Raw genomic sequence first — 115,343 nt, 5'->3', positions numbered from 1 at the left:
GAAGGTATTTCTGTAGCGGATTTAGTTGGACGAGGACGATTCCCACATCAATCCTTGCTTAGAGGATGGACACAAAAAGATTACGAAGCAGTTGCAGAAGCTATGGATCTTATGGATATAACAGCACTTGCAAATCAAAGTATTGACGAGCTTTCTGGTGGCCAAAGACAGCGTGTTTGGATCGCAATGGCTTTGGCTCAGCAAACAGACATTTTATTTCTTGATGAACCAACGACCTTTTTAGATATTACCTATCAGATAGAAATTCTTGATTTGCTTACAGATCTTAATCGGAAGCATGGAACGACGATTGTAATGGTTCTTCATGATATAAACTTATCAGCACGTTATGCAGATTATATTTTTGCGTTGCAAAAGGGAAGACTTTTAGCAGAGGGTGATCCGTCTAAAGTTATTACAAGCCCATTAGTTAAAGATATCTTTGGACTTGAATGTACCGTTATCAAGGATCCTGTTTCGGGCTCTCCATCTGTGGTGCCTATAGGACGTTACCATGTGAATCATGAAATAAGCCCTTAATTTTTGAAAATATAGAATAGCCAAGAGCGTTTTCGAACAAAGATTTTATTTTGTCGAAAGCGTTCTTTTCTTTCAGCCTGTTTAGTTAAGAGATGCTTGTTTAAAAGTTAATAATATATTTTTTAAGAAGTTCTATGTCTTTCTATAGAGTTGTTTTGAAAACATTACGCAATAAATCGTAATAATTCCTATTTACTTTTTAAAAAATAAAGGTTACAATATAAAAACGTAATCATTACGATTTGTGGTAACTGACTAACTCTTAATGAAGAAAGTACAGGTGCCTATGATGGTTCTTACCCCCAAACCGTTTTAGTTATATAAATTTGTGCGAACATTTCCTTTTTTCAAGAAATAAAGATAATTCTAAATTTGGATGACGTGTTTAACAAGAAAATCAAAATTCATCTATGTGTGAATAGAGATGAAAAAATTTTTTGCTTTAAATCGTAATGATTACGCTTTGATACAAGAATATAACATACATGCCTTTCAATGTATACATAATGTAAGCTCAATTATTAGGAGTTATGACAGGAGTATTGTTAAAACTGTTGAGTGTAAAAAATAACTTCATCATGGGGGGATAAGCATAAATTGGTGAATTATTATAACAGAAGGAAAGGTGAATAAAGTGGCAAAAAAATCAAAAATCGCTAAAGAAAAGAAAAGACAGGAATTAGTAGCAAAATACGCTGACCTACGAAGAGAGTTAAAGGAAAAAGGAGATTATCAAGCACTTAGAAAGCTTCCGCGAGATTCTTCTCCAACGCGTTTAACAGGGAGATGTGAAGTGACAGGGAGACCTCGTGGATATATGAGGAAGTTTAAAATGTCTCGAATAGCTTTTAGAGATTATGCACATAAAGGGCAAATTCCTGGTGTGAAAAAGTCAAGCTGGTAAGAGAAGGGGGCATGCTTCCATGTATAAATGGATCATTATAGGTGGAGGGATTCATGGATGCTGTATAGCAAATCGGCTTCTTAAAGAGAAAATTTGTAGAAAAGATCTTCTAATTATTGATGCTTACCCTGAACCAATGCACGTGTGGCGAAGTCTGACAGAAAAAATAGGTATGGATTACTTAAGATCTCCATCTGTACATCATATAGCTCAAGATCCGTTTAGTTTAAAAGAATATGCGCATAAATTTGACTATGCCCAACCGTTTAAAGGAAGGTATCGAAGACCGCGTTTGGATATGTTTAATCAGCATAGCATAGATGAAATGGATGAAGTAAACGTGCGGGAATGTTGGAAGCAAGGGATCGTAAACTGGTTAAAGAGATCAGATGGTGTTTGGGAAGTTTCTCTTTTTACAAATGAAGTCATTCAAGCTGAACACGTCGTCCTTGCTATGGGTGTGAATCGAAAACCCCAATATCCGCAGTGGTTTTCCGGTGCGGAGGATAAGAAGCATATCCGTCATATATTTGATCAAGAAACGGTTCTTCCTGAAAAAGGAGATGTTTTTGTTTTAGGGGGAGGCATGACTGCAGCCCATCTTGCTCATACATTAGCAAGAAAGAGTGCAATTAATTCAGTTACTATATTGAAAAGACATCCATTTAGAATAAATAACTTTGATAGTGATCCAGGCTGGCTAGGTCCAAAATATTTACGAAATTTCTATGAGGTAGATTGCTATGAAAAGAGACGAAAATTAATCCAAGAAGCAAGACACCGAGGTTCCATAACAAGTGAACTATATGTGAAGTTGAAAAAACAGGTGAAGGCTGGTAGGCTGCGCTTTTATACAGGAGAGCTTGAAAAGGTTAAATGCAAGGAGGATATCATTGAAATTCAGATGGATGATGGGGAGCGGTTGGTAGCCAATACGATGTTACTTGCAACTGGTGCTAAAGCGAGCATGCCAGGAGAAAAGTGGTTAACACCAGTTATTAAGAAGTTAAATCTCCCATGTGCTCCTTGTGGCTTCCCTGTTGTTGCGCCTTCCTTGGAGTGGAAACAAAAACTTTATGTGGCAGGAGCACTTGCTGAGTTAGAAATTGGGCCAACTTCAAGAAATATTGCGGGAGCAAGAAAAACAGCTGATCGCATAGCCCAAAACGCGTAGGGGGAAAAAAGTTGACAGAGAAAATACCAGTTACAGTATTAAGTGGTTATTTGGGTTCAGGGAAAACTACACTATTAAATCACTTGTTACATAATAAAGAAGATTTAAAATTAGCTGTTATCGTAAATGACATGAGTGAAGTTAATATTGATGCTTCTATGGTAAAGCGTGGTGGATTCAGCCGAACAGAGGAAAAATTAGTCGAGCTACAGAATGGATGTATTTGCTGTACCTTACGCGAAGATTTGATAAAAGAGGTAGAAAAACTTTCTAAGCTTGATATCGATTATATTGTGATTGAATCTACGGGAATATCCGAGCCAATTCCAGTTGCCCAAAGCTTCACTTATAAAGATGAAGAACTAGGCATTAACCTCGACGACCATTGTGAATTAGACTCCATGGTTACTGTCGTAGATGCTAACCGATTTTGGGATGATTATGGATCAGGAGATAATTTAGTCGATCGTAGTCAGGGTGCAGATGAGGAAGATGTAAGAGAAGTTATTGACTTAATTATAGATCAGATTGAATTTGCTAACATTATACTTTTAAATAAAGTGGATTTAATCAAGGAAGTCGATAAGGAAAAATTAAAAGCTGTTTTAAAACATTTGAATCCAGAAGCGAATATTATCGATACAACATATAGCCGGGTGCCACTTAAATCTGTGTTACATACGAATTTGTTTGATTTTGAAAAAGCCAGTCAGGGGGCAGGGTGGATCAAAGAGCTAAACGAGGAACATATGCCTGAAACACAGGAGTATGGTATTAACTCATTTTTGTATCAAAGTAAAAGGCCATTTCATCCTCAGCGTTGGATGAAGTGGTTGGAAAATTGGCCAGATGGTATTATTCGTTCGAAAGGTTTCTTTTGGTTAGCTTCTAGGAATGATAAATGTGGTTTACTTTCACAAGCTGGTTCTTCCCTTTCCATTCAGGGCGTTGGAGCTTGGATAGCCACTTACTCTAAACAAGAACAAATCGAAATGTTGAATGATGATAAAGAGTTAGCCGCTCGCTGGGATAAAGTATATGGTGATCGAATAACAGAGCTAGTATTCATTGGAATAGATATAAATAAAGAAGAGATTATCCATGGGTTAAATATGTGCTTGCTAACGGACGATGAGATGAAACAGGATTGGAATAACTTTCATGACCCTCTGCCAGTATTTTAACGATCTAAATGGGATGTTTCAGTAAAGCATGCTTTCTATTTACTAGCCAATACAGATCAGTGAAAAAGGGCGACAATCTTGAGAATTACTGTCGCAGGAGGGGTAGTATGAAGGATGACAAGATTATGAAATTGAAAAATGTCTCTTTTAGGCATGAAAAGGGTTGGGCGATAGAGCACGTAAATTCCCCTATAGGTAAGGGTCAATACTTGGGATTGGTAGTAACAAATGGTTCTAGGAAATGCACTTTGAGATTTGTAGAAATGGAAGATTTTACGTTGCGTTTTATGGACAGCCTGAAGAGAAAAGGCTTTATAACATTGTGGGGGTGCCTTACTAATGTTTGAAGCATTCTTCACCTATGAGTTTTTGCAAAACGCAGCAGTCACAGGATTACTTATTGGTTTAGTTGCCCCCTTACTAGGTGTCTTTATTGTTATACGCAGACTTTCGTTAATTGCTGATGCTCTTTCTCACATTACATTAACAGGTATTGCAGCAAGTCTATTAATTGAAAAAAAGGTGTCAGTAATAAATGATTGGAATCCTATCTATATGGGAATGGCATTTTCTGTAGTAGGGGCAGTACTGATTGAGCGGATTCGAAAAGCGTATAAAAATTTTGAAGAATTAGCTATTCCTATTATTCTTTCTGGAGGTATAGGGCTAGGTGTCCTTCTCATTTCTTTAGCAGATGGCTTCAACACAGACTTGTTTGGTTATTTATTTGGGAGCGTAGCTGCAGTGAGTCGTTCCAATATGTGGACAGTTTTATGGATAACAGTGTTTGTTATTCTACTAGTTTTCTTGTTTTATAAAGAATTATTTGCTTTGTCGTTTGATGAGGAACACGCTAGGGTCACAGGTGTGAAAGGAAAATGGATTAATCTACTATTTATTTTGTTGGTGGCGTTAGTCATAGCTTCATCTTTGCAGATAGTAGGAATTCTGCTCGTTTCAGCTTTAATGACATTACCAGTAGCCTCTGCTTTAAAATTGGTAAAAAGCTTTAAACAAGCTATCTTCTTATCTATTTTTTTAGGAGAGACTGCTGTAATCGTTGGTATATTATCAGCCTATCATTTAGGTGTACCTCCTGGTGGAAACATTGTTATGGTAGCAATTCTTATACTTATAGTGACACTAGCTTATAAAAAGGTGAATAAGAAAATTCGGATAAAGAAAAGTAATAAAAATATAGAACAATCAACGTAGCTATCTATTATATTATTCTCGAATGCTAGGCACTCTTAGTATTCTTGTTCATACATGGTTGAAAACAAAGGTTACGTTAGTCAGGTATAAATTGATTTCAGGTAGCTACGTCTCCTTTAAAGGAGAGTCTATCGAAAATTTAGTACTTTCGTTTTTCAAAAAGCAGCTAAAATTTTAACATTCAAATCGTAATGGTTTCGTTTTAAGTGAATTTATAATAGGAGTTACAAAAAAATTAATGAAGGAGATAATAATGTTGAAAAAACTAATAGGAGTTCTCGTTTTGTGTACACTAATTTTTATTATTACAGGTTGTGGGAGTGCAGGTTCAACTAACAGTCAAGGTGAGAAAGCACCAGATGAGGAGTTGACGATTTATACTACTGTTTATCCGCTTCAATATTTTGCTGAACAAATTGCAGGTGATGAAGCTTCGGTAGCATCCATTTTACCAGCTGGTTCAGACCCTCATAATTTTGAGCCTACCTCACAAGAGATAATACAAATAGCAGAAGCGGACGCTTTTATTTATAATGGAGCAGGTTTAGAACCATACGCCCAAAAAATTTCAGATGCTATTGAATCAGAAGATGTGAAAGCAGTAGAAGCTTCCGATGGAATTGATCTACTTGAGCACAGCGATAGTCATGATCAAGAAGAACATAAACATGAGGAAACAGAAGGTGAGCACGAAGAAGAGCATGAACACGAGGAAACGGAAGATGAACATGAAGGGCATGATCATGGAGATCAAGATCCACACGTTTGGTTGGATCCAATCCGTTCCATTGAGTTAGCTGAGACAATAAAGGATACGCTTGTAGAAATTAAACCTGATTCAGAAGAGGTATTTAATAAGAACTTTGAAACGTTGACAGGAGAACTTGAAAATCTAGATAAAGAATTCAAAGAGAAAATAGAGGGCTTACCTGGAAATGAGATTATTGTATCGCATGCAGCGTATGGTTATTGGGAACACTCCTATGGCATTGAGCAAATTCCTATTTCTGGTTTAAGTCCAACAAATGAACCGTCTCAAAAAGAACTGCAAGAAATTATAGAAATTGCTAAAAATCATGGGTTGAAATATGTATTTTTCGAACAAAATGTAACACCTAAAGTTGCCGATGTTGTAAGGAAAGAAATAAATGCGGAGACTTTACGGATACACAACTTATCTGTTTTGACAGAAGAAGATATAGAGAATAATGAGGATTACTTTACACTGATGCGTACTAATTTAGAAGCATTATCAGAAGCATTAATAGATGCCCCAGTACGCTCAGATGATTCTTCTGAAAATGATGACCATGATCATGCTCACAGTCACGCACATGATGAAGAATCAGAACAAATTTATGCTGGGTATTTTGAAGACGAACAAGTGGAAGATCGCCCCCTTTCTGATTGGGAAGGAGATTGGCAGTCTGTATACCCATATCTTCAAGATGGAACCCTTGATGACGTTTTTGCCCACAAAGCAGAAGAGAACGGTGACAAAACAGTTCAAGAATATAAGGAGTATTATGAGATCGGCTATAAAACAAAAGTGGAACGTATCTTAATTGAAGGAGATAGAGTAACATTTTTTGAAAACGGGGAAGAAAATACTGGTCAATACAGCTATGATGGTTATGAAATTTTAACATATGACGCAGGAAATAGAGGGGTAAGATATATATTTAAACTAACAGAAAAAGAAGAAGGACTTCCAAACTTTATTCAATTTAGTGATCATAGTATCTATCCCACTAAAGCTGACCATTATCACATCTATTTCGGAGATGATCGAGAGCGTTTATTAGAGGAAGTCACTAATTGGCCAACCTATTATCCATTAGATATGTCGGGTGAAAACATTGTTCATGAGATGTTGGCACATTAATTTAAAGACTTAATTGGGCAAATAATTTGAGTTGGTTAATCATTAACAAAAATAATTTTTATATTGGATAAAAGAGGCAGAGTCATAACTAAAGTGTCTAACTAAAAATCCGAACAAGTAATAATTTAGCCGATGAAATATATGTCGACTCCTGCAGGATGAAAAAGCCAATGCTGAGACCCCGCAGTGCGAAGCGCGAGGAGGCTCAGCGGCTTCTCGAGGAAAGCGAAGTATATTTCAGGAGCGGCGGCTACACACTACTGCCATTTGTTCGGTTTTTGAATTAGTTCAAATGCTTTTTTCTTAGTATGTTTTTAACACAATATAGTATCATTTTTAGTATAATTATGGTAAATAGTGAAAATTAATGGGATATGAGTGCAGAGGAGGAGAATGGTGAAAAGTGTATATATGAAAGAGCACTTTCAAAAAATGTATAAACAGAGAGAAGAAATAGCTGATGAATTGATTTATTATCAAAAAAATGAATGGTTCAGACCTTATGAAGAAAAGTGGTCATGGGGAGAAACGTATTATCATTTATACCTAATGCTCAAGTGGTTTCGAAGACTAAGTAAGGTGTATGTGCCCTTGGCAAGACCAGTTGGTACATTAAGAAAAGAAAAACCTTATGAAACATGTAGTTCAGATATATACGCTAGCTATAAAGAGAAAAATAAAAAACCAATGAAGGCTCCTTTTATATTAATTCCACCAGAATATGAAAAAATTAATGTTAGTTTTGAGTGGTTGTTAGTAGAAATAGATAAGGAAACCAAGCTATTGGAGTCCGTTGTGGCGAATATAAGTGATGATGAAGCTGGTCACATACGTTTCTTAGATCCACTCGCCAATAATCCTAATCTAATTCAGGGTATCGATCTGTTAGGAATACATGAAAGGCATCATTTTTTGTTGTGTAAAAAATATTATCACAAGGCAGGTAGGCTTTAAAAAATGAAAGCAGATGAGTTCGCTTATGCTTCCATCTACTTCAATCTTTTCTTATTTGGCAAATTATTTTTATTGAAATTCCACACTTTCTATCTTTCTTTATTGACATGACAATATCACCTGTATTTTCATGTATTGCAACATTAACCTTGCATGCCGTCCTTCTTGAGTTTGGAGTGTTTTCAGAGAGGATAGTCTTTTTATAAATACTTCGTCACAAGCGCAATAATTTCCCGTTTTTCTATAACATTCGTCATGGGCTTTGCACGCAGCATCTGTTTTGTTAATAGGCGCGCCTGGGCCCCTGCAACCGGGTCCACACCATCTGTAACCGGGAAAGACACAGAAGTTTGCCCTTCTATAAGATCTTCTTTGATGCATGATCATTCTTCTCCTTTATTAAATGAGGTAGAGAAAAGACCAGAGGGAATTAACCCCCTCTGGATTTTTTAACAGTCGTATCCTTGGTTATAACCACCGAATGATGCACCTACCACTATAAGAAGCACAAACAATACTACGATTAACGCGAAGCCTCCGCCATATCCTGCTGCTACACCTGACATTTAGTAATCACCTCTTTCAGTTATTCCCTAAAAGGAAATCATCCTTTCTTTATCAGCTTATGGAGCGATAGGTTTTATGTATAGTTCAGTAGCCTTTATATAATGAAAAAACGCCAAATTTAAATTTTCATCTATTCATAGTTGCGATACAAATGTTAGTAATGGAAGAACAAATTACCTAACATCCATTTTCCCTTTTTTTCTATGAAGAAATTCGATATTAAAGGTATTTGTGCACAGAAGTACAATAAAAATAATATTTTAGATTTAAACTTCACTTGTGCTATGGTATATAATAGAGATATTTCACAGAATTTTTAGTTAATTAAACATGTATTTGCTGATCGAAGGGGGACTGGGTGAACTTGAAAACAAAATTATTAGATTTACTAGCTCAAAGGTATGAAAGTGAGGAAAAAATAGTCACAGAAATCATCAACCTTGAGGCTATTCTAAATCTGCCAAAGGGGACCGAACATTTTGTAAGTGATCTACACGGAGAATACCATGCCTTTCAACACGTACTAAGAAATGGTGCGGGTAAAGTAAAAGAAAAAATTAGTGATATTTTTGAGGATGAACTAACGGAACAGCAGATTAATGAGTTCGCTACATTAGTTTATTATCCTGAAGAAAAATTAAAGCTAATAAAAAATAGCTTTAATCGTGACGAGGATTTAAATAAGTGGCGTCAAGAGATGATTCAGCAAATGATTAAGCTGATACCGTATGTATCTTCCAAGTACACGCGATCAAAATTAAGGAAAGCTCTACCAGAACAGTTTGTATATATTATCGAGGAGTTATTATATAAAACGGATGAATACTCCAATAAACAACAGTACTATACGAAGATCGTACAGCAAATTATTACTCTAGAACAGGCAGATAAATTGATTGTTGGTCTTGCTTACACGATTCAAAGGCTAGTGGTTGACCATCTGCATGTGGTGGGGGACATTTATGACCGAGGTCCTGAGCCAGATAAAATTATGGATACGTTGATCAATTATCATTCTGTCGACATTCAATGGGGAAATCATGATGTGTTATGGATTGGGGCATATGCTGGTTCGAAGGTTTGTCTTGCCAATATCATCCGGATTTGTGCTCGTTACGCTAATCTTGATATTATCGAGGATGTTTATGGGATCAATTTGAGACCGCTTCTTAATCTAGCAGAAAAATATTACGAGGATAATGAAGCATTCAGACCAAAATTGCAAAAGGGCGAGGAGTTATCTGAGTATGAACAGCTTCAGATTACTAAAATTCATCAGGCTATTGCTATCATTCAATTTAAACTAGAAAGTCCTATCATTAAGAGACGCACAAACTTTAATATGGAAAATAGACTTCTGCTTGAGAAGGTTGATTATAGTTCAAATGAAATAACGATACGCGGGAACACATATCCATTGGAAAATACGTGTTTTGAGACCGTAGATCCAAATGAGCCTGCTAAATTATTAGAAGAAGAGATTGAAGTAATAGATAAATTGTTGTTTTCCGTTCAACATTCGGAGAAATTAGCACGCCATATGAATTTTTTAATGAAAAAGGGCAGTCTTTATTTAAAGTATAATAATAATTTACTTATCCATGGCTGTGTTCCTTTAGATGAAGAAGGCAATATGGCTAAAATGGAAATCGACAATACGATGTTTTCCGGCCGCGAACTATTGGATATTTTTGAGGGTTATGTAAGACGAGCCTTCGCACGTCCTAAAGAAACCGATGATTTAGCAACAGATATGATCTGGTATCTCTGGACAGGAAAATATTCTTCTCTTTTTGGAAAAGGAGAAATGACGACCTTTGAGAGATACTTTATCAAGGATAAGAAAACGCATAAAGAAGTAAAAAATCCTTATTATGATTTGCGTGAAAAAGAAGAAATCTGCCGTAATATATTAGAGGATTTTGATTTAAATCCAGATTTAGGACACATCATTAATGGACATACCCCTGTTAAAGAAATTGAAGGAGAAAATCCTGTCAAAGCGAATGGGAAAATGGTGGTCATTGATGGAGGATTTTCTAAACCATATCAATCAACCACGGGTATATCCGGTTATACTTTACTATTTAATTCATTTGGTATGCAGCTTGTGGCACACAAAAAATTCACATCAAAAGAAGATGTTCTGGAAAATGGTACAGATGTCGTATCTGTTAGAAGATTAGTAGATGAAGAGCTAGAACGAAAGAAAGTATTGGAGACCAATGCTGGGGAAGAATTATTGCAAGAAATCAAGATATTAAAAAGCTTATTAGAACACCGTTATATGAATTAATACGAAGAAAAACTATCTAATGATTGTTATTAAGTGAAAAACAGAACTTCCAATTGGAGGTTCTGTTTTTTATTATTAGATTCTTTAGCTAAAGCTCAAGTTTTGGAATTTTTATTTATCTACTACAATCACTGTGCCGTGTTCACCCAGTAAAGGTGCGAATCAGATTTCTTTTAACGTCACTTGTTTTTTCACTTATACGATTCATGACATAAGTTTTAATCCAACCGCAGAGGCGAGTATCATAGAAATAAATAATAATCTTTTCCAGTCTCTAGGTTCGTTGTACAATATCATTCCCATTACCGTTGATCCCACTGTTCCAATACCTGTCCAAACACCGTAAACTGTAGCCATGGATAATGTTTGCATGGCATAGGATAAAAGGGAAAGACTTAAACCGAATGTAATAGGCATGATAATTAGCGCATCCCACTTCTTCATGGCTAATCGTTTTATATTCATTACTCCGATTACTTCTAGTACTCCCGCTATAAGAACTGCTGTCCATGCCATTATGCAACACCTTCACTTTCAACAGGCTCACTTGAGACTTTTTTCAACCCAATTACGCCAATTAAAAGTGTTCCGATCAACACTGCTTTTAGCGGAATAAAGGGTTCCCCATATACGATGACTTCCACTAAAACTGTTCCAACCGTTCCAAGTCCTGCAAAGACAGCGTAAACAGTTCCGATTGGGAGGTGTTTTGCAGTCTGTGGTAATAAAAAGAAGGTGATAACTATTGCTCCAATGGTCAAACTCCATTCAACAAAGCTTTCCGAGTGCTTTAAACCAGAGACCCAATAGACTTCAAAACTTGAGGCTAAAAGTACATAAAACCAGTATTTATTCATTGTTGTCCGTCCTTTCAAGCTGTGCGAGCTATACATAAAATATTATAAATTTATCCACATAATCACTAAAAGTGTTTCCTATCATAACAACTTTACCTTTAATGCAGAAAGGTTTAAAGGAAACAGCCTGCAAATAAGAATAAAGTCTTTTTTATTATTGAATGAAGAGGCTATCCTTTCTTTCTATTTCGATATTCTGTAGGAGAACTACCATTCACCTTTTTGAATAGTCTTGAAAAATAATAGGGATCATTTATCCCAAGTCCGTGGGATATTTCTTTTATTGTTTGGTCCGTTAGATCAAGTAATTGTCCAGCTCGCTGCATTTTTATACGTAAAAAATAATCAATGGGTGGATAGCCAATTTCTTGTTTAAATAAATAATTAAAATGTTGTACAGATAATCCAGCCACGTTAGCAAGTTCCAAAAGCGTGGGACTTTTCGATAAATTATGATGCATATAGTGGATCGTTTTTTCTAAATAAAGCTCTTTTCTTTCTTCTTCCTTTGTACGGATACTCGATAATCCAAGGGAACTAAGTAAATACCTCGTGGTTTGTGCCACCTTTATATGATAAAGGGTGGAGTACGTCTTATTCGACAGTAACACATAGCAATGTTCAAATAAGTCGGTAAATTCTAGAAAACTGTCTAACGGAATCTGTAAGGGTCCTTCGCTCAGATGAAAACTAGTAATAAAGGATAAAACCTCTTCCCCTTTTACATGAAACCAATAAATACTCCAGGGATTCACTTCATCTGCACCATAACGATGTGGTGTGCCGGGTGGAATAACAAAAAGTGTATGTTTGTTTAATAAAAATCTATCTTGATGATTTAGCTCCACCCAGCCCTCTCCATTTGCGCAATAGATAATGATAGCCGTATCACAACCTTCAGGACGTTCTCGGTAATGATATTTTGCTTCAGGAAAATAGCCAATATCGGTGACGAAAAAGTTGCTGATTAATGGGTGCTTAGAAATATCTTTTTCAATATAATCAGGCAGGACAAATAGTTTCTCCGATTTAAATCCATCCTCTTTTTTAACGATTGTACTCCATCCTTTCTAAGTTTCGACAATGTTTGTCTAGGCGTGTATTTGTGATATAGAAAATTGAGATAAGCAAGTATTTCTTACACTATAGATAATAATCCGAAAATAGTCCATCATAAACAGGATTTAATTTATTGTTTGAAAGCGTTTTAAAGATACAATTAGGAATATATCATAAATAAGCGCGAGGGGTGAAAGGATGGAGCATGCTGTAAAGGTGTGGGAAGAGAAACGGGATATAGAAACCTATGGTGTAGGAGAGCCAAATAAAAATCCGATGTTTCTTGAAAAAAGAGTCTATCAAGGTAGTTCAGGAAAGGTATATCCATATCCTGTCATTGATAAAATTTACGATAAGAAGTATCTAAAAACGTATCAGCTCGTCATTCTTGAAAATGAGTATATTCGTATTGAAGTATTACCGGAAATTGGTGGGAGAATTTATCGAGCATTAGATAAAACCAATGATTATGATTTTGTCTATTATAATCGGGTAATAAAGCCGGCACTTGTTGGACTTGCCGGCCCGTGGATCTCGGGCGGAATTGAATTTAACTGGCCACAGCATCATCGTCCAAATACCTTTGGACCTGTTGAATATAAAATTACTGAAAATGATGATAAAAGTGCGACAGTCTGGGTGAGCGAGATAGATCGAATGTACGGTACTAAGGTAACGACAGGATTTAGCTTATATCCAGGAAAAGCATATTTAGAGGTGTCAGCACAACTTTATAATCGAACCGCCCAAGCGCAAACCTTTCTTTGGTGGGCAAATCCGGCGGTAGCTGTAAATGATCATACTCAGTCTATTTTCCCACCAGACGTACATGCTGTTTTTGATCATGGAAAACGAGATGTATCAAGCTTTCCGGTAGCAACTGGCATCTATTATAAAATGGATTATTCGGCTGGCGTCGATATATCACGCTATAAAAACATTCCTGTTCCAACGTCTTATATGGCTGATACATCGAACTATAATTTTGTGGGGGCTTATGATCATAAGCAAAAAGCAGGATTATTACATGTTGCCAATCACCATATCTCACCAGGAAAGAAACAATGGACATGGGGGAACGGGGAATTTGGAGAAGCTTGGGACCGGAATTTAACAGATGAGGATGGGCCTTATGTTGAACTAATGACAGGGGTATACACGGATAATCAGCCCGATTTTTCTTGGTTACAACCCTATGAAGAAAAATCTTTTAAGCAATATTTTATGCCGTATAAGAATATTGGAGCTGTGAAAAATGCTTCCATTCATGCTGCTGTCAATTTAGAGGTGGATGAAGCACTAGAAAATGCAGATGTATTTGTTTATGCTACATCAGAAATAGATGAAGCAACAATCGAACTAAAGGGAAAAGATACATTATATCTTAGTGAAACGAGATCGCTATCTCCAACAGATACTTATCATATCAACTTAAAGCTGAATCCAGAAGAAAAAGCGGAGAACTTAAGGTTAGTTGTGAGGGATAAAGAAGGTACTATTTTAGTTGCTTATCAACCTGAGAGGATAGTGGAGGATAAACTTCCGGATCCTTTAGAACCAATGCCAGAGTCGGAGGAATTAACAACTACAGAGGAATTATATCTTGCTGGTATTCATTTAGAGCAATATCGACATGCGACCTTCGAAGCGGAAGGTTATTACAAGGAAGGGCTGCATCGTAACCCAAAGGATATCCGAATAAATGTTGCCTATGGTAGATTATTACTGCGAAGAGGACTATTCAAGGAAAGTGAAAAATATTTTAGGAAAGCGATCGATTCCTTAACATGGAGAAATCCAAATCCAGAAGATTCAGAAGCCTTTTATCAACTAGGATTAGCTTTAAAGCTTCAAGGGAAAAGTCAGGATGCTTTTGCTCACTTGTATAAATCAATTTGGTCTGCAAATTGTCAAGACAAAGGTTATTTCGCCCTTGCTCAAATTGCTTGTGAGGATAAAAAATATCAAGAAGCATTAGAGCTTATCGAAAAATCATTAAGTCGAAATACTAGAAATTATAACGCACGTAATCTTAAAACAGCACTATTACGAATAAACAACCATCTAAATAGCGCGGAAATCTATGCCCAAGAAAGCCTTCGCTTAGATATAGCTGATTTCGGTGCTTACAATGAGCTATACCTTGTTTATAAAGAAGAAGGTGAACTAGAAAAGGCGACTAAGGTATTAAAGGAATTAAAAAGGCTGATGCGGGATGATAGTCAAAATTACTTACATCTAGCAACGAGTTATGCAGAAAGTGGACTGATAGCCGAAGCAATTCATGTTTTAGAAAGGATTTTATCAGAAGACAAGGAAGAGACTTATCCTATGGTCCATTATATGCTGGCCTTCCTCTATAAAAATATAGGTGAATCTACTAAGGTAACGTTGCATCTAGAGAAGGCTAAAAATGCTTGTTCTGATTATTGTTTTCCAAATACATTATTTGAATTGGTCGTGTTAGAATTCGCTATACTTACAAATCCCCAAGACGATAAAGCACTTTATTATTTAGGGAATTTATTGTTCGATAAGAAAAGGTCGCACGATGCACTCATGTTTTGGGAAAGATCCAGAGAGATTAATCCGGACTTTGCAACCGTTCACCGAAACTTAGCACTTCTTTATTATAATGTTTTTCATGACGCGGGCAAAGCACTATACTCACTTGAAACTGCGTTCCGTTGTGACAAGCTGGATGCGCGTGTGTTGTTTGAATTAGATCAATTGTACAAAAAGCTAGGTTATTCCCCTAAAAAACGATTGAGTGTAATGGAATCCTATCTGAATTTAATCGAAGAAAGAGATGATTTATTTTTAGAGTATGTTTCTCTATTAAATACGACGGGGCATGTTCAAAAATCAATTGAACTATTAGATAACCATATCTTCCATCCATGGGAAGGCGGGGAAGGAAAGGTTACAGGGCAATATGTTTTTGCACACGTAGAATTAGGCAAGAAATATTTGCACGAAAAAAAATATGAAAAGGCAATCAAATCATTTAACAAGGCGAGAGTTTATCCACATAATTTGGGTGAAGGAAAGCTAGCGGGGGCGCAGGAGAACAATATATATTACTATCTCGGGTGTGCTTATGAAGGCTTGGGAAATGTCGAAAAGGCAATCGAATACTTTAGAGTAGCGTCCATTGGACTCGAGGAGCCTAATAGTGCGATGTACTATAATGATCAACCGCCAGATATGATTTTTTATCAAGGGCTAGCGTGCCTTAAGTTGAATAATGATATAGAAGCTAAACGAAGATTTCGTGTCTTAATTGATTATGCAGAAAAACACATAACAGATGAGGTGACGATTGATTATTTTGCCGTATCTTTACCAGACTTTTTAGTGTTTGAAGATGATCTTAACAAAAGAAATAAAATACATTGCTTATATATGAAAGCTCTTGGATTAATCGGTTTGAATCATTTGGAATCAGCATTACAGGAACTTTCCGAGGTTCTAGACCTTGATCCAAATCATCAGGGAGCAATGATGCATCAATCACTAGCACAGAAAGGATTGTCACATGGGGATATATAGTATCGATGTTAAACATCCGCTTAAAAACATTTATCCGTTAGAAACAAACTTCGGTGGTTCCAACACATCTGGAGAAAGTTATCGTTTTACAAATTATTATATCGAGAAGAATGGTCGCCCTTATTTTGGTATAAGCGGGGAGTTTCATTACAGTAGATATCATTGTGAAAAATGGGAAGATGAAATCATAAAGATGAAAATGGGTGGTATCGATATTATTCCTACTTATGTATTTTGGAACCATCATGAAGAGGAACAAGGAATTTTTGAGTGGGAAAAAAATAAGGATCTCCGCGCATTTTTAAAGCTTTGTAAAAAGCACGAGGTGCAAGTGATTTTGAGGATTGGACCTTTTGCTCACGGTGAGGCCAGAAATGGAGGGATGCCAGAATGGCTTTTTGGAAGGCCATTCGACATTCGTTCTAATGATGAAGCTTATTTAGTATATGTAAAACGATTTTTCGATGAAATTGGTAGACAGATATATGGATTGCGCTTTAAAGAAGGTGGTCCGATTATTGGCACACAAATTGAGAATGAGTATGAGCATGCTGGTGCGCCGTGGGAAATGACAACAGGAACATCGAATGAATGGCTACCTGCTGGTAGAGATGGAGACGCTCATATTAAGAAGCTAAAGGAACTCGTTATACAATCGGGAATAGAAACCCCGCTTTATACAAGTACGGGTTGGGGTGGTGCATCTGCTCCTGAAGAAGAGGTGCTCCCGTTATGGGGAGGCTACGCCTTTTGGCCATGGATTTTTTACGGAGATGTGAAGGAGCACCCTGCCACACCTGAATTTATTTTTAGAGATTACCATAATAACCATACTGAAAATGATGGATTTGATCCAGCTTATCCTCCTGAAAGTCTACCATACGCATGCTGCGAAATGGGAGGAGGGATGACTGTTTTCTATCAATACAGATTTAAGCTCCCTTATGAAAGTGTTGACGCAATGGCAGGAATAAAGGTGGCTGGAGGGTGTAATTTTATAGGCTACTACGTGTTTCATGGTGGGTCGAATCCAAAAGGAAAGAAGACTCCTTTTTTGAATGAAAATGCTACTCCCAAAATATCCTACGATTATCAGGCTCCAATTGGAGAATTTGGACAAATAAGAGAATCCTATAAAAGATTAAAACGGCAACATTATTTTTACAAAGAAATGGAAGAAATGCTATGTCAAACCAAAACAATCCTGCCAGAAGGTGCATCTGATATTGAGCCTAGTGATATTGATACATTAAGGTTTGCAGTACGTGCATATAAGGATTCTGGTTTTATTTTCATTAATAATTATCAAGATCACGTGAAAACCAGGGATCAGAAAGACTTTACTATAAGTGTAAATCTTAAATCAGAGACACTACAAATCCCAGGAGATAGTAAATTGACATTGGCTAAAGATGAGAACTGTATCCTGCCGTATAACTTAAACATGCGGGGATTAAAGCTTAAATATGCTACTACACAACTAATAACTAGTTTGGAATACGAAAACGAGCCGTACTATTTCTTTTTTACCCCCAAAGGGATGAAGGGGGAGTATTGTTTTGAAAATGAGGATATTCAAACGGTAACGATTGACAATGGACAGATGATAACAAAAGAAAATACATTTATTCAAGTCAGTGATCAAGCTAATAGTATAGCCACTATTTTACTGAAAACGGGTAAGAAACTACATGTTTGTACACTTACACATGAAGATAGCTTACATTTTTGGAAGTTTTCTTTTAAAGGTAGAGAACAGGTTATCCTTTCAAAGGATACGTTGCTCGTGGATGATGAAAAAATACGTGTAGAAGCAACAGGTAAAGAGAGACTCGAATTGAAGGCTTTCCCAGGCCTTGGTGACAGCATATTGATGGATGGTGAAGAAATTTTTTCAGAAAAGAATGGACTATTTAAAGAATATAAAAAAATAACCCAGTACAGTCATCCTAAAATAGAGGTGAAGAAAGTGAAGTCGAATAAAGCAGTGATTCACTTTTCACCCGAACATTTTGAAGGGATAAAAGAATTACTGCTTAACATTGACTATGTCGGTGATATTGGCTACGCCTTTATTGATGGAGAGCTTATTCATGATAACTTTTGTAATGGTAGACCGTGGGAAATTGGCCTTCAGCAGCATAAACAAGCGTTGCTGGAAAAAGGAATGTATCTCTATATTTCCCCAGTGAAGGAGAATAGCTTTGTTAAAAGTGATTCGCCAATGGCAGCAAGAACGGAAGTTGTAGGTAAAGAAATTGCAACAATAAAATCTATACAGGCAACAGCTATCTATGATGTGAAAATAAAAGTGGCTCATAATCCGAAGTAGGAGGAGATGTAAGCATGGTTAAATTAAAAAATGTTTCGAGGAAGAAATACTCTCTTAATGGAGAATGGAACTTTACGCTAGATCACGAGGGAGAATATGCTGCGAGGGACATTGGGAAATCTCAATCAACTACATTGATTCAGATACCTGGATCATGGGAGGAGCAGGGTTTTGGGGAGCCTTCCAAACACAATCCAATAGGTGCGTGGAAGAAATTAAAGGAATATGTAGGAACAGCGTGGTATCACAAGGATATTTTTATGACAGAAGAAATGGAAAATCAGGTAGTTAAAATGGTGATTTCTGGTGTTCGCTGGTCGACTGGAGTATGGGTGAATGATGAGTATGTAGGAGAAGGGGAGAGTCTAGTAAGTGATCATGTTTTCGATCTTACCGATTTTATTCAAATTGGTGTAAAGAATAAAATCGTTATCTGTGTGAATAATGAAATGAAATATTCACTTCTAGACAGTCATATTCATTCCTATCACACCGCTACAAATTGGGGTGGAATTACTGGTGGGCTCTATTTAGAAACACATCCGAAGACACATATTCAAGAATATAAGCTTTATCCTAAGCTTGAGCAGGAAAAGATAGATTTATCCATAAAAATAGCAGAGGTGGGTGAACTAGGCTCCAATAGTTCTTTGCTTTTTGAAGTGTTTTCAGAAGAGGACGAGCTTGTGCAAAAAATGGTAGTCCCAATCGAGGCAAAGGATGGTCGACTTGATACGAGGATTGATTTTTGGGATGGAGTTATTTATTGGGATGACCTTAATCCTTATCTCTATCACATACGAGTCTCTGTCATGGATGAACAAAATATAATTGATCAGCAAACAAAAACGTTAGGAATTAGATCGATTAAAGCGCATCAGAGACACATTTTGTTAAATGATGTGCCAAAATTTTTAAGAGGGTATGTGGATTGTTGTGTATTTCCGCAAACAGGTTATCCAAGCTGGGATAAGGAAGATTATCTGAAGCAGTTTAAAACAGTGAAGGAATATGGGTTTAATCATGTGAGATTACACGGTTGGACTCCACCTAAACCTTTCTGGGAAGCGGCTGATGAAGAAGGAATGTTGATCCAAACAGAGCTTCCTCATTGGTCTAGCCATTTTGTAAATAGACAGGTGGAGCCGGAGCAAAAGGCACATGCATTTCTTTTACGAGAATTATATCGTGTCATTGATACGCTTAATGAACATCCCTCATTTGTATTATTTTCACCGGGCAATGAACTAATTAGCCCCCAGGGTCATCCGGCTTTAAATGAAATGGTCAGAACCTTGAAAACACTGGATTCCACGAGATTATATACTGACAACACAGGGTTCGGTAATTTACCAGCACATGACCGGGAGGGTGACTTTTTTGTACCAACGTTGAATGCACATCATCCGATTACGCTTAATTATTCTGGTACACCGAATACGTATGAGGATTATAATATCGTTACAACCCAAGCAGACAAACCACTAATTGCGCATGAACATGGACAGTTCACCATGTACGTCAGGCCGCAGGAAGAAGAGAAGTATACCGGTGTTCTGCGTCCGCACTGGTTGGAAACAACGAAAGCAACGTTGAAGAAGAAAGGGCATATGGAAAGAGTGGATGAGTATATTGAAGCTTCTGGAACCCTTCAAAGAAGAGCTTATAAGGAGAATATGGAAAGGGCAAGGAGAACCTCAAACCTTTCAGGAGTTCAGCTATTAGATATCCGTGACTTTCCGGGCCAAGGTCATGCAACGACTGGCGTATTAGATGTTTTTTGGGATAGTAAAGGCACGATTACACCTGAAAAGTTTCGAGCGTTTAATGATGACGTTGTTTTGTTAATGCGATGCCAAGAGCGAACAATGTATGCAGGAGAAAAACTTCGCTGCCAGGTTGATCTATCGAATTATAGTAATCAAACCTTTCAAAATCATGAACTAACGTGGAATTTAAAAGCTGATGGCAAAATTATCGAGACTGGTACTATTCCTGTGCCAAAAGCAGAGCGAGGGGAAGTTACTGCTCTAGGGATAATAGAAGTGAAAACACCTTCAAATCAGAGCCAGTCACTTACACTATCTGTAAGCCTTGAAGCGGAGAATAAAAGCTATAAGAATGAATGGGAATTTTGGAGCTATCTAAGGCCTGTGCTTCATAAAGAGGCAAATAGAATTTGGACAGACATTAGTCAGTTAGACATCTCCCTTTACGGAGCGAAGTATACTGGGAAAATAGGGTTTGAAGGCTTTAGCTATAAAGAAGAAAAGGACATAGATCTAGCCATATCCGATCATTTATCAACCGAGCTTTTGCAATTTGTACTTGATGGTGGGAAGGGTTGGATCATTGCGGAAGAAGGAAATCAGTATGATGAAGTGAAAACGAGGTTTTTGCCGATTTTCTGGAATTATATTTGGTTTCCCACGCAGATTGGTACCACGATGGGGATGATCATACACGACCATCCATCGCTAAGTAATTTCTCGCATGACGGCAGGTCCAATTGGAATTGGTTCCATTTAGTAGATCAAGCAGTAGCCATCAATCTAGAAAATGTTCCACAGGTAAAACCCATTGTGGAAGTAGTCGATAACCATAATCGTGGAAAGCATTTAGCCTATTCATTTGAAATGAAAATTGGAGCAGGAAAGCTTTACATGACAAGCTTTCAGCTTCTAAATAGCTTGAAACGGCCAGAAGCAGAGGTCTTTTTGCATGAAAGCATTCATTATTTAATGTCTGATGACTTCAACCCAGAAGCTGATGTTACGGTTGGTGAACTTCTTGGGATATTTAAGCTACAAGGAAATTGAAGAAACGTGTGCTAAGCGGAAAAGCGTTTTTAATGGCAAATAGAAATTAAACATCATATTTTTCGAGTAAATGCTCAAAATAGAATGAAAAGGAGGAATGAAAAATGAATCATGATCAAAATTTAGGCCAAGTCATGTCTAGCGATGTAATTTCGGTTGCACCGAATCAATCGATTCAAGAAGCGGCTACTTTAATGGCAGAGCACAATTTAGGATCGCTACCTGTTGTGCAAAATGGTGAATTAGTCGGTATCATTACAGACCGAGATATCACACTTCGTTCGACTGCTCATGGCGGGGATACGCACACTTCTTGTTCAGAGTGTATGTCGTCTTCTATCGTTTCCTGTGAATCAACGATGGATGTGCATGAAGCGGCTACTATCATGGCGCAAAATCAGATTAGACGGTTGCCAGTTGTAGAAAATGGTAAGCTAGTTGGTATGGTTGCGCTCGGTGATATTGCAACAAATGAAGCGTATGCGGATGAAGCGGAAGAGGCGTTGTCCGATATTTCGTTAAAAGAAGGACAACAAACTTATGATGATCTGCAACCTTAAACATTAATAGTAAAGCTTTTCGACTGTACTTCTATTGGTAGAACCAATGGGAGTGCAGTTTTTATTATTTTATTTTAGGGATGGGAAAAGTTTTTCGAAATAAGGAATGGTGCTTTTCATACAATTAGAATAAACTATAATCAAGATGGAAAATAGTAGGAAGAAGGTGCTACTGCCTTGTATAACGCTTGGATGATTTCGTTTATTCGCATTCCTTTGTTGTTTATGATGTTGATGGTTCTTTTCTTACTGTTTCAAATAGGTGGATTGGATTTTAATTTTCCTTTTCTTCCCGAATTATCGACGATTTACTTTACTGTGGTTAATGTCATTTGTTTTTATCTATTATTTCATGTTTTAAAAAAAGAAGGGCGCTCCATCAAGGAGTTAGTTGGATTTCAGAAAGATCGCGTACTAAAAGATGTCATGTATGGATTCCTATGGTTATTTGTATTATATATTCCGTTTGTAAGCTTAGTTACGGGCACAATGTTTCTGTTATATGGCGCAGATTTTATTAATCATTTTGAAGCGGTATTTGCAGGGGATGCTGGGAGTTATTCGTTTGAAAGACCTATATGGTTGATGTGGATTGCGGCATTTATTTCGTTTATTTTTCCATTTTTAAATGCTCCGATTGAAGAGTTGATGTTTCGAGGATATGCGCAACCGAAATTTATCGAAAAATTTCAAAAAGTATGGCTAGCGATTCTTATACCATCAGTTGGTTTTGCGCTGCAGCATGTACTACTTGCAGCAAGTTTAGAAGGAGCCATTGTGTATGCAGTAGCATTTTTAGGCTGGGGGATTGGGAGTGGAATCATTTATCATAAACAACAGCGATTATTTCCTTTAATCATCTGCCATTTTATCGTGAATATTGCATTTAGTTCCTTGCCAATTGTTTTATTAATTTTGGATGTGTATTAACATTTTGTTTCCAGTTTTCTCTATGATTCAGCTACGATGCTACGAAGTATAAAACTTTGTGGCGTTTATTTTTCGTATAGCTGAGTCAAACTAAGAGACAGCTTTAAGAGAATAATTCTTTATTTCTCTAGGAAACTTAAGCATGGGTCTTGCTGATTTCTTTTTCCAATAAAAGGTTTTGGTTTTTCGTAATCGGGGAAAGATGAGGTTATTGGGAGGGACAACTCTTGCGAAGAAAAACAATATATTTCATCCTCTTCCTATCGGTTATTTTGATTGGATTTGGCATATTTAAATGGCAACAAACGAACTATGCGGTATTTTCTGATCATGAAAAAATGGTTGCTTTAGGGGATTCGCTCACGCATGGTGTTGGCGAGAAATTTGGTAATGGATATGTCGATGATTTAGAGCGATACTTAGAACAGAAAAAGAATGCTTTTGTGCAGGTTGATAATTATGGAATTCCAAATCAGCGGACGGATGGGTTATTAGATCAAATGAAGCAACCTGAATTGAAGCAGGATGTGGCGGATGCTGATTATATTTTACTATTTATCGGCACGAATGATTTGATTGATAGTAATGGTGGAGATTTGTATGAGATCAATGAAGATAAAATAGATCAGGGGCAAGAGAGCTACTCAGAAAATTTGGAAGCGATTTTAGAGAAGCTTAGAAACGCAAATTCTGAGGCGCCAATTTTGCTGTTGGGGCTATATAATCCGTATCCTGATTCCAAGAAAATTGATGAAATAATGGAGGATTGGAACGCGGAAAGTAAGAAAATAGTGGATGATTATGAGCGGACAAAGTTTATAGCAACGAATGATATTTTTAAAGAGAAGTCGACGGAATATTTTAGTGACGCTCTGCATCCAAACAAAAAAGGCTATCAATTAATCGCACGGAAAATTGTTAAGGAATATGATTTTTAAAAAAGTCAGGAAGTGATCCCTTTTGGTGGATTGCTCCTGACTTTTTTTGTGTGCTGTGTGATTAGTTGTTGTAGCTATTTACAATTAATCCGTTTGCCTCTGACCATTCGGCGTAATAGATGTTGGAAATATCCTCGTAACCCGCCTCTTTTAATTTTTCTTTCAGCCATGCTTCATCTTTATCTATTGATTTTAGTACGATATTCTCTACTTCACCTTCATCTACCACTAGGTGAGAGAGCGAGGTTTTCTTAGGCTCTATGCCCATCATGTTTGCAGTTACAGGTGATGCGGTTTCTTTTTCCATCACACTTAAATCCCCACTTGGCTCTAAAATCGCGTACTTTACTTCCTTGATCGAAAAAATTCCTTGTAGCCTTAGCATAGACCTGAGCTGTTCTGATTCTAATTTATTTTTCTTTAAATTTTTAACATTCAATACACCATCATTGATAATTATTTCAGGTTCTCCTTTTACAATCGGACGTAATCCTTCAAAATTACGGACAAGAATTTCTAAAGTGAAAATGAGTAACGACCATAAGGCTAGGGAATATAATACTTCAAAAACACTGATTGTCTTATCATAAACTGCATTTTCCATCAGTCCACCCAATACTAATAAATATACAAAATCAACTGGTGTGATTTGTGTTAATTCTTTCTTTCCCATAATTCGTAACACAATAATTAAAGCAATAAATCCTATAATAATTTTCATCGTTATTGTTGTATCCATTTTTAATTTCCCCTCAAAAATATTTATAAAATAAATTCCCTTGAATTTGGTATCCAAAACCTTGCTTCTGCATAGTATGAGAAAGAAGTAACGTCTTTAGGATTGGATGGCGGTTGACAAAATTCGACGGGTGACAGGCACCACCTTCCCAAAAAAAGTAAAAATTAAGATTGACAATAGCCATTTAATGGAATAGAATAGGAAAAAACAGCTTAGCTTATGTTAATTTATATGAAAATTTAATAGATTTCTTATCAAGAGAGACGGAGGGATTTGGCCCTGTGATGTCTCAGCAACCATCCTAATTAGAGGAACGGTGCTAATTCCAATAGGCAATTAATTTTGCTTAAGAGATAAGAAGATTGTTTTGAAATTTAGGGACCTTCTTCTTGTCGAAGAGGGTCCTTTTATTATGGCCAAAAATAAGAACAAAAAAAATGAATACAATGCAACAAGGAGGAAAGTAGCTTAGGCAGACCATAAGTTATTTGAAAAATCGGAAAAATCAGATAAGAAATACAATAAACCTAGGAGGTAGGAAAATGACAATTCAAGCACATGGTGGAGAACTTATAAACAGAGAACTAAAAGGAACAGAACGAGAGGAAGCCTTGCAAAAGGCGAAGTTACTTCCTACTTTAACCCTTTCAGATTGGGCGCTCTCAGATTTAGAGTTAATTGGAATTGGCGGTTTCAGTCCCTTAATTGGCTTTATTGGAAAAAAAGATTATGAGAGTGTACTGCACAATGCACGTTTAGAGGATGGCACGATTTGGAGTATTCCCATTACGTTATCTGCATCAGAACAGGAGACAGAAAAATTTGAAATAGGGGATGAAATTGCTCTAAAGGGTGAAGATGATGTCATTTATGGCACGCTCGAATTAGATGAAAAATATTCTTATGATAAACAGTTAGAAGCGGAAAAGATCTACGGAACAACGGATGAAAATCATGCGGGTGTAAAAAAATTATATGCCAGAGGCGATGTATATTTAGCTGGATCTATTACTCTATTAAATCGTCCAACACATCCAGGATTTGAGGCCTTTTATAAAGACCCAATTGAAACAAGACAGTTATTTAAAGAATTAGGATGGAAAACAATTGTTGGATTCCAAACAAGAAATCCTGTTCACAGAGCACATGAGTACATTCAAAAATCGGCATTAGAGGTTGTAGATGGGCTTTTGTTAAATCCATTAGTTGGTGAGACGAAATCGGATGATATATCCCCTGAGGTTCGAATGGAAAGCTATCAGGTGATTTTGAAGCACTATTATCCAAAGGAGAGAACGAGCTTAGTGATTTATCCTGCTGCGATGCGTTATGCAGGTCCAAAGGAAGCGGTACTGCACGCGATCGTTAGAAAAAATTACGGGTGTACCCATTTCATTGTCGGCCGCGATCATGCGGGTGTTGGTGATTATTACGGAACATATGAAGCACAGGACTTTATTTCACAATTTGAAGATGAGCTAGGCATACAGATATTTAAATTTGAGCATGCCTTCTATTGCACAAAGTGTGAGAATATGGGCACCGCTAAAACTTGCCCACATGAAAAGGAGAACCATGTTCACTTGAGTGGCACCAAAGTACGTGAATTACTGCGAAATGGAGAGAAGCCTCCAAAACAATTCTCTCGACCAGAAGTAGCAGAAGTTTTAATTAAAGGCTTGCAGGAGGCAGTGCCCGTAGAATAAATGAGGAATGTCCGAGATGTCCCTTGAAATGATATTTGTCTTAGCTGTGATACTACTAATGATTACAGGGTTACTTTTTGAATTAGCACGACCTGATTTGATTGTGTTTGCAACATTAGTCATTTTCTTATTATCAGGTATTTTAACGACCGAGGAAGCTCTGAGAGGGTTCTCTAACACTGGGATGCTGACGATTGCGCTATTATTTATCGTCGTTGGCCCAATTCAAAAGAGCGGTGTGATTGATCAATTAATGGTGAAATGGCTAGACAATGGAACAAGCTTGAAGGGTTCGATGATGCGAATCTTTTTACCATTACCAATCCTGTCAGGGTTTTTAAACAATACGCCAATTGTGGTCGCCTTTACGCCGCTTCTAAAAAAATGGTGTGAAAAGAGAAATATCGCTCCTTCGAAAGTGTTGATTCCATTATCGTATGTCACGATTTTAGGTGGAACGATTACCTTAATTGGAACATCTACTAATCTAGTGGTACATGGTATGCTGCTTGATTACGGGTTTGAAGGTTTTAATCTTTTTCAGCTAGCGATTGTTGGTATACCGATCACGATAGTTGGCTTGATCTATTTATTCACCATTGGTTTCTTACTGTTACCAAATCATAAGGGATTTAGCCAACAGATTAAGGAAGATTCGAGAAAGTATATTGCAGAAATGATGGTAGAAGATAGTTTCCCGTATGCGAATAAGACGATACAAGAAGCGGGTTTAAGGAACCTAAACAGCCTTTATTTAATAGAAATCATTCGAAAAAATGAGCGTATTTCTTCGGTAAGCTCATCGACTGTTATTAAAAAAGGGGATCGATTAATTTTTGCAGGGCTCATTTCTACCATGGCAGATTTGCAAAAAATGAAGGGTCTTTCATTAAGAACTGGAAGCCATTTAGAACTAAATGATTTAAAGAATGGAAACACGCAGCTTGTGGAGGCAGTTATTTCACATCAATCCTCCCTTTTATCCAAATCGATAAAGGAGGCAAAATTTCGCTCAAGATTTGATGCAGGTGTTATCGCTGTACATCGCAATAATGAGCGAATCAACAGTAAGGTTGGAGACATCATTTTGAGACCGGGAGATACGCTGCTGTTATTAGCAGGAGATGGTTTTGTAGAGAAATATCAACGATCAACGGACTTTTATGTTGTGTCTACATTAAAAACACCAAAAACGCTTCAGGAAAGCCCAGTTGTCGGATGGTTTTCTATCCTTGTATTAGTAGTTATGATTGCGACTGTAACATTGGGATGGCTTACGATGTTCAAAGCAATGACACTTGCCGTATTGATTTTACTCGTAACCAGGTCGATCTCAGCAGAAGAAGCAAAAAATTATGTGCAATTTCATGTGATTCTCTTAATTGCTAGCTCCTTTGGTGTCGGGGTTGCGATGACGAAGACGGGCCTCGCCCAGTGGGCAGCAAATGGATTACTATCAATTGGGCAACCATTAGGATTGATCGCGATTCTAGCATTAATTTACCTGTTGACGAATATCTTTACAGAACTAATTACAAATAGCGCAGCAGCAGTCTTGATGCTTCCGATAGGACTTGAGATTGCTGAAAATTTACAGCTTGATCCAATGGGATTTGCCGTGATTGTAGCGATAGCTGCATCGGCAAGCTTTATCACACCAATCGGCTACCAAACAAATTTAATTGTATATGGTCCAGGTGGTTATAAATTTAAAGATTACGTAAAAGTCGGAACGCCTCTCACGTTAATTGTGATGTGTGTAACGGTAGGAATTGTCTATTATCAATGGTTTTAGGAGGAGAAGAATGAGTAAATCAACAAATATTATATGGCATGAATCAAATATAACAAAGGCAGATAGATACAAACAAAACAACCATAAAAGCGCGGTGCTGTGGTTTACAGGATTGTCTGGATCAGGTAAATCAACGCTGTCTGTAGCGCTTGAAAATGAACTTTTTCAGTTAGGAATTCACACCTATCGTTTAGACGGGGATAACGTTCGCCACGGTTTAAATAAAAACTTAGGCTTTAGTCCAGAAGATCGTTCTGAGAATATCAGACGGATTGGTGAAGTTGGGAAATTGATGAGTGATGCTGGCCTACTAACCTTAACTGCCTTCATTTCCCCTTATCAAGAGGACAGGGATCAGGTTCGAAGTATTTTGGAAAAAGATGAGTTTATAGAGATTTACGTGAAATGTAATCTTGAAGCATGTGAGTCACGTGACCCAAAAGGATTGTATAAAAAAGCAAGAGCTGGAGAAATCAAAGGATTTACTGGAATAGATGCTCCATATGAAGAACCAACGAACCCTGAAATAATTGTTGAAACGGATAACCAGTCACTAGAAGAATCGGTGCAGGTGATTATCAATTATTTGAAGGAAAAGAACTACCTGGTGAATGATTGAAACCAACTTTAACCTTTCATCAATCGTATCAAAGTAAGCTAATCCATGCGCTTAAAGGAGGAAAGGACAATGAGTGAGGTCTTGACGTATGAGAATTTTACAGCAGATCCATTTTTAGACTGGCAGCCAACTGACGAAACAAAAGGCGCTAAAAAAGTATTGGAGTGGGCCTATGAAGCCTATGGAAATTCGATTGTTTATGCTTGTAGCTTTGGGGCAGAGGGAATGGTCCTCATTGACCTCATTGCGAAAGTGAACAAAACAGCAGAAATTGTATTTTTAGATACCGACGTTCATTTCACAGAAACCTATGCTTTAATCGAAAGGGTAAAAAAGCGTTATCCAAGTCTACAGATTCGCTTAAAAAAACCAGCAATAACAATTGAGGAACAAGCAAGTCAGTATGGACCGGAATTATGGAACCGTGAACCCGATAAATGCTGTGATATTAGGAAGGTGAAACCACTTGAGGAAACACTATTTGGAGTGGATGCTTGGATTTCTGGTTTAAGACGGGAGCAATCAGCTAGTCGTAGAAATACAAATTTTATTAACAAGGATGAAAGGTTTAAATCGATCAAAATATGCCCGTTGATCCATTGGACGTGGGACGATGTGTGGGAATATATCCGATTAAACCGCTTAGATTATAATGAATTGCACGATAAAGGCTTCCCGAGTATTGGCTGTAAGCATTGTTCTTTTGCAGTTACTTCAGATGAGGATAGCCGTGCAGGTAGATGGAGAGGCTTTGGCAAAACGGAGTGTGGGCTACATCGCTAGAAGTTATCGTCTTTTGGGGAATACTATACAGTTAAAAAAATAAAGGATAAGAAGCGGACAAATCGCTATCTTATTTACGAAAAGGAGTCTGAAAAGCAATGGGGAAAGTTTACTTAGTTGGCGCGGGGCCAGGAGATTATGACTTGATTACGTTAAAAGGGTTAAAAGCCATTCAGGAAGCGGATGTTATTTTATATGACCGCCTTATCAATCAACAGCTGCTAGAAGAAGCAAAGGAAAATGCCTCCTTGATTTTTTGTGGGAAGAGTCCAGATAATCATTCCCTGACTCAAGAAGCAATCAATGAACTTTTATGTAGATATGCTTTACAGGGCAAGGTAGTTACTCGTCTTAAAGGGGGAGACCCTTTCGTTTTTGGAAGAGGCGGGGAAGAAGCTGAAGTGTTAGCAAGCTATCAAATTCCGTTTGAAATTGTACCTGGCATAACCTCAGGTATCGCAGCCCCTGCGTATGCTGGCATACCTGTTACGCATCGTGACTTCAGTTCTTCTGTTGCCTTTATCTCTGGCGTTAGTAAAGTCGGGAAAGAGCAAGAAGATTATTGGAAGCATGTCGTAAAGAGTATGGATACACTGTGTATTTACATGGGTGTAAGTAAATTACCCGACATTTGTGATCAGCTTATAAAACATGGTTTACCTTCAACCACTCCGATTGCCCTGATTAGGTGGGGAACAACAACAGAGCAGGAGACGGTGACAGGCACCTTAGCTGACATTGTGATAAAAGCCCACGGCATTAAGAATCCGTCCATGATCGTTGTTGGGGAAGTGGTTAAATTGAGAGAAAAATTAAAGTGGTATGAAGAGATTAGGGATGAAAAGGAAGTACTTTTGACGTCGATCGTCGGTTAGAGAAAGGGAGGGACTTATGCAGGCAGTTTTATATATTAGTCATGGAAGTCGAGTGGAAAAAGCAAGGCAGGAAGCTACAACGTTTTTACAGACTGTCAGCGAAAGAGTCAAGGCTCCTCTTCAGGAAATCTGCTTTCTCGAATTGGCTGAGCCTGATATCGCAAAGGGTGTTTCTAATCTAGTAAATAAAGGTGCAACTAAAATTGCAATGATTCCTGTGCTTCTTCTATCAGCTGGTCATTATTATAAAGATATACCGAATGAAATAAAGAAAGCAAAACAACAGTATCCATCGGTCACTTTTACCTACGGGGAACCGATCGGTGTCCAAGATAAAGTGATTGATATACTCGTAGAACGAATTCTAGAAAAAAAGGTAGCACCTTTATCAAATGCCAGTATTTTACTTGTTGGCAGAGGCAGTTACATGCCTGAAAGTGCTAGAGCAATTGAGGAGATTGCCCGTCGATTAAAAAATAAAATAGAAGTTTGCGATGTTCGTGTCTGTTATTTAGCGGCATGTGAACCTTCCTTTCCAGATGCAATCGAAGCTTCTGTAAATGAGGATTGGTCGCAAATTTACGTTGTACCTTACTTGTGGTTTACTGGATTATTAATGCGTTCAGTTCAGGATAAAATTAATCAGCTAGAAAGAGCGGATCAAGAAATTATAATATGTGACTACCTAAATGATCATCCGTATATGATTGAGGCTTTAACTGATCGAGTACATGAGGCACTAGCTTTAAATAACGAGCATGTATTAATAAAGTAGTAAAGCAATATTGCAGCAAAACAATAGGGAGGGGCGTGTGGTTAAATGGATGGTTTACAGCAAAAGCAAATAGGGATTGCAGCTGATAGGCGTGCGAAGGAAATCAGTACATTGATCCAAAAGCAAAGCGGTATTCCAGTAGTGTATTCGATCCAAGGGAAGCAACAATTAAATGAAGAAATCAGTAGTCAAGACATTAAGCATCTTTTAGAGGAAGAATTTGATTGGGCAGTGTTAACGACTGGGATCGGCGCAAGAACATTAGAGAATACAGCAACTGCTATCGGGATAGATAAGCATTTTATCAAAAAGTTACGCCAGCTACATTTGGCAATAAGGGGAAGCAAGACATCAGCGTGGTTAAAAGAGCATAGCCTAGAACCAACAATTTTGTCAGAGGATGGAACGATGGATAGGTTATTGCAGGACTTACGAGATGAGTTTGATAAAAATGGACCAAAGCGCATCTTTTTGCAGGCGTATAATCAGGATGACGCGAAGCTTAAAAATGAGCTAGAAACAATAGGCTATTCTGTTTATCTATCTAAGCCATACTCCTTTGAGCCACCGACTCCTTCTATCGTTAATGGATTAAGAGAAGCAATTATAGAAAAATCATTGGACGCTGTAGTATTTACGAGTAAGACGCAAGTGATCAACCTGTTTGCAGATAACGATAGAAATTCCGAAATAACCGCAGCATGTAACGAAAAAGTATTAGCTGTTGCTGTTGGGAAGGTTACAGCACAGGAATTAAAAAATAATGGGATTAAAAGGGTCGTTGAACCGGATAATCAAAAAATGGGCGCAATGATCGTTGCGTTGAATAACTATTACAATACGGTTTCATGATCCTCCAATGAACTCACGCAGACGTGAAGCTTTTCAAAAGAATTGAGGCAAGAATTTTTAAAATATCTTTTTTGAGGTGGGAAAATTGCAATTACAAATAATGAACAGTCCTTTTGATCAGGAGCAAGTAGAACTGTTGAATCGGCTACTCGGTACGCTAACAGAAAAACAGAAGATATGGCTAAATGGATATTTATCTGCCGTAGAGTTAACCCAAGCACCGGCTGGCGCAGTAGATCAAGTGCAGGCTAGCCCAGTCACTGAGGCTCAACAGGTAACGCAGACAAGAGAAATCATGATTTTAGTCGGTTCTCATACAGGAAATTGTCAGGCTATTGCAGAAGATTTTTCGCAAAAGCTAGAGCAGGAAAAGTTTAATGTTTCACTAAAACCGTTAGATGAATTCAAGCCAAAGGATTTAAAGAAAGTGGAGGATTTACTAATTATAACGAGTACACATGGTGACGGGGATCCGCCCGATAATGCCATTGCTTTTTATGATTTCTTGTTTAGTAAACGAGCACCAAAGCTTGAAGATGTAAGATTCTCTGTGCTTTCGCTAGGCGATAGCTCCTATGAATTTTTCTGCCAGACAGGTAAAGATTTTGATAAACGAATAGAAGAGCTTGGTGCAAAAAGAATTCATCCTAGAGTGGATTGTGATTTGGATTTTGAAGAGCCAGCAGAGGAATGGACCTCAGGTGTGTTAAAGGCTTTAAATGAGGCTAAGCCTACGAATGAGGTAGTAACAAGTGTGGTAAGTGAGAGTGAAAGTAAGCAATTGGCTAGCCAGCCTGTGTATTCGAGAACAAATCCTTTCCGAGCGGAAATTTTAGAGAATTTAAATCTAAATGGTCGTGGATCAAACAAAGAAACACGCCATCTTGAGCTTGATTTAGAAGGGTCAAATTTAGAATATGCACCAGGGGATAGCTTAGGGATTTTCCCAGAAAATGATCCTACATTAGTAGATAAATTAATTGAGGTGACAGGCTGGAACCCTGAGCAATCTGTTTCTATTAATAATCAAGGTGAAATACGTTCACTCAGAGAAGCGCTAACTTCAACGTATGAAATAACTTGTTTATCTAAGCCGTTGCTACAAAAAGCAGCCGCCTTTTCAGGGAATAAAGAACTGGAAAAGCTACTCGATGCAGAAAACAAAGAAGAGCTTGATACGTATATGTATGGACGTGATTTAATAGATTTGATTCGTGACTTTGGACCGTGGCATGCTTCCGCTGAAGAATTTATTAAAATACTTCGAAAAATACCTGTGCGTCTTTACTCGATTTCAAGTAGCTTAAAGGCGAATCCGGATGAGGTTCATCTTACGATCGGCGCCCTAAGGTATCATGCGCATGAACGCGACCGTGGCGGTGTTTGCTCACTTCAATGTGCGGAAAGAGCAGAGCATGGGTCAAGACTACCTGTCTTTATTCAAAAAAATACAAATTTTAGACTTCCAGAAAATCCAGAGAAGCCGATTATTATGATTGGTGCAGGAACTGGAGTTGCTCCGTATCGTGCCTTTTTAGAGGAAAGAGAGGAAACAGAAGCAAGTGGCAAGTCATGGCTATTTTTTGGTGAACAGTATTTTGTTACAGATTTTCTTTATCAAACAGAATGGCAACGCTGGCTTAAGGACGGAATTCTAACGAAAATGGATGTTGCCTTTTCTAGAGATACGGCGGAAAAAGTGTATGTGCAGCACCGCATCCAGGAAAAAAGCAAGGAATTTTTTAACTGGTTAGAGGATGGAGCGTATATCTACGTATGTGGCGATGAAAAGTATATGGCAAAGGATGTTCATGCGACGATTTTGTCTGTTATTGAAACGGAAGGTAATTTGACAAAAGAGGAAGCGGAAGAGTATCTTGCTAATTTAAGAGGCGAGAAACGCTATTTGCGTGATGTATATTAAAGAGATATGCAATCGGAAAGGAGCATAATCATGAGCTTAAAAGGGCTAAAGCAGCAAGATGGACGTCCAAGTGAAATGGAAGATATTAAGGAAGAAAGTGATTATTTACGAGGGACGCTGGTGGAAAGCTTTGAGGACCGAATCACAGCAGCGATTCCAGATGCAGATACGAAGTTATTAAAATTTCATGGCAGTTATATGCAGGATGACCGTGATATTCGTAATGAACGTCAGCAACAAAAGCTAGAACCAGCTTATCAATTTATGATTCGTGTGCGCCTTCCTGGTGGAGTGGCGACCCCGAATCAATGGCTAACAATGGATGACTTAGCAACGAAATATGGAAACAATACGCTAAAATTAACAACAAGACAAACCTTTCAAATGCACGGGATTTTAAAATGGAATATGAAAAAAACGATGCAAGAGATTAATGAGGCATTAATGGATACGATCGCTGCTTGTGGGGACGTAAACCGGAATGTAATGTGTAATGCTAATCCTCATCAATCTAAAATTCATCAGGAAGTTTATGAGGCATCCATTGCTTTAAGTGAACACCTTTTACCAAAAACAAAGGCCTATCATGAAATCTGGCTCGATGAGGAAAAAGTAATCGATTCAAAGGAAGAGGTTGAACCAATGTATGGTGCCCTTTATTTACCGCGTAAGTTTAAAATTGGGGTAGCTGTTCCACCCTCTAATGATATTGATATTTTTTCACAGGACCTAGGCTTTATTGCTATATTAGAGGATGATAAATTAGTAGGATTCAACGTTGCTGTAGGTGGCGGAATGGGTATGACGCATGGTGATACAAATACGTATCCGCAGCTGTCCCGTGTAATTGGCTTTACACCAACGGAAAATATCAAGGAAGTAGCTGAGAAAATACTTACCATTCAGCGAGATTATGGTAATCGTTCAGAAAGAAAGAATGCCCGCTTTAAGTACACGATTGATAAGCGAGGAATCGAATGGCTAAAACAAGAATTGAATGAGAGATTAGGCTGGGAGCTAGAGGAAACAAGAGCCTATCATTTTGATCATAATGGTGACCGATATGGCTGGCTTCAAAATGATGGGAAATGGCATTTAACACTGTTTGTGGAGAATGGACGAATCCACGACGCACCGGATTATCCGTTAATGACAGGTCTAAGGGAGATCGCTAAGGTACATACCGGAGACTTTAGACTTACGCCGAATCAAAATATCATTATTAGTAATGTGACAGCTCGAAAAAAGAAAAAAATTAATGAATTAGTGAGTAAATACGGGCTTACAGATGGAAAGGAAAATTCTGCACTCAGAAGAAATTCAATGGCGTGTGTGGCACTTCCTACTTGTGGACTTGCTATGGCCGAAGCAGAACGCTACCTGCCATCCTTGGTTACTAAGGTAGAAGAAATTTTGGATGAAGCGGGATTACGAGAAGAAGAAATTACAATCCGTATGTCAGGCTGTCCAAATAGTTGCTCACGGCCAACATTAGGAGAAATTGCTTTTATCGGTAAAGCACCAGGTAAATACAACATGTATTTAGGTGCAGGCTTTGCTGGAGACAGATTGAGTAAATTATATCGTGAGAATATTGGAGAGAAAGAGATTCTAGACACGCTAAAACCGATGTTAAATCATTTTGCAAAAGATCGAAAAGAGAAAGAGCATTTTGGAGACTTCGTCATTCGAAAAGGATACGTAGAAGAAGTCATTTCCGGCCTTGACTTTCATCAATAGTACCACGTAAAAAAGCTTGGGAGCATATCCCAAGCTTTTTTGTGCTTTAACGGGTTATATAAAGAAAATTCGACGGGTGACAGGCACCATTTGCGCACCATTTGCCATTTTATGTTTAATTTCAAAAAAGCGTGGTATGTATCAAGTGTATCTAAAATATGCAAAAAGACCTCGGACTTTTTGGGGGGCTTATTATAATGAGGAGGAAGATGTGGATGAAGGTGAAGTCACTTTTGGAGAGTTGGAAGTTGATTGATTTTAAGATTTTTCTTCCATCTTTGCTTATAATCATTGCGATAAGTATACCTTTTTCTCTGTATGAATCAGAGTCTTTAACGCTATTAAATAATATTTTTGATAAGATTGTTGATGTTTTTAGCTGGGGATATATATGGTATGCGATTATTTTACTAGGAGCAGGCTTATACTTATCCTTTTCCAAATACGGGAAAGTTGTTTTAGGAGATCCAAACGAAAAACCACGCTTTTCGATGTTTGAATATGCTTCTATTTTAATTGCAATGGGAGTAGGTTCAACCATTATGCGAACTGGTATGGTGCAGTGGACACAGGTAGCGATTGATCCGCCGTTTGGCTTACAGCCTGAATCACAAGATGCATTATTATGGGGAAACGCCTATAGTATGTTCCTTTGGAGCTTTCAGGTTTTTGCGATTTTTGTCATGGCAGCCCCTGCGATGGCATATGTTATTCATGTGAAGAAAAGGCCACTAATGCGAATTTCTGAGGCTTGTCGGGTTATTTTTGGTGATAAATTTACAGATGGGCTCGGCGGCAAGGTTCTAGACACTATCTTCTTAGTGAGTATTTTATCTGGTGCCGCGGTTACATTAGGCCTTGGAACACCGATTATTACTTATAATTTATCTGCTTTATTAGATATTGAAGTCACCTTTGGCTTAACCTTGATCGTAACCATTATTTGGGTGTTCTTATTTTCCGTTAGTGCCTACTTAGGGATTGAAAAAGGGATTAAACGGTTAAGTACCTTTAATATGTATTTAGCAGGTGCACTTTCGCTATTTATTCTTGTGGCCGGACCTGGTATTTTCATTTTGGACTATTTTACCGATACAGTCGGTCACCTTTTAAACAATTATATAAATCTATCGCTTTATACAGATTCAGTCGCAATGGAAACTACGACACATATCCAAAGTCATATGGTGTTTTGGTTTGCCTATAGTGCTACCTGGGCGATGCTGCACAGTATCTTTGCAGCGAAAATTTCGAAGGGTCGTACCGTAAAAGAAATGATCTTAACCTATCTATTAGCACCAACCTTATTATCCTGGATAGCAACTGGTGTTTTGGGAGGCTTAGGTGTTCATCGTTATTTAACGGGTGAAGTAGCTGTACTCGATATTGTGCAAAATGAAGATCCAATGAACGCAATTCCGGAAATACTACTTACCTTACCATGGGCATGGGTTGCGTTAATAGCATTTGTTATTGTATCCATGATTTTTTTAACAACTACCTTAGATTCCACCACTTATACGATTGCTGCCTATTCAAGTAAGCGTGATATGAGTAAATTTGAACCTTCGAGGAATTTGAGAATTATTATAGCTGCAATTATTACGACACTAGCATTAATTTTAATGCAAATTGGTGGGCTCGCCCCGCTTGAGGTAATATCAGGTATGATGGGATTACCGATTATCCTCATTCAATTCTTAACAATTTTTGCAGCGAAGAAGATGATGGATGAAGATAGAGCATGGGCTCAAAATATTAGAAAATAAAATAGTTGACATTTTATCGTTTACCCCCTAAACTAGTTTTTATGCGATTTAGTTTAGGGGGTAAACCTTTGTGCAAAAACAAATAGGTGAAGCGGTAGAATTATTTGAAGAAGTAATGATATATGGGCAAGGAAAAGTTTTGAAATCAATCAATACAGAGCTATGGAAAAAGTTTTCTCCTGAACAGATTCAAATGTTAAAGCTGATTAAAAAGGAAGAGAAATTAACCTCGAATCAATTAGCAGAATTACAAGGTGTACATAAAAGCGCCATTTCCAATCGTTTAAAAAAGCTGGTGGAAAAAAATGTGGTGACAATGCTTGATTCTGAGGAAGATCAGCGTACAAAGTATATTGAATTAACAGAAGAAGGCGAGAAAGTTATTCAAAAATCTGATCAATTATTACATGATTATATCGAACACCTTTTTTCAGAGCATATTGAAGAAGCGGAATTAGCGCAATTCATTGAGATGTTTAAAAAAATAAAGAGTATATTACAACTGGGGGATGAAGATAAGTGAAACATGTTATTCGATTTAAATGGTGGATTGTAGCCTTTATTTTGCTTTTGACGATAGGATTATTTTTTGCTGCACCGAATTTAACGGAACAGGCAGAAGAAGCAGGAACTTTTCAATTAAAAGAGGGTGCAGATTCGCAACGTGCAGCGGAAATTTTAGAAGAAGCGGATGCTTCAGCTGATACAATTTCGATTGTTTTTGCATTGGATAGTGCGTTAGATGATGAGTCAGAAGCAACGATTGAAGATATCATCACAGAGCTTGAATCTTACGGGGATCCAGTGGTTGAGGTAATTAACCCTTTTGCTAATGATGAGCTTGCTGCACAATTTATTTCAGAGGATCAAGAAACGGTCTTACTGCCAATTACGGTTGAAGGTGAGCTAGAAGAGGTTAATGACTTCGCAGCGGAAATCACAGATTCCATTGTCCCGAGTGATTTAACTGCTTATGTGACAGGTGAAATGATTATTAACCATGAAGTGAATATGAGTGCGCAAGATGGCTTGAATCAGACAGAGGTTATCACAGTTATTCTCGTATTTGCGTTATTACTTGTGGTCTTCCGTTCGATCGTTACCCCGTTTGTTCCTTTGGTAGCAGTCGGTTTAACGTACTTATTAAGTCAATCGATCGTCGCCTTTTTGATCGAATGGGTAAACTTCCCAGTATCCAATTATACGCAAATATTTTTAGTTGCCGTGTTGTTTGGTATTGGAACGGACTATTGTATTTTACTCTTGAGCCGTTATAAAGAAGAACTAGCCGAGGGTGTAGATACGGAAAATGCAATTATCAATACCTACAAAACAGCAGGAAAAACATTAGTAGCAAGTGCGGTGTCTGGATTTCTTGCCTTTTTCGTAATTATCTTTGCAGATTTTCCAATCTATAAATCAGCAGCAGGAGTTGCGATTGGCGTAGCGGTACTCTTGGTTATGCTACTTACGATCATGCCGTTCTTTATGGCAGTGCTTAAGGATAAACTTTTCTGGCCATCGAAAAAAGTGGCGAATGATACAGATAGTAAGCTTTGGAAATGGATGTCGAAGCTTGCTGTCGGAAAACCAATTATGACGATTGTGATTGTATTGATCATTACGGTACCACTTTTATTTTCCTATAGTGAAGAAATTTCATTTGATATGACGGATGAAATAGGTTCTTCCTACGGATCGGTGAAAGGTCTAGATCGAATTGAAGAAGCATTTGGAAAAGGTGATGCCCTCCCTATCCAGATGATTTTGAAAAAAAATAGTGAAATGACGACGCAAGATGGTATCGCGTCATTAGAAGAAATCGTAACGGAATTAGAATCCATTGATGGCGTTAATTCCGTCCGAACAATTACAAGACCAGATGGCACGTTAATAGAAGATTTAAAAGTAGAGAATCAATATGAGCAAATAGAAGAAGGTTTCGCCGATATTAAGTCAGGGATGGAAGAAATAGAAAATGGGTTAAGGTCTATTAATGAAAATCTTACTGGCATCACCTCTCAACCTGTTCCGGGTATTGATGAGCAGACTGAGGACGCAAAGTCTAAGCTAGAAACGGCTATTAATATAATAGAAGAAAGTCGGTCAGAATTAGCTGAAGCGCAGGATGTTCCAGCTCTACTGGAAGACTTATCTGAGGTATCAAGCTTATTAACAGAAAGCTCTGATTCGTTAAATGAAGTAAGTGAAGGTTACGGAGCGCAAGGACCACAGCTTGCTGAAGTGGCAGGTGGACTTGAGCAGTTAGCGACCGGTGTGGCAGATACAAATGACGGAGTTGATGAACTTCATGCAGAGCTAGAGGAAGCTGGAGATTTAGTTTCTTCTATAGAAGAGAGCGATACTGCGAGTGAAACGGGGCTTTTTGTTCCAGAAGAGGTATTAAGTTCTGAAGATTTCGAAGGTGTACTAGATCAGTACAGTTTTGCAGATGGAGAAGGAATCTTTATCGAAGCAACACTTGTTGAGGACCCGTATTCTGTAGAAGCTATTGAGACATTGTCTGAGATAAAGGATGTAATGGCAGATACGGAATTAAGTGATGACTTGGCGGATGCAGAAATCGCCTATAGTGGCGTAACCAGCGTCAACTTTGATTTAAATGAAATCTCATCTGAAGATTATACAAGAACAATCATGATCATGCTCGGAAGTTTATTTGTCATCTTGCTAGTGTTGTTACGCTCTGTGATTATGCCGATTTACATGATCGGTTCCTTATTGATTACCTATTATGCGACGAGCGCAGTGGCAGAATTAATTTTTGTGAACGTACTCGGATATAACGGGATCACTTGGGCTGTGCCATTCTTTGGATTTGTAATGCTCGTGGCGCTCGGTGTCGACTATTCGATCTTCCTGTTGGAACGTTATAAGGAAGAAGTCGCAAAAGGAAAAGGAATAAAAGAAGCGATGCAAGTATCCATGGCTAAAATGGGTTCTGTTATTATCACGGCATCGATCATCTTAGCAGGTACCTTTGCTGCGATGATGCCATCGGGTGTGCTAAGTTTAATGCAGATTGCAACTATCGTAATCACAGGACTGCTGCTCTATGGCTTAATTATATTGCCACTCTTAATCCCAGCAGTCACCGTTCTACTAGGAAAAGCAGCATTCTTTCCGTGGAAAAGAAAATAATAATTGAAAAATCCTCCTGTCCGAGATTGGATAGGAGGATTTTTTTGGTGAGTTGGTGGGGGGATCTAGAAAGTTGCAAGCAAATCCGGAAAGTTGCAAGCAAATCCGGAAAGTTGCAAGCAAATCCGGAAAGTTGCAAGCAAATCCGGAAAGTTGCAAGCAAATCTGAAAAGTTGCAAGCAAATCTGAAAAGTTGCAAGCAAATCTGAAAAGTTGCAAGCAAATCTGAAAAGTTGCAAGCAAATCTGGAAAGTTGCAAGGAAATCTAGAAAGTTGCAAGGAAATCTAGAAAGTTGCAAGGAAATCTGGAAAGTTGCAAGCAAATCCACAAAGGCACAGGAAAACTAGTCAAAGGGTGAAAGCGCATATTCACTTAATTAGTGGAGTTAAATCATAGCTCCTATTCTTACAAGCATTTCTAGAGTTAAGATTCATCGCACTCAAAAGGCGTGATGTAGTGGAGGGAGATTCCAATCTAAAAAACCACCTGGCTTGTTTATTATTTATGGTTGGTCCGAAAAGGTGAGCGAATTCTCTTAGCGCTTCGTGATATGCTAACGGGTATTTTTGTTTGCATTTATCGCAGTACCAATTGCCATAGATTCGTTGAAGCACGTGGGGCTTGCATGTTGGGCAGAAAATTCCTTGCCTAATCTGACGGGGAGAGAGCTTGAATTCTTCTAATACATTTGCTGTGGCAGGACGATGTAGCTTTAATAATTTTTTTGTAGCAGCAGCTAATTGATTGCAATTCCACGCCTTTTTTGGATGCTTTGAAAAAAGTTGCTGAAGCTTAAAAGGAAGTTGTTGGACCGGCAGCATGTCTGGTTCTTCTTCAAGACTAAAGGATAGATTTACCTTTGGGTGCGTAAATATTACAAGGGTGTGAATTGGAATCTGTGGAAATTTGTGAAGATGGAGCAGGCTTCTAAGCTGTTCTTTCTGGAGATTTGCTTGGAGTAGGGGATGATCATAAACAATGGGTTCTTGATCAATATATTGAAGTAGCTGTCTTGCGTTGTTAATGGCTAGTGTGCCTTTGTAGTGCTTCACCTCAAGAATCACAATTAGATTTTCATGTAAGATCAACCCGTCAATTTGAAAAAATTGTTTCGCTAGCTCTAGTCTTAATCCATATAAATCATGATGGGTGCCTAATGAAAGTAGATTCACATAATAAGGAAGGCTGTTTTCTCCGAGATAACCGGCTAATTCACGTCCGTGGGCTTCCTCTAATTTGGGGTAAGTGTGCAGATCAAATCGATGTTGCAAAATATCTAGTTGATGCAGGCGCATCGTTTTTTGGGGGTATAAGTGGATCAATGTCTGGCTCCTTTCCTATTTGAATTAAAATAATTATAGCAAAATTGCTAGTTGCATGCTAGAAGCATGTCGGCTTAAGAAATGATAGAATAATAGGTAAATAAAAGAAGGAGGTACGACTACATGAATGTGATTTTAGATTGTGACCCGGGTCACGATGATGCGATTGCCATTATTTTAGCCGCGTCAAAAATTAGTCCTTTACATATAGAAGCGATCACAACGGTTGCTGGTAATGTTGGTGTGGAAAAAAATACGTTAAACACGCTGAAAATTTGTGATATTGTTGGATTAAAAGAGGTACCTGTTGCTCAAGGTTCCACTCGTCCGATGGTGAAAGAATCCGAGATAGCAGAAGAGATTCACGGTGAAAGTGGGCTAGATGGACCTAATCTTCCTGCTGTCCCACAAAAGGAAAAGATCGATCAACATGCGGTAGATTTAATCATTGAAAAGCTCATCGGTGCTAAAGAGCCTATCACGCTTGTACCAACTGGACCTTTAACCAATATTGCAATGGCTCTTGTGAAGGAGCCTAATATTAAAGCGAATATACAAGAGATAGTTTTAATGGGTGGAGGAACATTTGGTAATTGGACGCCAGCTGCTGAATTTAATATTTACGTTGATGCAGAAGCGGCTAAGGTGGTGTTTGAAAGTGGAGTGCCAATTCGTATGTTTGGATTAGATATAACCCACCAGGTGCTTGCTACTAATGAAACGATAACTGATTTGCAACAAATAAAAAATCCAGTGGCTGAATTTGTGGCTGAGCTCCTTGAATTTTTTATTCAGGCATACAAGGATCATTTCGATTTTGATGGTGGACCGATTCATGACGCGTGTACGGTAGCTCACTTGATGGATCCATCCATCTTTACCTTCGAACATGTTCATGTGGATATCGAAACAAAAGGGGAATTCACTTATGGAATGACTTCGGTAGACTTAGGCGGTGTAACAGGTAAGGCGCCGAATGTCTATGTTGCCACCGACTTAAACCAGGATAAATTTTGGTCACTATTTAAAGAAGCGATCTCTGCATATTAATGAAGGAAAGGGGGTAGCGTTATGCGGCCTAAAGTTACCATAGTCGGAAGTATCAATATGGATTTATTAACCTCGACAGATCAATTCCCTAGCCAGGGTGAAACGATTCGTGGAACGGATTTCCAGACGGCACCTGGTGGAAAAGGAGCGAATCAAGCAGTAGCTGCTGCAAGGTTAGGTGCAGATGTCCAGATGATTGGCTGCGTTGGCGCTGATAGTTTTGGTGAAGAGTTAAAGGGGCATTTAAAAAATGAATCTGTCGATACAACGCATATCCAAACAATTGAGCACGAGCCGTCGGGTTTAGCGAATATTATTTTATCTGAAAAAGACAACAGAATTATCATTATTCCCGGAGCGAATGGTCATGTAACACCGGAATATGTGGAAGCAAGAAAGGATGCTATTTTATCTAGCGATTATGTGGTGATTCAATTTGAAATTCCGAAACAGACCATTGAATATTGTATCGATCTTTGCCACCAACATGATATCCCGCTGATCATTAATCCGGCTCCAGCGATGGAATTAGATACTTCTTACTGGGAAAAAGCAACTTACATTACGCCAAACGATACAGAAGCATCCCAGCTTTTTTCAGATGAAATGCATCATTTGAATGAAAAATTAATTATTACAATGGGTGCGGAAGGTGTGCAATTTTCAGAAAATCTCGAAGAAAAAATGGTATCGTCGCATGAGGTGGAAGTTGTGGATACAACAGGTGCGGGGGATACGTTTAACGGAGCACTAGCAGTAGCGCTAGCAGAAAAACTTGACCTGAAAGAGGCGATAGCGTTTGCCAACGCAGCTGCTGCTCTTTCGATCACAAAGCTTGGCGCGCAACAGGGAATGCCGACAAAAAAAGAAGTATTCGAATTATTAACGAAAACGAAAGATAAAAAGGATTGATACGAAGTGACGAAACAAATATTTGATAACGACTGGCAGGAAGTATTAGAAGCAGAATTACAAAAGGATTATTATCTAGAGTTACGTGAGTTTTTAAAGCATGAGTATCAACTGGAAACCATCTATCCACCGATGAAAGATATTTTTAATGCCCTACACGATACGCCTTTTGAAAAAGTTAAAGTGGTTATTTTGGGACAGGACCCATATCATGGTCCTGATCAAGCCCATGGTCTTAGTTTTTCCGTGAATCCAGGGGTGAAAATTCCCCCTTCTCTAAGAAACATCTACAAGGAATTACAAGCTGATATTGGATGTGAAATACCGAAGCATGGTTATTTAGTAAAATGGGCGGAACAAGGAGTATTACTGCTTAATAATGTTTTGACAGTAAGAGCAGGACAAGCCCATTCCCATCAAGGAAAAGGCTGGGAAGTGTTTACCAATCAAGTAATTGAACAGCTCAATAAGAAACAAACCCCTGTCGTTTATATATTATGGGGAGCGGCTGCGCAGAAAAAAGAGGCTTTGATCGATACGAATAAACACTATATTATTCGTTCCGTGCATCCAAGTCCGCTGTCAGCACATCGTGGATTTTTTGGAAGTAAGCCATTTTCAAAAGCAAATCAGCTGTTAGAAGAAACAAATCAAACTCCAATCGATTGGGAATTACCAAAATTGGATACTTAAACAAAAAGACTCAAGCCAAATTGCTTGAGTCTTATTTCATATTCTGTGATTTAATCAACTCTTTAATTTCCGCTAATTCGCGCCTTATTTCTCTAATTTCACTAGTGTCCTCTTTAATTTCAGTTGTATCTTCCTTTATCTCATCTGTTTCTCCTTCAATACCCTCTGAAATTTTTTGTGCGTTATTTACGATTTCCCCGACAATTAAGTTAATCATAATAAAAGTTGCTACTACGATAAAGGAAATAAAATAAAGCCAAGACCACGGTGCTTCCGCAAATATAGGTCGGAAAATTCCGCTTGCCCATGATTCCAATGTGAAAATTTGAAAGAGAGTAATAAAGCTAAGATGAAGGTTCCCAAAAAATTCAGGCGATATGTCTCTATAAAAAGAGGTACCTAAAATAGCATACACATAGAAAATAATAGCCATAATTAACATAACACTGCTAATTGTTGGTATGGCCATAAATAGCGCTGTCACAATTCTCCTTAAAGATGGGACTGCTGTAATTGTCCGCATAATACGTAAGACACGTAAAATTCGTAATACACTCACAAATGGTGTGCTATATAAAATAATACTGCCTACGACAATAACAAAATCAAAAATATTCCAACCATTCATGAAATAACTCTTTTGATCTACAATAATTTTTAAAACCACTTCAATTAGGAATATTAGAAGGATGATAAAATCAATCCAAAAAAATAAACCTTTAAACGGTGTATAGACAGCATCGAAAGTTTCTAAGCCTATCAAGATAGCATTAAAAACAATTAATCCAGTAATAAAATGTGTAAATCCGTTACTTTTAACAAATGAAGCTAATGCATTCTGATTATCCCCAGTCATATATTTATTATTCCTTTCCTGATCAGATCTATCCCAAAGTTCATTATAACATTTTAAACATAAAAAGAAGAAATGTTTCCTTACGAAAATCATCTTGAATTTGAATGGTTTGATTTTGAGATAAAAACTAGATAATAAGAGAAAAACGAAGAAATTTGTCGATAACTACAAATTTATTAAAAAATGGCAAAAAAATTAAAAACAGTAGTTTAGTCATGGGAAAATGAAGAAAGTCCTAATGATAAAAAATTATAAAGAGTACAAAGAAAAAAATTTTGCTAATTGTGACTAAAGAGTGAATCTTTATACTTACTATAAATTACTTGAACATACACCCGACCGTATAAAAATTGAAAAATAAACATTGTATAGGCATTTGGTAATGCAATGGGTTATTTGACAATAAATAAGAATAGTTAGAAAATAATTCTATTCGTAGTAAGGGAAAATTTTAACAGTTTTATGAAGTGAAGTAGCACAATAAGGAGAAGGCAGATGATTGAATCAAAAAAACGGGCACTTATTTTTTTCTTGTTAGCATTTATTTTAGCGTTAGTAGTAGGGTTTTTAGTGTTTGAAAAGGTGAAAGAATTAAATGCAGAGCTGGGGGGTATGACAGAGGTTTATGTGGCAAGTGGAGAAATCCCATCTAGGGCCATTATCCAAGAGAATCAGTTAACGGTAATGGAACTGCCAAATAAGTTCGTAACGGCATCACATATTACGAACAAAAGTGATTTAGAAAATCGCGTTTCTGTTGTTCCTTTATCAAGTGGAGATATCATCACAAAAAATATGATTAAACCAGTATCCAATTTGCAAGATGTTAATAATCGACTTGTCTCGATATATCGCACAGAAACAATTCAGTTTGACCAAGTAGTAGAGGCTTTGGATCGGGTAGATATTATTGTTTCTAACGAGATAGATGGAGAAAAGGAAACAAAGTTATTTATGCAGGACGTGCCAGTCGTCTATGCCCAAGGAACTTCTGATAATTTTTCAGGTATAGCAGTAGAAGTATCTGTGGAGGAAGCAAAAAACTTAATACATGCTCAAAACTACTCCGAACACATCCGAATTTTGAAAGCAAATGTCGGTAAAGATGATGTGCTCACAGATATGCCTGAAAATAATACGGAAGAAGCTGAAGAAGTTGCAGAAGAAACTGAGCAAGTAACAGAAGAAGAAAAACCTCAGGAAGAACCAGCAGAAGAGCCTCAAGAAGAAGCAACAGAAGAACCTCAGAAAGAACAAGAAAAATCAGAAGAAAATACAGAGGATACGGAATAACATGGATAATAATTTGTCCTGTTAGAGACTCAAGGAGAATTATCAGATGGAAAAAAATCTAGATATTTTAATTGTTAGTGAAGAAGAAGCAATCACAAATCAATTGCTGAATGCTTTGGATCAGGAAGAAAATTTGATAACGGTTATTCAAAATGATGACGTATCACGAGAAGTTAATAGACAAACACGCGATATGGTAATTCTTATTCAATCGAATAAAGACTATATCGTTGATCAGGTGCAGTACATAAAATCTATTAACCCTAACACGTATGTCATTTTTCTAGCAACTGACTCAGATATTAACGTTTTACGCAGTGTGATGCGCGCAGGAGCAGAAGAATTTTTCATCCTTCCTGATGAGCTTTCTTTATTTATTAGCAGATTTCCAACGATTCAAAAAAACCATCAAATCAAGGTTCGTTCAGAAAAAGAGCAAACTGTAACGTTTGGAAAAGGAAGAGGCCATATATTCGGATTTTACAGTGGAAAAGGTGGAACAGGAAAATCGTTGATTGCCTCTACATTTGCCCAAACGATTAAATTAGAATCCGCAGCAGAGGTCATCCTAATCGACTTAGATATGCAATATGGTGGAATAGAGACAATTATGTCACTAGAAACAAATCGATCGATTGCTGATTTGAAGCCAGTCATACAAGAATTAAATGAAAATCACATCAGAAATGTATCGCAAACGGAGAAGCATTCCAAATTAGAGATTCTTATAAGTCCATGTGATGCAGAGGTTGGAGAAGTTTTAGATGAAGAATTTATTAGTAAGCTGCTTCGAACGTGCAGAAGGTCCTTCGATTATTGCATTCTAGATCTTCCGTCACATATAAATAGCGTTAGTGCAACTGCTTTAGAAGAAGCGGATAAGCTCTATTATGTATTATTACCAGAAACAACTTCTTTAAAGGTTTTAAAATACTATGAAGAATTATGTGAGCGATTGGGAATTAATCTGCAAGGCAATATGGAAGTAATTATCAATAATGTAGCAAAAGAAACGGAACTAAAGGAAAAGGATTTAAAGGAACTGATTCGTTTCCCTATTGCGACAACGATTAGAAAAGACTATAAAGGTCTTCAGTCTTTTGTGAATAAAGGAGAACCGATTAGAAAAGCACAAAAAGAAAAATTAATTCCTTTTGCAAAGGATATCAGGAAATTCACCAATGCAGTTTTAGGCTAGGAGGTGTGGATGATGGCATCATTATTTGATAAACGAAAAGAGAAGTTCACACAAACAAGAACTGTTCCAAATGAACAAAACTTATATATTGAAAGATTAGTAGAACATTATAAAGCAAGACTTTTACGCGATACGAACCTAGAAGCCTTAACGAGCTTAAGCCAAGGGGAAATGCGCTTAAAGATCGAGCAGCTGGTCTCTCAATTTATGTCAGAGGAAAAAGTAATTATTCCAAGACATGATAAAGAATTATTGATTAGTAGAATTCTAGATGAATCAGTTGGTTTCGGTCCATTAGAGCCTTTAATCGATGACGATACGATTACGGAAATATTAATCAATGGCCATGACGAGCTCTATATTGAGCGGTTTGGTAAATTGCAGAAAAGTAATATTACATTTAGAGATGACGAGCATGTCAGGCATGTAGTGGACCGGATTGTTGCCCCTATCGGAAGAAGAATCGATGAAAGTTCACCAATGGTTGATGCTAGGCTACCAGATGGAAGTCGTGTTAACGCGGTAATCCCACCGGTCAGTCTGCAAGGTACATTGGTTTCGATTAGAAAGTTCCGGAAAGAGCCGTTTAAAATGGAAGACATGCTCAGCTTTGAGACATTAAATGATAATATGGCGCTCTTTTTAGACGCTGTGATTAAATCAAAGCTAAATACACTTATTTCTGGCGGAACAGGCTCAGGTAAAACTACCTTACTTAACGTATTAGCTACAAGTATTCCACAGTTTGAACGGGTTATTACCATTGAAGACTCTGCAGAACTAAGGTTAGATCGTCCAAATGTGGTGGGAATGGAAGCTCGTTCAGCAAACGTAGAAGGAACGGGTGAAATTACAATAAGACAGCTTGTACGAAATGCCCTCCGGATGCGTCCTGATCGAATTATTGTCGGTGAGGTTCGAAGCGGCGAAGCGTTTGATATGCTACAAGCGATGAATACAGGGCATGAAGGTTCTGTAACAACAGTTCACGCAAATTCTCCTGACGATGCACTAAGGCGTGTGGAAGCGATGGTAGTTATGGCAGGTCTGGAATTACCATCCAAAATAATTCGTGAATATATCGTAGGAGCTTTAGATATTATTGTTCAAGTAAACCGTCTAACAGATGGAACAAGGAAAATAGTATCGATATCAGAGGTGAAGAAAAATGCAGGCGGTGAGCATGAAATCAGGGAAATATTCACTTTTAAGAGAACCAAGATGCAAAAGGGGGGCAAGGTAGAAGGCTATTATGCCCCCACAGGATATGTACCCCAATGCTTGGAGAGATTACACACCTTTGGCAACGAAATCTCTGAATCTATCTTTCATCAGGTTGATGAGGGGGTGAGGTTATGACAGCTGCCATTCTCGCCTGTGTTGCAACCTTATTATTTATCATTGGCATAACCTATCAATTAGACTTTCGAAAAGAAAAAAGAGAGTGGCGTAAAAAAGCAGAAGACTTTTATCATCCAGACGGGAAACGAAGAAGCTTTATTGTTGTTCTTGGAGATCGATATGATCAAACAGAAGCCGCAAAGCCAATGTTTGAGAAATTGAAAGCTTCGAATATTCCCTTAACCCCTTCTGAATTTATTGGTGCGCAAATCGTAGCTTTAATGGGTCTTATTTTAGTCCTCGCCAATATGTTTAAGTTACATCTTCTTCTAAGCTTGTTTGTATCTGTTGCCCTGTTAGAGGGTGGAAAAAGAGTTATTTTCATGGTTCGAAAAAATAAGATGAGAGAACGATTAGCAGATCAATTACCAGAGATTTGTCGCATCCTCGCAAACTCTACTCGATCCGGTATGACGCTTAACCAAGGAATTCAAATGGTAGCACAAGAAATCTCAGATCCTGCTAAGAGCGAATTTAAAAGGCTTGCACATGAATTATCCTTAGGTATTGATTTTAATTCTGCGATTAAATCAATGGAGAAAAGAGTCGATAACAGGGAGTTTAAATTATTCGTAGCCACTGTGATGATTCAGAAAAAAGCTGGAGGTAATTTATCAGCGATTCTTGAGGAAATGAGTCAAACCTTAGAGGATCGAAAAATATTAAAACAAGAAATAAAAACGATGACAGCTGAACAAAGGTATGTTGCTTATCTCGTACCAGTAATACCAATCTTTCTCGTGTTAATGATGAATAATATAATCGATGGATTTTTAGATCCCCTATTTAGCGGGATTGGAATACTATTGTTGCTTTTCTTTATGGGCGGAACGGTTTTAACCTTCTTCCTCGTTAGAAAAGTTACCAATATAAGGGTGTGACGACGTGGATGGATTAATTATTATCTTTTTATTATTAACACTCTTATTCATCGGTTTAAGCTTAAGGAGCTTTTATAGCTACACCGTCTATAAACAGGAGCTACGTAAAGAATTAAAAGAGCAGACTTACGTACAAAACATTTTTGAGAAGAAAGAAACACGCAAAGATAAAATGTTAGCAAAAGTTTTTCAGTATGCAGACGATTTTTCTCATATTGGTCAACGCATTAACTTTTACAGTGAAAATCATGATGTGAAGAAATGGTTGATGCAAGCAGGCTATCCATATCAGCTAACGGTAGATAGGTTTCAGGGTCTTAAAATATTTTTTATGATCATTGGTGTCATTATTGGTGGGATCGGGTTAATACTCCGTTTGCCATTTTCGGAATTAACAGTCATTATTTATCCGGTTGTAGGTTATGTCGGAGTTATTTTCTGGATGAAAGATAAAGCAAAAAAACGCCAAGAGGAGCTTGCTTATCAGCTGCCGGATTTTCTAGATACGATGAGCGTTACCTTAAAAGCAGGGTTAGGCCTAGATCAAGCTTTACGAGATATCGTTCCATATTTTGAAGGACCAGTACAAGAAGAATTTGGTCGTTTTATCCAGGAGATTAGCGTAGGGGTGCCACGTGGTGAAGCGTATCGTACCTTGCTCAATCGAAATGAAAGTAAAGAATTTCAACTATTAATCAAAGCATTGATTCAAGGGGAAAGGCTAGGAATACCAATTTCTAAGACCTTTGAGCAGCAAGCAGAAGAAATGCGGAAAATTAAAAAGGAATTAATCAAAGAGAAAGCTGCAAAGGCTTCTCCAAAAGTAACGCTTATCACTACTTTCGTCGTTTTACCAAGCTCGCTTGTTCTAATAGGTGGGTTGATGATCATTAATATGTTTAGTCAGAACAGTAACATTTTTCAGCTGCTTCAATAAAAATTAACATAAAATAAAAAATTTAAAGGAGATGTTTGGACATGAGTAAATTACTAGCTTTATATACAAAGGTGACAACCCCATTAAAAAATGAAAAGGGTGCACAATCACTGGAATGGTTAGGAATCGCAGCATTATTAATTTTAGTACTAGGGATTATTTCAACAGCTGTTAGTAATCAATCGGGAGGTATTGAACAGATCATATCGAAAATTATAACAAAGATAGGCAACATGGTAGGTTAATAATCTCATAATTAGTTGAATGTCAAATGAATAGGAGTGTTAGTTTCCTTGAAAAAATTAATTCCATACATTGCGTTTATTCTACTGCTATTAGTCGCATGTAACGAAGAAGTAAAAGAAGAATCAACAAACCTAGAAGAAGGTCAGGTAATAACCCCTGATGAGGAAAAAAAAGTTACTGAAGAAGATGAATTGAAGGAAGAAGAGGAGGAGAGTGAAGAAGCTTCGGTAACGATCGAAGCGGATCCTCTCCCTTCAAACTTTAAAGAATTAGAAGCACTTCCAGTAGGGAAGTATGCAGGGAAAGTATATTTATTTAGTGATGGCTTACTAATAGAAGAAGAAAAAATTTTAGAAGAAGTAGACGGTATTCCGGATATACCGGAAGAACCAACTTCAGCAGAATTAGACTATGTGTACAGGGAGTTATTGAAATTGGTTCAAGAAGACTTTAATGGACCTGATAAATTATTAAAGGAAATGAAATTTCAGTTTGCTGGCAATCCTGAGATCGAAGACACAAGATTTCAATTTAAAGATCAATTAAATATCTCTATCCTGTTAGATGCTTCTGGTAGTATGGCACAGGAAGTGAACGGAAAGACCAAAATGGCTGCTGCCAAAGATGCGATTGTTCAATTTTTAGAAGCCCTGCCTACAGAAGCGAATGTTGGATTACGTGTCTACGGGCATAAAGGAACAGGTGATGATAGTGATAAAGAATTATCCTGTAGTAGTTCTGAGATTATATACGATTACAAGTCATATGAAAGCGGAGCATTTAAGGAAGCATTAAATAAAGTGAATCCTGCAGGCTGGACGCCCAATGGGCTAGCATTAAAAGAAGCGCAGAATGACCTAGCAGATTTTGATGGCAAGCAAAATACCAATATTGTCTACCTCGTGAGTGATGGGATTGAAACCTGTGAAACGAATCCTGTCGAAGCAGCCAAAAATCTATATAACTCCAATATTACGCCGATTATTAATGTGCTTGGATTTGATGTTGATAATGAGGGACAGAATCATTTACAAGAAATCGCAGACTCGGTCGAGGGTATTTATCAAACGGTTAGAGATGAAAGTGAATTAACAAAAGAATTAGATAAAATCAATCAACTCGCCGAAGCGTGGAGTGATTGGAAAGAACAGAACCAAAAAGAGGCAGGCTATAAGGAAACACAAAATAGTTTGGCTATTTTTAGTTATATAGTAGATCAAGGACTCCTTGAGACACAGGAAAGAGAAGCGATTTATAATATTCTACATGCCCTTAAGGAGGCAGGGGAAATATCTTCAGAAACATTTCACAAGCTGGATAAGAAAAACTCTGCATATCATCGTTGGGTACGTGAAGAAATGGATAGCTTAGAACAAGAATTAGATGATTTAAATGAAGCAAGTTATCAAGAATCGATTGAAGCTATTGAAGAAAAATATCAAATGAATGCAGAATAGTGAGATCAGGTAAAAGAGAGTAATCAACTGTACGCAATTAATGCACCCTACCTTTCTCTTAATCTAGTTAAGATTTCTATGCTATGTGTCCTTTTGGGACACTGAACATGAAATTGTTATCTTTAACTAATGAAATTAGTAGGAAGAAGGTGAATTTATTGAAGAGGAACAAATTACAACGAATCATTTCGATAGTTTTAATCAGCACCATTCTGTTTTGGACTGCATTTCCAATTGTAAGCTATGCTAGTTTCATCACACCAGGTCAAGCCATTAATCCAGGTCAAGCAATCACTCCTGGAGATCCAATTTCAGGTGGTGAGTTTATTGCGCCTGGAGAGGTTTATGAGTATGGTATTGCGATTGAAGATGGACAAAAACTTGGTACAAGTAACAATTGGAATTCTGAGCAGTCGATTATTCAAAGGAATTCTTTTACTGGTGGAGTATATATCATTCCGAATACACCTTGGCAGCCATCCTTCTTTCAATTTGATTCAACTCCAATAAGTTCAGGTATAAAAGTGGCAGGAGAGAGAGCCGATTCAACTGTTGAAGGTGAAGCAAACGGAAATAGCGTTGACAGTAGAAATTTAGTTGATTCTGGTCAGAACGGTGCAAATGCTAACGTGGGAGGAAGTGAAAGTGATGACGGTCTAGCTGTAGACGGTGGGATTGAAAGCTCGAATAATAATGGTCAAGCCCCCTATGCTACCGGAAACACTTCGCTTGGACATATTCTAGATGGAAATGGGTTCTTAACAGGAAGTATCATGAATGGCAATTCGACAAATGAAAATGGCACAAGTGGGAACTCAACAAGTCAAAATGATTCAGAATCAGAAGAAAATAATATCTCCTTGTTAAATGCAGCTTTTAGTACAACAGATGATAGTAAAGGGTTCTTGGGTCAAGTTAAAGGTTTTCTTACTGACACCAAAACTTATATTTTTGATTTTGGGGATAACATTGCGCAAGGGGTAACTTCTATTTATGCAGGGTTTGATTTTAACGAAAAAGCAGATGGATATTATGGTGTAAAGGGCAAGAATAAATTAAATAATCGAGCAGCGAATTGGTTTTATGATCGTTATCGTCAATATTCCTTTGAGGGAAAGGACGTACAATTCGGACCTCAATCAAGAAGAATTGGGGAAACAAGATATAATGCTTTTCTTAGAAGTAAATCAATTGGGGGAACGGGTGGCCTACTTAAAAATATTGCTACTTCAACTAAATCAGCGTTAAATAGCTCTTGGAATTTAGGATCTAGAAGTTTCTATAAACCATCAAATATGGCAAAGTTAGGTGGTCCTGTTGGTATTATATTAACTTCGTTTGATTCAATATATGAACATACTCAAAAAAAAGATGAATTTGAAATAACCGACTTTGCGGCTTCTTTAACGACCGATGTTGCTATTGGTGTAGCTTCTACTGCAATTGGTTCAATAGCTTCAAGTGCTGCTGCAGGAGCTGTGGCAGGTTCTATGGTCCCAGTAGCTGGCACCATAGTGGGAGCAACTTTTGGTTTATTGGTTGGCATATTTACTACTTATCTTATTAATGGAACCTCAATTGGTAGACGAGTGAAGGATGCCGTTACTAATACTGTAAAAAAAGGCTATGATGGGGTAGCAAAAGGAGCGAAATGGGCTGCTAATGGTATTTCTTCAGGCTTTTCAAAAATAGGGGCATTATTTGGCGGGTAAAAGTTTCTGCCAAATGATCCAAGTTATAGGAGTGTAGTAATTATGAATAAAACAGTTTCTTTTAAAGAAAGTCGAATCATAGGTACATCACTTCTTTTATTCGGAATGGGATTTCTAATGAGTGTGGTCCCGGATATTAGTACACCACTAATCCTGTTTAATTTTGTTTTAGCAGCAATTGCAACTGTACTTTTTTATGTATTTTGGAAAAAATATCGACATCAAAGTAAACGGTACTTCTCCTTGCTTTCGTATGTGATGATAATAGAAACAGGAATATTTGCGTCTATTCCATTATTACGTGTATATGATTCGGGATTTGTTTTTTGGTTTGGTATTGTGATGTTGATAACCATGGTGTTATTGCCCTATCTTTTTGCAAAAGAAATTGCATTTGGAATTCAAAAACCCGCAAAATCGAAATTAGGTAAAATTTATTTGATTTTTGCTTTATTGATTATAGGCTTTGGCTCATCAGTATATACTGTTTCGTTATCAACTTCTGATCCAGACGCTAATGTTATTGCCATTTTTGCATTCTTATGTGCATTATTATTATTCTTCATAGCTCCAGTTTTTTTAATTAAACAAGAGAATATGGATGAAATTGTTAATGAATAGCATTTTGTTATTAATAGGTGGTAAATACCGTAAATTAAAGAGAGAATTCTAACTTCTTTATAAAAGACAGTTTTTGAACTAGGAATGAGTGAGCTTAGCAGATATTTCGATATTCGTGATTTCTTTTAAAGAAGTATTAACATAGTGATTTAACAAAAGGACTAGATAAAATCAATTAAGTGTAGCATGGAATGTTTTGGTGATATTTAGTTGAATAGTGGATCTAAATCCATTTAGAACGAAGGAAAAAGATTTACTTCAAAATTTATTTTGTGTTTTAAAAGATGGAGGGAATATTTCTCCAAAAACTTTTCAAGGCAAAGAAGAAATAAATAAAGAGAGTTATCAAGAATCGATTGAAGAAAAATATCAAATGAATGCAGAATAGTGAGATCAGGTAAAAGAGAGTAATCAACCGAACACGATTAAGGCAATCTAACTTTCTCTTAATCTAGTAAGATTTTCTTTTCAGGTATTGATCAAATAATGTCATCTATAACTGAAAAAATTAATAGGAAGAAGGTGAGTTTATTGAAGAGGAACAAATTACAACGAATTATATCGATAATTTTAATTAGTACCGTCCTGTTTTGGACTGCTTTTCCAGTTGTAGGCTATGCTAGTTTTATCACACCTGGTCAAGCCATTAATCCAGGTCAAGCCATCACTCCTGGGGAGCCAATTTCAGGTGGTCAATTTATTGCCCCAGGTGATGTTTATGACTATGGTTCTGCGATTGAAGGTGGGCAAAACCCAGGTTCAAGTAACAATTGGAATTCTGGACAGCCAATTATTCAAGCAGATCCTTTAACTGGTGGAGTATTCATCACTCCAAATGCACCTTGGCAACCCTCTTTCGTGCAGTTTGGTTCAACCCCGATAAATTCAGGAACTCAAGTGGCAGGCGGGGAAACTGGTTCAGTTGGTAATTCGGTTGAAGCAGGTAATGGCGGTGCGAATGGTTCAGCTGTTACTGGAGGTAATTCAAGTAATAACGGAAATGCCACAAACGATGGTCAAGCCATTGCGGGTGGAGACGGGTCAGCAAATGGAAATGGCGTTGACAGTGGAAATGCAGTTGATTCCGGTCAAGGCGGTGCAAATGGTAACGCAGTTGATGGCGGAAGTGGAAGTGGTGACGGTTCAGCTGTAAACGGTGGAAATCCAAACGGACCTGGGAATGGAATAAATGGCGGCAATACCGGTAATAATGGCGCAACTATTAATGGTCAAGGTCCATTTGCAACCGGCAATACGCCACTCGGAAATGGGTTACTAACAGGTGGAAGTACGAATGGGAATCCGACAAATGGAAATGCAACAAGCGGAAATCCCGCTAATGGTGGAAATGCAGCAGACTCAGGAGAAAATACAACATCCTTCTTAAATGCAGCTTTTGGAACCACAAATGATAGTAAAGGTCTTTTTAGCCAAGTTACTGGTTTTCTAGGTGATGCTAAAAGATATGTCTTTGGCTTTGCTGATAACGTGGCACAAGGAGCAGCTTCTATCTACGCAGGATTTAAATTTAAAGAATTAGCAGATGGGAAGTATTCCGTATATGGAAAAAATCAATTAAATAATGGCGCAGCTAATTGGCTTTATGATCGTTATCGTCAATATTCTTTTGATGGAGACGATGTACAATTTGGGCCTAATTCAAGAAGAATTGGTGATGCAAGGTATAATGCATTTCTTCAAAGTAAAAATATCGGCGGGGCAGGAAGTATGTTTAGTAATGTTGCTTCCTCTACCAAATCAGCGCTAAATAGTTCTTGGAATGTTTTATCCAGTAGTTTCTGGAAACCATCAAACATGGCGAAACTAGGTGGGCCTGTTGGTGTAGCATTAACATCTATTGGTTCAATTCATGATCATTCATCAGGATTTTCTGACTTAAGCGGCTTAAAAACAACGGACTTTGCTGCCTCATTAACAACCGACGTTGCTATTGGTGTAGCATCTACTGCAGTTGGTTCAATGGCTTCTAGTGCTGCTGCAGGAGCGTTAGCGGGATCTGTAGTGCCAGGGGTCGGAACCATAGTAGGTGCAGGTGTTGGTTTGTTAGCCGGTGTAGCAACCACCTACCTTATCAATGGGACACCAGCTGGAAGACGAGTCAAACAAGCAGTCACAGATACAGTGAAAAAAGGCTATGATGGAGTAGTAAAAGGAGCGAAATGGGCTGCAGATGGAATTTCTTCAGGACTTTCAAAAATAGGGGGATTATTTGGAGGGTAAAATCCCCTCCAAGTATTCTCTTCCTAAAGGAGTATAGACATAATGAATAAAACAGTTTCTTTTAAAGAAAGCCGTATTATATCTACATCAGTTCTTTTATTCGGTATGGGTTTTCTAATGAGTGTGATTCCAGACTTTAACACTCCATTAATGCTATTTAATTTTGTTTTAGCAGGAATTGCAACTGTGCTTTTTTATGTATTTTGGAAAAAGCATCAGCATCAAAGTAAACGTTATTTCTCTTTACTTTCGTATGTGATGATAATCGGTTTAGGTGTTTTTGCAGCTATTCCATTGTTACGTGTCTTTTATTTAGAATTAGTTTTTTGGTTTGGTGTCGTGATGTTAGCGATTATGGTGTTATTGCCATATCTTTTTGCAAAAGAAATAGCATTTGGTATTCAAAAACCAGCGAAATCGAAGCTAGGTAAAGTCTATTTGATTTTTGCCTTGTTGATTATAGGATTTGGAGCAACTGTTTATTCACATTCGTTATTTACTTCGAATCCAGAAGCGAATGTAATTGCCATTTTTGCATTCTTACTTGCCTTATTATTGTTTTTCACAGCGCCAGTGTTGCTAATCAAACCTGAGGATATGGATGAAATTGTTAATGAATAGCATTTTGCTTATTAATTGGTAGTAACGGAACAGATTCAAGAAAATGATTACTATTTTATAAGTACAGTTGTCGCGTTAAAAGTGTAAAGAGAGGTAACTCCCACCATCTTATCCTTGTTAAAGGAGTAGTGAAATAATGAATAAAACAGTTTCTTTTAAAGAAAGTCGAATCATAGGTACATCACTTCTTTTATTTGGATTGGGATTTCTAGGGAGTGTGGTCCCCGATATTAGTACATCAGTAATCCTGTTTAATTTTGTATTAGCAGCAATTGCGACTGTGCTTTTTTATGTATTTTGGAAAAAACATCAACATCAAAGTAAACGTTATTTCTCTTTACTTTCGTATGTCATGGTAATAGAACTAGGTATTTTTATGGCTATTCCATTGTTACGAGTCTATTATTTGGAATTTGTCTTTTGGGTTGGAGTCGTGATGTTAGTGGTGATGGTGTTATTACCCTATCTTTTTACAAAAGAAATAGCATTTGGGATTCAAAAACCCGCGAAATCGAAGTTAGGAAAAATCTATTTGATTTTTGCTTTATTGATTATAGGATTTGGCTCATCAATATATACGCATTCGTTATCAACCTCTAATCCCCAAGCGAATGTGATTGCTATTTTTAGTTTTTTATTTGCTTTGTTACTATTTTTCACAGCGCCAGTCTTTCTAATCAAACCAAAGGATATGGATGAAATTGTTAATAAATAGCATTTTTTTAAACAAGCTTTCAATAGAATGGAAAATTAGTAAACAATCTATTCAGGTGGATTGATTCGATTGAAATAAAGGAGGCTTCATATGTTTGATGCAAAAGGGTTTATCCAAGCACTTGGTATATCTATATTATTAACTGTAATCGTATCTTTTATAATTGGGACTATACAAGCGCTTGCAATGGAATGGACCATTATTATTAGTTTTCTAGTTTCCTATATAAGTATTGGCATATTTGGTCCGATGTGGAATAGAAAAGCTCCCTATTTTGCAGCTTTTTTGGGAGGAATAACATTAACGGTTATCAATTTCTTATTTTCTATTTTTGTATTAAGAATACCTGTATTTTTAAATCCTGATGTGGTTAGAGATAATTTAACAGCAAGCACGGTTGTAGCGTTAATAACTGCCATTATCTTTATTCAAATTCTGAAAAGAAAAGAGCAAAACGCCTATGATTAAAAACGTATTCGAATTATACAATCGCCATCTTATCCAGATTATTCTACTTAGTTTAATCTTAACGATTCCTGTCACGCTGTTTATGTACTTTGCTACCAATTATTTTTATCAACAGTTAACGAATGATCAATATCCAAATTTATATGCATTATTTTTAATCATACTTAATTTCACTTTATTAATTCCAAGCTTTCAATTAATGGCTAAAAGGGATATCAATGATCAAGAGGAACCGACGTTACTACAGTTAATGCTGGAATTCTTTAAGCATATTGGAATTATTGTGTTGGTTAGTTTGCCATTATTTATTATCGGGATTTATGGAAGTATCCTTTTATTTATTCCAACCTTTATCTGTTTTAGCATTATGCTGTTATTACCTTTTTTTGTTGGTAGGAAGAAAATAAAAGATGTTTTTAGTGGAGTAGGTACGGTGCTAAAGAATGAGAATATTTTTTTGTTAGTAGATTTTCTAATCATTGTAAGCTTGCAATTTCTTGTGTGGGGCTTTATGATGCTTGTTTTCGCTAGCTTTGAAAATAATTATTATGTATACGGAATTGCTAGAGCACTGGTTAATGCATTAATCTATCCTTTGCTTATTTTCTTTTTAACATTTAGGTACTGTAAAGAGGATCATTCCATTATGAGTAGGAGGACATAATTTATGAAGGAAAAAGATAGTCAATCACCATTTAAAAAAAGAAATATATTCCTCTCTGTCCTCCTTTCTATTGTGACACTTGGAGGGTACATAGGTATTTGGTTTTTGCGCAGAAAAGTAGTCTTTAAACAACTAACCACTAATTCCGAGGTGCCTTATAAATGGTGGGTTGTCGTTACCGTATATTTATTCCTATCACTCACCATCACCTTTATTGGGGAAGTTTTCTTTACCTTATATGGTTTATATATTCTAGATTCAATCGATTTAATATTAGCTTTTTATTTCCTAGGTTTGTTATATTATTCTGTTTTTCGCGTGAAAGAACTATTGGAAAAAGAATTTGAAGATATCAATATTAATAAGTATTTGGTATTTATTTTTCATATTTGGTACTTGCAATTTAAAATGAATAAATTAGCTGATTGATATTAAACAAATTGGACTTGTTCGTAAGTCAGAGACGGGAGAGCAAACAATGAAGAAATTTTTCAAGCAATTTCAAAATGAGAATGGTGCGCTTAGTTTTGAATTTCTAGGCATATTACCTTTATTTTTCATGCTCTTTATTATCTTATGGCAAGTGGTAGCTTCTGGGTATGCGATCCATACGGTACAGAGTGCTGCGAATGAAGGGGCAAAAATATTTGCTGCAACACAGGATATTAATGAAGCACAAGATGCTGTACAACAATCGATTGGGTCTTCTGATGTATTAAATTATAGCTCGATGAATGTTGTTACTTTAAATGGAAATGGTAAATTTAAATTAAATGTAGAAGCAGAGCATTATTTGATTTTTGTTCCAGATGTTTGGAGATCAACTACTTCATTTTCTCTCGAGGAATCGATTGTAAGTCAGGTGCTTGTGCAATGAGAAAGCAGTTAGATAATCAACGCGGGAATGCTATGTTCTATTTAATATGGATCTTGGGAATGGTAGGGATTTTACTTTTAATTCTTACTAATATAAGCAAAGTATTTGTAGTAGGAAATCAGGCCAAAAACGCAACGGAGCAAGCTGCGATGGCAAGTACTGCTGTGATAATTGAGGAAACAAAAAATGCTATTGAAAAATTTGATGACGATCCATTATCCATTCCGCTTCGCATTACTCGTGGTGGAGATAAGTTAGAAACTGTCATTAATGAGAAGAAAAACGATTATCAAGCAATTGGCAATTCAAGTACACAAGCTTACATAAAAGCATTAAATGACGTATTGCCAAATGAAATTGATCAACATATTTTATTGAAGCAAACGATACGTAACCATTTTTCGAGTGTTAATCTTTCTTATCAATATCGCTCTGCCGCTCGCACGATCGTAGAAGATAATGATGGAAATGGTTCAGATACGATTGTAACATTTTCAAATACCGATTGGAGAATAGAAGTAGAAGGAACCGCTACCTTCAAAAGTGTTTCGGATGGTGAAGTGATTTCTTCCTTCGAGCAAAAAGTAGATGGAAAAGGCTACGGGCCAGTCCTTCGCTACATGGAAAATGTTTATCAATAAACATGTTATAATGGAGAAAAAAGGAGTGAGCTTGCTTGAAACGACATGAAGCATTATATCCACTTTCTCACCATCATCACCACACCTTAATGATGGCTAATCAATTAAAAAAAGCTGATGAAAATAGTAGCATTCAAAAAATGACAAGAGATGTGATCCATTTCTGGGAAATGGACGGAGAAGATCATTTTCGGGATGAGGAAGAAGTACTTCTACCACTGTATGCGCAATATGAATCGGTAGATAAAGATGAAATTAAAGAAATGCTCTTACAGCACGTGCAAATTAGAAGCTATGTGCAACAAGTTCGTTCCACTAAAAGAGCTGATCGATCCCTTTTCAGAGAGCTTGGTGAGCTGATTGAAAAGCATGTACGCTTAGAGGAGCGTGTCATTTTTCCAATGATTGAAAAAGCGGTACCTGAAAACTATTTATATCAGGCAAATGGTCGCTTTCACCGCGATTCCTACAGTGGATTTTAAAAAACTTTATGTAAAGAAAGAGAGACTACGGATATATTGAAATATCTGTAGTTTTTTCTGTCTGCGATTTTTTTCATGAAAATACCGTGTGCGTGCAAAAGAGTTCTAGTGGACCTTGTAGTTATTTGATATAATTAGCCTACTCATTGATAGACAATTAAAAGTGTTCACGAAATGTCATTCTAAAAAAGAAAGAAGCGTCCAAAATGTTCGAATACATACGTAAAACTTACAGGAAAATAAGAGATTTATCTAGTATCCATTTAATTGTTAGCTTTTATGCGATTGCAGTCCTAGGATCTAGCCTATTACTTAGCATTCCATATTTCCATCAAGAAAATGTCTCTTTATCCTTTATTGATGTTGTTTTTACCGCCATTAGCGCTATTAGTGTTACAGGACTAACGGTAGTTTCAACAGCAGACACATTTAATAGTGTCGGTTATTTTGTCTTAGCCTTTGTCTTACAGTTTGGCGGTATCGGAATTATGACGCTTGGTACCTTTATTTACATTGTTTTTGGGAAAAGAATCGGACTCAAAGGTAGACAGCTAATTCGGATCGATCAAAATCGAAACAATCTATCCGGATTAGTGCAGTTAATGCTTCAAATTTTACGGACAATCCTGATTATTGAACTTATCGGTGGAATTATTTTATCGATCTATTATTTGAATTATTTTGATAGCTGGCAAGAAGCGTTTATCCAAGGTTTTTTCGCATCAATTAGTGCGACGACAAACGCAGGGTTTGATATTACTGGGAGCTCCTTAATTCCTTTTGCGAATGATTATTTTGTGCAATTTATTCAAATGCTTCTGCTTGTGCTTGGAGCTATTGGTTTTCCGGTCCTCATTGAGGTGCAGGAAGTATTATGGGGGAAATACCGAAATGTAGAAGGAAAATATCATTTCTCCTTATTCACAAAAGTAACAACAGTGACTTTCGGTGCGTTAATAGTAGTCGGTGCATTTTTTATCTATCTTTTTGAGAGGAATGCCTTTTTCGCTGATAAAACGTGGCATGAATCACTTTTTTATAGTTTATTTCAATCGATCACCACAAGAAATGGTGGACTAGCTACGATGGATATGAGTGACTTTAGCGTGCCAACCTTATTGATACTGTGTGCATTAATGTTTATTGGTGCATCTCCAAGTAGTGTGGGTGGAGGAATTCGAACCACAACCTTTGCGATTATATTTCTCGCAACCCTACAATATGCAAAAGGAAATAATGCTATAAAAATATTTAGAAGAGAGATTGAACAAGAGGATGTGATCCGTTCTTTCGTAGTAGCATTCACTGCTATAACTCTGGTTAGTACTGCAATCATCCTTTTAATTTGGACCGAGCCATTATCCAATATGGCGATTACCTTTGAAGTGTTTTCTGCCTTTGGAACGACTGGTCTTTCGTTGGGAATTACACCGGAGTTATCCGGCTTTGGAAAAGTAGTTATTATGATAATGATGTTTGTAGGGAGAATCGGAATTTTCTCTTTTATTTTCATTTTTAGAGGTAATGGGGCAAAAGATTTATTCCATTATCCAAAAGAAAAGATGATTATCGGTTAAAATTGTGATAAACTATCGACTAGTTTACTGAAGCGATAGATGGAGGAAATCTAAATGATGGGTGTATTAACTAAATTACGGGGCATTTTCAGACAATGGTCTGCTATACATATAGTGGTAAGTTATTATTTATTAGCGGTAGTATTTGCAACATTAACTGTTAGTATACCTGCTTTTAGAAATCCAGGGGTAGAATTACCATTTATCGATGCGCTGTTTACAGCCGTAACCGCAATAAGCGTAACAGGTTTAACAGTCATATCCATTCCTGACACCTACAATGCAGCAGGTCAAATAGCGATTGCAGTCATTCTCCATCTTGGAGGCATTGGTATTATGGCTGCGGGTACTTTTGTATGGGTGGTTTTAGGGAAGAAAATTGGACTCAGAAGCCGAAAAATGATTATGGTAGAACAAAATACAAAGACGTTATCTGGTTTAGTTCGCTTAATGCTGGAGATTTTTAAACTAATATTAGTTATTGAGTTTATTGGTGCTATTATATTAACGATTCACTTTTTGAATTATTACGATACATGGCAGGATGCCATGCTTCAAGGGTTTTTTGGTGCGATAAGTGCCACTACAAACGGTGGTTTAGATATCACTGGTGCTTCCCTAATTCCTTTCGCCGATGATTATTTTGTTCAATTCATCAATATGGTTTTGATTGTTTTAGGAGCAATCGGATTTCCTGTTTTAATTGAAGTACAAGAATTATTAAGAGGAAAGACTAACGGTGTAAATGATCGATATAAATTCTCCTTATTTACAAAAATTACGACTACCACCTTTTTCTGGTTGGTAGTAGTAGGTGCAGTGGTTATATTTTTATTAGAACGAGAAGCTTTCTTTTCAGACAAAGCATGGCATGAGACGTTCTTTTATAGTTTGTTTCAATCGGTTACCTCAAGAAGTGGAGGACTTTCCACCATGGATGTGTCTGAATTTGGATTACCAACGCTTCTTTTTATTAGTATGTTAATGTTTATAGGTGCTTCACCGAGCAGTGTTGGTGGCGGTATTCGTACAACGACCTTTGCGATTATGCTACTGACAATTTATAACTATGCAAAAGGGAATTCGAGTATAAAGGTATTTGGGCGTGAAATTGATTATGAAGATATGTTAAGGTCCTTTGTTGTTATCGCAACTGCGATCATCCTTTGTACTTCCTCTGTTATCGTGCTGGCGCATACCGAGTATTTTTCACTAATAGAAATTATATTTGAGGTTACGTCTGCCTTTGGTACAACTGGGCTATCAATGGGGATAACATCTGAGCTTAGTTCATTCGGAAAATCAGTGATCATGTCCCTCATGTTTATTGGACGTATTGGCGTATTCTCCTTTCTATTTCTTATTCGAGGAGATGCTTCACAGGATAAATTCCATTATCCAAAAGAACGCGTTATTATTGGTTAATCAATTATTTTAACAAAGTTAGCAATCTTTCAGTCTTCAATGATTGGAAGGTTGCTATTTTTTTGAATTTTTACCTTTAGGAATCCAGAATTAATATGCTTATTCATATACGATACAGGATTGTTTGTAGTATAGTTAAGGGTAGATGCAGCAACTTACAATGCTATCAATCTAATAGGGCGGTGAGATGTAATGGAACAAGAAATGAGCTATTATCAAGATCAAGTATCTAATATTTTAGCAAATATACGTCGTGTAATGATTGGAAAAGACCAAGTAACAACACTAAGCTTAGTCGCTTTTTTAGCAGAGGGGCATGTGTTACTAGAAGACGTACCTGGTGTTGGGAAGACAATGCTTGTTCGAGCGATGGCGAAATCTTTAAATTGTAATTTTAAACGAATTCAATTCACACCAGACTTACTTCCTTCAGATGTAACTGGTGTATCGATATACAACCCTAAAGAATTAGAGTTTGAGTTTAGAAGTGGCCCTATTTTCGGTGATATTGTGCTAGCGGACGAAATAAACAGAACTTCCCCGAAAACCCAATCTGCTCTACTAGAAGCGATGGAAGAAATGAATGTAACAGTAGATGGCATGACAAAGTCATTAGAGAAACCATTTTTTGTTATGGCGACCCAAAATCCAGTTGATTATGAGGGAACCTATCCACTTCCAGAGGCGCAGTTGGATCGTTTTCTGCTTAAATTACGGATGGGTTACCCCAATGAAATAGATGAATTAGAAATGTTAAACAGAACAGATCAAAGCCACCCAATAGAAGAAATTCAAGCGGTTATGCAAAAAGAAGAGCTTTTAGCTATTCAAGAATTGATAGAAAAAATTTATATAGACCGAACCGTGAAAAAATATATTATTCAAATTGTAACGAAAACTAGAAGCGATGATAAAGTCCAGCTAGGTGCGAGTCCAAGGGGATCGATTGCCTTGATGAAAGCAGCTAAAGCATACGCATTCGTTCAAAATAGAGATTATGTTATTCCTGACGACATTAAATATTTAGCTCCATTTGTGTTAGCACATCGCCTTATTTTAAATCCAGAAGCAAAATATGAGGGGACAACAGCTGATCGAATTATTCATGATATTCTAACAGAAGTAGAAGTACCTATTACAAAGGAATATAGCAGATGAGGATGATTTTACGCGAATTATTGAAGATGGTTCAGCTTCTATTTTTAATCTTCCTTTTATTTGCATATGCTATGTTTCAAGGTGGTTTTGTAAGCTGGTTTTTATTCTACAGTTTAGTTCCTCTCCTCGTATATATGATTACACTTTTATTCTATCCTTTATCAAATTTTAGCGTGACAAGAAATATAAAAAAGAGTTACCTTGAAGCAGGCGATAGTTTGCAAGTTGATATTGAAATCAAAAGAAAATACCCTGTTCCACTGATGTACCTGAGAATAGAAGAAATATACTCGGACTCTATCCATTATTTTGATATTGGCAAGATGAAGTACCAGGAAATGACTAGAGCAGAAGGATACAATGAGAAAAGAAGCATGCGGACACTCATTTTTCCTTGGTTTAAAAGAGAAAAAATCGTCACTTATTATTTAAATCATTTACCAAGAGGCAAGCACAAGCTAAAAGCAATACGCATTCAAACGGGGGATTTATTTGGTTTTATCAATAAAGAGGCGATTATCGAAACTGAGAATGAGCTCATTATTTATCCTAAAATAAAACCAATAAAATTACTGCAAACGGCAAGACAGCTTGATTCTGGAAATTCTCCCTCCACGCTTGTTAATGAAAAGCATACAAATATCGTTTCTGGTGTGCGTGAATATATTCCTGGTGATCGGTTTTCTTGGATTGATTGGAAAACCACTGCACGTAAAAATACGGTGATGACGAAGGAATTTGAACAGGAAAAGGACACACAATTAGGGGTGGTACTGGACCTTTGTGGTGGAAAATCAGAGAACAAGCTTGCTTTTGAAGGAACGATCGACTTAGTTGCTTCCCTATTATCTGTTTTACAACGAAAACACTTTGCAGCTAGTTTCTTATCAGTTGGAGAGTCTTCTGTCTATTTCCCGCCGACGGTTTTACAGTTTCAAACAAATCAGATTCAAAGCTACTTAGCATCTGTGACATTAGAAGAAAATGATGCTTTCGTTAGGCAATTTGAGAATGATTATAAACGCTTTCCAAAAGGAGTAAGCCTGGTAATTATAATCCGAAGATTAGATGAAGCGAAGCAAAGAATGTTCCTTCAATTAAAAAAGATTCATCCACATATTTATGTATTTCTCCTAAAAGCGAAAAAAGAGGTAACACCGGCTGATGAAAACATAAAACATTCTCTAGCCTCCGCTAATATTCAAGTGAGACTAATTACAGAAAGAGAGCTACTTCGACCTGAAATTGAGGTGAAAATCACATCATGAATAATCACAAAAGTTTAGCAGACTTTTATCCTTTCTTTATTTATCTAGCAGGATTTTTATTGTTTTGGGAATGGTTAAGACCACTTGCAACAATTACCGACACGGGTAGTGTGTATGTTTTTGTCATTTACACTGCTATTTGTTTTGGAGTTTCGTATTATGTTAAAAATCCTTTTCTTGTTTCATTCATTAAATTAATGACTTTATTTATCGCCATCGATTATTTATTTTTACCGGAACAACTTTTTTCACCGGCATGGTTCGATGAATTAAGGCTACATGTTGGATTCAATATTGATATTATCATGCAGCAAGAGTGGCAGGAAATGACAGCATTGTTTAGGAGTCTATTATTTTTCCTTTTATTATGGCTCATGAGTTATCTTTTACACTACTGGTTCTTAATTGCAAAACGATTTTTCTTATTTATCCTGCTAACATTTATCTATGTTGCGATTGTAGACACGTTTACAATGTACGATGGTAGCAGTGCTATTGTCAGGACATTTGTCATTTCTCTAGTAGCCATGGGAATTACCCACTACATGAAAGAGAATCAGGGCGAAAAAGCAACGACTACAGCGAAAGAGCTTTCTGGATATTGGATCATACCATTATTAGCTATGGTAGTACTTGCAACAGTCGTCGGATATTTTGCTCCTAAATTCGACCCGCAATGGCCAGACCCTGTGCCCTTTATTAAAAGCACCGCTGAGAATGCAGGCTTTCAAGAGGGGGATACAGTAAGAAAGGTCGGTTACGGCGAAGATGATTCCAGGCTAGGAGGTTCCTTTTTAGCTGATGATTCACCAGTGTTTGAAGCCATTGCACCTAAACGGCAGTATTGGCGTATTGAGTCGAAAGATATATACACAGGAAAAGGCTGGGGAAGATCTTCAGATTTAAACTACTTACCATTAGAAGATGGAATAGTGGAATGGGAAAGCTTTAGCAGTGATGTAGAAACTACTGATTACCAGGCATCTATCCAATTTGCCGAGGAAACTAATTTGCCTAAAGTAGTGTATCCATATGGTGTGGCACGTTTTAACAGCGGTCCGAGCACCCAATTTTTTATGGATAACGCCTCCGGGATGATTGAAGCAGAATTATCAGAACAAGATATTAACTTGAGTTATTTGGTGGAGTATCAGTATCCATCTTTCTCTGTAGATAGATTACAAGAGGTGGAGGGAGATGATCCTGAGTCAATCCGTGACAGATACTTACAGCTCCCAGATGAGTTACCTGAGCGTGTTAGAGAGTTAGCTGCAGAGGTTGTAGATGAGGACGAAAGTAGATATGAAAAAGCAAAGAAAATAGAAAGTTATTTTTCAAACAATGGATTTTTATATCAAACAGAAGATGTACCTGTACCTGAAGGTGACGAAGATTATGTCGACCAATTTTTATTTGAAACACAGGTAGGTTATTGTGATAACTTTTCTACTTCCATGGTTGTTATGCTTCGTTCCCTTGATATACCAGCAAGATGGGTGAAAGGATTTACAGGAGGAGAGATGGCTGAAGATCAGCCTAGTCTACCGCCTGAATACCAATTATACGAAGTAACGAATAACAATGCCCATTCGTGGGTAGAAGTGTTCTTCCCTGATATAGGATGGGTCCCTTTTGAACCAACCAGTGGCTTTGTTAATCCAGTTGATTTTTATGAAGAGGCATCAACTGATCCAAATAATCCTAATGAACCAACAACACCAGAAGAAGACACAACACCTGAAGAGGAAGAAGAAACAGAAGAAACAGCAGGCCAAGAGCTCGACCTAGAAGATGAGAATGCATTAGGAGCGGGTGGAGATGGATCCGGATCTGGTGTGAATCTTACAAAATGGATCATTACTGTTTCTATTATTGCGCTAGTAGCCCTTTTATTCATGGTCTACAGAAAAAGAGATGATATAAAACGGTGGTACTGGAAGAAACGTGCGAAAAAACGATTAAAAGAGGACAATGTCGAGCATAGCTACAATTTTTTATTAATGCTATTAGAGAAAAAAGTAAAAAGACGTGAAAAGGGGCAGACTTTAAGAGAGTATGCAAAGACTATAGATGATTGGCTTCTCACGGATGACATGTCAAAAATCACATCGATACGTGAGCGAAATCTTTACCGAGAAAACACGGGAACGAATGAAAAAGATGATTTCACAGAATTATTTGAAAATTTAATTGGTCAAATATTACCTTGACCAGGTGTATATCGATTGATAGAATGAGATAAAATTAGCGAATCAACCCCTTCGTATATGTTTAAGAATATGGCTTAAATGTTTCTACCAAAACACCGAAAATGTTTGGACTATGAAGGCGGAAATCACTGTAGATTTCTGCCTTTTTATAGGCAGGTAACAAAATATAAAGCGAGTCTACCTGCAAAAGAGAGCGTTAACCGTTATAATGAGTGAATAACTCAAGAAGCGGAACGTTTTCTTTCGCAGTTTTTATTTTTACATAGAAGGTCAGCGGGATTGTGAATAAAGGAGATGGATGATTTGGAAATGAACAATGAAATGATTTTAGTGCTTGATTTTGGTAGTCAATACAATCAATTGATTACGCGTAGAATCCGCGAATTTGGGGTGTATAGTGAGTTGCATTCCCATCGCTTAACGATTGAAGAGATTAAGGAATTAAATCCTAAGGGCATTATTTTGTCTGGTGGCCCTCACAGCGTGTACGGTGAAAATAGCTTCAGGTGTGACCCGGGCATTTTCGATCTTGGAATTCCAGTACTCGGAATTTGCTATGGTATGCAGCTGATGACGCATCATTTTGGTGGTGTTGTAGAGCGCGCAAATGAACGTGAATATGGTAAAGCAGATATTAACGTGAAGGATAAAGCAACATTATTTGATGGGACACCAAAAACGCAAACAGTTTGGATGAGTCATAGCGATAAAATCATTGAGGCGCCTGCTGATTTTATTATTGAAGCGACAAGCTCTTCCACTCCAGTAGCAGCAATGAGCAATCCAGACAAGAAATTTTACGGACTACAATTCCACCCGGAAGTAAGAAACACTGAATTCGGTAATGATATTTTAAAATCGTTTGTTTTCCAAGCATGTGAATGCACAGGTGACTGGACAATGGCGAACTTTATCGATATTGAAGTAGATAAAATTCGTGATTTAGTTGGAGATAAAAAAGTATTATGTGCCCTAAGTGGTGGCGTTGATTCTTCTGTTGTGGCAGCATTAATCCATAAAGCAATTGGCGACCAGCTTACATGTATTTTTGTAGATCATGGTCTATTGAGAAAAAACGAAGCGGATACCGTTATGGAAACGTTCCGTGACAAGTTTAAGATGAACATCATAAAGGTTGATGCTCAGGATCGATTCTTAAATAAATTAAAAGGTGTATCTGATCCAGAACAAAAGCGTAAAATTATTGGAAATGAATTTATTTATGTATTTGATGATGAGGCAACAAAGCTTAAAGAAATTGATTATTTAGCACAAGGAACATTATATACAGACATAGTGGAAAGTGGAACAGAAACAGCACAAACGATTAAATCACACCATAATGTTGGTGGATTACCAGAAGATATGCAATTCCAGCTTATCGAACCATTAAGCACACTATTCAAGGATGAGGTGCGCGCATTAGGTTCTGAATTAGGTGTTTCCGATGAAATCGTTTGGAGACAGCCATTCCCAGGTCCTGGTCTTGGCATTCGTGTACTTGGTGAAATTACACCTGAGAAAATTGAAATTGTGCGCGAATCAGATGCAATCCTACGTGATGAAATCAAAAAAGCTGGCCTAGAGCGAGACATCTGGCAGTATTTCACGGTGTTACCTGATATCCGTAGCGTTGGAGTGATGGGGGATGCAAGAACCTATGACTATGCTATTGGAATCCGTGCAGTAACTTCGATTGATGGAATGACATCAGACTGGGCAAGAATCCCTTGGGATGTGTTAGAGAAAATCTCAACGAGAATTGTAAATGAAGTCGGCCACATCAATAGAGTACTGTATGATATTACGAGTAAGCCACCTGCGACTATTGAGTGGGAATAATATAAAAAGAGCTTGGAATCCTTGTTTATGAGGGTTCCAAGCTCTTTTTTTAAACTTCATTGTTTGTGCTAAGCACTCAAAAACTATCCTTTTCCACTGGTATAAAGGGTATAAAATCCTCTAAACGATAAAAATGATCTATATGATATACACCGCTAGGCAGACTTTCATCCATCATCTTTCTAGCCACTAAAGCTGTGATACAAGCAGTCATTGCCGCTTCATTATGAGCATACATTACTTGGCTAATCTCATTAACTTTTCCCTTTTCATCGTTCCTCCCCTCTACTTTGATGGCACAGATATCAGATCCTAAAGAGCTCTTTTGAATAGATTTAACTATCCATTTTCGCATCCATTTTTGCTTTAACAGAGAAGTAAGGCGCAGAACCTGAAATAGGTGAACTAACCGGTTGACCCACTCCACGTCAAAAGTGAGGTGCGTTCTAATATCGCAGCCTGGATAGCTCTTACGTAATGTATGTTGATCTGAAAAGTTAAACAAATAACTACTGCGTGAACCAAACCTTTGAAAAGTAGTTCGTTTTTTTTGGGAAAAGTTATACACCGTTTCCTTTGTCTTGCTATTTTGTAACTCGTAAGGCTCGTTTAATTGATCTAATAACCACTCAATTGCTCCCACGCCATGCTTTTCACCAAGCCCTAGCATAATGGTAATATGTAACTCAGATATCCTATCCATTTTCCCTGCTGTATCTTTAGCCAGTAAGTTGGACAAGCCTGGTGCGAATCCCACACTAAATAGAGCAGTTGCGTTTTGGGCCATATGTGAAAGTTGCTCTACTTCTTTCATAAAAGGATAGTTAGCCGTTATATCCACATAGTTCACACCGCTTTCCAAACAATATTTTGCGAATGCAGTATTTTCTTGATCTAAGCACATAATGACAAGGTCCATCTTCAAAATCTGATCATCAATTAGGGGTTGCGTAACATCAATTAAAAGTGGATGAAGATCTTTTTCCTTACAAAAATCTTTAGCTTTATCTAAGTTTCTTCCACCAATATAAATGGTCCATGAGGTTGCTTTAAGCAGTTCTATTGCTATCTTTCCACCTACCATCCCGTACCCACCAACAATTAACACGTTTTTTGACATGTACTCTCTCCTTTAATAGCTACATAGGCTACAATTGCGTAGCTTTTGAAATAAGGTATAATTGTCACAAATCCTGCATCATTTAACCACTTATAAAGGTCAGAGGGCAAAGCAGGATAGGTGGTTTTATCCAAAGATACTCCAAACTGTTCTATCTCTTCATTTGCTATGCCATTATTTTTCATATGCTGCTGCCAGAAGGGAAGTGTATTCTCTTCCTTTTCCTCTCTAATAATGCACGAAATAAAGCACAGTCCACCTGGTTTCAATCTTTTACCTAATTCCTCGACTAATGCTTGTTTTTCTTCTAAGAAATGAAGCATCAAATGACACGTGATTACTTCAAATCGTTCTGTAATTGGTACAGCTGCTAACTCTGATTCAAACCAATCTACTTGGATACTTATATCAGTCAGCCGAGCTTGAGCTAAGTTAAGCATTTTCCTTGAAGGGTCAACAGCTGTATACTTCACATCCTTAAATATTTTCCCAAGAGTCAGCAGTTCCTGACCGCCTCCAGCTCCAACTACTAAGATTTTAGTAGGTTTTAGAATTACTTGTATAATGGCTATCATTTGTTCATATAAAAGCTCGTAACCCGGTATTTTCTGAGGTATCGTTCTTGAATAATTTTCTGCATTCTGACTATTCCAATCTCCCATTTTCATTGCGGACCTCCTAAATCCAACTTTGCTTGATACCTTATATACGAAGATTACCTTTATAAATGCTGCTTCTAGTGAGACGATCCTATCACTATATTAAACTGCCGCTTTCGCATGATGCGTGACAAAACAACAACCCTATTTGTTTCATTTAAGAGTCTCTCGTTATAAATGTAGTTGATAACTGTTATCAATTATAGTATGATCACTAGTAAACTGCTATCCCAAAAACAAGGGGGGTAAAGCGCACATGACTCCGGATTGGAAAGCGATATCTGCTCGGTTACAAAAAAGAAACCAAGATTCATATTCCTATCGAAATGAAATGCTACATGTTTTAGAAGATTCACTTTCTTTTGATGGCTATTGCTGTACTGTTGTGAATCCAACTACGCTTACTTCTGTTGGAGCTATAACGGAAGAATCTATTGATGCAATTCACCACGATCTGTTAGCCTATGAATACGAGGGTAATGAGACAAATTCATATAAAAATTTAATAAAAGCGCCGGTGAAAGTAGGAAGACTGAGCGATCATTTTGGGAGTAATGCGAGTAGAAGATATGAGGATATCCTAAAGCCAAATTTATTCTCAGATGAACTTCGAGCCCCTCTTATGGTTCATAATAAATGTTATGGTTTTTTGACGTTATTTCGAAAAGCAGGAGAGGCTGGTCCAGTTTTTTTCTCGGATGAGGATATTGTGTTATTACAAAAGCTTGGACCTATTATGGGTGAGGCGCTTCAAGCTTATTATCATGCTCTTTTAGTTGAAGAAGCAGGGAAGAATTCTATTGGCAATGGCGTTATTATTTTAAACAAGAGTATGCAAATACAATCGATGAATGAAGCAGGAGTGACGTACTTAAATATATTGAGAGAAGCGGAGCATACAACAGAAACTCTGTCACTACCGAAACCGATACAAGCTATCAGTGCAAGATTGCTTGCTGGAGAGAAGAATGCTCCACCAGTTATAATCCCACTAATGAATAGTTCCCATATTATTGCTTCTGCATCTTTTCTATATAATGCATCAGAAACTACTCCCCACATAGCCATCTCTTTAAATAATGCTTCACCTCGGGAGATGTCTTTTCATCTGATGGACGCTTATGCTTTAACTTATCGAGAACAACAAATTGTCCTCGAATGTTTAACAGGAGCGCCATCTAAAGAAATTGCTAGTAATCTAAACATTTCGTATTACACTGTACAGGATCACTTTAAGATTATTTTTCAAAAGGTAGGCGTCACCTCTAGAAATGAATTAATTTGGGAGTTGTTCTCAAAGCATCACCAGTAGCTATTGTCCAGACTTAATAGTGGAAAAGCCGATCATATTGGGTTATAGATAATATCCTTAGTGAATTTTGTATAAGATAGCGATCATTTTAATAAAGAAGATACATTTTTTCTTGGTAAAAAATGATGAATTTACGAATGTTTTTATTATTACGAATAAAAACATTCGTTTTTTCTTGACGAAAATACGTTAGCGTCGTATTATAGACAATGTAATTATTCAATTTAATATTAAATATTTCATCGTATAATGTTGAGGATAAGGCTCAAGAGTTTCTACCAGACCACCGGATATTTGGTCTGACTACGATGGAACAGAAACTTTCTTGTGTTATTTTCTTGCTGTAAGGTTTCTGTTCCGTTGTAACGTAGAACACCTTTATCGACTAAAGGTGTTTTTTATTTGTCTTTATCTTTTTCATGTATACGAAAAAAGGGGAGTTAATAAGAATGAAAAAGTTTTTCGAGTTTGATAAGTTAGGCACTAATTTCCGTACGGAAACGATTGCTGGTTTAACTACTTTCTTAGCAATGGCCTATATTTTATTCGTCAATCCGTCCATGCTTGCAACAGAAGGTACTGGTATGGATCGTGACGCTGTCTTTGTAGCAACTGCCTTAGCAGCAGCTATTGGTACACTTTTAATGGGGTTACTTGCTAAGTATCCAATCGCATTAGCACCAGGCATGGGATTGAATGCATTCTTTACTTATACAGTTGTGCTTGGTTACGGAATTCCGTGGGAAACAGCATTAGCTGGGGTTTTAGTTTCAGGACTTATATTTATTGTTCTTACGCTTTCTGGTGTTCGTGAAAAAATTATTAATGCAATTCCTCCGACTTTAAAATTAGCGGTTGGAGCAGGTATTGGTCTATTTATCGCATTTATTGGTTTTCAAAATTCAGGTATTATCGTTGCAGATCCAGCTACGATGGTTGCTCTAGGTGACCTTACAACTGGGCCAACACTTTTAGCTGTTTTCGGTGTTATTGTGACCGTAATCTTAATTACGCTTGGCATTAAAGGCGGCGTATTTTACGGGATGGTTATTACAGCAGTAGTTGGTATGATCTTTAGTCAAGTACCTTTACCAGAAGCTATTCTTGCACCTGTACCAGATATTTCACCAACATTTGGTGCTGCATTTACGCATTTAGGTGAAGTATTTACCCTTCAAATGCTTGGTGTTATTTTAACGTTCTTATTCGTCGACTTTTTTGATACAGCAGGTACGTTAGTGGCTGTTGCATCTAAAGCAGGTTTAATGAAGGATAACAAACTACCAAAAGCAGGTAGAGCATTATTCTCTGATTCAGCAGCAACCGTTGTTGGTGCAACGCTTGGTACGTCAACGACAACTTCCTATGTAGAGTCTGCAACCGGGGTTGGAGCAGGCGGTCGATCTGGTTTTACAGCAGTGGTAACAGCAGGACTATTTATTTTAGCCCTATTCTTCTCCCCACTATTAGATGTTGTAACAAGTGCAGTAACTGCACCAGCGCTAATTATCGTCGGTGTGATGATGGCTTCTACATTAAAGGATATTCCTTGGAATGAGTTTGAAATTGCAGTTCCAGCATTCTTAACTGTGATTATGATGCCATTAGCTTATAGTATTGCAACAGGTATCGCGGTTGGTTTCATCTTTTATCCATTAACCATGCTAGCAAAAGGACGCGTGAAGGAAATTGGTCCAATCATGTGGGCATTGTTTATTGTCTTTATCCTATATCTAGCATTCTTACATTAAAATACGAAAAGTTGCCCTGGCATTTTGCTGGGGCTTTTTTAAATTGACGAATATATGTTAATAATGACGAATATATGCTGCTTTTTACGAATATATCGTGGGAATAACGAAAATAATTGATAAAGTGGCGAATATAATTGGATTTTAACGAATATAACAAACAGTTTTAATTAGCACCTCGAATGATTCCTCAATAAAAATAATTTCCTCTCTCCGATTGCTATGCATGGGAGTTTTTCTGTGATAAAATTACCGTTTAAAATTAGAAAAGTTTTTGCGTGTGTTTTCATACAGTGTTGTAGAGGTGAAGGAGGTAGAATATGTTAGATAATGCAATTATGATGGTGCTTATAATTTTATTGATAAATATTGTGTATGTATCACTATCTACGATCAGGGTCATTCTGACATTAAAGGGTAGAAGATATATTGCGGGTTCAATCGGTACATTTGAGATTGTCATCTATACATTAGGGTTAGGACTTGTATTAGATAACCTTGGTGAAATTCAAAATTTAGTAGCATATGGTTTAGGGTATGGTATCGGGGTAATAGTTGGGTCGAAAATAGAGGAAAAGCTGGCATTAGGATATATCACGGTGAATGTGATTTCTTCAAGTCCAGATATCAGTCTAACCAAACAGCTAAGAGACAAAGGGTACGGTGTTACGAGCTGGTATGCGTATGGAATGGATGGAGACAGGTTATCGATGCAAATTTTAACGCCGAGAAAGTATGAACTTAATTTATACGAAGCGGTTAAATCAATTGATCCCAAGGCTTTTATTATTGCCTACGAACCAAAACAGATCCATGGCGGATTCTGGGTGAAACAGGTCAAGAGGGGGCGAATTAAGAAAAGTGTCGAACAAGAAGAAGCAATCCAAGCAGAACAAGCTGAACAGGCAGTCCAATCAGAACAAGCAGAGCAACCAGAACAGCAGAAGCAAGCAGACGTTCACAGTACAGAAAAACGAAACGATTGATGCGTGTATGGCGCGCATAGAAGAAGCTGGTTTTAAACCAGTCCGAAGAATGGAGAAACCAATCTTCAAGGAAATGGAAAATGGGTTTGAACCAGTCGAAAGGGAAATAATATTCGAGTGTATATCGCTAAAAGACGAACGATAATTTATATTTATAAATTATCGTTCGATTTTTGTTGACAGTAGGGAAGGGTCCTTGTTATCATAAATATGTAGTAAACTTATCTAACAATTTAATTGAAATAAATCCTCATATATTTTTGGGAATATGGCCCAATTGTCTCTACCCGTCACCGTAAATGATGGACTATGAAGGAAGATGCTTCATTGCTTTTGACTATCTATTATCTAGGGGTGCTTTTGCGCCTGAAAAGGGTTCGTGATAAACCATGTGCTTATTTATTTAATATAAACATGTACGAGTTAGCCCTAAAGAGAAAAGATAGACACACATGCAATGTTTGTTTTGGTGCCTATTCATCTTCTCTTTATAGAAGAGATGAGTAGGCTTTTTGTTTGGACTAAATGAAAAATAGAAAGTAGGGTTTTAATGGCACAAGTAGGAATCATTATGGGAAGCATTTCAGATTGGGAAACGATGCAACACGCATGTAGCAGTTTAGATCAATTAGGAATTAGCTATGAAAAAGAAGTGATATCCGCTCATAGAACTCCAGAAGATATGTTTGAATATGCAGATAAAGCAAGAGGTAAGGGATTAAAGGTTATTATCGCTGGAGCAGGTGGTGCTGCACATTTACCTGGAATGGTAGCAGCGAAAACGACGCTTCCGGTAATAGGGATACCGGTACAAACCAAGAGTTTAAATGGATTAGATTCATTACTTTCTATTGTTCAAATGCCTGGTGGTGTTCCGGTTGCAACGGTTGCAATTGGAAAAGCTGGGGCAACGAACGCTGGAATTTTAGCAGCACAGATTATAGGATCATTTGATGAGGATGTGGCGAAACGGTTAGAAGCGCATCAGAATTCAATGAAAGAAAAGGTATCAGAAATGAGGGAAGATCTTGCTACAAAATAAACTAACATACGGGAAAACAATTGGTATTATCGGTGGAGGTCAGCTAGGCAGAATGATGACGACCCAAGCGAAGCATATGGGCTATCGTGTGGTTGTGTTAGATCCAACTCCAGATTGTCCGACTGCCCAAGTCGCAGACGATCAAATTGTCGCAAAATATGACGATTTAGATGCGATCAAGGAGTTAGCTGAAAAAAGTGATGTGGTAACCTATGAATTTGAAAATGTTGACTTAAAAGCGGCTGAATTTTTAGAGGGAAAAGGAATACTACCTCAAGGGGCCAGATCGCTTCGCATCACACAAGACCGTGAAGTAGAAAAAGAAGCCATTGTAGAAAGTGGTCAACCAGTAGCACCATACAAAATTGTAACGACCGCGCCTATGCTAAAGGATGCAATAGCTGAAATTGGTTATCCATTAGTAGTGAAAACTTGCCGTGGTGGTTATGACGGTAAAGGACAAGTGAAGCTTGAAAACGAGGATAATCTAAGTGAAGCAGAAGCTATGCTTGAGAAGAATGGGCGTGTGATCGTAGAAAAATGGGTGAGCTTTGATAAAGAAATATCCATCGTCTTTTCTAGAAAAGCAAATGGTGATATCAGTTATTTTCCAGTAGCAGAGAATATTCACCGAAATCATATTTTATATACAACAATTGTACCAGCGCGCGTTAGTGAGTCGACGGTTGAAAAAGCAAAAGAAGCGGCAGCTGCGATAGCCAGTACTATAAATGTGGTCGGCACCTTTGCGATTGAAATGTTTGTCCAGGGGGAGAATATCTTAATCAATGAAATGGCACCAAGACCACATAATTCAGGTCATTATACAATAGAAGCTTGTAATGTATCACAATTCGAACAGCATGTACGCGCCATTTGCAATTTGCCACTTGCGCCAATCTATTTCCACGGAGCAGCAGTTATGCTCAACTTACTTGGAAAAGATGTGGACCTATTTTTTAATCGATTAAATGAGATCGGCTATGGCCATGTGCATATGTACGGAAAAGAAGAGAACAAGCCCGAGAGAAAAATGGGGCATGTAACCTATATTGGGGACAATTTTTCAAACTTATATAGAGATTTAATAGAGAAAAGTATTTTAGAGGATAAAAATTAGGAGGCAAACGCACATGATTGAACGTTATACTAGAGAAGAAATGGGATCTATTTGGACAGATGAAAACCGATTTAAAGCATGGTTGGAAGTAGAAATTTTAGCGTGTGAAGCTTGGAGTGAGCTTGGCAATATACCTAAAGAAGATGTAGAGAAAATTCGTGCGAATGCCTCTTTTGATGTGGATCGTATTTTTGAAATTGAACAAGATACACGCCATGATGTGGTAGCCTTTACCCGCGCCGTTTCTGAAACACTAGGTGAAGAACGTAAATGGGTACACTACGGCTTAACGTCAACAGACGTTGTAGATACAGCACTTTCTTATTTGTTAAAGCAAGCAAACGAAATTATTCGTAAAGATATTGAGAACTTCATCGAGATTTTAAAGGAAAAAGCAATTGAACATAAACATACCGTTATGATGGGTCGTACCCACGGGGTGCATGCAGAACCAACTACGTTTGGTTTGAAGCTTGCGTTATGGTATGAGGAAATGAAACGTAACTTAGTTCGCTTTAATGCAGCTGCTGAGGTTATTGAAACTGGTAAGCTATCAGGTGCTGTTGGGACGTATGCAAATATTGATCCGTTCGTAGAAGAATTTGTTTGCCAGAAATTAGGGTTAGCTGCTGCGCCAGTTTCTACCCAAACGTTGCAACGTGATCGACATGCACAATATTTATCTGCGCTAGCACTTGTTGCTTCGTCGATTGAAAAATTTGCTACAGAAATCCGAGGACTTCAGAAAACAGAAACAAGAGAAGTAGAAGAATTCTTTGCAAAAGGCCAAAAGGGGTCATCTGCTATGCCTCATAAGCGTAACCCAATCGGCTCTGAAAATATGACAGGAATGGCTCGTGTTATTCGTGGTTATATGGTTACAGCCTATGAAAATGTTTCCTTATGGCATGAGCGTGATATTTCGCACTCCTCTGCAGAACGCGTAATTTTACCAGATGCCACAATTGCACTGAATTATATGTTAAATCGTTTCAGTAATATCGTGAAAAATCTTACGGTATTCCCAGAAAATATGAAGCGTAATATTGACCGCACATACGGCGTTATCTTTTCTCAACGCGTATTATTATCCTTAATTGATAAAGGAATGAGTAGAGAAGAAGCGTATGATATCGTGCAACCAAATGCGATGAAGGCGTGGGAAACGGCAACACATTTCCGTGATTTAATTGAACAAGAAAAGAAAATCACCGAAACATTAACACCAGATGAAATAAGTGATTGCTTTGACTATACGTATCACTTGAAAAACGTCGATCAAATTTTCAAAAAAATCGGCTTAGCATAAGAATCACGTACGAAAAACTTGGATATGAGGTGAAGCAAAATGAAGGATCAATTACTTTATGAAGGAAAAGCAAAGCAGGTTTTTACCGTCAAAGGGGACGATAATCTCCTTGTTCTTTCTTATAAAAATGATGCAACAGCATTTAACGGTGTGAAAAAAGCGAATTTTAAAGGAAAAGGTCGTTACAATAACTTAATTTCAGCAAAGGTATTTGACTACTTAGCTGCAAATGGAGTGGCTAGTCATTTTAAAGAAGCTTTAAATGATACCGAACAGCTGGTTGAAAAAACAACGATTATTCCTTTAGAAGTGGTAGTTAGAAATGTTGCAGCAGGTAGTATTACAAAACGAATTGGACTTGAAGAAAAAACACCTTTTCAGCCTGCACTTGTTGAATTTTTCTATAAGGAAGATGCGCTAGGTGATCCTTTAATAAATGATGAGCATGCATTATTTTTAACAGACTGCACACAGGCAGACTTAGAAGAAATTAAAAAAATGGCTCGCCTCGTAAACCAAAAGCTTCAAGCATTTTTTAAAGAGATAAATCTACAGCTAGTAGATTTTAAGTTGGAATTCGGACGCAACAAAAACGATGAGATCATTCTTTCTGATGAGGTCTCTCCTGATACGTGTCGCTTATGGGACTTATCAACTGGAGAAAAGATGGATAAGGATGTTTTCCGCGAGGATTTAGGCGATTTAGTTACGGTATACGATCATATTCTTTCGAGACTGGAGGCAAAATCATGAAAAAAGTAAAAATTCATATCACATTAAAAGAAGGGGTACTTGACCCACAAGGTAAGGCGGTACAAAACTCATTAAACACATTAGGCTACGACGGTGTAGGTGAAGTGCGTGTCGGAAAATATATGGAATTATTTATCGAAGATTCGGCTGACATAGAAAAACAGGTAGAAGAAATGTGCAGAAAATTATTAGCGAATCCAGTTATCGAAAATTATGATTACACAATAGAGGAGGGCGTCACACAGTGAAATTTGCAGTAGTGGTGTTCCCAGGTTCTAACTGTGATCGTGATATGTACCATGCAGCAAAGGATGCGCTTGGCGAAGAGACAGAGCTTGTTTGGTATCAGGATGCTAACTTAGATGCGTATGACGCGATTTTATTACCAGGCGGATTTTCTTATGGAGATTACCTGCGTTCAGGTGCGATCGCTTCTACTTCTGCTATTGTAACGGAACTAAAAAAGCAAGCAGAAAAAGGTGTGCCGATTTTAGGCGTATGTAATGGATTTCAAATATTACTAGAATCAGGATTACTTCCTGGTGCAATGCTTCGAAATAAAAACTTAAAATTCATGTGTCGCTTTGAAAACTTAGTAGTAGAAAACAATAAAACGATGTTTTCTTCTGCTTACAAAAAGGACGAAGTTGTATCGATTCCAATCGCACATGGCGAAGGAAATTATTACTGTGATCCAGAAACATTAGCTGAATTAAAGGCTAACAATCAAATTGTTTTTACCTATCAAAACAACCCAAATGGGTCAGTTTCAGATATAGCAGGAATTATCAGTAAAGAAGGAAATGTATTAGGCATGATGCCACACCCTGAACGTGCTGTTGAGGATTTGCTTGGCAGTGCAGATGGATTAAAATTGTTTCAATCAATGCTAGAAAACTGGAGGGAACACTATGTTGCAGGCGCCTGAAATTACCCCTGAAATGGTCGAGCAAGACAAACTATACAAAGACATGGGTTTAACAGATAAAGAGTACGATATGATCAAGGACATTATGGGGAGAAAGCCAAATTTCACTGAGATTGGTATTTTTTCTGTAATGTGGTCGGAGCATTGTAGCTATAAAACATCAAAGCCGCTTCTTAGCAAGTTTCCAACAGAAGGTCCACAGGTTATTCAAGGACCTGGTGAGGGTGCTGGGGTTGTTGATATTGGTGACGGTCAAGGTGTTGTATTTAAAGTAGAAAGTCATAATCACCCATCAGCGGTTGAGCCTTATCAAGGTGCTGCAACTGGTGTTGGTGGAATTATCCGTGACGTTTTCTCGATGGGTGCTCGTCCAATCGCATCGTTAAACTCCCTTCGCTTTGGTAACTTAAATACAGGTCGTGTGAAGTATTTATTTGAAGAAGTTGTCCACGGTATTGCAGGCTACGGTAACTGTGTTGGTGTTCCAACCGTTGGTGGTGAAGTGCAATTTGATGACTGTTATGAAGGAAACCCACTTGTTAACGCAATGGCTGTTGGGTTAATTGATACCAAGGATATTCAAAAAGGGATTGCAGCAGGCCTGGGAAATACGATTATGTATGTTGGTTCTAAAACTGGTCGTGACGGGATTCACGGTGCAACATTTGCTTCAGAGGATCTTTCTGAGGATTCCGAGAGCAAGCGCTCGAATGTTCAAGTGGGCGATCCTTTTATGGAAAAATTATTAATCGAAGCATGTCTTGAAGTTATCCACTCTGATGCATTAGTTGGAATTCAAGATATGGGTGCAGCAGGTCTTACTTCTTCTGCGAGTGAAATGGCAAGTAAAGCTGGCATGGGGATGGAAATGAATTTAGATTCGATTCCACAGCGCGAGGAAAACATGACAGCATATGAAATGATGCTCTCAGAATCGCAAGAACGCATGCTTTTATGTGTGAAAAAGGGTGAAGAACAAGAGATCGTTGATATCTTCAAAAAGTATGGATTAGAAGCGGTAGCAGTTGGTGTTGTTACCGATGATAAAATGTTCCGTTTGGTTCATAACGATGAAGTTGTTGCCGATATTCCGGTAGACTCCCTTGCAGAGGATGCACCAATTTTTTATAAAGACTCGAAAGTTCCAGCATATTATACAGAATATCAAGCAATGCCAGATTACGTGCCTGCAGTGAATGATTACGCAGGTGCACTTAAAAAATTATTATTGCAACCAACAATTGCAAGTAAAGAATATGTCTATGATCAATATGATGCGATGGTGCAAGCAAATACGGTCCTTTCACCTGGATCTGATGCAGCAGTCGTGCGAATTCGTGATTATGATAAAGCAATCGCCATGACAACAGACTGTAATTCTCGTTATATTTACCTCGATCCAGAAGTTGGCGGTAAAATTGCGGTAGCAGAAGCGGCACGTAACATTGTCTGCTCTGGTGCGAAGCCATTAGCTTTAACAGACGGTTTGAATTTCGGTAACCCGGATAAGCCGGAGAACTTCTGGCAAATGGAAAAAAGTGTAGAAGGTATGAGTGCAGCTAGCTTAAAGCTTGATACGCCTGTTATTAGTGGGAACGTATCCCTTTATAACGAATCAAACGGTCAAGCAATCTTCCCAACTCCAATCGTAGGTATGGTTGGTTTGCACGCTAGCTTAAAAGATATTACACCATCTTTCTTCCAACAAGAAGGAGATGTGATCTATCTAATTGGTGATACGAAAGCGGAATTTGGCGGAAGCGAGCTTCAAAATTTACTAGAAGGAAAATACTTCGGTAAAGCACCGGCGATTGATCTTGACGTAGAAGCAAAAAGACAAGCGCAGCTATTAACAGCTATCCAACAAGGCCATGTAAGCTCTGCGCACGACTTAGCAGAAGGCGGACTAGCTGTTGCAGTAGCAGAAAGCCTTTTTACAAATAAAAAACTAGGAGCGTCTATCACCGTTTCAGGAGACTTGACGGCTGCTTTATATAGTGAGACACAATCACGATTCTTAGTATCAGTGAAAAAAGAGGAAGCAGAAGCTTTCGAAAAAGTAGTAGAAGATGCTGTTCGTATTGGCGAAGTAACAAACGACACTTTATTACAAGTGAAGCACGGTAAAGAAGTAGTGATCGAAGAGAAAGTTGACGCACTACAAGCATTATGGAAAGGGGCTATACCATGCTTGCTGAAATCAAAGGCTTAAACGAAGAATGTGGTGTATTTGCAATTTGGGGACATGAGAAAGCAGCGGAGATGACTTACTACGGATTGCATGCACTTCAACACCGAGGACAAGAAGGCGCAGGTATCGTCACAACCGATGGAGATAAAATGCACGTGCATCGCGGCGTTGGTTTAATTAATGATGTATTTTCGGAGGATGAATTTGACCGATTAACAGGGCACGCTGCAGTTGGCCATGTGCGTTACGCAACGCAAGGTGGCGGCGGCTTTGAGAACGTCCAACCACTAGTTTTTCGGTCGCAAACAAAAAGTATGGCACTTGCACACAACGGAAATTTAGTTAATGCGCATGCGTTAAAAAATCAATTAGAAGCACAGGGCAGTATCCTGCAAACAACTTCTGATACAGAAGTAATTGCGCACCTAATCAAGCGAAGCGGTAATGTTTCAATGGAAGATGCGATTACTAGCGCCCTTAGTATGATCAAGGGAGCTTATGCTTTTAGTATTTTAACAGAGGATCAACTATTTATTGGCCTTGATCCACGCGGTTTGCGTCCATTATCAATTGGCCGGTTGGGTGATGCGTATGTTGTCGCATCTGAAACCTGTGCCTTTGATTTAATTGGTGCAACCTATGAACGTGAAGTAAGACCTGGTGAACTAATTGTTATCGATAAAGATGGTTTTCGTACGAAGCAATTCACTTCACCACTTAAGCGTACGCTTTGTTCGATGGAATATGTTTATTTTTCAAGACCAGACAGTGATCTAGACGGATTAAATGTCCATGCGAGCAGAAAAACAATGGGGAAACAGCTTGCAAAAGAAGAGCCAGTTGAAGCGGATGTAGTAACAGGTGTTCCAGACTCCAGTATTTCAGCTGCGATTGGCTTCTCTGAAGCAACAGGTATTCCTTATGAGTTAGGTTTAATCAAAAACCGCTACGTTGGACGCACCTTTATCCAACCATCGCAGGAGCTACGTGAGCAAGGGGTGAAAATGAAGCTTTCCGCAGTTCGTGGTATTGTTGACGGCAAGCGTGTCGTGATGGTGGATGACTCGATTGTACGCGGAACGACAAGTAAAAGGATCGTTCGCTTGTTAAAAGAAGCAGGTGCGACAGAAGTGCACGTGCGTATCGCTTCCCCACCAATTCAAAATCCTTGCTACTACGGTATTGATACTTCTACCAAGGGAGAATTGATCGCAGGGAATTATTCGATTGAAGAAATGCGTGAAATTATCGGAGCGGATAGTCTAGGCTTTTTAACAACAAAAGGATTAGAGGATTCGATCGTAAAGGATGCAGAATCCGTGGAGCATGGCGTTTGCCAAGCTTGCTTTACCGGTAATTATCCGACGGAGATTTATCCAGATACAGAAATACCAGCATATAAAGAATAAGCGAACGGCGGAATTAATCGCTCGAGTGGCGGAATAAACCGCTAGGGTGGCGGAATAAGTCGAAAGAGTGGCGGAATTATACAAGAGACTGGCGGAATAAAGCCACACAGCGGCGGAATCCGCTCGCACGGCTAGTAAGAGAAGCTTTTAACTTGGCGGATAAGCTTCCGCGAATACCCCTCAGAATGGCTAAGGGGTAGTTTTTATAACACTATAGGAAATTATAGAAAGTAGCTGATTATAGTATAAGTAAAACTAAGGCTTTCACCATAAAGACTCGGTGATAAGCCAAGTTTTTCTAAAAAAGCTAACTTCAAAACGATAAAGGAGTTAAAAAACATGCGCGATATCTATAAAGAAGCTGGTGTGGATGTCCATGCGGGCTACCAAGCGGTTGAGTTGATGAAAAAGCATATTAAAAAAACGAATCGTAAGGAAGTAATCGGTGGTGTAGGTGCGTTTGCGGGATTGTTCGATTTAAGCGGATTTTCCTACAAAGAGCCTGTGCTTGTTTCGGGTACAGATGGTGTCGGAACCAAGCTGAAGCTTGCTTTTGAGCTGGATAAGCATGACACGGTCGGTATCGATTTAGTGGCGATGTGTGTGAATGATATCGTGGCACAGGGTGCTGATCCGTTATTTTTCCTCGATTATATTGCGTGTGGAAAAAATGATCCAGAGAAAATCGAGCAGATCGTGAAAGGCATTACCGATGGCTGTGTCGAAAGTAGTGCTGCCTTAATCGGCGGGGAAACGGCTGAAATGCCTGGCATGTATCAAGACGGAGAATACGACCTTGCAGGATTTGTGGTTGGGATGGCTGATAAATCGTCTATTATCACAGGAGAAACAATCCAGCCTGGCGACAAAATAATCGGACTTGCTTCAAGCGGCGTGCACTCGAATGGATTCTCTTTAGTGCGAAAAGTTCTTGCTGACAACAAGCTTGCACTTGACGCACCTGTTGAGGAGCTTGGGAAAACGTTAGGTGAGGCATTACTAGAACCAACGCGAATCTATGTAAAAGCGATTCAGCAGCTTAAGCTTGATTTAACGATTAAAGGGATCAGCCATATTACTGGTGGCGGCTTTTATGAAAACTTACCGCGTGCATTACCAGAAGGCATGGGAGCATCGATTGTGAAGGATAGCTGGGACGTTCCGGCAATCTTCCCGTATCTCGCAAAACAAGCCGATTTCAGCTTAGAGGATATGCTAGGTGTGTTTAATATGGGTGTTGGTATGGCTGTGATCGTTGAGGAGCATGAGGCTGCGATGGCGATTCAATTATTAGAAGACATTGGCGAAAAAGCAGCAATTATCGGAGAGGTGACAGATGAAGCAGGGGTGACGTTGATCGATGGCTAAAAAGCGACTTGCAGTATTTGCCTCTGGAACAGGAAGTAATTATGACGCGATTGTCGAAGCGATTCAAAAAGAAACGCTTGATGCTGAGGTTGTGCTTCTTGTTTCAGACAAACCTGCCGCGAAAGTAGTAGAGAAGGCGAAAGCTAATCAGACACCAGTATTTGTTTTTGAACCGAAAAAGTATGCAGGTAAAGAAGCGTTTGAAGCGGATATTGTTGCAGAGCTTAAAAAAGCGCAAGCAGAGCTAGTTATATTAGCGGGCTATATGCGCTTAATCGGCTCAACATTACTTGAGGCGTATGAAGGTCGAATTTTTAATATTCATCCTTCACTCCTGCCATCTTTTCCAGGATTAGATGCGATTGGACAAGCCTTTGACGCTGGAGTTAAACTAACCGGTGTAACTATACATTACGTGGATGCTGGTATGGATACGGGGAAAATTGTAGCGCAAGAAGCGGTCCGGATTGAAGACGGCATGACAAAGGAATCACTCCAGCAAGCGATTCAAGAGGTGGAGCACCGTCTGTACCCAGATACGATTCAACAATTTATAGAAAGCGGGGAATAATCAATGACAAAACGAGCATTATTAAGTGTTTCGGATAAGAGTAATCTAGTTGAGTTTGCGACAGGACTCGAGAAACTTGGATACGAACTAATTTCAACTGGCGGTACGTTAAAAGCGCTGAAAGAAGCAGGTCTAACCGCACGTCCTGTATCAGATATTACAAATTTTGATGAAATTTTAGATGGACGTGTCAAAACACTTCATCCATACATTCATGCAGGGCTTTTAGCGCGCCGTGATGAAGAATCTCATATCAAGCAATTGGAAGAACGCGATATTTCACCGATAGATGTAGTTGTCGTGAACCTTTATCCGTTCAAAGAAACGATTGCGAAAGAAGATGTTACAGAAGAAGATGCGATTGAAAACATTGATATTGGTGGCCCGACAATGCTTCGTTCCGCTTCAAAAAACTTCCGTGATGTAACGGTTGTAGTTGACCCAGCAGATTATAACGATACACTTGAAAATTTACAGCAATCTGGCGGTACAGCAGCATTCCGTAAAAAATTAGCAGCTAAAGTTTTCCGTCACACCGCTAATTATGACGCGATGATCGCTAACTATTTTGTTGATATTACTGATGAAAAGGATCCAGAAACCTTCACCGTCACGTATGAAAAAGTGCAATCCCTTCGTTACGGAGAAAATCCGCACCAAGAAGCGGCATTCTACAAAGAAGGAAATGTCAAAGGCGCTTCGATTGCGAACGCAAAGCAGCTGCACGGAAAAGAGCTATCCTATAACAATATTCAAGATGCGAACGCAGCACTGGAAGTTGTCTTAGAATTTAGCGAAAAGCCTGCTGCTGTGGCAGTTAAGCACATGAATCCTTGTGGCGTCGGAATTGGAGATTCCATTTTAGAAGCATACCAAAAGGCATACGAAGCAGATCCTGTTTCCATTTTCGGTGGAATCGTCGCATTAAACCGCGAAGTAGACGAAGCAACTGCTAATCTATTAAAGGATATCTTTTTAGAAATCGTCATCGCACCAAGCTTTTCTGAAAAAGCATTAGAAATTCTGACAGTGAAACCAAATATTCGCCTGCTTGAAACACCAATCGAGGTTAATGAATCGGATTCGAAAAAAGTAGTCAGCGTTATTGGTGGCTTGCTCGTTCAAGATCGTGACCATGGTCGCGTAAATGCTGATGGCGTAGAAGTGGTGACAGACCGCAAGCCTGATGCAAAAGAATTAGAAGAACTCTTATTTGCTTGGAAAGTATGTAAGCACGTGAAATCAAATGCGATCGTTGTTGCAAAAGGCGATCAAACCGTTGGTGTTGGTGCCGGACAGATGAATCGTGTCGGCGCAGCAGCTATTGCCTTTGAACAAGCTGGAGACAAAACGAAGGATGCGGTACTTGCTTCTGATGCCTTTTTCCCAATGCCAGATACTGTGGAAAAGGCAGCAAAAGCTGGTATTAAAGCAATCATTCAGCCAGGTGGCTCAAAGCGTGACCAAGATTCTATCGATGAATGTAACAAGCATGGCATCGCGATGGTCTTGACCGGCATGCGTCATTTTAAGCATTAATTTTTGATTAAGGATTCCCTTCATTCGTGAGGGAATCCTTTCTTACACGTCTATAAATATAGTATCGATAACGTGGAGCGAAAGAGGAGGATTCGATGAAAGTTCTAGTGATTGGAAGCGGTGGACGCGAGCATATTATTGTAAAAAAATTAAAGGAAAGTGAACGTGTAACAGAGATATTTGTCGCACCTGGTAATGGCGGTATCGAAAAGGATGCAACATGTGTAGCTATTAAGGACGATCAAATTGATCAGCTCGTTACCTATGCACTTGAAAAAGGAATTGACTGGACGATTGTAGGTCCAGAGGTTCCGCTAACAAAAGGTGTGGTGAATGCCTTTAGAAAAGCTGACCTTAAAGTGTTTGGCCCAACAGAAGAAGCGGCGATTATTGAAGGTAGTAAGGATTTCGCTAAATCCTTTATGAAAAAATATGATATCCCAACAGCAGGCTATGAAACTTTTTCAGATGTAGAAAAAGCGAAAGCATATATAAAAGAACAAGGCGCACCAATTGTTGTAAAGGCAGATGGACTAGCAGCAGGTAAGGGTGTTGTTGTCGCTGAAACAGTTGAACAAGCACTTGAAGCGGTTGAAAACATGCTGACGGATAACCAATTTGGTGACGCCGGAAGCCGTGTAGTTATCGAGGAATTTTTGGATGGGAAAGAATTCTCCCTTTTTGCTTTTGTAGAAGGAGAAAATGTCTATCCAATGATTCCAGCCCGCGACCACAAGCGCGCTTATGACAATGATCAAGGTCCCAACACAGGTGGGATGGGCGCGTATGCCCCCGTGCCAGATGTAACAGAAGATGAAATTAATTTCACGATCGAGAAAATCCTGAAGCCCGTTGCAAAAGGAATGATCGCAGAAGGCAGAACCTATACAGGCGTTTTATACGGCGGCCTAATCCAAACCACGGAAGGACCAAAGGTAATCGAATTTAACGCAAGGTTCGGTGACCCTGAAACACAAGTCGTCCTGCCACTTCTAGAAAATGATTTAATCCAAGTAATCGAGGACGTAACTTCAGGACGCGATCCACAGCTTTCGTTCAAAGATGCCTATGCGATCGGAACAGTCGTCGCTTCCAAAGGCTACCCAGGTGCTTATGAAAAAGGTGTGGAGCTCCCGGCGCTAGATTCCGGTAACCAAGCCTACGTGATCCATGCTGGTACAGCTCGCACAGCAGATGATACCTTCGTATCAAACGGCGGACGCGTTCTCCTAGTTGGTGCCGTAGCAGACACCCCAGACAAAGCACAAGCAGAGATCTATCAATACTTAACCCGCTTTGACGAATCCGACGCATTCTTCTATCGCAAAGACATCGGATTCAAATTAGATAAGTAATAGACATGCTCACCCTAGCCCGGTGAGCATTTTTTTGGATTCGATTCGCTGAAGTTGCAAGCAAATGCGCGAAGTTGCAAGCAAATCACAAAAGTTGCAAGCAAATCACAGAAGTTGCAAGCAAATGCGCGAAGTTGCAAGCAAATCACAAAAGTTGCAAGGAAATCACGGAAGTTGCAAGGAAATCACGGAAGTTGCAAGTAAACGCGCGAAGTTGCAAGCAAATCACGGAAGTTGCAAGCAAATTGCAAAAGTTGCAAACAAATCATGAAAGTTGCAAGGAAATCACGAAAGTTGCAAGCAAATCACGAAAGTTGCAAGCAAATCACGAAAGTTGCAAGGAAATCACGAAAGTTGCAAGGAAATCACGAAAGTCGCAAGCAAATCCCCAAAGTCGAGAACAAATCGCGAAAGTCGAGAGCAAATCACGAAAGTCGAGAACAAATCGCAAAAGTCGAGAGCAAATCACGAAAGTCGAGAACAAATCGCGAAAGTCGAGAACAAATCTCCAAACCCGAGAATAAATCAAACTCCATCGACACCCTCTGCCTTCAGGCCAGAAAATTCTACCAGTCTGTGATAAGATTAATGTACAAGCATTGATAATACTAGGAGGAATGTTCATGGTTCGTGATATGCAAGAGACAATTCGAGAAACGAATAAAGTACTCAGAAAAAATGCCCTGCACACGATTTTAGAACAACTCGATAATCGCGTTATGCAAATTAACAAAAAAGAACGCAAGAAAAAATACAATAAAATGAAGCAAGATCCCTATAACTTTTTTCGCGGAAGTGCCTACTTATTTTATTATGATGTAAGCAGAATTCCATTCCAGTTTCACACACCAGCTGATAAGCCTACCTGGATTATGGGGGACATGCATCTTGATAACTTCAGCACCTTTGAAGATGAGGAAGGCAACTTAGTATTTGACGTAGATGACTTTGATGAGGGATATCTAGGCTCGTACCTTTACGATCTGCTCCGCATGGTCGTAAGTATTCGTTTGACCGCAGAAAAGCAAGGAATCACAGATGATAAGGATGAGGATAAACTGGTGAAGGCTTATTTAAAAAGCTATCGTAAACAATTGAAGAAATTCACCAAACAAGAAGAAGATCCAGTCACAACAGTATTTACAATCGAAAATACAAAAGGCCCGATCAAGAAAGCATTAAAGAAATTAGAGGAACGAAAAGAAACACACGAACTCACCAAACAAACAATAACGAATGAGGACGGCGTTCGAGTATTTGATCGCAACAAAGAGAAGTTAAAAGAAGTATCTGCGAATGAATATAAAGCAATCCAAAAAGCTTGGGACGATTATCAAAGCACCCTTCCAATTGGAAAATTTAAAGAAGACCATCATTTTGAAATAAAAGACATAGTGAAAAAATTAGGCTCAGGCGTTTCCTCTACTGGGCTCAATCGATATTTTGTCTTAATTGAAGGAAATCATCCAGACAAAAATAAAGATGATATTATTCTAGAAGTGAAGGAAGCAAGGCCGCCGGTGCCCGCGTACTTTTTCGAATACAATGAAAATTTCTGGCAGCACTATAACCACCAGGGCGAGCGCGTAATCGATACCCAAAAAGCCATGCACCATAAAGCAGACCCATATCTTGGATTTATGGATATTGGTAATCGCTCCTATTATGTTAGAGAGCGTTCTGCCTTTGACAAAGATATCGATCACGATGACTTCACTAGCTATAAAGCAATCGAGCAAACGGTGAAAACAATGGGGAAAATCTCTGCCAAAATCCATGCACGTGCCGATGCTGACGTTAAGAAAGGACTGCTCGCCTATCATAGTGAAGAGGCAATATTAGATACGATTGAACAGGATCGAAAAGGATTCACCCGCGAACTAGTCACGTGGTCCCGTTTCTATAAAAAACAAGTAGAGGAAGATTACGAGTATTTTCTGGAATGGCTCGAAACTTACTTTTACAAGAACAAAAAGGAGAACTAAAGATGGCAGATGAACACCAAAAAAATGCTGAACTAAAAGTGAATGTGATGATTATAACCGTTAGCGATACACGAACCAAAGAAACGGATAAAAGTGGTAAGCTGATGAAACAGCTCCTACAAGAAAATGGTCACCATATTCACACGTACACCATCGTAAAAGATGAAGAGGCAGAGATTAAAGCTGTTTTGGAAAAAGGGTGTCAGGATAGCGCAATTGATGCGGTCTTATTAAATGGAGGTACTGGAATCGCGTACCGGGACGTCACGATCGAAGTGGTAGAGGAGATATTGGATAAAGAAATCCCGGGCTTCGGTGAAATTTTCCGCGTGCTTAGTTATCAGGAGGATATTGGCTCATCAGCAATTCTTTCAAGAGCGACAGCAGGTGTCTCAAACCATACGGCAGTTTTTTCTACTCCTGGTTCTACAGGTGCGGTGAAGCTTGCAATGAACAAATTGATTGTGCCAGAGCTTGGTCATGTCGTAAATGAAATAAAAAAAGATAGAAAATAACAACACATGCAGAAATAGATGAAAAGTAAAGGCGGAGAAGCATGAAAAAAACATTTGAACTTAACTATGACAACTGCGATATTAAAATCGAAAATAGATGGTTTAGTGGAGAAAAGCTATATATCGATGATGAGTTACAGGATGAAAATCTTGGACTTAGCTTTAGGGGAACCTTAAACGGGGTACTAGCAACACCGACAGGAGAAAAGAAAATAAAAGCAAAGCTTGGCGGTATATTTAGAATTCACTGCAAAATATTCGTTGATAATAAATTGATCTTTCCAACAGAAAAATAAAAAAGTCCCAATCACAGCTCAAAACCACGTGATTGGGACTTTCTATTTTGAGACAGCACTGAACGTTGATATCAGTAAGCAGTAAAAACCTATTCTCGTTTATATGTACCGCTTTTCCCACCGGTTTTCTCAAGTAAATAAGTTTCACCGATTACCATCCCTTTATCTAACGCCTTACACATATCATACACTGTTAATGCAGTCACAGATGCTGCGGTCAAGGCCTCCATCTCAACACCAGTACTACCCTTAGTTTTAGCCTCTACCGTAATGGTTAGAGTGCGGTCACTAGATGCTTCTTCCTTTATCCAATCAAATGTGATATTCACCCCGCTAAGTGGGAGTGGATGACACATTGGAATAATCGTAGATGTCTGCTTGGCTGCCATGATTCCAGCAACTTGTGCGACGGAGAGCACATCCCCTTTTCCAATCGTTTGTCCTTCGATTCCTTGATAAATTTTTTCGGTTACACGAATGCTTGCGTGTGCAAGTGCAGTTCGGTGCGTAACTTTTTTATCTGTAATGTCGACCATCTTTGCACGGCCTTGTTCGTTTATATGCGTAAAATCTGTCATATTTATCACATTCCTTCCAGTGTCTATTATAACAAATTACCGAAAAACAACGAGTCTTTTATGCACTCTAAACAAACTTTAAATATTTACCAATTTGTAACCGATATGTAATGTAATCGTTATCAGCTTTATGATAGAATGATACCAACTTTAAAAAAGAATGAGGAGATGGAAATGAACGATCATTTATATAGATGGCGAAATAGAGAAATCAGAGAGCAATTAACCGTGGTCGATGGAGAACGACTTCCAACCATCGTACTAAAAAACGCAACGTATTTAAACGTGTTTTTAAGAAAATGGCTCCTTGCAAATATTTGGATTTTTCAGGACAGAATCGTTTATGTCGGAGAAGACATGCCTGAAAATTCAAGTGACGTAGAAATTGTAGATTGTAGTGATCAGTTTGTGGTGCCAGGATATATTGAACCACACGCACATCCTTTTCAATTATATAACCCTTACCAACTAGCCATGTATGCCGGACAAACAGGAACAACAACTTTGATGAATGACAATTTACCATGGCTGTATTTAACAAACAAAAAGAAAGCGTTTTCACTAATGGAAGATTTTATGGACTATCCAGTATCCATGTATTGGTGGGCGCGTTTTGATTCACAAACGGCCTTTAAAGAAGAAGCAGATATTTTTAATGATGAAAATGTTCATGATTGGTTACAGCATCAAGCGGTTGTTCAGGGCGGGGAATTAACTGCATGGCCTCAGGTTTTAGAAGATGATGACCGAATTTTGCATTGGATTCAAGAGGCGAAACGCTTAAGAAAGCCAGTAGAAGGACACTTCCCTGGAGCATCAGAAAAAACGTTAGTGAAATTGAAGCTACTGGGCGTAAGTTCCGATCATGAAGCTTTGAGTGGAAAAGAAGTGTATAACCGTTTATCTATGGGCTACAGGGTTGGCCTTAGAAATTCATCGATTAGACCCGACTTAGGAAAACTGTTAGATGAATTACATGATTTGAATATTGAGGGCTATGATCATTTAACGATGACTACAGACGGTTCTACCCCTGCTTTTTATGAGAATGGAATTATGAATCAATGTATTCAAATTGCAATCGATCATGGCGTGCCACCTATTGAAGCTTATATGATGGCTACCTATAATGCAGCAGAGCAATTTCATTTAGAAGAACGCTTAGGTGGAATTGCACCAGGACGTGTCGCGCATTTAAATATTTTAGATGCGAAGGATAATCCGACTCCAGTGTCTGTTATCGCAAAAGGAAAATGGCTAAGACGTGATAATGAAGTCGTTTCACAGAAGGAAGAGGTTGATTGGAAGAAGTATGGATTATCAAAATTAAATCTCGACTGGGAATTAACGGAACATGATTTGCAGTTTTCTATGCCTGTTGGACTGAAAATGATCAATGATGTGATTATGCGACCATACCCAATTTCGATTGACGCCAATGTGGAAACCATCACAGGATCAGGTGATGAGTCCTTCCTTATGCTAATTGACCGGGAGGGCGAGTGGCGTGTGAATACGATCATTAAAGGATTCACCAATACACTTGGTGGTTTAGCAAGCTCTTACTCTTTAACAGGAGATATCATTCTAATCGGAAGGTGTAAATCAGATTTATTACTAGCATTCGGACGAATGAAAGAAATTGGTGGAGGCATTGTGCTCGTTCATGATGGAGAAGTTATTTTTGAATTGCCGCTTACGATTGCCGGCATGATGTACGACGGTGAAATCCCTCCGTTAATAGAAAAGGATAGAAAATTAAAAGAACTGTTAAAAGAGCATGGTTACTCTTATGAGGATCCGCCTTATAATTTACTATTTTTATCTTCTATGCATCTGCCATATGTCCGCATTACCCCACTTGGAATTATGGACGTAAAGAAAAAAGAAATATTATTTCCTGCGATTATGCGTTAATTTTGTTATAATATAGCTAGAGAATTCGACATGCGTATTAAATACGCATGTTTTCCTTTTCCGCGTTTTCACTAAGAAATCTAATCGACGTAGTGAAAATTTAAAGTTCCAAGTATAAGGAAAAAGCACAATTAGGTGCTGTAAATAGATAGAAATAGAAAAGGTGCGTGAGAATATGAGAAAGCAGTTGTTATTTTTAATCTTTTTCTTTGTAGCATTTAGCTTATTAGTTGCTTGCTCCAACGATGAAGAAACTACTTCAGAACCAGAAGAAACAGAACCTCAAACAGAGGAGGTTGAACAAGAGCCTGAACCGGAGCCAGAACCAGAACCGGCAAACGTCTATCCGTTAACTGGGGAAAAAACAGACGATGATGTTTCCAATAGGATTGTTAGTGTGATGGTCAACAATCATCCAAAAGCAAGACCACAAACAGGTCTTTCCCAAGCGGACATGGTTTTTGAAATATTGGCTGAGGGGAATATTACGCGCCTGATGGCAATGTTTCAAAGTGAACAACCTGAAAAAGTAGGTCCCGTTAGAAGTGCTAGAGAGTATTATTTTAACTTAGCAAATGATTACAATGGTATCTACGTTTATCATGGAGCAGCAAATTTCATTGAGGATATGTTAAAAAATGGAGCTGCAGATCACATAAATGGTGCATATTATGACAATGATAAAGAGTTATTTGAACGCTCAAGCACTCGTGTAGCGCCTCATAACTCCTATGTTTTATTTGATAATGTGTATCCTACTGCAGAAGAAAAAGGATATGAAATAGAATCAGACTATGAGCCTTTTACCTTTTTACAAGGAGAAGAAACAGAGGCACTTGAAGGTGAAGCAGTAACAGAATTTAGTCTCTCTTATGACGGGACCCCTGTACGTTATGTCTATCAAGAGGATAGCGAGAAATACCAACGTTTTATTGGACAAGAACAAACAATTGAATTAGATTCAGAGGAAGAAGTTTTACTAGATAATGTCTTCGTACTAGAAACAGCTCATCAGGTCATTGACGATGCTGGACGTAGAGAAATTGACTTTTCCTCTGGTGGAGATGCGATTCTTTTCCAAAAGGGAATAGCGAAGCGCGTGCAATGGGAGAATGTAGATGGTAGAATTGTGCCAACAGAAAATGGTGAACAAGTTCCGTTTGTTCCTGGTAAAACCTGGATCAATGTCATCCCTACAAGCCCTGGATTAGACGGGCTAGAAATGACTTCAGGAGCCGAGTGAAGAGAGAGGTGACTTCCATGCAGATTGATAAATTGCGAGGAGAGCAATTAGATCAATTGTTTGATGCGATTTTGTCGCTAAAGGATCGTGAAGAATGCTATCGCTTTTTTGATGATATAGCTACCATGAATGAGATTCAATCATTATCACAACGGTTACAGGTTGCGAAGATGCTTAGTGAAGGTCGCACTTATCATGCGATTGTGGAAAAATCAAGTGCATCTACCACAACCATTTCACGCGTGAAACGATGCTTGAATTATGGTAATGATGGTTACAAAATTGTGCTTGATCGTTTAAAGGAGCAGGCTGAAGAGAAATAAACAAAAGCGAGTATCTCTCATGTTAGAGGTACTCGTTGTTTTTACAGAATAGAAAGTGGAAGCACAGTTTAAGTTACATTAATGAAAAAATAAATCCGAATTTTTTGAGGTATGCTTTAAAAATCAAGGAAGGATGATACATGATGGTGCGTTTTGGAGTAATAGGTACGAATTGGATTACAGATCATTTTATAGACGGGGCTTCCCATGTAGAGGATTTCTCCCTAACTGCAGTATATTCGCGGACACAGGAAAAAGCAGATGAATTTTCCTCTAAGCATAACGGACTTGACACTTACACAGAGGTAGAGGCTTTTGCTAACGCTACAAATGTCGATGCTGTTTACATTGCAAGTCCAACCTCACTACATAAAGATTATGCGATTAGCTGTATGAAAAAAGGTAAGCATGTCATTGTCGAAAAGCCAATGGCATCCAATCAAAAAGAAGTTGCTGAAATGATTCAAGTTGCGAAGGATGAAGATGTCTTACTGATGGAAGCAATGAAAACAACGCATCTACCGAACTTTGACAGAATTCAAACCCATTTAGAAACGATTGCACCAATCCGAAGATACGTGGCAAACTTTTGTCAATATTCCTCTAGATACGATAAGTATAAAGCGGGAACAGTATTAAATGCCTTTAAGCCAGAATTCTCAAACGGTGCAACGATGGATATAGGGGTATACTGTATTTACCCGATGGTTGCTTTATTTGGAGCGCCAAACAGCGTGAAGGGCAGTGCCTATATGCTCGAATCTGGTGTGGATGGTCAAGGGGCAATGACAGCTGATTACGATGAAATGAATGGCGTAGCGATGTATTCAAAGATTACTAGCTCAAATGTCCCTTCAGAGATTCAAGGTGAGAATGGTTCACTTGTGATCGAAGCAATAAGCGACGTGGCTAAAGTTACCCTCGTCCGAAAAGATGGATCAAAGGAAGATATAACAGTCCAGCAACATGAAAATACAATGTATTACGAAGCGAAAGCATTTATCGAGTTAATTAAAAATGGAGAAAAAGAATGCCAGATTAATTCACATGCTAATTCACTAGAAACAATGAAAGTGTTAGATAAAGTTAGACAGGATATCGGTGTAACATTTCCGGCAGACAAATAATAGAAAAAGGATGCAGCTAAAACTTAATGCTGCGTCCTTTTTAAGTGATTTACGAATAAGTGGAACAAAGTCACGAATATATCAAAAAGTTTACGAAAAAATAAGGTGAACTTACGAATATAGTCGTCACATTCACGAATAAATCCTAGAAACTAACGAATATAACCTCCCATCTAAAAACCTCTCTCGTTCATTCATAAGTCCAATCATAGAAATCTCAACTTTTCTCGATTATCATTCTGAAATCTATTCATTTTTTGCTATAATGGAATAATGGATGAAGAAGTTTCACAGGGAAATCGGAATTATTGGAGGATTAAAAGTTGTATAACATGGCAGAATGGAGACATGTATTTAAATTAGATCCAGCAAAAGAAATAGATGATGAACTATTAGAAAAAATATGTGAGTCAGGAACAGACGCGATTATTGTAGGTGGAACTGATAATGTTACATTAGATGGTGTCCTACAGCTGTTAAGCAGAATCAGACGTTACACCGTTCCTTGTATTCTTGAAATTTCAACAATAGATTCTGTGACACCTGGATTCGACTATTATTTCGTGCCCATGGTACTTAATAGTCAAGAGAAAAAATGGATGATGGATGCACAACATGAAGCGGTAGTCGAGTACGGGGACATCATTGACTGGGATCAAATGCGTGCAGAGGGTTATTGCATTATGAACAAGGATGCAAAGGTATACGAGCATGCAGGTTGTAAATTGCCAACAACGGAAGAAACGATTGCCTATGCAAGAATGGCAGAGCATTTATTTCACCTCCCATTTTTTTATTTAGAATATAGTGGTGTCTACGGTGATCCTAAAATCGTTGAAGCGGTAAAACGAGAATTAAAACAGACGAAGCTTATATACGGCGGCGGTATTACACATAAAGAGCAAGCAGAAGAAATGAGTGCATTTGCCGATATCATTGTGGTCGGTAATGCTGTTTATGAAAATAGTAAAGAGGCACTGAAGACAGTTGGTGCAGTAAAAGCATTATAATTAGGGTGGTGGAAATGTGAGTCGGACGACACAAGACTTACTGAATGGACTAAATAAAAACCAGCAAGAGGCAGTCAAACACACAGATGGTCCACTGTTAATTATGGCTGGTGCAGGTAGTGGAAAGACGCGGGTACTAACACACCGTATCGCGTATTTATTAGATGAAAAAGACGTTTCTCCTTGGAATGTATTAGCGATCACCTTTACAAATAAAGCGGCAAGAGAAATGAAGGACAGGATTTCCACTCTAGTTGGAGCGTATGGTGCAAATATGTGGGTGTCTACTTTTCACTCGATGTGTGTACGTATACTTAGAAGAGATATTGATAGAATTGGCTATAGCTCTAACTTTTCGATATTAGACAGTGGTGATCAATTAACTGTCATTAAAAATATTATCAAAGAAAAAAATATCGATGCAAAAAAGTTTGAGCCACGCATGTTCCTCGGTTCGATTAGCTCTGCGAAAAATGAATTGATCACACCAGAAATGTATGCCGGGAATGTGGGGAACTTTTTCGAGCGCCAAATTTCTGAAGTGTATATGGCGTATCAAAAGCGCCTACAGAAAAATCAATCACTCGATTTTGATGACTTGATTATGCAAACCATTCATTTGTTTAAGCGCGTGCCAGAGGTGCTGGAATACTATCAACGCCGTTTTCAGTACATTCATGTGGATGAGTACCAAGATACGAACCATGCTCAATACTTTTTAGTAAAACAGTTAGCATCTAAATTTCAGAATCTCTGTGTAGTAGGGGATTCCGATCAGTCTATTTATCGCTGGCGTGGAGCTGATATTACCAATATATTATCATTTGAAAAAGATTACCCCACGGCTAGAGTTGTTATGCTTGAGCAAAATTACCGCTCAACCAAGTCAATCTTAAACGCAGCGAATAAGGTAATTGATAACAATAGCGGAAGAAAGCCAAAAAATCTTTGGACAGATAATCAGGACGGGGCAAAGCTTCATTATTTTCAAGCATCAACAGAAAGAGAAGAAGGACTATTTGTAGCAGACAAAATTAGATCGATGCAACAAGAACAGTCCTTTAACTATAAAGATGTAGCCATTCTTTACCGTACCAATGCACAATCTCGTGCGATTGAGGAAACCTTTATGAAAGCAAATATTCCTTATCAAATGGTCGGCGGTACAAAGTTCTATGATCGTAAAGAGATTAAAGACCTACTTGCCTATTTGCGTTTAATCGTAAATCCGGATGATGATATAAGCTTTGCACGTGTGGTCAATGCACCGAAACGCGGTATTGGAAAAACGACGCTTGATAAGCTCCAAGCCTATGCACTCGATCATGATATTTCCATGCAGACTGCTGTACAGGAAATAGATTTTGTTGGGGTTAGTGCGAAAGCAGCAAAAGCACTAATGGAATTTGGACAAATGATTAAAAATTGGACCCAGCAGCAGGAATTTTTAACAGCAACAGATATGGTAGAAGAAGTAATCGAAAAAACAGGCTATGAAAGAATGCTTTTAAACGAGAGAAGTATCGAAGCGGAAACGCGATTAGAGAACATTAAGGAATTTAAAACCGTTTCGAGACACTTTGAAGAAACGAGTGAAGAAGACAAAACGCTTGTTGCTTTCTTAACCGATTTAGCGCTGATTTCTGATATTGATCGTATGGATGATGATCCTAATGCGGATGATAAAGTAACAATGATGACGTTACATGCTGCAAAGGGTCTGGAGTTCCCAGTTGTATTTTTAATTGGGATGGAGGAAAATGTCTTTCCACATAGTAGATCCATGATGGACGAAGAAGAAATGCAGGAAGAAAGAAGACTTGCTTACGTGGGGATTACTCGTGCGGAGCAGGTACTGCACTTAACCCATGCGAAAATGCGAACCATCTTTGGTAAAACGAACATGAACCCTGTCAGCCGTTTTATTAATGAAATACCGCAAGAATTAGTAGAAGGTATGGAAGAAGTAAAAGAATCGATGTTTGGCGGTACGAAGGTTGCGATCACTGATGATGAGCTGCCATTTGAAGTGCCGAAAAGAAAAGCGAAGAAGGTTGTACAAGTAAATACTGGAACAGGTGGAGACAAGCTCGCTTGGACAGTTGGAGATAAAGCAAACCACAAAAAATGGGGACAAGGAACCGTTGTTAAAGTAGATGGGGATGGTGAAGGAATGGAGTTAGATATTGCTTTTCCTGCACCAGTTGGCATTAAACGTCTCTTAGCAAAATTCGCGCCCATTACAAAGGTAGAGTAAAGAAGGTGAAAATTGATGCGTGAAGAAGAAGCGAAAAAGCAAATTGCCGCACTAAGTGAAGCATTAACACAGTATAATTATGAGTATCATGTTTTAGATAAACCGACTGTTGCGGATCATGTCTATGACCAAAAGTTGAAGGAATTAAAAGACTTAGAAGCGGCACATCCAGAACTTATCACACCTGACTCTCCCACGCAGCGTGTAGGGGGCGAGCCACTTGATGCTTTTTCAAAGGTCCAACATCAAGTACCAATGCTAAGCCTGGGTAATGCCTTTAATGAAGAAGACTTGAAGGATTTCGACCGAAGAGTGCGCGAAGGCATTGGCTCTGATAGTGTTACCTATGTCTGTGAACTGAAAATAGACGGCCTTGCCGTTTCCTTGCGCTATGAAAATGGTAGCTTTGTTCAAGGTGCAACACGTGGGGACGGGACAACAGGAGAAGATATTACCAATAATTTAAAAACCGTGCGCAGCATTCCTTTGAAAATTAAAGAAACAAGCACGATTGAGGTGAGAGGTGAAGTATTTATGCCTCAGTCATCCTTTTTAAACCTAAATGAAAAAAGGGACGAAGAGGGTGAAGAAGCATTTGCTAACCCGCGAAACGCAGCAGCCGGGTCCTTGCGCCAGTTAGATCCTAAAATTGCCGCAAAAAGAAATTTAGATATCTATTTGTATGCAGTTGGTCAGTGGGAAGCGGGCAACTTAACCTCTCATAGTGAACGGTTAACATACTTAGAGGAAATAGGCTTTAAAACAAATCCAGAATGGAAAAAATGCGAAGGTATCGAGGAAGTTATTGATTACGTAGCTAGTTGGGTAGAAAAAAGATCCGAGCTTTCGTATGATATCGACGGAATAGTCGTAAAAGTCGATAGCCTAGAAGATCAAGAGCAATTAGGCTTCACAGCAAAAAGTCCACGCTGGGCCACAGCATATAAATTTCCTGCTGAAGAAGTAATCACCAAACTAACTGATATTGAGCTAAGTGTCGGAAGAACAGGTGTCGTTACTCCAACTGCTATCTTAAATCCGGTAAAAGTTGCCGGAACAACCGTACAACGAGCGTCCTTGCATAATGAGGATTTAATCAAAGAAAAGGATATTCGCATTGGAGACACTGTCGTTATTAAAAAAGCTGGCGATATTATTCCAGAAGTGATTCGGGTGATAATAGAAGAACGGACGAAAGCCCAAGTTCCATTTCATATGCCAACTGAGTGTCCTTCTTGTCAGAGTGAATTAGTTCGTTTAGAAGAAGAGGTTGCCTTAAGATGTATTAATCCCAATTGTCCTGCTCAATTAAAAGAAGGTTTAATTCATTTTGTTTCTAGAACAGCAATGAATATTGATGGATTAGGAGAAAAAGTCGTCGAACAGCTATATCATGAAGAGCTTGTTCACACAATCGCTGACCTTTATCGATTGAAAAAAGACGACCTACTTGAGCTTGAACGAATGGGTGAAAAATCGGCCGGCAATCTATTAAAAGCAATTGAAGCATCTAAGTCGAATTCTTTAGAAAAGTTATTATTCGGATTAGGAATTCGCTTTGTTGGCGCAAAAGCAGCCAAAACCTTAGCAGAGCATTTTGAAACCATGGAAAATATTCAAAAAGCTACAAAAGAAGAGTTAGAGGCAGTCGACGAAATCGGTGAAAAAATGGCAGACTCTATCGTACGATATTTTGAAGAAGAAAAAGTTATCCTTCTAATAGATGAGCTTCGTGAACTTGGCTTGAATCTAGAATATAGTGGACCTAAAAAAATAGCGATAGATGAAAATGCTGTGTTTTACAAGAAAACAGTTGTACTAACAGGTAAGCTAGAAATATACAGTCGAACAGAAGCGAAACAAAAAATTGAAGCACTTGGCGGGAAAGTAACTGGGAGTGTAAGTAAGAAAACAGATCTATTAATTGCAGGGGAAGAAGCTGGTTCAAAGCTAGATAAAGCTACAGAACTTGGCGTTGAGGTCTGGGATGAGCAGAAATTGAAAGAAGCAATAGAGAAAGAGGAGGGATAATTTGAAAAAAATAGTAGTCATACTGCTTGCGTTTGTGCTCCTTATAACTGGCTGTGCACCCTCCTTTAGTGACCAGGATGAGGCGATTGTGGATGAATCACAAGAAGAGATTGCTGAGGAAACAGCCATCATTCCAAGGTATAGTGTCTCTGATACTGAATACCGCGTCTTAATCGATAATGAACTAAGTAAAGCGCGTGGGGTAATCACGAATCAAATTGCCAATCGGATCGATATCGATGAAGTAGAGGAAGGTCTTAAACGTCATTCGAAGCAATATTACGATCCTGATCGTTTTTATTTTCAAGAGGGACAATATCTAACAGAAGATATTCTTTATAATTGGTTAGAGCGTTATGATGAGGAAGAGGAACCATTAGGTCTTAATCCTGCAATAGAAGAAGAGTATAATAAAGAACAAGAAGAAAACAACCCAAAATATCTCTCACATGTGTTAGAACAAAATTATGTCACTAAATCTGAGGATAATGTTGTAGAATTAGCTGGTATTTCATTAGCCATTGCTATGAAATCCGTTTATCGCTTTCAAACTGAAAAAAACGGGCCGGATTTTTACAAGGATATTTCTGAAAGTGAGATGCTTAGAGAGGCAAATTCAATTTCACAGAAGGTTGTTACGCGAGTAAGAGAAATCGAAGGATTAGAAGAAGTTCCGATTCTTCTATCTATCTATAGGGAAGCATCGCAAAGCTCCTTAACCCCTGGTAGTTTTGTAGCCAAAACTACGGTCGGTGCAGAAGAAAATAGTGTGGGTGATTGGGAGTCTATTGATGAAGAGTATGTTCTATTCCCATCGAATTACGCACAAGAAAATTATCCGGATACCTGGGCTAATTTAAATGATTTTGAATCGGACATCTCTACTTACTTCCCTAACTATGTCAGTGTAATCGGAAAAGGCTTTTACAAGGATGGGGAGTTAAGACGTTTAACGATTGAAATTCCTGTAGCTTTTTACGGAAAATCAGAACTTATTGGTTTTACGCAATATGTGTATGGATTAGTAGTAGAAGGCTTTCAAAATCACTATGATCTGGAAATCAATATTAAAAACGGTGACAAACAAGAAAGCTTAATCGTCCGAGAAGCTGGAGACGATGAAGGCTTTGTGCATATCTACCGATAGGGTAGATATGCCAAAACGTTACAGAATTATTCAAAAAAATGATAAAATAGACGTTATTGGTTTCTAACAGCTAGGAAGTTGACTGAATTTTTGCTAAGATCAAAGGTATGACATAAATATACGAATAATATTTTGGAGGTGAAGAAAATGGCTGAAATTTCAAAAGAACAAGTAAGACACGTTGCTCATTTAGCAAGACTAGCCATTTCAGAAGAAGAAGTAGAGAAGATGTCTGAGCAATTAGGTGCGATTATCACCTATGCGGAAGCATTAAATGAATTAGATACAGATAATGTTGAGCCAACCACACACGTTTTAGACATTAAAAATGTGATGCGTAAAGATGAATCAACGAAATGGATCAATAAAGAAGATGCAATGAAAAATGCACCAGATCAAAAAAATGGCCAATTCCGTGTGCCATCAATCTTAGAATAAGGAGGGTGAACCTTGAAAAATTTATTTGAATATTCATTAAAAGAATTACAAGAAAAGTTACATAATAAAGAAATAACGATTAGTGATCTCGTAGATGCTTCATATAACCGTATTAATGAAGTGGAAGATCAAGTAAAAGCATTCCTTACACTTGACGAAGAAAATGCCCGTAAACAAGCGAAGGAATTAGACGGAAAATTAAGTGCAGCAGAATCCCTGCTTTTTGGCATGCCTATTGGTATTAAGGACAATATCGTAACCAAAGGACTCCGTACTACCTGTGCCAGTCAATTTTTATCAAACTTCAATGATCCTCTATATGATGCAACAGTTGTCCAAAAGCTACAGGAAAAAAATACTGTAACGATTGGCAAATTGAATATGGATGAGTTTGCAATGGGTTCTTCTACGGAAAACTCAAGCTATCAAAATACACGTAACCCATGGAATCTAGACTATGTTCCTGGTGGTTCTAGTGGTGGCTCAGCAGCTGCTGTTGCAGCAGAAGAAGTATTTTTCTCTCTAGGATCTGATACCGGTGGTTCAATCCGTCAGCCAGCTGCTTATTGCGGGGTTGTAGGGTTAAAGCCGACTTATGGTTTAGTTTCCCGTTTTGGCTTAGTTGCGTTTGCGTCATCGTTAGACCAAATCGGCCCAATTACACGATCTGTTGAAGACAATGCACACTTATTACAAGCGATCGTTGGTCATGATAAAATGGATTCTACTTCAGCAAATGTAGAAATACCAGATTATAGCGAATCACTTAAAGATGGTGTTAAAGGACTTCGCATTGGAGTACCAAAAGAATATCTCGGAGAAGGTGTCTCAGAAGAGGTGAAAGCTTCTGTTAAAGAAGCACTGAAAAAGTTTGAAGAATTAGGCGCAACCTGGGAAGAAGTTTCCTTACCTCACTCCAAATACGGGATCGCTACTTATTACTTATTAGCATCATCTGAAGCATCTGCTAACTTGGCACGTTTTGATGGTGTAAGATATGGTGTTCGTGCTGAAAACTCAGATAATATGATCGATATGTTTAAAAATTCTCGTGCCCAAGGGTTCGGTGAAGAAGTAAAACGTCGTATTATGTTAGGAACATTTGCACTAAGCTCAGGTTATTACGATGCCTATTATAAAAAGGCACAAAAAGTAAGAACATTAATAAAACAGGATTTTGAAAAAGTTTTTGAAGACTATGACTTAATTGTTGGACCAACAACACCAACACCAGCATTTAAAATAGGGGAAGAAACAGATGATCCATTAACAATGTATGCGAATGACATTCTAACAATTCCAGTGAACTTAGCAGGCGTTCCTGGTATTTCTCTCCCTTGTGGCTTATCTAGTAATGGTTTACCTATAGGACTACAGATTATTGGTAAGCATTTCGATGAACCAACTATCTATAAAGCAGCATATGCTTATGAACAAGCAACCGATCATCACAAAAAACGCCCGCAACTGGGAGGTGCCAAATAATGAATTTTGAGACGATTATTGGTCTAGAAGTACACGTAGAATTAAAAACGGCATCCAAAATATTTAGTCCAAGTCCAAACGCATTTGGATCTGAACCAAATGAAAATGTAAACCCAATTGATTTAGGTTATCCAGGAGTATTGCCAGTCCTAAATGAAGATGCTGTAAACTATGCAATGAAAGCTGCAATGGCTATTAATTGTGAGATTGCAACAGATACTAAATTTGACCGTAAAAACTATTTTTACCCAGATAATCCAAAAGCATATCAAATATCTCAATTTGATAAACCAATTGGAGAACATGGTTCGATTGAAATCGAAGTTAATGGTAAGAAAAAGACTATCGGTATTACCCGTCTTCACTTAGAAGAAGATGCAGGTAAATTAACGCACAGTGACGATGGTTATTCTCTAGTAGACTACAACCGACAAGGTACACCACTAGTTGAGATTGTATCGGAACCAGATTTACGTTCACCTGAAGAAGCATATGCTTATTTAGAAAAATTGAAAAACATCATTCAATATACAGGTGTTTCCGATTGTAAAATGGAAGAAGGCTCCCTTCGTTGTGATGCCAATATTTCCATTCGCCCAATCGGCCAAGAGGAATTTGGAACAAAAACAGAACTTAAGAACTTAAACTCTTTCTCCTTTGTACAAAAAGGATTGGAATTTGAAGAAAAGCGTCAGCAGGAAGTATTATTAGCTGGAGGCGAAATTCTTCAAGAAACACGCCGTTATGACGAACAAACTAAAGAAACGATCTTAATGCGTGTGAAAGAAGGTTCAGACGATTATCGTTATTTCCCTGAGCCAGATCTCGTGCAATTATATATCGACGAAGCATGGAAAGAACGCATTCGTGCTGAAATTCCTGAGCTTCCAGATGCAAGAAGAGAACGTTATGTAAACGATCTTGATTTACCTTCTTATGATGCGATGGTTCTTACTAGCACAAAAGAAATGTCAGATTTCTTTGAAGCTACAATCGCTGCAGGTGCAGATGTAAAACAAGCATCAAACTGGTTAATGGGTGAAGTATCTGCCTACTTAAACAAACAACAACTTGAATTACATGATTTAAAAATGACTCCAGAGGGCTTAGCGAGAATGATCGAGCTAATCGCAGATGGCACAATTTCTTCTAAAATGGCGAAAAAAGTATTTGCTGAATTAGTAGAAAATGGAGGAAATCCTGATAAGATTGTGAAGGAAAAAGGCTTAGTCCAAATTTCTGATGAAGGGCAATTAACAGAAATTATCACGGCTATCCTTGATAAAAATCAACAATCTATCGAAGACTTCAAAAATGGTAAGGATAAAGCACTTGGTTTTTTAGTTGGACAAGTAATGAAAGAAACAAAAGGGCAAGCTAATCCGCCAATGGTAAATAAGATTTTATTAGCTGAAATGGATAAGCGATAAAAAGGATAGATTGCTTCAAGTGAAAGGGGCTGTTCAAAATTGGACAGTCCCTATTCCTTTTAATATTTGCAAAAAGAAATAAATGGATTATGATTAGAATTAGGATTAGTAAAATAGAAGGAGGGTAAAAAATGAAACGAGCACGACTCATTTATAACCCGACATCTGGACGTGAAGCATTTAAACAAAAGCTCCCAGATGTATTGCAAAAACTCGAACAAGCAGGATATGAAACCTCTGTACATGCTACTACCTGTACAGGAAATGCCACAGAAGCTGCTCTTCTTGCTGTAGCAAGAGAATTTGATTTAGTGATCGCGGCTGGCGGCGACGGAACGATCAATGAAGTAATTAAAGGAATAGCTGAGCAAGAATATCGACCAAAATTAGGAATTATCCCAGTAGGGACTACCAATGATTTTGCAAGAGCCCTATGCTTACCTAAAAATATATTAAAAGCAGTCGATGTTATCATAGAAGGTGAATATCGCCCCTTAGATATTGGAAAAGTAAATGGTCATTACTTTATGAATATTGCAGGTGGAGGGAAATTAACCGAGCTTACCTATGAAGTTCCAAGTAAGTTAAAGACTATGTTAGGTCAGCTTGCATATTACTTAAAAGGAATAGAAATGCTGCCGTCAATCAGACCTACCAATGTTCAAATCGAGTACGATGGAAAATGGTTTGAGGATGAAATCATGTTATTTTTAGTGTCTAATACCAATTCTGTCGGAGGATTTGAGAAATTAGCACCAGATGCAAAGATGGATGACGGTTATTTTGATTTACTTATCTTAAGGAAAACAAATTTAGCAGAATTTGTTCGAATTGCCTCGCTGGCTTTACGTGGTGCCCATTTAGAGGATCCACATATATTTTATGCAAAAGCAAACCGGATCAAAATTCATACCGATGATAAAATGCAATTAAATATTGACGGGGAATATGGCGGATTACTGCCTGGTGAATTTATCAATCTATATCGACATATAACCTTTTGTGTTTCCGAAGAATTTTGTAAAAAACAAGATAAGGTTGTATAACTTTACTATGCACTCATCTCAGCATGAGGCATAGTTTTTATTTTTCCTCGAAAAACTTTCCTTATTCGCTAAAATAGAATTATTTCCCGGGAAATGCGCAAGAAATTTCTTCGATTTCCCATTTCTCACGCTATATGATAAAATTTGGACAGCAAATGACAAGAAGGACGTTGATATTATGGCAAAACAATCGCCACCTGTAAAAAAGAATCAAACAATCGAGCTAACATTTGAAGATATTACCCATGATGGAGCTGGATTAGGGAAAATAAATGGGTATCCTTTGTTCGTTCCCTACGCATTACCTGGTGAGAAAGCAAAAGTGAAAGTTATAAAAGTGAAGAAAAATTTTGGTTTTGGTCGATTAATAAAGGTGACGGAATCGATTGAAGAGCGGGTGGAGCCACCTTGTAATGTTTTTTATAAATGTGGTGGCTGTCAGCTACAGCATATGAGCTATGAAATGCAATTAACAATGAAACAAAAACAAGTGGACGATGCATTAAAACGAATCGGTCACCTAGAAAATGTTCCTGTTCACAATACGATTGGAATGGAAGATCCTTGGCGTTATCGTAATAAAGTTCAAATTCCAGTTGGAACAAAAAATAATGAACTGATTACAGGGTTCTATCGTCCAAGAAGTCACGATATTATTGATGATATGGAAACATGTATTATTACGGATGAAGTAAGCGATCGTATGGTTGAAGCAGTTAGAAGAATTGCTAATCGTCTTGGAATCTCTTCCTATGATGAAGAGAAGAATCGTGGCATATTAAGACATATTATGGTCCGTACTGGACAGGAAACAAAGCAAACAATGATCGTTATTGTAACTAGAAAAGAAGAAGTGCCAGAATTAGAAGCGCTTGTTAATGAACTAAAAGAAACCTATCCACAATTGACATCGATTGTGCAAAACATTAATCCTGATAAAACAAATGTAATTTTAGGTAAGAAGACAAAGGTGCTTTGGGGAGAAACGTATATATACGATGAAATAGCTGGCATAAAATTTGCTATTTCCGCAAAATCCTTTTACCAAGTAAACCCAACTCAAACCAAGAAGCTTTATGATAAAGCACTAGAATATGCAGACCTTAATGGGTCAGAAACTGTAGTGGACGCTTATTGCGGAATTGGAACGATTTCTCTTTTCTTAGCTCAAAAAGCTAAAAAAGTGTACGGTGTCGAAATCGTACCTGAAGCCATTTCTGATGCAAAAGAAAATGCAAAGCTTAATCATATAACAAATGCTGAGTTTTTTGTCGGAGAGGCAGAGAAAGTTATGCCATGGTGGACAAGCCAAGGATTAAAACCTGATGTTGTAGTGGTAGATCCCCCAAGAAAAGGCTGTGATCAAGGATTACTTGATGCAATTATCGAAATGAAGCCAGAAAAAGTGGTATATGTATCTTGTAACCCATCAACCCTTGCCCGAGATCTTCGAATTCTTGAAGATGGTGGATTCCAAACAAAAGAAGTACAACCTGTTGATATGTTTCCACAGACGACACATGTGGAGTGTTGTGCGCAGATAGTATTGAAGAAATAAATCACTTGAAAACAAATTAAATCGGTACTGAACGGTTGGTACGCCCTCTTTGTCAACATCTGTTCGCTGTACAAAGTGGTGTAGGAGTTCTGAAGTAACTTCATTAATTGGTTTAAGCTTGATTAAGATATTACGAATGGCGTTAAGCTCGTTAGAAAAATTATTTGGGTGAACTGAAGCATTCAGTTCACTCTTTTCAATTTCTAGAGCTATTTGGTCATTTTTAACGGCATTCATCATGTCATGGTAATCGTCCAATGAAATAATATTATCGGCAAGTAAATCAATATACTTTCTTTTTTTAGATTTTATTGCAGCTATTTTTTCTTCCAGCTTAATTAAGGCACTTTGAGAATATTCTATTTGAGTTATATCGTTTTGCTTTAACTTTAAAACAATTTCAGGTTCTTTAATAAATATTGAAAATGATTGAATATTCTCTAAAATAACCTTCTTAATAGCTGTTTCTTTAATAGCGTGGTGGGAACAAGCTAAATTCCCGTTCTTAGCATAGTTACCACAAATGTACCCTTTTCGGTTTTGACGATACCACATACTCTTACCACAATCGATACAATACAAGTAATTCGTAAAAAGATGATACTTTTGCGATGTATTTGTTTTCTTGCGTTTATTAATCATATACTGTACCGTATCGAACTGTTCATTGGATATGAGTGGTGGATGTGCATTAGGAACAATAATATATTTTGAATGTGGTAGCTGCTTTCTCAGCTCTGATGTAACACTTATAGAAGTTTCGCGATGTTGTACAAGAATACCCGTATAATGTGGGTTACTTAATATATTTTTAATGGTACTCCCGTGCCAATATTTCGAAGCATTTCTTTTTTGAGCAACAGTTGCTGGTGTTGGAATTCCCTTCTTGGATAAACGCCTGGCTATTGCATCAAACCCTGTACCACCTACATACCAATTGAAGATATCTTTTATTACATTTACAGTATCATTCTCTGCAATCACTAATCTTTTGTTGATAACTTGATATCCATATGGTGCATGTGAACCTAAGTATTCACCTTTTCGAGCTTTAGAATTAAGAGAAGCTTTAATTCGTTCTGACGTTCTTTGAGATTCTTGGTCGTAAACCCACGCATATAGTCCAGACATGTGAATATTTCCGACAGTCGTGTTTATTGCATTGTCGAATGTTATGATGTGAACATTATTTTGTTCTGCCATTTCTTTTATTTCATAAGATAGTTGACCATTCCTTGCCAATCGTGATAATTCCTTGGATAAGATAATGTCGAACTTCTTATCCTTCGCGTCTTCAATCATCTCTTTGAAACTAGCACGTTTATTAGCTTTTGTACCACTTTGCACATCAATATAGAATTTGTGTAGTTCCCACCCCTTTTCTGCGATAATATTGTAAAAGTATCGTTCTTGATTAATTAATGATGTTTCTTGTTCCTTTTTATCAGTTGAAACTCTGATATATACTGCACATTTCATGCATCTCAACTCCTTTGTTTGTTGAGATGTAGTAGTGTTTACCCTTCATTATTATGGTCGAATGAGTAATTAGTTACATGAGTAATTAGTTATTCGACCATAACTATATTCAAGCTTCGTTTTTATGTTGCATTAGGTATATTAAACTGTATGTTTATATTGAACAAGTGTTTTCGAATAAAGTCATCAACTATAAGTAGGTGATGTCTTTGAGAACAACTGATATCCTTAAAGCCATTCAAAAACTCTGGTCCAGCGGAAAATCATGGAATAAAAGAAAAGATAATAGACGTTATATAAAATATTATATATATGTGATAAAACTAAAGTAGTTATTATTCAACTAACGCAAGTAAAATAGTTGAACAGAGTATTAAATTTTTTCACTAGAAAATGACCTAAAGAAGTTGCATACATAGGAGGTTTAAAATGAAAAAAATATTTATTTTAGCAGCAATAATTATGGCAGTCATCTTAATAATGGTGTTTTATAGGAGTGGTAAGCCAATAGATGTGGTTAGCGAAGTTAGAGAAGGTATAGCGAAAAATATAGAAGTAATTGATAATGTGGAAACGGAAAATGGTGTTATGATTTACTCAATTGGGGAATCGAATACTGAAAAAAACTACATGTACTCTGTTGACTTAGTGAAAAAATCCCTTACTGGATATAAGTGGTTGGGCGGTGGAGGACACGTTAATCAAGATGTTCCAATAACTAATGAATTCATTTTTTCGTTGCAGTTACTAAATGAGGAACAGAATGTCAATCCTACATTATTTGGTGTCCTTAAAGACCTAAGCATCGAGAACGTTAATGTTAGCACGCATAGCGAATTAATTGATGCAAATTTTTATGAAGCAAGAGATGGTGAAATGTTTTATGTAATCCCGTTTAGCAGTGATGTAGCTAGTTCTGATTATTTCCAAATTACTATAACTTTTGAAAACAACTCAAGCATCACTCATATTATTTCTAATGATGATGAAATCTCTAGGTTACAAGAGGGAAAAGCTTTTTATCTTAGTAAAAAAGACTTTAAATAATTTGTTTTAAAAATAAATGTATTGCGACTAACGAGATGTTATTTGTAGAATGCAAAAATAAACCGCAAAGAGCTTGGAGGTTATCCAAGCTCTTTTTTCTTTCACTTAAAATAAATTATATCTTCCATTTCAACAGGAAAGATAGTGCAAGAAATTTCTGAACCTAAGAATAAGTATGGCTATCCTTGTCCTGATTGGGAATCAAAACATATTGTTCGGTTTGAGAAATGGATGAAGAAGTGAAGAAACAGCGGTAACGCTTTAAAGCTTGTGAAATGACTTAATTTGAACCTGACCTTGCCAACAAGGAATTATATGAAATTCGTCACGTTAATCATTGGATGTGATTTATTAAATGTATGAAAGAAGGTTATTCACTCCGTAAATCAGCGGAGTTGATAGGCTACGTTATTCTCGTCGCCTTATTAATTACAGGTACAAGCTCCTAGCGTTGTTAAAATAAATGAAAATATCAAATTTTCAAGGTATCGTTGAAGCGGATGAGAACTATTTATTGTACTTTTAGAAAGGAAAAGGTTAAGAATACAAACCCTCTGAACCGAGGTGGTTCTGCAAAGAAGCGTGTTATAAGCAAGGGGCAACTTGTCTATAAGTTGCAATAGACCGTGACAAAAATACATTCTCGCAGAAGTAAGGAATGGGTAGATTGATAGAAGAGCTATTAAACATAGCTATTGGGTAAAAAATTCAAACCAATATGTGTTATCTATCGATGCTTGGCATGCCGTTAAAACTTCTGCTTCTGAAAATGACCAATTCATGTCTGATGATATGCTCGTACAAATGGAATTTACCACTTAAAGAACATCAATAATCTCCACCGCAGGTTAAAAAGGATGGATAAAACGGTTAAGCGGCGTTGTGACCAAATATTTGAACAATTACCTTCCTTGGTTTCAATTATTAGAAAGCATTCAACACCTAAGAAATGACTTTATTATAAAAGGAAATTTGATACCAAATAAAGAAAATAATGATACACTTAGGTCATCTAAGTTCACGAAATAATCATATTTCTTATTCAACTAACGAAGCAGTTTAGTTGAACAATATTATGAAATGTTATTAAAAAAATGAAAGTAGAGAAGGAGAAAGAAGATGAATTTGGAGCTGCAAACAGAAAGACTTACACTTACTCCTTGCACCGATGGAGCATTATTAACTTATTCCACAAATGGATACAAACTTGGACTTCATATTGGAATGTATCTTGAGGAATTAAAGAAAGATGCATCTGCTTTAGGGTGGGGTGTTTGGCTGGTTATTGACAAACAAACTAATAATATAATTGGGGATATAGGGTTTAAAGGTAAGCCTGATAATGAAAAATCAGTTGAAGTTGGTTATGGTATTACATCTACAGAACAAAATAAGGGTTATGCAACAGAAGCCTTAAAATCCATCATTGGGTGGGGCATTTAACACTGATTCGGTAAATAAAATTACGACTGAATGTCTTGTGGATAATACCCCTTCAGTTAAAGTGTTAGAGAAACTAAACATGACAAAAATAAAAAACGATAACCATATGCTTTATTGGCAGTTGATTAAATGATTGGACTACGATATTGCACTTTAACTATAGGAGTGCGATTCTTCAATAAGAGAAGTCACTTTTTCACTAACGCAGCAGGTTAGTTTAACAAGCATTAGAGGAGGGGATAAATATGAGCCTAAAAAAAGTGCTGTTTCCTATAATAGTTTTGGCTATCGTTATTTCTGT

Annotated in this window: 101 protein-coding genes, 2 pseudogenes and 4 riboswitches (1 of these 107 running past the window's edge); of the genes and pseudogenes, 91 read left to right on the top strand and 12 right to left on the bottom strand. The window is 37.9% G+C overall.

Features of this window, described 5'->3' with window-relative positions:
* The 8 genes from DFR57_RS12505 to DFR57_RS12465 all read left to right on the top strand — a co-directional run.
* Positions 1–540: the 3' portion of an ABC transporter ATP-binding protein gene (locus DFR57_RS12505; protein WP_114353549.1), read on the top strand. Its footprint begins 276 nt before the window's first position; 540 of the gene's 816 nt are visible here — the last part of the coding sequence; the start codon falls outside the window, past its left edge; it ends in the stop codon at positions 538–540.
* Positions 541–1,174: 634 nt separating this feature from the next.
* Positions 1,175–1,444, top strand: a complete 270-nt coding sequence (gene rpsN, locus DFR57_RS12500; protein ID WP_114353566.1) for a 30S ribosomal protein S14 — start codon at positions 1,175–1,177, stop codon at positions 1,442–1,444.
* Positions 1,445–1,463: 19 nt separating this feature from the next.
* Positions 1,464–2,618, top strand: coding sequence for an FAD-dependent oxidoreductase (locus DFR57_RS12495; protein ID WP_114353548.1), 1,155 nt, complete (start codon positions 1,464–1,466; stop codon positions 2,616–2,618).
* Positions 2,619–2,629: 11 nt separating this feature from the next.
* The gene (locus DFR57_RS12490) at positions 2,630–3,802 is read left to right on the top strand and encodes a GTP-binding protein (RefSeq protein WP_114353547.1); all 1,173 of its coding nucleotides are present in this window, start codon (positions 2,630–2,632) and stop codon (positions 3,800–3,802) included.
* Between the two features lie 107 nt (positions 3,803–3,909).
* A complete protein-coding gene (locus DFR57_RS12485) occupies positions 3,910–4,149 on the top strand; it encodes a hypothetical protein (protein WP_114353546.1) in 240 nt (79 codons plus the stop codon).
* Positions 4,142–5,017, top strand: a complete 876-nt coding sequence (locus tag DFR57_RS12480; protein WP_114353545.1) for a metal ABC transporter permease — start codon at positions 4,142–4,144, stop codon at positions 5,015–5,017. Before DFR57_RS12485 ends, DFR57_RS12480 begins: the two co-directional genes overlap by 8 nt.
* A gap of 253 nt (positions 5,018–5,270) precedes the next feature.
* Entirely contained in the window at positions 5,271–6,902 is a 1,632-nt protein-coding gene (locus DFR57_RS12475) for a metal ABC transporter solute-binding protein, Zn/Mn family (protein ID WP_114353544.1), read from the top strand.
* Positions 6,903–7,298: 396 nt separating this feature from the next.
* Positions 7,299–7,856, top strand: coding sequence for a DinB family protein (locus DFR57_RS12465; RefSeq protein WP_245937462.1), 558 nt, complete (start codon positions 7,299–7,301; stop codon positions 7,854–7,856).
* Between the two features lie 99 nt (positions 7,857–7,955).
* Here the strand turns inward: DFR57_RS12465 and DFR57_RS18485 are convergent, their stop codons facing one another.
* Positions 7,956–8,237, bottom strand: a complete 282-nt coding sequence (locus DFR57_RS18485; protein ID WP_114353542.1) for a phospholipase — start codon at positions 8,235–8,237, stop codon at positions 7,956–7,958.
* 68 nt (positions 8,238–8,305) lie between these two features.
* Positions 8,306–8,422 (bottom strand): YjcZ family sporulation protein, encoded by a 117-nt coding sequence (locus DFR57_RS12455; RefSeq protein ID WP_114353541.1) that lies wholly within the window; start codon positions 8,420–8,422, stop codon positions 8,306–8,308.
* Positions 8,423–8,787: 365 nt separating this feature from the next.
* On the opposite strand from DFR57_RS12455, the gene DFR57_RS12450 reads away from it, so the two are divergent.
* On the top strand, positions 8,788–10,719 hold the full coding sequence (locus DFR57_RS12450; RefSeq protein WP_114353540.1) for a fructose-1,6-bisphosphatase: 1,932 nt from the start codon (positions 8,788–8,790) through the stop codon (positions 10,717–10,719).
* A 204-nt stretch (positions 10,720–10,923) separates the two neighbouring features.
* Here the strand turns inward: DFR57_RS12450 and DFR57_RS12445 are convergent, their stop codons facing one another.
* The 3 genes from DFR57_RS12445 to DFR57_RS12435 all read right to left on the bottom strand — a co-directional run bounded on the left by DFR57_RS12445 (position 10,924) and on the right by DFR57_RS12435 (position 12,520).
* Positions 10,924–11,235 (bottom strand): DMT family transporter, encoded by a 312-nt coding sequence (locus tag DFR57_RS12445; protein WP_114353539.1) that lies wholly within the window; start codon positions 11,233–11,235, stop codon positions 10,924–10,926.
* Positions 11,235–11,576, bottom strand: coding sequence for a DMT family transporter (locus DFR57_RS12440; RefSeq protein WP_114353538.1), 342 nt, complete (start codon positions 11,574–11,576; stop codon positions 11,235–11,237). The genes DFR57_RS12445 and DFR57_RS12440 overlap by 1 nt, the downstream gene beginning before the upstream one ends.
* Before the next feature lie 170 nt (positions 11,577–11,746).
* Positions 11,747–12,520, bottom strand: a complete 774-nt coding sequence (locus tag DFR57_RS12435) for an AraC family transcriptional regulator (protein WP_281270495.1) — start codon at positions 12,518–12,520, stop codon at positions 11,747–11,749.
* 313 nt (positions 12,521–12,833) lie between these two features.
* Between DFR57_RS12435 and DFR57_RS12430 the strand changes: the two genes are divergently transcribed.
* The 6 genes from DFR57_RS12430 to DFR57_RS12405 all read left to right on the top strand — a co-directional run bounded on the left by DFR57_RS12430 (position 12,834) and on the right by DFR57_RS12405 (position 23,766).
* Complete coding sequence (locus DFR57_RS12430) at positions 12,834–16,187, top strand: DUF5107 domain-containing protein (protein WP_114353536.1); 3,354 nt, start codon at positions 12,834–12,836, stop codon at positions 16,185–16,187.
* Positions 16,174–18,519 carry a beta-galactosidase gene (locus DFR57_RS12425; protein WP_114353535.1) on the top strand — a complete coding sequence of 782 codons (2,346 nt, stop codon included), beginning with the start codon at positions 16,174–16,176 and terminating at the stop codon, positions 18,517–18,519. The genes DFR57_RS12430 and DFR57_RS12425 overlap by 14 nt, the downstream gene beginning before the upstream one ends.
* 14 nt (positions 18,520–18,533) lie before the next feature.
* Positions 18,534–21,338, top strand: a complete 2,805-nt coding sequence (locus DFR57_RS12420; protein WP_114353534.1) for a glycoside hydrolase family 2 protein — start codon at positions 18,534–18,536, stop codon at positions 21,336–21,338.
* Positions 21,339–21,442: 104 nt separating this feature from the next.
* A complete protein-coding gene (locus DFR57_RS12415) occupies positions 21,443–21,898 on the top strand; it encodes a CBS domain-containing protein (RefSeq protein WP_114353533.1) in 456 nt (151 codons plus the stop codon).
* A gap of 177 nt (positions 21,899–22,075) precedes the next feature.
* A complete protein-coding gene (locus DFR57_RS12410) occupies positions 22,076–22,828 on the top strand; it encodes a CPBP family intramembrane glutamic endopeptidase (RefSeq protein WP_114353532.1) in 753 nt (250 codons plus the stop codon).
* A gap of 227 nt (positions 22,829–23,055) precedes the next feature.
* A complete protein-coding gene (locus DFR57_RS12405; RefSeq protein WP_114353531.1) occupies positions 23,056–23,766 on the top strand; it encodes a DUF459 domain-containing protein in 711 nt (236 codons plus the stop codon).
* 61 nt (positions 23,767–23,827) lie between these two features.
* Here the strand turns inward: DFR57_RS12405 and DFR57_RS12400 are convergent, their stop codons facing one another.
* Complete coding sequence (locus DFR57_RS12400; protein WP_114353530.1) at positions 23,828–24,505, bottom strand: DUF421 domain-containing protein; 678 nt, start codon at positions 24,503–24,505, stop codon at positions 23,828–23,830.
* 248 nt (positions 24,506–24,753) lie between these two features.
* Positions 24,754–24,865: riboswitch (SAM riboswitch) on the top strand.
* Between the two features lie 182 nt (positions 24,866–25,047).
* On the opposite strand from DFR57_RS12400, the gene sat reads away from it, so the two are divergent.
* The 12 genes from sat (at position 25,048) to DFR57_RS12335 (ending at position 40,505) form a co-directional block, all read left to right on the top strand.
* The gene (gene sat / locus DFR57_RS12395) at positions 25,048–26,211 is read left to right on the top strand and encodes a sulfate adenylyltransferase (protein WP_114353529.1); all 1,164 of its coding nucleotides are present in this window, start codon (positions 25,048–25,050) and stop codon (positions 26,209–26,211) included.
* A 16-nt stretch (positions 26,212–26,227) separates the two neighbouring features.
* Positions 26,228–28,006: an SLC13 family permease gene (locus tag DFR57_RS12390; RefSeq protein WP_114353528.1), complete on the top strand. Its 1,779-nt coding sequence runs from the start codon at positions 26,228–26,230 to the stop codon at positions 28,004–28,006.
* Positions 28,007–28,016: 10 nt separating this feature from the next.
* Complete coding sequence (gene cysC, locus DFR57_RS12385) at positions 28,017–28,625, top strand: adenylyl-sulfate kinase (protein WP_114353527.1); 609 nt, start codon at positions 28,017–28,019, stop codon at positions 28,623–28,625.
* Between the two features lie 69 nt (positions 28,626–28,694).
* Positions 28,695–29,408: a phosphoadenylyl-sulfate reductase gene (locus DFR57_RS12380; protein ID WP_114353526.1), complete on the top strand. Its 714-nt coding sequence runs from the start codon at positions 28,695–28,697 to the stop codon at positions 29,406–29,408.
* A 98-nt stretch (positions 29,409–29,506) separates the two neighbouring features.
* Entirely contained in the window at positions 29,507–30,283 is a 777-nt protein-coding gene (gene cobA / locus DFR57_RS12375) for a uroporphyrinogen-III C-methyltransferase (protein ID WP_114353525.1), read from the top strand.
* Between the two features lie 16 nt (positions 30,284–30,299).
* Positions 30,300–31,058, top strand: a complete 759-nt coding sequence (locus DFR57_RS12370; RefSeq protein WP_114353524.1) for a sirohydrochlorin chelatase — start codon at positions 30,300–30,302, stop codon at positions 31,056–31,058.
* Between the two features lie 45 nt (positions 31,059–31,103).
* Complete coding sequence (locus DFR57_RS12365; protein ID WP_114353523.1) at positions 31,104–31,910, top strand: uroporphyrinogen-III synthase; 807 nt, start codon at positions 31,104–31,106, stop codon at positions 31,908–31,910.
* 85 nt (positions 31,911–31,995) lie between these two features.
* A complete protein-coding gene (locus DFR57_RS12360) occupies positions 31,996–33,834 on the top strand; it encodes an assimilatory sulfite reductase (NADPH) flavoprotein subunit (RefSeq protein ID WP_114353522.1) in 1,839 nt (612 codons plus the stop codon).
* A gap of 30 nt (positions 33,835–33,864) precedes the next feature.
* Positions 33,865–35,574, top strand: coding sequence for an assimilatory sulfite reductase (NADPH) hemoprotein subunit (gene cysI, locus DFR57_RS12355; RefSeq protein WP_114353521.1), 1,710 nt, complete (start codon positions 33,865–33,867; stop codon positions 35,572–35,574).
* A gap of 215 nt (positions 35,575–35,789) precedes the next feature.
* A complete protein-coding gene (locus DFR57_RS12345) occupies positions 35,790–37,343 on the top strand; it encodes a BCCT family transporter (RefSeq protein WP_114353519.1) in 1,554 nt (517 codons plus the stop codon).
* Between the two features lie 70 nt (positions 37,344–37,413).
* Positions 37,414–37,866, top strand: a complete 453-nt coding sequence (locus tag DFR57_RS12340; RefSeq protein WP_114353518.1) for a MarR family winged helix-turn-helix transcriptional regulator — start codon at positions 37,414–37,416, stop codon at positions 37,864–37,866.
* Positions 37,863–40,505: an MMPL family transporter gene (locus tag DFR57_RS12335; RefSeq protein ID WP_114353517.1), complete on the top strand. Its 2,643-nt coding sequence runs from the start codon at positions 37,863–37,865 to the stop codon at positions 40,503–40,505. Before DFR57_RS12340 ends, DFR57_RS12335 begins: the two co-directional genes overlap by 4 nt.
* Positions 40,506–40,874: 369 nt before the next feature.
* On the opposite strand, the gene DFR57_RS12330 is transcribed toward DFR57_RS12335, so the two are convergent.
* The gene (locus DFR57_RS12330) at positions 40,875–41,828 is read right to left on the bottom strand and encodes a nuclease-related domain-containing protein (RefSeq protein WP_114353516.1); all 954 of its coding nucleotides are present in this window, start codon (positions 41,826–41,828) and stop codon (positions 40,875–40,877) included.
* 123 nt (positions 41,829–41,951) lie between these two features.
* Here DFR57_RS12330 and DFR57_RS12325 point away from each other — a divergent pair, with 123 nt between their 5' ends.
* The 3 genes from DFR57_RS12325 to DFR57_RS12315 are packed head-to-tail and all read left to right on the top strand — an operon-like array spanning position 41,952 to position 44,483.
* Positions 41,952–42,878 (top strand): nucleoside hydrolase, encoded by a 927-nt coding sequence (locus DFR57_RS12325; RefSeq protein ID WP_114353515.1) that lies wholly within the window; start codon positions 41,952–41,954, stop codon positions 42,876–42,878.
* 21 nt (positions 42,879–42,899) lie between these two features.
* Entirely contained in the window at positions 42,900–43,790 is an 891-nt protein-coding gene (gene rbsK / locus DFR57_RS12320; RefSeq protein WP_114353514.1) for a ribokinase, read from the top strand.
* A gap of 6 nt (positions 43,791–43,796) precedes the next feature.
* Positions 43,797–44,483, top strand: coding sequence for a uracil-DNA glycosylase (locus tag DFR57_RS12315; protein ID WP_114353513.1), 687 nt, complete (start codon positions 43,797–43,799; stop codon positions 44,481–44,483).
* Positions 44,484–44,514: 31 nt separating this feature from the next.
* Here the strand turns inward: DFR57_RS12315 and DFR57_RS12310 are convergent, their stop codons facing one another.
* Entirely contained in the window at positions 44,515–45,339 is an 825-nt protein-coding gene (locus DFR57_RS12310) for an ion transporter (protein WP_114353512.1), read from the bottom strand.
* Positions 45,340–45,834: 495 nt separating this feature from the next.
* On the opposite strand from DFR57_RS12310, the gene cpaB reads away from it, so the two are divergent.
* The 25 genes from cpaB to guaA all read left to right on the top strand — a co-directional run bounded on the left by cpaB (position 45,835) and on the right by guaA (position 71,274).
* Positions 45,835–46,632, top strand: a complete 798-nt coding sequence (gene cpaB / locus DFR57_RS12305) for a Flp pilus assembly protein CpaB (RefSeq protein WP_114353511.1) — start codon at positions 45,835–45,837, stop codon at positions 46,630–46,632.
* A gap of 46 nt (positions 46,633–46,678) precedes the next feature.
* Positions 46,679–47,830 (top strand): CpaE/TadZ family protein, encoded by a 1,152-nt coding sequence (locus DFR57_RS12300; RefSeq protein ID WP_114353510.1) that lies wholly within the window; start codon positions 46,679–46,681, stop codon positions 47,828–47,830.
* A 12-nt stretch (positions 47,831–47,842) separates the two neighbouring features.
* Positions 47,843–49,189, top strand: coding sequence for a TadA family conjugal transfer-associated ATPase (locus tag DFR57_RS12295; RefSeq protein ID WP_114353509.1), 1,347 nt, complete (start codon positions 47,843–47,845; stop codon positions 49,187–49,189).
* Positions 49,186–50,112 (top strand): type II secretion system F family protein, encoded by a 927-nt coding sequence (locus DFR57_RS12290; RefSeq protein WP_114353508.1) that lies wholly within the window; start codon positions 49,186–49,188, stop codon positions 50,110–50,112. Before DFR57_RS12295 ends, DFR57_RS12290 begins: the two co-directional genes overlap by 4 nt.
* A gap of 4 nt (positions 50,113–50,116) precedes the next feature.
* Positions 50,117–51,049 (top strand): type II secretion system F family protein, encoded by a 933-nt coding sequence (locus DFR57_RS12285; RefSeq protein WP_114353507.1) that lies wholly within the window; start codon positions 50,117–50,119, stop codon positions 51,047–51,049.
* Between the two features lie 41 nt (positions 51,050–51,090).
* A complete protein-coding gene (locus tag DFR57_RS12280; RefSeq protein WP_114353506.1) occupies positions 51,091–51,294 on the top strand; it encodes a hypothetical protein in 204 nt (67 codons plus the stop codon).
* A 48-nt stretch (positions 51,295–51,342) separates the two neighbouring features.
* Positions 51,343–52,752 carry a vWA domain-containing protein gene (locus DFR57_RS12275; protein WP_170132976.1) on the top strand — a complete coding sequence of 470 codons (1,410 nt, stop codon included), beginning with the start codon at positions 51,343–51,345 and terminating at the stop codon, positions 52,750–52,752.
* Positions 52,753–52,910: 158 nt separating this feature from the next.
* Entirely contained in the window at positions 52,911–54,464 is a 1,554-nt protein-coding gene (locus DFR57_RS12270) for a hypothetical protein (protein WP_114353505.1), read from the top strand.
* 42 nt (positions 54,465–54,506) lie between these two features.
* The gene (locus DFR57_RS12265; protein WP_114353504.1) at positions 54,507–55,085 is read left to right on the top strand and encodes a hypothetical protein; all 579 of its coding nucleotides are present in this window, start codon (positions 54,507–54,509) and stop codon (positions 55,083–55,085) included.
* Between the two features lie 217 nt (positions 55,086–55,302).
* Complete coding sequence (locus tag DFR57_RS18285) at positions 55,303–55,473, top strand: hypothetical protein (protein ID WP_170132975.1); 171 nt, start codon at positions 55,303–55,305, stop codon at positions 55,471–55,473.
* A gap of 143 nt (positions 55,474–55,616) precedes the next feature.
* Positions 55,617–57,326: a PLP-dependent aminotransferase family protein gene (locus DFR57_RS12260; protein ID WP_114353503.1), complete on the top strand. Its 1,710-nt coding sequence runs from the start codon at positions 55,617–55,619 to the stop codon at positions 57,324–57,326.
* 42 nt (positions 57,327–57,368) lie between these two features.
* Positions 57,369–57,947, top strand: coding sequence for a hypothetical protein (locus tag DFR57_RS12255; RefSeq protein WP_114353502.1), 579 nt, complete (start codon positions 57,369–57,371; stop codon positions 57,945–57,947).
* 136 nt (positions 57,948–58,083) lie between these two features.
* Positions 58,084–58,662, top strand: a complete 579-nt coding sequence (locus tag DFR57_RS12250) for a hypothetical protein (protein ID WP_114353501.1) — start codon at positions 58,084–58,086, stop codon at positions 58,660–58,662.
* Between the two features lie 90 nt (positions 58,663–58,752).
* Positions 58,753–59,130, top strand: a complete 378-nt coding sequence (locus tag DFR57_RS12245) for a hypothetical protein (RefSeq protein ID WP_114353500.1) — start codon at positions 58,753–58,755, stop codon at positions 59,128–59,130.
* Positions 59,123–59,794: a hypothetical protein gene (locus DFR57_RS12240; RefSeq protein ID WP_114353499.1), complete on the top strand. Its 672-nt coding sequence runs from the start codon at positions 59,123–59,125 to the stop codon at positions 59,792–59,794. The genes DFR57_RS12245 and DFR57_RS12240 overlap by 8 nt, the downstream gene beginning before the upstream one ends.
* Positions 59,795–59,797: 3 nt before the next feature.
* Positions 59,798–60,223, top strand: coding sequence for a hypothetical protein (locus DFR57_RS12235; protein ID WP_114353498.1), 426 nt, complete (start codon positions 59,798–59,800; stop codon positions 60,221–60,223).
* A gap of 49 nt (positions 60,224–60,272) precedes the next feature.
* Entirely contained in the window at positions 60,273–60,671 is a 399-nt protein-coding gene (locus DFR57_RS12230) for a TadE/TadG family type IV pilus assembly protein (RefSeq protein WP_114353497.1), read from the top strand.
* Complete coding sequence (locus DFR57_RS12225; protein ID WP_114353496.1) at positions 60,668–61,312, top strand: hypothetical protein; 645 nt, start codon at positions 60,668–60,670, stop codon at positions 61,310–61,312. Before DFR57_RS12230 ends, DFR57_RS12225 begins: the two co-directional genes overlap by 4 nt.
* A 35-nt stretch (positions 61,313–61,347) precedes the next feature.
* Positions 61,348–61,794, top strand: coding sequence for a hemerythrin domain-containing protein (locus DFR57_RS12220; protein WP_114353495.1), 447 nt, complete (start codon positions 61,348–61,350; stop codon positions 61,792–61,794).
* A 206-nt stretch (positions 61,795–62,000) separates the two neighbouring features.
* Positions 62,001–63,371 (top strand): TrkH family potassium uptake protein, encoded by a 1,371-nt coding sequence (locus DFR57_RS12215; RefSeq protein WP_114353494.1) that lies wholly within the window; start codon positions 62,001–62,003, stop codon positions 63,369–63,371.
* 57 nt (positions 63,372–63,428) lie between these two features.
* Positions 63,429–64,796 (top strand): TrkH family potassium uptake protein, encoded by a 1,368-nt coding sequence (locus DFR57_RS12210; RefSeq protein WP_114353563.1) that lies wholly within the window; start codon positions 63,429–63,431, stop codon positions 64,794–64,796.
* 192 nt (positions 64,797–64,988) lie between these two features.
* Entirely contained in the window at positions 64,989–65,954 is a 966-nt protein-coding gene (locus DFR57_RS12205) for an AAA family ATPase (protein ID WP_114353493.1), read from the top strand.
* The gene (locus tag DFR57_RS12200) at positions 65,951–67,222 is read left to right on the top strand and encodes a DUF58 domain-containing protein (protein WP_114353492.1); all 1,272 of its coding nucleotides are present in this window, start codon (positions 65,951–65,953) and stop codon (positions 67,220–67,222) included. Before DFR57_RS12205 ends, DFR57_RS12200 begins: the two co-directional genes overlap by 4 nt.
* The gene (locus DFR57_RS12195; RefSeq protein ID WP_114353491.1) at positions 67,219–69,432 is read left to right on the top strand and encodes a transglutaminase-like domain-containing protein; all 2,214 of its coding nucleotides are present in this window, start codon (positions 67,219–67,221) and stop codon (positions 69,430–69,432) included. The genes DFR57_RS12200 and DFR57_RS12195 overlap by 4 nt, the downstream gene beginning before the upstream one ends.
* Positions 69,433–69,463: 31 nt before the next feature.
* Positions 69,464–69,565, top strand: a riboswitch (purine riboswitch).
* Between the two features lie 176 nt (positions 69,566–69,741).
* Entirely contained in the window at positions 69,742–71,274 is a 1,533-nt protein-coding gene (gene guaA, locus DFR57_RS12190; protein ID WP_245937464.1) for a glutamine-hydrolyzing GMP synthase, read from the top strand.
* Positions 71,275–71,350: 76 nt separating this feature from the next.
* On the opposite strand, the gene DFR57_RS12185 is transcribed toward guaA, so the two are convergent.
* Complete coding sequence (locus DFR57_RS12185; RefSeq protein ID WP_114353489.1) at positions 71,351–72,394, bottom strand: saccharopine dehydrogenase family protein; 1,044 nt, start codon at positions 72,392–72,394, stop codon at positions 71,351–71,353.
* Positions 72,376–73,062, bottom strand: coding sequence for a class I SAM-dependent methyltransferase (locus tag DFR57_RS12180; RefSeq protein ID WP_114353488.1), 687 nt, complete (start codon positions 73,060–73,062; stop codon positions 72,376–72,378). The genes DFR57_RS12185 and DFR57_RS12180 overlap by 19 nt, the downstream gene beginning before the upstream one ends.
* Positions 73,063–73,309: 247 nt before the next feature.
* Between DFR57_RS12180 and DFR57_RS12175 the strand changes: the two genes are divergently transcribed.
* From DFR57_RS12175 to DFR57_RS12075, 20 genes are all read left to right on the top strand, one after another.
* Positions 73,310–74,365, top strand: coding sequence for a LuxR C-terminal-related transcriptional regulator (locus tag DFR57_RS12175; RefSeq protein WP_114353487.1), 1,056 nt, complete (start codon positions 73,310–73,312; stop codon positions 74,363–74,365).
* A 222-nt stretch (positions 74,366–74,587) separates the two neighbouring features.
* A riboswitch (purine riboswitch) is annotated at positions 74,588–74,691 on the top strand.
* 123 nt (positions 74,692–74,814) lie between these two features.
* Positions 74,815–76,116 (top strand): NCS2 family permease, encoded by a 1,302-nt coding sequence (locus DFR57_RS12170; RefSeq protein WP_114353486.1) that lies wholly within the window; start codon positions 74,815–74,817, stop codon positions 76,114–76,116.
* Between the two features lie 320 nt (positions 76,117–76,436).
* A complete protein-coding gene (locus tag DFR57_RS12165) occupies positions 76,437–77,102 on the top strand; it encodes a DUF2179 domain-containing protein (protein ID WP_114353485.1) in 666 nt (221 codons plus the stop codon).
* 7 nt (positions 77,103–77,109) lie between these two features.
* Positions 77,110–77,247, top strand: a complete 138-nt coding sequence (locus tag DFR57_RS12160) for an NETI motif-containing protein (RefSeq protein ID WP_114353484.1) — start codon at positions 77,110–77,112, stop codon at positions 77,245–77,247.
* 85 nt (positions 77,248–77,332) lie between these two features.
* Positions 77,333–77,432: riboswitch (purine riboswitch) on the top strand.
* 220 nt (positions 77,433–77,652) lie between these two features.
* On the top strand, positions 77,653–78,144 hold the full coding sequence (gene purE, locus DFR57_RS12155; protein ID WP_114353483.1) for a 5-(carboxyamino)imidazole ribonucleotide mutase: 492 nt from the start codon (positions 77,653–77,655) through the stop codon (positions 78,142–78,144).
* The gene (purK, locus tag DFR57_RS12150; RefSeq protein ID WP_114353482.1) at positions 78,131–79,264 is read left to right on the top strand and encodes a 5-(carboxyamino)imidazole ribonucleotide synthase; all 1,134 of its coding nucleotides are present in this window, start codon (positions 78,131–78,133) and stop codon (positions 79,262–79,264) included. The genes purE and purK overlap by 14 nt, the downstream gene beginning before the upstream one ends.
* Positions 79,265–79,277: 13 nt before the next feature.
* Positions 79,278–80,573, top strand: coding sequence for an adenylosuccinate lyase (gene purB, locus DFR57_RS12145; protein WP_114353481.1), 1,296 nt, complete (start codon positions 79,278–79,280; stop codon positions 80,571–80,573).
* Between the two features lie 39 nt (positions 80,574–80,612).
* Positions 80,613–81,326 (top strand): phosphoribosylaminoimidazolesuccinocarboxamide synthase, encoded by a 714-nt coding sequence (purC, locus tag DFR57_RS12140; protein WP_114353480.1) that lies wholly within the window; start codon positions 80,613–80,615, stop codon positions 81,324–81,326.
* A complete protein-coding gene (purS, locus tag DFR57_RS12135) occupies positions 81,323–81,574 on the top strand; it encodes a phosphoribosylformylglycinamidine synthase subunit PurS (protein WP_114353479.1) in 252 nt (83 codons plus the stop codon). Before purC ends, purS begins: the two co-directional genes overlap by 4 nt.
* On the top strand, positions 81,571–82,254 hold the full coding sequence (gene purQ, locus DFR57_RS12130) for a phosphoribosylformylglycinamidine synthase subunit PurQ (protein ID WP_114353478.1): 684 nt from the start codon (positions 81,571–81,573) through the stop codon (positions 82,252–82,254). Before purS ends, purQ begins: the two co-directional genes overlap by 4 nt.
* Positions 82,238–84,466: a phosphoribosylformylglycinamidine synthase subunit PurL gene (gene purL / locus DFR57_RS12125; protein ID WP_114353477.1), complete on the top strand. Its 2,229-nt coding sequence runs from the start codon at positions 82,238–82,240 to the stop codon at positions 84,464–84,466. Before purQ ends, purL begins: the two co-directional genes overlap by 17 nt.
* Positions 84,442–85,854, top strand: a complete 1,413-nt coding sequence (gene purF / locus DFR57_RS12120) for an amidophosphoribosyltransferase (RefSeq protein ID WP_114353476.1) — start codon at positions 84,442–84,444, stop codon at positions 85,852–85,854. The genes purL and purF overlap by 25 nt, the downstream gene beginning before the upstream one ends.
* Positions 85,855–86,193: 339 nt before the next feature.
* Positions 86,194–87,222: a phosphoribosylformylglycinamidine cyclo-ligase gene (gene purM / locus DFR57_RS12115; RefSeq protein ID WP_114353475.1), complete on the top strand. Its 1,029-nt coding sequence runs from the start codon at positions 86,194–86,196 to the stop codon at positions 87,220–87,222.
* Positions 87,215–87,793, top strand: coding sequence for a phosphoribosylglycinamide formyltransferase (gene purN / locus DFR57_RS12110; protein ID WP_114353474.1), 579 nt, complete (start codon positions 87,215–87,217; stop codon positions 87,791–87,793). The genes purM and purN overlap by 8 nt, the downstream gene beginning before the upstream one ends.
* Before the next feature lie 3 nt (positions 87,794–87,796).
* Positions 87,797–89,332, top strand: coding sequence for a bifunctional phosphoribosylaminoimidazolecarboxamide formyltransferase/IMP cyclohydrolase (gene purH, locus DFR57_RS12105; protein WP_114353473.1), 1,536 nt, complete (start codon positions 87,797–87,799; stop codon positions 89,330–89,332).
* 95 nt (positions 89,333–89,427) lie between these two features.
* Positions 89,428–90,687 carry a phosphoribosylamine--glycine ligase gene (gene purD / locus DFR57_RS12100; protein WP_114353472.1) on the top strand — a complete coding sequence of 420 codons (1,260 nt, stop codon included), beginning with the start codon at positions 89,428–89,430 and terminating at the stop codon, positions 90,685–90,687.
* Between the two features lie 124 nt (positions 90,688–90,811).
* Positions 90,812–90,958 (top strand): hypothetical protein, encoded by a 147-nt coding sequence (locus DFR57_RS18280; protein WP_170132974.1) that lies wholly within the window; start codon positions 90,812–90,814, stop codon positions 90,956–90,958.
* A 352-nt stretch (positions 90,959–91,310) separates the two neighbouring features.
* A complete protein-coding gene (locus DFR57_RS12085) occupies positions 91,311–92,672 on the top strand; it encodes a DUF2252 domain-containing protein (RefSeq protein ID WP_114353469.1) in 1,362 nt (453 codons plus the stop codon).
* Between the two features lie 2 nt (positions 92,673–92,674).
* Positions 92,675–93,187: a MogA/MoaB family molybdenum cofactor biosynthesis protein gene (locus tag DFR57_RS12080; RefSeq protein WP_114353468.1), complete on the top strand. Its 513-nt coding sequence runs from the start codon at positions 92,675–92,677 to the stop codon at positions 93,185–93,187.
* Positions 93,188–93,228: 41 nt separating this feature from the next.
* Positions 93,229–93,483, top strand: a complete 255-nt coding sequence (locus tag DFR57_RS12075; protein WP_114353467.1) for a hypothetical protein — start codon at positions 93,229–93,231, stop codon at positions 93,481–93,483.
* Between the two features lie 89 nt (positions 93,484–93,572).
* On the opposite strand, the gene moaC is transcribed toward DFR57_RS12075, so the two are convergent.
* A complete protein-coding gene (moaC, locus tag DFR57_RS12070; RefSeq protein WP_114353466.1) occupies positions 93,573–94,061 on the bottom strand; it encodes a cyclic pyranopterin monophosphate synthase MoaC in 489 nt (162 codons plus the stop codon).
* A gap of 174 nt (positions 94,062–94,235) precedes the next feature.
* On the opposite strand from moaC, the gene DFR57_RS12065 reads away from it, so the two are divergent.
* The 13 genes from DFR57_RS12065 to rlmD all read left to right on the top strand — a co-directional run bounded on the left by DFR57_RS12065 (position 94,236) and on the right by rlmD (position 111,073).
* Positions 94,236–95,978 carry an adenine deaminase C-terminal domain-containing protein gene (locus DFR57_RS12065; RefSeq protein ID WP_114353465.1) on the top strand — a complete coding sequence of 581 codons (1,743 nt, stop codon included), beginning with the start codon at positions 94,236–94,238 and terminating at the stop codon, positions 95,976–95,978.
* Positions 95,979–96,153: 175 nt separating this feature from the next.
* Entirely contained in the window at positions 96,154–97,221 is a 1,068-nt protein-coding gene (locus tag DFR57_RS12060) for a DUF3048 domain-containing protein (protein ID WP_114353464.1), read from the top strand.
* Between the two features lie 17 nt (positions 97,222–97,238).
* Positions 97,239–97,544: a YerC/YecD family TrpR-related protein gene (locus tag DFR57_RS12055; protein WP_114353463.1), complete on the top strand. Its 306-nt coding sequence runs from the start codon at positions 97,239–97,241 to the stop codon at positions 97,542–97,544.
* A gap of 143 nt (positions 97,545–97,687) precedes the next feature.
* Positions 97,688–98,671, top strand: a complete 984-nt coding sequence (locus tag DFR57_RS12050) for a Gfo/Idh/MocA family protein (protein ID WP_114353562.1) — start codon at positions 97,688–97,690, stop codon at positions 98,669–98,671.
* A gap of 332 nt (positions 98,672–99,003) precedes the next feature.
* Entirely contained in the window at positions 99,004–99,681 is a 678-nt protein-coding gene (gene pcrB / locus DFR57_RS12045) for a heptaprenylglyceryl phosphate synthase (protein ID WP_425450970.1), read from the top strand.
* 16 nt (positions 99,682–99,697) lie between these two features.
* A complete protein-coding gene (pcrA, locus tag DFR57_RS12040; RefSeq protein WP_114353461.1) occupies positions 99,698–101,938 on the top strand; it encodes a DNA helicase PcrA in 2,241 nt (746 codons plus the stop codon).
* A gap of 15 nt (positions 101,939–101,953) precedes the next feature.
* Positions 101,954–103,969, top strand: coding sequence for an NAD-dependent DNA ligase LigA (gene ligA, locus DFR57_RS12035; protein ID WP_114353460.1), 2,016 nt, complete (start codon positions 101,954–101,956; stop codon positions 103,967–103,969).
* Between the two features lies 1 nt (position 103,970).
* Entirely contained in the window at positions 103,971–105,116 is a 1,146-nt protein-coding gene (locus tag DFR57_RS12030) for a CamS family sex pheromone protein (protein WP_114353459.1), read from the top strand.
* Between the two features lie 147 nt (positions 105,117–105,263).
* On the top strand, positions 105,264–105,554 hold the full coding sequence (gene gatC, locus DFR57_RS12025; RefSeq protein ID WP_114353458.1) for an Asp-tRNA(Asn)/Glu-tRNA(Gln) amidotransferase subunit GatC: 291 nt from the start codon (positions 105,264–105,266) through the stop codon (positions 105,552–105,554).
* A gap of 12 nt (positions 105,555–105,566) precedes the next feature.
* Positions 105,567–107,039, top strand: coding sequence for an Asp-tRNA(Asn)/Glu-tRNA(Gln) amidotransferase subunit GatA (gatA, locus tag DFR57_RS12020; RefSeq protein WP_114353457.1), 1,473 nt, complete (start codon positions 105,567–105,569; stop codon positions 107,037–107,039).
* The gene (gene gatB / locus DFR57_RS12015; protein WP_114353456.1) at positions 107,039–108,469 is read left to right on the top strand and encodes an Asp-tRNA(Asn)/Glu-tRNA(Gln) amidotransferase subunit GatB; all 1,431 of its coding nucleotides are present in this window, start codon (positions 107,039–107,041) and stop codon (positions 108,467–108,469) included. The genes gatA and gatB overlap by 1 nt, the downstream gene beginning before the upstream one ends.
* 131 nt (positions 108,470–108,600) lie before the next feature.
* Positions 108,601–109,515, top strand: coding sequence for a diacylglycerol kinase (locus DFR57_RS12010; protein ID WP_114353455.1), 915 nt, complete (start codon positions 108,601–108,603; stop codon positions 109,513–109,515).
* A 178-nt stretch (positions 109,516–109,693) separates the two neighbouring features.
* Positions 109,694–111,073, top strand: coding sequence for a 23S rRNA (uracil(1939)-C(5))-methyltransferase RlmD (gene rlmD, locus DFR57_RS12005; protein WP_114353454.1), 1,380 nt, complete (start codon positions 109,694–109,696; stop codon positions 111,071–111,073).
* A gap of 441 nt (positions 111,074–111,514) precedes the next feature.
* Here rlmD and DFR57_RS12000 read toward each other — a convergent pair.
* A pseudogene (locus DFR57_RS12000) lies at positions 111,515–112,552 on the bottom strand (recombinase family protein); the annotation flags it as partial.
* A gap of 429 nt (positions 112,553–112,981) precedes the next feature.
* On the opposite strand from DFR57_RS12000, the gene DFR57_RS11995 reads away from it, so the two are divergent.
* From DFR57_RS11995 to DFR57_RS11990, 3 genes and pseudogenes are all read left to right on the top strand, one after another.
* Positions 112,982–113,599, top strand: a complete 618-nt coding sequence (locus DFR57_RS11995) for a hypothetical protein (protein ID WP_114353453.1) — start codon at positions 112,982–112,984, stop codon at positions 113,597–113,599.
* A 114-nt stretch (positions 113,600–113,713) separates the two neighbouring features.
* Positions 113,714–114,628, top strand: a pseudogene (locus tag DFR57_RS18480) (IS1595 family transposase); the annotation flags it as partial.
* 90 nt (positions 114,629–114,718) lie between these two features.
* On the top strand, positions 114,719–115,042 hold the full coding sequence (locus tag DFR57_RS11990; protein ID WP_245937460.1) for a GNAT family N-acetyltransferase: 324 nt from the start codon (positions 114,719–114,721) through the stop codon (positions 115,040–115,042).
* Positions 115,043–115,343 lie beyond the last annotated feature (301 nt).

This window comes from Saliterribacillus persicus, assembly GCF_003337485.1.
In the GTDB taxonomy this organism is placed as follows: domain Bacteria; phylum Bacillota; class Bacilli; order Bacillales; family Amphibacillaceae; genus Saliterribacillus; species Saliterribacillus persicus.
Note: the sequence above shows the minus strand (reverse complement) of the source record. Positions and strands in the feature narration are given on the sequence as shown.

Coding starts and splice junctions, on each gene's coding strand:
- DFR57_RS12495 (WP_114353548.1), top strand. CDS start 1,464: ATGTATAAATGGATCATTATAGGTGGAGGGATTCATGGATGCTGTATA.
- DFR57_RS12485 (WP_114353546.1), top strand. CDS start 3,910: ATGAAGGATGACAAGATTATGAAATTGAAAAATGTCTCTTTTAGGCAT.
- DFR57_RS12480 (WP_114353545.1), top strand. CDS start 4,142: ATGTTTGAAGCATTCTTCACCTATGAGTTTTTGCAAAACGCAGCAGTC.
- DFR57_RS12475 (WP_114353544.1), top strand. CDS start 5,271: ATGTTGAAAAAACTAATAGGAGTTCTCGTTTTGTGTACACTAATTTTT.
- DFR57_RS18485 (WP_114353542.1), bottom strand. CDS start 8,237: ATGCATCAAAGAAGATCTTATAGAAGGGCAAACTTCTGTGTCTTTCCC.
- DFR57_RS12455 (WP_114353541.1), bottom strand. CDS start 8,422: ATGTCAGGTGTAGCAGCAGGATATGGCGGAGGCTTCGCGTTAATCGTA.
- DFR57_RS12445 (WP_114353539.1), bottom strand. CDS start 11,235: ATGGCATGGACAGCAGTTCTTATAGCGGGAGTACTAGAAGTAATCGGA.
- DFR57_RS12440 (WP_114353538.1), bottom strand. CDS start 11,576: ATGAATAAATACTGGTTTTATGTACTTTTAGCCTCAAGTTTTGAAGTC.
- DFR57_RS12430 (WP_114353536.1), top strand. CDS start 12,834: ATGGAGCATGCTGTAAAGGTGTGGGAAGAGAAACGGGATATAGAAACC.
- DFR57_RS12425 (WP_114353535.1), top strand. CDS start 16,174: ATGGGGATATATAGTATCGATGTTAAACATCCGCTTAAAAACATTTAT.
- DFR57_RS12420 (WP_114353534.1), top strand. CDS start 18,534: ATGGTTAAATTAAAAAATGTTTCGAGGAAGAAATACTCTCTTAATGGA.
- DFR57_RS12415 (WP_114353533.1), top strand. CDS start 21,443: ATGAATCATGATCAAAATTTAGGCCAAGTCATGTCTAGCGATGTAATT.
- DFR57_RS12400 (WP_114353530.1), bottom strand. CDS start 24,505: ATGGATACAACAATAACGATGAAAATTATTATAGGATTTATTGCTTTA.
- sat (WP_114353529.1), top strand. CDS start 25,048: ATGACAATTCAAGCACATGGTGGAGAACTTATAAACAGAGAACTAAAA.
- DFR57_RS12390 (WP_114353528.1), top strand. CDS start 26,228: ATGTCCCTTGAAATGATATTTGTCTTAGCTGTGATACTACTAATGATT.
- cysC (WP_114353527.1), top strand. CDS start 28,017: ATGAGTAAATCAACAAATATTATATGGCATGAATCAAATATAACAAAG.
- DFR57_RS12380 (WP_114353526.1), top strand. CDS start 28,695: ATGAGTGAGGTCTTGACGTATGAGAATTTTACAGCAGATCCATTTTTA.
- cobA (WP_114353525.1), top strand. CDS start 29,507: ATGGGGAAAGTTTACTTAGTTGGCGCGGGGCCAGGAGATTATGACTTG.
- DFR57_RS12370 (WP_114353524.1), top strand. CDS start 30,300: ATGCAGGCAGTTTTATATATTAGTCATGGAAGTCGAGTGGAAAAAGCA.
- DFR57_RS12365 (WP_114353523.1), top strand. CDS start 31,104: ATGGATGGTTTACAGCAAAAGCAAATAGGGATTGCAGCTGATAGGCGT.
- cysI (WP_114353521.1), top strand. CDS start 33,865: ATGAGCTTAAAAGGGCTAAAGCAGCAAGATGGACGTCCAAGTGAAATG.
- DFR57_RS12345 (WP_114353519.1), top strand. CDS start 35,790: ATGAAGGTGAAGTCACTTTTGGAGAGTTGGAAGTTGATTGATTTTAAG.
- DFR57_RS12325 (WP_114353515.1), top strand. CDS start 41,952: ATGAATGTGATTTTAGATTGTGACCCGGGTCACGATGATGCGATTGCC.
- rbsK (WP_114353514.1), top strand. CDS start 42,900: ATGCGGCCTAAAGTTACCATAGTCGGAAGTATCAATATGGATTTATTA.
- DFR57_RS12310 (WP_114353512.1), bottom strand. CDS start 45,339: ATGACTGGGGATAATCAGAATGCATTAGCTTCATTTGTTAAAAGTAAC.
- cpaB (WP_114353511.1), top strand. CDS start 45,835: ATGATTGAATCAAAAAAACGGGCACTTATTTTTTTCTTGTTAGCATTT.
- DFR57_RS12300 (WP_114353510.1), top strand. CDS start 46,679: ATGGAAAAAAATCTAGATATTTTAATTGTTAGTGAAGAAGAAGCAATC.
- DFR57_RS12295 (WP_114353509.1), top strand. CDS start 47,843: ATGGCATCATTATTTGATAAACGAAAAGAGAAGTTCACACAAACAAGA.
- DFR57_RS12290 (WP_114353508.1), top strand. CDS start 49,186: ATGACAGCTGCCATTCTCGCCTGTGTTGCAACCTTATTATTTATCATT.
- DFR57_RS12280 (WP_114353506.1), top strand. CDS start 51,091: ATGAGTAAATTACTAGCTTTATATACAAAGGTGACAACCCCATTAAAA.
- DFR57_RS12265 (WP_114353504.1), top strand. CDS start 54,507: ATGAATAAAACAGTTTCTTTTAAAGAAAGTCGAATCATAGGTACATCA.
- DFR57_RS12255 (WP_114353502.1), top strand. CDS start 57,369: ATGAATAAAACAGTTTCTTTTAAAGAAAGCCGTATTATATCTACATCA.
- DFR57_RS12250 (WP_114353501.1), top strand. CDS start 58,084: ATGAATAAAACAGTTTCTTTTAAAGAAAGTCGAATCATAGGTACATCA.
- DFR57_RS12245 (WP_114353500.1), top strand. CDS start 58,753: ATGTTTGATGCAAAAGGGTTTATCCAAGCACTTGGTATATCTATATTA.
- DFR57_RS12240 (WP_114353499.1), top strand. CDS start 59,123: ATGATTAAAAACGTATTCGAATTATACAATCGCCATCTTATCCAGATT.
- DFR57_RS12235 (WP_114353498.1), top strand. CDS start 59,798: ATGAAGGAAAAAGATAGTCAATCACCATTTAAAAAAAGAAATATATTC.
- DFR57_RS12230 (WP_114353497.1), top strand. CDS start 60,273: ATGAAGAAATTTTTCAAGCAATTTCAAAATGAGAATGGTGCGCTTAGT.
- DFR57_RS12225 (WP_114353496.1), top strand. CDS start 60,668: ATGAGAAAGCAGTTAGATAATCAACGCGGGAATGCTATGTTCTATTTA.
- DFR57_RS12215 (WP_114353494.1), top strand. CDS start 62,001: ATGTTCGAATACATACGTAAAACTTACAGGAAAATAAGAGATTTATCT.
- DFR57_RS12210 (WP_114353563.1), top strand. CDS start 63,429: ATGGGTGTATTAACTAAATTACGGGGCATTTTCAGACAATGGTCTGCT.
- DFR57_RS12205 (WP_114353493.1), top strand. CDS start 64,989: ATGGAACAAGAAATGAGCTATTATCAAGATCAAGTATCTAATATTTTA.
- DFR57_RS12200 (WP_114353492.1), top strand. CDS start 65,951: ATGAGGATGATTTTACGCGAATTATTGAAGATGGTTCAGCTTCTATTT.
- DFR57_RS12195 (WP_114353491.1), top strand. CDS start 67,219: ATGAATAATCACAAAAGTTTAGCAGACTTTTATCCTTTCTTTATTTAT.
- guaA (WP_245937464.1), top strand. CDS start 69,742: ATGAACAATGAAATGATTTTAGTGCTTGATTTTGGTAGTCAATACAAT.
- DFR57_RS12185 (WP_114353489.1), bottom strand. CDS start 72,394: ATGTCAAAAAACGTGTTAATTGTTGGTGGGTACGGGATGGTAGGTGGA.
- DFR57_RS12180 (WP_114353488.1), bottom strand. CDS start 73,062: ATGAAAATGGGAGATTGGAATAGTCAGAATGCAGAAAATTATTCAAGA.
- DFR57_RS12175 (WP_114353487.1), top strand. CDS start 73,310: ATGACTCCGGATTGGAAAGCGATATCTGCTCGGTTACAAAAAAGAAAC.
- DFR57_RS12170 (WP_114353486.1), top strand. CDS start 74,815: ATGAAAAAGTTTTTCGAGTTTGATAAGTTAGGCACTAATTTCCGTACG.
- DFR57_RS12165 (WP_114353485.1), top strand. CDS start 76,437: ATGTTAGATAATGCAATTATGATGGTGCTTATAATTTTATTGATAAAT.
- DFR57_RS12160 (WP_114353484.1), top strand. CDS start 77,110: ATGGCGCGCATAGAAGAAGCTGGTTTTAAACCAGTCCGAAGAATGGAG.
- purE (WP_114353483.1), top strand. CDS start 77,653: ATGGCACAAGTAGGAATCATTATGGGAAGCATTTCAGATTGGGAAACG.
- purB (WP_114353481.1), top strand. CDS start 79,278: ATGATTGAACGTTATACTAGAGAAGAAATGGGATCTATTTGGACAGAT.
- purC (WP_114353480.1), top strand. CDS start 80,613: ATGAAGGATCAATTACTTTATGAAGGAAAAGCAAAGCAGGTTTTTACC.
- purS (WP_114353479.1), top strand. CDS start 81,323: ATGAAAAAAGTAAAAATTCATATCACATTAAAAGAAGGGGTACTTGAC.
- purL (WP_114353477.1), top strand. CDS start 82,238: ATGTTGCAGGCGCCTGAAATTACCCCTGAAATGGTCGAGCAAGACAAA.
- purF (WP_114353476.1), top strand. CDS start 84,442: ATGCTTGCTGAAATCAAAGGCTTAAACGAAGAATGTGGTGTATTTGCA.
- purM (WP_114353475.1), top strand. CDS start 86,194: ATGCGCGATATCTATAAAGAAGCTGGTGTGGATGTCCATGCGGGCTAC.
- purN (WP_114353474.1), top strand. CDS start 87,215: ATGGCTAAAAAGCGACTTGCAGTATTTGCCTCTGGAACAGGAAGTAAT.
- purH (WP_114353473.1), top strand. CDS start 87,797: ATGACAAAACGAGCATTATTAAGTGTTTCGGATAAGAGTAATCTAGTT.
- purD (WP_114353472.1), top strand. CDS start 89,428: ATGAAAGTTCTAGTGATTGGAAGCGGTGGACGCGAGCATATTATTGTA.
- DFR57_RS18280 (WP_170132974.1), top strand. CDS start 90,812: ATGCGCGAAGTTGCAAGCAAATCACAAAAGTTGCAAGGAAATCACGGA.
- DFR57_RS12085 (WP_114353469.1), top strand. CDS start 91,311: ATGGTTCGTGATATGCAAGAGACAATTCGAGAAACGAATAAAGTACTC.
- DFR57_RS12080 (WP_114353468.1), top strand. CDS start 92,675: ATGGCAGATGAACACCAAAAAAATGCTGAACTAAAAGTGAATGTGATG.
- DFR57_RS12075 (WP_114353467.1), top strand. CDS start 93,229: ATGAAAAAAACATTTGAACTTAACTATGACAACTGCGATATTAAAATC.
- moaC (WP_114353466.1), bottom strand. CDS start 94,061: ATGACAGATTTTACGCATATAAACGAACAAGGCCGTGCAAAGATGGTC.
- DFR57_RS12065 (WP_114353465.1), top strand. CDS start 94,236: ATGAACGATCATTTATATAGATGGCGAAATAGAGAAATCAGAGAGCAA.
- DFR57_RS12060 (WP_114353464.1), top strand. CDS start 96,154: ATGAGAAAGCAGTTGTTATTTTTAATCTTTTTCTTTGTAGCATTTAGC.
- DFR57_RS12055 (WP_114353463.1), top strand. CDS start 97,239: ATGCAGATTGATAAATTGCGAGGAGAGCAATTAGATCAATTGTTTGAT.
- DFR57_RS12050 (WP_114353562.1), top strand. CDS start 97,688: ATGGTGCGTTTTGGAGTAATAGGTACGAATTGGATTACAGATCATTTT.
- pcrB (WP_425450970.1), top strand. CDS start 99,004: ATGGCAGAATGGAGACATGTATTTAAATTAGATCCAGCAAAAGAAATA.
- ligA (WP_114353460.1), top strand. CDS start 101,954: ATGCGTGAAGAAGAAGCGAAAAAGCAAATTGCCGCACTAAGTGAAGCA.
- gatC (WP_114353458.1), top strand. CDS start 105,264: ATGGCTGAAATTTCAAAAGAACAAGTAAGACACGTTGCTCATTTAGCA.
- gatB (WP_114353456.1), top strand. CDS start 107,039: ATGAATTTTGAGACGATTATTGGTCTAGAAGTACACGTAGAATTAAAA.
- DFR57_RS12010 (WP_114353455.1), top strand. CDS start 108,601: ATGAAACGAGCACGACTCATTTATAACCCGACATCTGGACGTGAAGCA.
- rlmD (WP_114353454.1), top strand. CDS start 109,694: ATGGCAAAACAATCGCCACCTGTAAAAAAGAATCAAACAATCGAGCTA.
- DFR57_RS11995 (WP_114353453.1), top strand. CDS start 112,982: ATGAAAAAAATATTTATTTTAGCAGCAATAATTATGGCAGTCATCTTA.
- DFR57_RS11990 (WP_245937460.1), top strand. CDS start 114,719: ATGAATTTGGAGCTGCAAACAGAAAGACTTACACTTACTCCTTGCACC.